This is a genomic window from Bacillus sp. NEAU-Y102 (assembly GCF_054788175.1).
Window position 1 is genome coordinate 114,531 of record NZ_JBTWFK010000004.1, and the last position, 115,343, is coordinate 229,873.

At 34.9% G+C, this 115,343-nt stretch carries 123 protein-coding genes and 3 pseudogenes (1 of these 126 only partly in view); 94 read left to right on the top strand and 32 right to left on the bottom strand.

Going from position 1 to position 115,343, the window contains the following annotated elements:
* A protein-coding gene (locus ACYFX0_RS12415) for a GNAT family N-acetyltransferase (protein WP_000984757.1) crosses the window boundary here: on the bottom strand, positions 1–590 show its 5' portion. Its footprint begins 196 nt before the window's first position; only the first 590 of its 786 coding nucleotides appear in the window; it begins with the start codon at positions 588–590; its stop codon lies beyond the left edge, outside the window.
* Positions 591–721: 131 nt separating this feature from the next.
* Here ACYFX0_RS12415 and ytfJ point away from each other — a divergent pair, with 131 nt between their 5' ends.
* From ytfJ to ACYFX0_RS12435, 4 genes are all read left to right on the top strand, one after another.
* The gene (gene ytfJ / locus ACYFX0_RS12420) at positions 722–1,147 is read left to right on the top strand and encodes a GerW family sporulation protein (protein ID WP_000349986.1); all 426 of its coding nucleotides are present in this window, start codon (positions 722–724) and stop codon (positions 1,145–1,147) included.
* A gap of 160 nt (positions 1,148–1,307) precedes the next feature.
* A complete protein-coding gene (locus tag ACYFX0_RS12425; RefSeq protein ID WP_000014087.1) occupies positions 1,308–2,084 on the top strand; it encodes an oxalate:formate antiporter in 777 nt (258 codons plus the stop codon).
* Between the two features lie 51 nt (positions 2,085–2,135).
* Positions 2,136–2,456: a hypothetical protein gene (locus ACYFX0_RS12430; protein WP_000761171.1), complete on the top strand. Its 321-nt coding sequence runs from the start codon at positions 2,136–2,138 to the stop codon at positions 2,454–2,456.
* A gap of 69 nt (positions 2,457–2,525) precedes the next feature.
* On the top strand, positions 2,526–2,738 hold the full coding sequence (locus tag ACYFX0_RS12435) for a hypothetical protein (protein WP_000798747.1): 213 nt from the start codon (positions 2,526–2,528) through the stop codon (positions 2,736–2,738).
* Between the two features lie 29 nt (positions 2,739–2,767).
* Here ACYFX0_RS12435 and ACYFX0_RS12440 read toward each other — a convergent pair whose 3' ends face one another.
* The gene (locus tag ACYFX0_RS12440; RefSeq protein ID WP_001253201.1) at positions 2,768–3,106 is read right to left on the bottom strand and encodes a hypothetical protein; all 339 of its coding nucleotides are present in this window, start codon (positions 3,104–3,106) and stop codon (positions 2,768–2,770) included.
* A gap of 335 nt (positions 3,107–3,441) precedes the next feature.
* On the opposite strand from ACYFX0_RS12440, the gene ACYFX0_RS12445 reads away from it, so the two are divergent.
* From ACYFX0_RS12445 to ACYFX0_RS12470, 6 genes are all read left to right on the top strand, one after another.
* Entirely contained in the window at positions 3,442–4,122 is a 681-nt protein-coding gene (locus tag ACYFX0_RS12445) for a class I SAM-dependent methyltransferase (protein WP_000206579.1), read from the top strand.
* A gap of 94 nt (positions 4,123–4,216) precedes the next feature.
* Positions 4,217–5,905, top strand: a complete 1,689-nt coding sequence (locus ACYFX0_RS12450; RefSeq protein WP_014482011.1) for a formate--tetrahydrofolate ligase — start codon at positions 4,217–4,219, stop codon at positions 5,903–5,905.
* 90 nt (positions 5,906–5,995) lie between these two features.
* On the top strand, positions 5,996–6,523 hold the full coding sequence (locus tag ACYFX0_RS12455; protein WP_000460216.1) for a hypothetical protein: 528 nt from the start codon (positions 5,996–5,998) through the stop codon (positions 6,521–6,523).
* Between the two features lie 19 nt (positions 6,524–6,542).
* Positions 6,543–7,712 carry a DEAD/DEAH box helicase gene (locus ACYFX0_RS12460; RefSeq protein ID WP_000588599.1) on the top strand — a complete coding sequence of 390 codons (1,170 nt, stop codon included), beginning with the start codon at positions 6,543–6,545 and terminating at the stop codon, positions 7,710–7,712.
* 189 nt (positions 7,713–7,901) lie between these two features.
* Positions 7,902–8,711 (top strand): sugar phosphate isomerase/epimerase family protein, encoded by an 810-nt coding sequence (locus ACYFX0_RS12465; protein ID WP_000375201.1) that lies wholly within the window; start codon positions 7,902–7,904, stop codon positions 8,709–8,711.
* Positions 8,712–8,767: 56 nt separating this feature from the next.
* A complete protein-coding gene (locus ACYFX0_RS12470; protein WP_000581472.1) occupies positions 8,768–9,151 on the top strand; it encodes a VOC family protein in 384 nt (127 codons plus the stop codon).
* Between the two features lie 44 nt (positions 9,152–9,195).
* Here the strand turns inward: ACYFX0_RS12470 and ACYFX0_RS12475 are convergent, their stop codons facing one another.
* Together ACYFX0_RS12475 and ACYFX0_RS12480 are read right to left on the bottom strand one after the other, a co-directional pair.
* Positions 9,196–9,834: a zinc dependent phospholipase C family protein gene (locus ACYFX0_RS12475; RefSeq protein ID WP_000535582.1), complete on the bottom strand. Its 639-nt coding sequence runs from the start codon at positions 9,832–9,834 to the stop codon at positions 9,196–9,198.
* A gap of 29 nt (positions 9,835–9,863) precedes the next feature.
* Positions 9,864–10,850, bottom strand: coding sequence for a quinone oxidoreductase family protein (locus ACYFX0_RS12480; RefSeq protein ID WP_000644643.1), 987 nt, complete (start codon positions 10,848–10,850; stop codon positions 9,864–9,866).
* 204 nt (positions 10,851–11,054) lie between these two features.
* Here ACYFX0_RS12480 and ACYFX0_RS12485 point away from each other — a divergent pair, with 204 nt between their 5' ends.
* Both ACYFX0_RS12485 and ACYFX0_RS12490 read left to right on the top strand, forming a co-directional pair.
* Complete coding sequence (locus tag ACYFX0_RS12485) at positions 11,055–11,633, top strand: sigma-70 family RNA polymerase sigma factor (RefSeq protein ID WP_000651123.1); 579 nt, start codon at positions 11,055–11,057, stop codon at positions 11,631–11,633.
* Positions 11,630–12,310, top strand: a complete 681-nt coding sequence (locus ACYFX0_RS12490) for a DUF3600 domain-containing protein (protein WP_000050700.1) — start codon at positions 11,630–11,632, stop codon at positions 12,308–12,310. Before ACYFX0_RS12485 ends, ACYFX0_RS12490 begins: the two co-directional genes overlap by 4 nt.
* A gap of 103 nt (positions 12,311–12,413) precedes the next feature.
* Here the strand turns inward: ACYFX0_RS12490 and ACYFX0_RS12495 are convergent, their stop codons facing one another.
* The 4 genes from ACYFX0_RS12495 to ACYFX0_RS12510 form a co-directional block, all read right to left on the bottom strand.
* Entirely contained in the window at positions 12,414–14,360 is a 1,947-nt protein-coding gene (locus ACYFX0_RS12495) for an ABC1 kinase family protein (protein WP_000465998.1), read from the bottom strand.
* A 110-nt stretch (positions 14,361–14,470) separates the two neighbouring features.
* On the bottom strand, positions 14,471–14,905 hold the full coding sequence (locus tag ACYFX0_RS12500) for a hypothetical protein (protein ID WP_460270612.1): 435 nt from the start codon (positions 14,903–14,905) through the stop codon (positions 14,471–14,473).
* An 85-nt stretch (positions 14,906–14,990) separates the two neighbouring features.
* Positions 14,991–15,962 (bottom strand): MBL fold metallo-hydrolase, encoded by a 972-nt coding sequence (locus tag ACYFX0_RS12505; RefSeq protein ID WP_000754983.1) that lies wholly within the window; start codon positions 15,960–15,962, stop codon positions 14,991–14,993.
* 95 nt (positions 15,963–16,057) lie between these two features.
* A complete protein-coding gene (locus ACYFX0_RS12510; protein WP_000844984.1) occupies positions 16,058–16,267 on the bottom strand; it encodes a DUF3925 domain-containing protein in 210 nt (69 codons plus the stop codon).
* A gap of 224 nt (positions 16,268–16,491) precedes the next feature.
* On the opposite strand from ACYFX0_RS12510, the gene bsaA reads away from it, so the two are divergent.
* Positions 16,492–16,974 carry a glutathione peroxidase gene (bsaA, locus tag ACYFX0_RS12515; RefSeq protein WP_000219434.1) on the top strand — a complete coding sequence of 161 codons (483 nt, stop codon included), beginning with the start codon at positions 16,492–16,494 and terminating at the stop codon, positions 16,972–16,974.
* An 83-nt stretch (positions 16,975–17,057) separates the two neighbouring features.
* On the opposite strand, the gene ACYFX0_RS12520 is transcribed toward bsaA, so the two are convergent.
* The 3 genes from ACYFX0_RS12520 to ACYFX0_RS12530 are packed head-to-tail and all read right to left on the bottom strand — an operon-like array spanning position 17,058 to position 21,459.
* Positions 17,058–19,286 (bottom strand): transglutaminase TgpA family protein, encoded by a 2,229-nt coding sequence (locus ACYFX0_RS12520; protein ID WP_017763077.1) that lies wholly within the window; start codon positions 19,284–19,286, stop codon positions 17,058–17,060.
* The gene (locus ACYFX0_RS12525; RefSeq protein WP_460270616.1) at positions 19,283–20,497 is read right to left on the bottom strand and encodes a DUF58 domain-containing protein; all 1,215 of its coding nucleotides are present in this window, start codon (positions 20,495–20,497) and stop codon (positions 19,283–19,285) included. Before ACYFX0_RS12525 ends, ACYFX0_RS12520 begins: the two co-directional genes overlap by 4 nt.
* Positions 20,497–21,459 (bottom strand): AAA family ATPase, encoded by a 963-nt coding sequence (locus tag ACYFX0_RS12530; protein ID WP_001135803.1) that lies wholly within the window; start codon positions 21,457–21,459, stop codon positions 20,497–20,499. The genes ACYFX0_RS12525 and ACYFX0_RS12530 overlap by 1 nt, the downstream gene beginning before the upstream one ends.
* 551 nt (positions 21,460–22,010) lie before the next feature.
* Here ACYFX0_RS12530 and ACYFX0_RS12535 point away from each other — a divergent pair.
* Genes ACYFX0_RS12535 through narI form a run of 4 tightly spaced genes read left to right on the top strand, consistent with a single transcriptional unit; the run spans position 22,011 to position 28,416 of the window.
* Complete coding sequence (locus ACYFX0_RS12535; RefSeq protein ID WP_242314133.1) at positions 22,011–25,694, top strand: nitrate reductase subunit alpha; 3,684 nt, start codon at positions 22,011–22,013, stop codon at positions 25,692–25,694.
* Positions 25,684–27,159: a nitrate reductase subunit beta gene (gene narH / locus ACYFX0_RS12540; RefSeq protein WP_000692656.1), complete on the top strand. Its 1,476-nt coding sequence runs from the start codon at positions 25,684–25,686 to the stop codon at positions 27,157–27,159. Before ACYFX0_RS12535 ends, narH begins: the two co-directional genes overlap by 11 nt.
* A gap of 19 nt (positions 27,160–27,178) precedes the next feature.
* On the top strand, positions 27,179–27,709 hold the full coding sequence (gene narJ, locus ACYFX0_RS12545; RefSeq protein ID WP_460270619.1) for a nitrate reductase molybdenum cofactor assembly chaperone: 531 nt from the start codon (positions 27,179–27,181) through the stop codon (positions 27,707–27,709).
* Positions 27,710–27,726: 17 nt separating this feature from the next.
* Positions 27,727–28,416 carry a respiratory nitrate reductase subunit gamma gene (gene narI / locus ACYFX0_RS12550; RefSeq protein ID WP_000969224.1) on the top strand — a complete coding sequence of 230 codons (690 nt, stop codon included), beginning with the start codon at positions 27,727–27,729 and terminating at the stop codon, positions 28,414–28,416.
* Positions 28,417–28,552: 136 nt separating this feature from the next.
* Here narI and ACYFX0_RS12555 read toward each other — a convergent pair whose 3' ends face one another.
* Positions 28,553–29,245: a Crp/Fnr family transcriptional regulator gene (locus ACYFX0_RS12555; protein ID WP_000013863.1), complete on the bottom strand. Its 693-nt coding sequence runs from the start codon at positions 29,243–29,245 to the stop codon at positions 28,553–28,555.
* A 324-nt stretch (positions 29,246–29,569) separates the two neighbouring features.
* Here ACYFX0_RS12555 and moaA point away from each other — a divergent pair, with 324 nt between their 5' ends.
* From moaA to ACYFX0_RS12595, 8 genes are all read left to right on the top strand, one after another.
* The gene (gene moaA / locus ACYFX0_RS12560) at positions 29,570–30,583 is read left to right on the top strand and encodes a GTP 3',8-cyclase MoaA (RefSeq protein WP_000545009.1); all 1,014 of its coding nucleotides are present in this window, start codon (positions 29,570–29,572) and stop codon (positions 30,581–30,583) included.
* Between the two features lie 17 nt (positions 30,584–30,600).
* Positions 30,601–31,614, top strand: a complete 1,014-nt coding sequence (locus ACYFX0_RS12565; RefSeq protein ID WP_001158062.1) for a molybdopterin-synthase adenylyltransferase MoeB — start codon at positions 30,601–30,603, stop codon at positions 31,612–31,614.
* Positions 31,615–31,656: 42 nt separating this feature from the next.
* Entirely contained in the window at positions 31,657–32,946 is a 1,290-nt protein-coding gene (locus tag ACYFX0_RS12570; RefSeq protein ID WP_000890797.1) for a molybdopterin molybdotransferase MoeA, read from the top strand.
* Between the two features lie 44 nt (positions 32,947–32,990).
* Positions 32,991–33,461, top strand: a complete 471-nt coding sequence (locus ACYFX0_RS12575) for a molybdenum cofactor biosynthesis protein MoaE (protein WP_000951544.1) — start codon at positions 32,991–32,993, stop codon at positions 33,459–33,461.
* Positions 33,458–33,691 carry a molybdopterin converting factor subunit 1 gene (gene moaD / locus ACYFX0_RS12580; RefSeq protein WP_000573685.1) on the top strand — a complete coding sequence of 78 codons (234 nt, stop codon included), beginning with the start codon at positions 33,458–33,460 and terminating at the stop codon, positions 33,689–33,691. Before ACYFX0_RS12575 ends, moaD begins: the two co-directional genes overlap by 4 nt.
* A gap of 80 nt (positions 33,692–33,771) precedes the next feature.
* Complete coding sequence (gene narK / locus ACYFX0_RS12585; RefSeq protein WP_000678170.1) at positions 33,772–34,941, top strand: nitrate transporter NarK; 1,170 nt, start codon at positions 33,772–33,774, stop codon at positions 34,939–34,941.
* Positions 34,942–35,528: 587 nt separating this feature from the next.
* Positions 35,529–36,446 carry an AEC family transporter gene (locus ACYFX0_RS12590; RefSeq protein ID WP_000583193.1) on the top strand — a complete coding sequence of 306 codons (918 nt, stop codon included), beginning with the start codon at positions 35,529–35,531 and terminating at the stop codon, positions 36,444–36,446.
* 347 nt (positions 36,447–36,793) lie between these two features.
* A complete protein-coding gene (locus tag ACYFX0_RS12595; RefSeq protein ID WP_002083297.1) occupies positions 36,794–37,171 on the top strand; it encodes a hypothetical protein in 378 nt (125 codons plus the stop codon).
* Between the two features lie 187 nt (positions 37,172–37,358).
* On the opposite strand, the gene ACYFX0_RS12600 is transcribed toward ACYFX0_RS12595, so the two are convergent.
* The 7 genes from ACYFX0_RS12600 to ACYFX0_RS12630 all read right to left on the bottom strand — a co-directional run bounded on the left by ACYFX0_RS12600 (position 37,359) and on the right by ACYFX0_RS12630 (position 44,787).
* Positions 37,359–37,832 carry a precorrin-2 dehydrogenase gene (locus ACYFX0_RS12600; RefSeq protein WP_000282581.1) on the bottom strand — a complete coding sequence of 158 codons (474 nt, stop codon included), beginning with the start codon at positions 37,830–37,832 and terminating at the stop codon, positions 37,359–37,361.
* Positions 37,825–38,535, bottom strand: coding sequence for a sirohydrochlorin chelatase (locus ACYFX0_RS12605; protein ID WP_000676490.1), 711 nt, complete (start codon positions 38,533–38,535; stop codon positions 37,825–37,827). Before ACYFX0_RS12605 ends, ACYFX0_RS12600 begins: the two co-directional genes overlap by 8 nt.
* A complete protein-coding gene (locus ACYFX0_RS12610; RefSeq protein WP_086398560.1) occupies positions 38,532–39,956 on the bottom strand; it encodes a uroporphyrin-III C-methyltransferase in 1,425 nt (474 codons plus the stop codon). Before ACYFX0_RS12610 ends, ACYFX0_RS12605 begins: the two co-directional genes overlap by 4 nt.
* A gap of 58 nt (positions 39,957–40,014) precedes the next feature.
* Positions 40,015–40,332 carry a nitrite reductase small subunit NirD gene (gene nirD / locus ACYFX0_RS12615; protein ID WP_000616697.1) on the bottom strand — a complete coding sequence of 106 codons (318 nt, stop codon included), beginning with the start codon at positions 40,330–40,332 and terminating at the stop codon, positions 40,015–40,017.
* Between the two features lie 15 nt (positions 40,333–40,347).
* A complete protein-coding gene (nirB, locus tag ACYFX0_RS12620; RefSeq protein ID WP_149185552.1) occupies positions 40,348–42,753 on the bottom strand; it encodes an NADPH-nitrite reductase large subunit in 2,406 nt (801 codons plus the stop codon).
* Between the two features lie 208 nt (positions 42,754–42,961).
* Complete coding sequence (ric, locus tag ACYFX0_RS12625; RefSeq protein WP_000683171.1) at positions 42,962–43,669, bottom strand: iron-sulfur cluster repair di-iron protein; 708 nt, start codon at positions 43,667–43,669, stop codon at positions 42,962–42,964.
* Positions 43,670–43,884: 215 nt separating this feature from the next.
* Positions 43,885–44,787, bottom strand: a complete 903-nt coding sequence (locus tag ACYFX0_RS12630) for an excalibur calcium-binding domain-containing protein (protein WP_097808004.1) — start codon at positions 44,785–44,787, stop codon at positions 43,885–43,887.
* Between the two features lie 207 nt (positions 44,788–44,994).
* Between ACYFX0_RS12630 and exsG the strand changes: the two genes are divergently transcribed.
* Entirely contained in the window at positions 44,995–45,147 is a 153-nt protein-coding gene (gene exsG, locus ACYFX0_RS12635; RefSeq protein ID WP_000395679.1) for an exosporium protein ExsG, read from the top strand.
* Positions 45,148–45,365: 218 nt separating this feature from the next.
* Positions 45,366–45,575 carry a hypothetical protein gene (locus ACYFX0_RS12640; protein ID WP_000824195.1) on the top strand — a complete coding sequence of 70 codons (210 nt, stop codon included), beginning with the start codon at positions 45,366–45,368 and terminating at the stop codon, positions 45,573–45,575.
* 96 nt (positions 45,576–45,671) lie between these two features.
* Here the strand turns inward: ACYFX0_RS12640 and ACYFX0_RS12645 are convergent, their stop codons facing one another.
* Positions 45,672–46,511, bottom strand: a complete 840-nt coding sequence (locus ACYFX0_RS12645; protein WP_000988895.1) for an arylamine N-acetyltransferase family protein — start codon at positions 46,509–46,511, stop codon at positions 45,672–45,674.
* A 553-nt stretch (positions 46,512–47,064) separates the two neighbouring features.
* Here ACYFX0_RS12645 and ACYFX0_RS12650 point away from each other — a divergent pair.
* Positions 47,065–48,666, top strand: coding sequence for an esterase/lipase family protein (locus tag ACYFX0_RS12650; protein WP_001238696.1), 1,602 nt, complete (start codon positions 47,065–47,067; stop codon positions 48,664–48,666).
* 155 nt (positions 48,667–48,821) lie between these two features.
* On the opposite strand, the gene ACYFX0_RS12655 is transcribed toward ACYFX0_RS12650, so the two are convergent.
* Entirely contained in the window at positions 48,822–49,370 is a 549-nt protein-coding gene (locus ACYFX0_RS12655; protein ID WP_000536156.1) for a hypothetical protein, read from the bottom strand.
* Positions 49,371–49,982: 612 nt separating this feature from the next.
* Here ACYFX0_RS12655 and ACYFX0_RS12660 point away from each other — a divergent pair.
* The 4 genes and pseudogenes from ACYFX0_RS12660 to ACYFX0_RS12675 all read left to right on the top strand — a co-directional run.
* The gene (locus ACYFX0_RS12660; protein ID WP_000427801.1) at positions 49,983–50,258 is read left to right on the top strand and encodes a stage V sporulation protein S; all 276 of its coding nucleotides are present in this window, start codon (positions 49,983–49,985) and stop codon (positions 50,256–50,258) included.
* A 198-nt stretch (positions 50,259–50,456) separates the two neighbouring features.
* On the top strand, positions 50,457–50,720 hold the full coding sequence (locus ACYFX0_RS12665; protein ID WP_000478848.1) for a hypothetical protein: 264 nt from the start codon (positions 50,457–50,459) through the stop codon (positions 50,718–50,720).
* A 31-nt stretch (positions 50,721–50,751) separates the two neighbouring features.
* Positions 50,752–50,925 (top strand): hypothetical protein, encoded by a 174-nt coding sequence (locus ACYFX0_RS12670; RefSeq protein ID WP_001012095.1) that lies wholly within the window; start codon positions 50,752–50,754, stop codon positions 50,923–50,925.
* Positions 50,907–51,107: pseudogene (locus ACYFX0_RS12675) on the top strand (HNH endonuclease); the annotation flags it as partial. The gene ACYFX0_RS12670 and the pseudogene ACYFX0_RS12675, both read left to right, overlap by 19 nt.
* Positions 51,108–51,366: 259 nt before the next feature.
* Here ACYFX0_RS12675 and ACYFX0_RS12680 read toward each other — a convergent pair.
* Positions 51,367–51,714 (bottom strand): YolD-like family protein, encoded by a 348-nt coding sequence (locus ACYFX0_RS12680; protein WP_000456183.1) that lies wholly within the window; start codon positions 51,712–51,714, stop codon positions 51,367–51,369.
* 190 nt (positions 51,715–51,904) lie between these two features.
* Between ACYFX0_RS12680 and ACYFX0_RS12685 the strand changes: the two genes are divergently transcribed.
* Complete coding sequence (locus ACYFX0_RS12685) at positions 51,905–52,978, top strand: response regulator aspartate phosphatase (RefSeq protein WP_460270632.1); 1,074 nt, start codon at positions 51,905–51,907, stop codon at positions 52,976–52,978.
* On the top strand, positions 52,975–53,100 hold the full coding sequence (locus ACYFX0_RS12690) for a hypothetical protein (RefSeq protein WP_000709202.1): 126 nt from the start codon (positions 52,975–52,977) through the stop codon (positions 53,098–53,100). Before ACYFX0_RS12685 ends, ACYFX0_RS12690 begins: the two co-directional genes overlap by 4 nt.
* A gap of 448 nt (positions 53,101–53,548) precedes the next feature.
* Here the strand turns inward: ACYFX0_RS12690 and ACYFX0_RS12695 are convergent.
* Positions 53,549–54,685, bottom strand: a pseudogene (locus ACYFX0_RS12695) (site-specific integrase).
* Between the two features lie 20 nt (positions 54,686–54,705).
* Positions 54,706–55,224 carry an ImmA/IrrE family metallo-endopeptidase gene (locus ACYFX0_RS12700; RefSeq protein ID WP_460270634.1) on the bottom strand — a complete coding sequence of 173 codons (519 nt, stop codon included), beginning with the start codon at positions 55,222–55,224 and terminating at the stop codon, positions 54,706–54,708.
* Positions 55,225–56,005: 781 nt separating this feature from the next.
* On the opposite strand from ACYFX0_RS12700, the gene ACYFX0_RS12705 reads away from it, so the two are divergent.
* Together ACYFX0_RS12705 and ACYFX0_RS12710 are read left to right on the top strand one after the other, a co-directional pair.
* A complete protein-coding gene (locus ACYFX0_RS12705) occupies positions 56,006–56,464 on the top strand; it encodes a Panacea domain-containing protein (protein ID WP_098631670.1) in 459 nt (152 codons plus the stop codon).
* A 52-nt stretch (positions 56,465–56,516) separates the two neighbouring features.
* Positions 56,517–58,211, top strand: a complete 1,695-nt coding sequence (locus tag ACYFX0_RS12710) for a hypothetical protein (protein ID WP_460270637.1) — start codon at positions 56,517–56,519, stop codon at positions 58,209–58,211.
* Positions 58,212–58,541: 330 nt separating this feature from the next.
* Here ACYFX0_RS12710 and ACYFX0_RS12715 read toward each other — a convergent pair whose 3' ends face one another.
* Positions 58,542–58,913: a helix-turn-helix domain-containing protein gene (locus ACYFX0_RS12715; RefSeq protein ID WP_098631669.1), complete on the bottom strand. Its 372-nt coding sequence runs from the start codon at positions 58,911–58,913 to the stop codon at positions 58,542–58,544.
* A gap of 201 nt (positions 58,914–59,114) precedes the next feature.
* On the opposite strand from ACYFX0_RS12715, the gene ACYFX0_RS12720 reads away from it, so the two are divergent.
* From ACYFX0_RS12720 to ACYFX0_RS12760, 9 genes are all read left to right on the top strand, one after another.
* On the top strand, positions 59,115–59,333 hold the full coding sequence (locus ACYFX0_RS12720; RefSeq protein WP_098631668.1) for a helix-turn-helix transcriptional regulator: 219 nt from the start codon (positions 59,115–59,117) through the stop codon (positions 59,331–59,333).
* 18 nt (positions 59,334–59,351) lie between these two features.
* Entirely contained in the window at positions 59,352–59,651 is a 300-nt protein-coding gene (locus ACYFX0_RS12725; RefSeq protein ID WP_098631667.1) for a DNA-binding protein, read from the top strand.
* A 67-nt stretch (positions 59,652–59,718) separates the two neighbouring features.
* A complete protein-coding gene (locus tag ACYFX0_RS12730) occupies positions 59,719–60,234 on the top strand; it encodes a helix-turn-helix domain-containing protein (protein WP_460270639.1) in 516 nt (171 codons plus the stop codon).
* 30 nt (positions 60,235–60,264) lie between these two features.
* Positions 60,265–60,486, top strand: a complete 222-nt coding sequence (locus tag ACYFX0_RS12735; RefSeq protein WP_460270641.1) for an RNA polymerase subunit sigma — start codon at positions 60,265–60,267, stop codon at positions 60,484–60,486.
* 178 nt (positions 60,487–60,664) lie between these two features.
* The gene (locus ACYFX0_RS12740) at positions 60,665–60,949 is read left to right on the top strand and encodes a hypothetical protein (protein WP_098684320.1); all 285 of its coding nucleotides are present in this window, start codon (positions 60,665–60,667) and stop codon (positions 60,947–60,949) included.
* A gap of 117 nt (positions 60,950–61,066) precedes the next feature.
* On the top strand, positions 61,067–62,044 hold the full coding sequence (locus tag ACYFX0_RS12745) for a DnaD domain-containing protein (protein ID WP_000312152.1): 978 nt from the start codon (positions 61,067–61,069) through the stop codon (positions 62,042–62,044).
* 10 nt (positions 62,045–62,054) lie between these two features.
* On the top strand, positions 62,055–62,417 hold the full coding sequence (locus ACYFX0_RS12750; protein WP_001125985.1) for a hypothetical protein: 363 nt from the start codon (positions 62,055–62,057) through the stop codon (positions 62,415–62,417).
* A gap of 71 nt (positions 62,418–62,488) precedes the next feature.
* Positions 62,489–62,680: a DUF3954 domain-containing protein gene (locus tag ACYFX0_RS12755; RefSeq protein WP_000511363.1), complete on the top strand. Its 192-nt coding sequence runs from the start codon at positions 62,489–62,491 to the stop codon at positions 62,678–62,680.
* 522 nt (positions 62,681–63,202) lie between these two features.
* Positions 63,203–63,589, top strand: coding sequence for a hypothetical protein (locus tag ACYFX0_RS12760; protein WP_000360785.1), 387 nt, complete (start codon positions 63,203–63,205; stop codon positions 63,587–63,589).
* Between the two features lie 864 nt (positions 63,590–64,453).
* Here the strand turns inward: ACYFX0_RS12760 and ACYFX0_RS12765 are convergent.
* Together ACYFX0_RS12765 and ACYFX0_RS12770 are read right to left on the bottom strand one after the other, a co-directional pair.
* Entirely contained in the window at positions 64,454–65,023 is a 570-nt protein-coding gene (locus ACYFX0_RS12765; protein ID WP_001199851.1) for a cupin domain-containing protein, read from the bottom strand.
* A gap of 1,124 nt (positions 65,024–66,147) precedes the next feature.
* The gene (locus ACYFX0_RS12770) at positions 66,148–67,482 is read right to left on the bottom strand and encodes a BclA C-terminal domain-containing protein (RefSeq protein WP_460270644.1); all 1,335 of its coding nucleotides are present in this window, start codon (positions 67,480–67,482) and stop codon (positions 66,148–66,150) included.
* Between the two features lie 1,793 nt (positions 67,483–69,275).
* Between ACYFX0_RS12770 and ACYFX0_RS12775 the strand changes: the two genes are divergently transcribed.
* From ACYFX0_RS12775 to ACYFX0_RS12795, 5 genes are all read left to right on the top strand, one after another.
* A complete protein-coding gene (locus ACYFX0_RS12775; RefSeq protein WP_088063189.1) occupies positions 69,276–69,446 on the top strand; it encodes a hypothetical protein in 171 nt (56 codons plus the stop codon).
* Positions 69,447–69,472: 26 nt separating this feature from the next.
* Positions 69,473–69,955 (top strand): ArpU family phage packaging/lysis transcriptional regulator, encoded by a 483-nt coding sequence (locus ACYFX0_RS12780; protein WP_375827009.1) that lies wholly within the window; start codon positions 69,473–69,475, stop codon positions 69,953–69,955.
* A complete protein-coding gene (locus ACYFX0_RS12785) occupies positions 69,955–70,497 on the top strand; it encodes a site-specific integrase (RefSeq protein WP_061457114.1) in 543 nt (180 codons plus the stop codon). The genes ACYFX0_RS12780 and ACYFX0_RS12785 overlap by 1 nt, the downstream gene beginning before the upstream one ends.
* 219 nt (positions 70,498–70,716) lie before the next feature.
* On the top strand, positions 70,717–71,667 hold the full coding sequence (locus tag ACYFX0_RS12790; protein ID WP_460270647.1) for a nucleoside hydrolase: 951 nt from the start codon (positions 70,717–70,719) through the stop codon (positions 71,665–71,667).
* Positions 71,668–72,073: 406 nt separating this feature from the next.
* Complete coding sequence (locus ACYFX0_RS12795; protein ID WP_000930969.1) at positions 72,074–72,292, top strand: hypothetical protein; 219 nt, start codon at positions 72,074–72,076, stop codon at positions 72,290–72,292.
* Between the two features lie 432 nt (positions 72,293–72,724).
* Here the strand turns inward: ACYFX0_RS12795 and ACYFX0_RS12800 are convergent, their stop codons facing one another.
* Complete coding sequence (locus ACYFX0_RS12800) at positions 72,725–72,934, bottom strand: hypothetical protein (RefSeq protein ID WP_144575219.1); 210 nt, start codon at positions 72,932–72,934, stop codon at positions 72,725–72,727.
* A 477-nt stretch (positions 72,935–73,411) separates the two neighbouring features.
* Between ACYFX0_RS12800 and ACYFX0_RS12805 the strand changes: the two genes are divergently transcribed.
* From ACYFX0_RS12805 to ACYFX0_RS12965, 33 genes and pseudogenes are all read left to right on the top strand, one after another.
* The gene (locus tag ACYFX0_RS12805) at positions 73,412–73,954 is read left to right on the top strand and encodes a site-specific integrase (protein WP_090976345.1); all 543 of its coding nucleotides are present in this window, start codon (positions 73,412–73,414) and stop codon (positions 73,952–73,954) included.
* 86 nt (positions 73,955–74,040) lie between these two features.
* Positions 74,041–74,853 carry a DUF5677 domain-containing protein gene (locus ACYFX0_RS12810; RefSeq protein WP_460270649.1) on the top strand — a complete coding sequence of 271 codons (813 nt, stop codon included), beginning with the start codon at positions 74,041–74,043 and terminating at the stop codon, positions 74,851–74,853.
* Positions 74,854–74,936: 83 nt separating this feature from the next.
* Positions 74,937–75,116 carry a hypothetical protein gene (locus tag ACYFX0_RS12815; protein WP_000390790.1) on the top strand — a complete coding sequence of 60 codons (180 nt, stop codon included), beginning with the start codon at positions 74,937–74,939 and terminating at the stop codon, positions 75,114–75,116.
* Positions 75,117–75,137: 21 nt separating this feature from the next.
* Positions 75,138–75,986 (top strand): phage terminase small subunit, encoded by an 849-nt coding sequence (terS, locus tag ACYFX0_RS12820; protein ID WP_375827011.1) that lies wholly within the window; start codon positions 75,138–75,140, stop codon positions 75,984–75,986.
* A complete protein-coding gene (locus ACYFX0_RS12825) occupies positions 75,979–77,385 on the top strand; it encodes a DEAD/DEAH box helicase family protein (protein WP_460270651.1) in 1,407 nt (468 codons plus the stop codon). Before terS ends, ACYFX0_RS12825 begins: the two co-directional genes overlap by 8 nt.
* 69 nt (positions 77,386–77,454) lie before the next feature.
* On the top strand, positions 77,455–78,930 hold the full coding sequence (locus ACYFX0_RS12830) for a phage portal protein (protein ID WP_460270653.1): 1,476 nt from the start codon (positions 77,455–77,457) through the stop codon (positions 78,928–78,930).
* Between the two features lie 113 nt (positions 78,931–79,043).
* Positions 79,044–79,562: a phage head morphogenesis protein gene (locus tag ACYFX0_RS12835; protein WP_460270654.1), complete on the top strand. Its 519-nt coding sequence runs from the start codon at positions 79,044–79,046 to the stop codon at positions 79,560–79,562.
* Between the two features lie 113 nt (positions 79,563–79,675).
* On the top strand, positions 79,676–80,878 hold the full coding sequence (locus ACYFX0_RS12840) for an XkdF-like putative serine protease domain-containing protein (RefSeq protein ID WP_106081236.1): 1,203 nt from the start codon (positions 79,676–79,678) through the stop codon (positions 80,876–80,878).
* Positions 80,879–80,907: 29 nt separating this feature from the next.
* Positions 80,908–81,885 (top strand): phage major capsid protein, encoded by a 978-nt coding sequence (locus ACYFX0_RS12845; RefSeq protein ID WP_098877964.1) that lies wholly within the window; start codon positions 80,908–80,910, stop codon positions 81,883–81,885.
* A 290-nt stretch (positions 81,886–82,175) separates the two neighbouring features.
* The gene (locus ACYFX0_RS12850) at positions 82,176–82,340 is read left to right on the top strand and encodes a YqbF domain-containing protein (protein ID WP_000869884.1); all 165 of its coding nucleotides are present in this window, start codon (positions 82,176–82,178) and stop codon (positions 82,338–82,340) included.
* A complete protein-coding gene (locus tag ACYFX0_RS12855) occupies positions 82,340–82,876 on the top strand; it encodes a hypothetical protein (RefSeq protein ID WP_098901840.1) in 537 nt (178 codons plus the stop codon). Before ACYFX0_RS12850 ends, ACYFX0_RS12855 begins: the two co-directional genes overlap by 1 nt.
* Positions 82,873–83,244, top strand: a complete 372-nt coding sequence (locus ACYFX0_RS12860) for a hypothetical protein (protein ID WP_070183783.1) — start codon at positions 82,873–82,875, stop codon at positions 83,242–83,244. Before ACYFX0_RS12855 ends, ACYFX0_RS12860 begins: the two co-directional genes overlap by 4 nt.
* A 6-nt stretch (positions 83,245–83,250) precedes the next feature.
* The gene (locus tag ACYFX0_RS12865) at positions 83,251–83,661 is read left to right on the top strand and encodes an HK97-gp10 family putative phage morphogenesis protein (RefSeq protein WP_460270657.1); all 411 of its coding nucleotides are present in this window, start codon (positions 83,251–83,253) and stop codon (positions 83,659–83,661) included.
* Positions 83,662–83,664: 3 nt separating this feature from the next.
* Positions 83,665–84,087: a hypothetical protein gene (locus ACYFX0_RS12870; protein WP_000063392.1), complete on the top strand. Its 423-nt coding sequence runs from the start codon at positions 83,665–83,667 to the stop codon at positions 84,085–84,087.
* 12 nt (positions 84,088–84,099) lie between these two features.
* Positions 84,100–84,702 (top strand): hypothetical protein, encoded by a 603-nt coding sequence (locus ACYFX0_RS12875; RefSeq protein WP_086398582.1) that lies wholly within the window; start codon positions 84,100–84,102, stop codon positions 84,700–84,702.
* A 57-nt stretch (positions 84,703–84,759) separates the two neighbouring features.
* Positions 84,760–85,278, top strand: coding sequence for a hypothetical protein (locus tag ACYFX0_RS12880; protein ID WP_000200742.1), 519 nt, complete (start codon positions 84,760–84,762; stop codon positions 85,276–85,278).
* Positions 85,242–85,664 (top strand): hypothetical protein, encoded by a 423-nt coding sequence (locus ACYFX0_RS12885; RefSeq protein WP_000433386.1) that lies wholly within the window; start codon positions 85,242–85,244, stop codon positions 85,662–85,664. Before ACYFX0_RS12880 ends, ACYFX0_RS12885 begins: the two co-directional genes overlap by 37 nt.
* Before the next feature lie 32 nt (positions 85,665–85,696).
* Positions 85,697–86,629, top strand: a pseudogene (locus ACYFX0_RS12890) (phage tail tape measure protein); the annotation flags it as partial.
* A 225-nt stretch (positions 86,630–86,854) separates the two neighbouring features.
* Positions 86,855–88,861 carry a phage tail protein gene (locus ACYFX0_RS12895; protein ID WP_460270661.1) on the top strand — a complete coding sequence of 669 codons (2,007 nt, stop codon included), beginning with the start codon at positions 86,855–86,857 and terminating at the stop codon, positions 88,859–88,861.
* Positions 88,858–89,541, top strand: a complete 684-nt coding sequence (locus ACYFX0_RS12900) for a hypothetical protein (RefSeq protein ID WP_460270663.1) — start codon at positions 88,858–88,860, stop codon at positions 89,539–89,541. Before ACYFX0_RS12895 ends, ACYFX0_RS12900 begins: the two co-directional genes overlap by 4 nt.
* The gene (locus ACYFX0_RS12905; RefSeq protein WP_460270665.1) at positions 89,538–91,082 is read left to right on the top strand and encodes a hypothetical protein; all 1,545 of its coding nucleotides are present in this window, start codon (positions 89,538–89,540) and stop codon (positions 91,080–91,082) included. Before ACYFX0_RS12900 ends, ACYFX0_RS12905 begins: the two co-directional genes overlap by 4 nt.
* 10 nt (positions 91,083–91,092) lie before the next feature.
* Complete coding sequence (locus ACYFX0_RS12910; RefSeq protein ID WP_151577218.1) at positions 91,093–91,476, top strand: hypothetical protein; 384 nt, start codon at positions 91,093–91,095, stop codon at positions 91,474–91,476.
* Positions 91,477–91,520: 44 nt separating this feature from the next.
* Entirely contained in the window at positions 91,521–91,895 is a 375-nt protein-coding gene (locus tag ACYFX0_RS12915) for a Low copy number virion structural protein (protein ID WP_454517887.1), read from the top strand.
* 12 nt (positions 91,896–91,907) lie between these two features.
* The gene (locus tag ACYFX0_RS12920; RefSeq protein WP_000006649.1) at positions 91,908–92,285 is read left to right on the top strand and encodes a hypothetical protein; all 378 of its coding nucleotides are present in this window, start codon (positions 91,908–91,910) and stop codon (positions 92,283–92,285) included.
* A gap of 13 nt (positions 92,286–92,298) precedes the next feature.
* Complete coding sequence (locus ACYFX0_RS12925) at positions 92,299–93,642, top strand: hypothetical protein (RefSeq protein ID WP_460270670.1); 1,344 nt, start codon at positions 92,299–92,301, stop codon at positions 93,640–93,642.
* A 14-nt stretch (positions 93,643–93,656) separates the two neighbouring features.
* A complete protein-coding gene (locus tag ACYFX0_RS12930) occupies positions 93,657–95,393 on the top strand; it encodes a hypothetical protein (protein ID WP_106103594.1) in 1,737 nt (578 codons plus the stop codon).
* Positions 95,394–95,414: 21 nt separating this feature from the next.
* Complete coding sequence (locus ACYFX0_RS12935) at positions 95,415–97,928, top strand: hypothetical protein (protein WP_460270671.1); 2,514 nt, start codon at positions 95,415–95,417, stop codon at positions 97,926–97,928.
* 12 nt (positions 97,929–97,940) lie between these two features.
* Entirely contained in the window at positions 97,941–99,464 is a 1,524-nt protein-coding gene (locus ACYFX0_RS12940) for a hypothetical protein (protein ID WP_460270673.1), read from the top strand.
* Positions 99,465–99,476: 12 nt separating this feature from the next.
* Positions 99,477–99,857: a hypothetical protein gene (locus ACYFX0_RS12945; protein ID WP_460270674.1), complete on the top strand. Its 381-nt coding sequence runs from the start codon at positions 99,477–99,479 to the stop codon at positions 99,855–99,857.
* 15 nt (positions 99,858–99,872) lie between these two features.
* Positions 99,873–100,817, top strand: a complete 945-nt coding sequence (locus ACYFX0_RS12950; protein WP_460270675.1) for a hypothetical protein — start codon at positions 99,873–99,875, stop codon at positions 100,815–100,817.
* 13 nt (positions 100,818–100,830) lie between these two features.
* Positions 100,831–101,079 carry a hypothetical protein gene (locus ACYFX0_RS12955; protein WP_460270676.1) on the top strand — a complete coding sequence of 83 codons (249 nt, stop codon included), beginning with the start codon at positions 100,831–100,833 and terminating at the stop codon, positions 101,077–101,079.
* Between the two features lie 69 nt (positions 101,080–101,148).
* Positions 101,149–101,646, top strand: coding sequence for a phage holin family protein (locus tag ACYFX0_RS12960; protein ID WP_130067571.1), 498 nt, complete (start codon positions 101,149–101,151; stop codon positions 101,644–101,646).
* A gap of 79 nt (positions 101,647–101,725) precedes the next feature.
* Positions 101,726–102,784: an N-acetylmuramoyl-L-alanine amidase gene (locus ACYFX0_RS12965; protein ID WP_460270677.1), complete on the top strand. Its 1,059-nt coding sequence runs from the start codon at positions 101,726–101,728 to the stop codon at positions 102,782–102,784.
* A gap of 66 nt (positions 102,785–102,850) precedes the next feature.
* On the opposite strand, the gene ACYFX0_RS12970 is transcribed toward ACYFX0_RS12965, so the two are convergent.
* Positions 102,851–103,066: a hypothetical protein gene (locus ACYFX0_RS12970; protein ID WP_090976399.1), complete on the bottom strand. Its 216-nt coding sequence runs from the start codon at positions 103,064–103,066 to the stop codon at positions 102,851–102,853.
* A 69-nt stretch (positions 103,067–103,135) separates the two neighbouring features.
* Positions 103,136–103,789 carry a hypothetical protein gene (locus ACYFX0_RS12975; RefSeq protein WP_000724005.1) on the bottom strand — a complete coding sequence of 218 codons (654 nt, stop codon included), beginning with the start codon at positions 103,787–103,789 and terminating at the stop codon, positions 103,136–103,138.
* Positions 103,790–104,143: 354 nt separating this feature from the next.
* Here ACYFX0_RS12975 and ACYFX0_RS12980 point away from each other — a divergent pair, with 354 nt between their 5' ends.
* The 6 genes from ACYFX0_RS12980 to ACYFX0_RS13005 all read left to right on the top strand — a co-directional run bounded on the left by ACYFX0_RS12980 (position 104,144) and on the right by ACYFX0_RS13005 (position 109,001).
* Entirely contained in the window at positions 104,144–105,244 is a 1,101-nt protein-coding gene (locus tag ACYFX0_RS12980) for a response regulator aspartate phosphatase (RefSeq protein WP_000584829.1), read from the top strand.
* Positions 105,241–105,456, top strand: coding sequence for a hypothetical protein (locus ACYFX0_RS12985; protein ID WP_000756629.1), 216 nt, complete (start codon positions 105,241–105,243; stop codon positions 105,454–105,456). Before ACYFX0_RS12980 ends, ACYFX0_RS12985 begins: the two co-directional genes overlap by 4 nt.
* Before the next feature lie 93 nt (positions 105,457–105,549).
* Positions 105,550–105,840 (top strand): transposase, encoded by a 291-nt coding sequence (locus ACYFX0_RS12990; RefSeq protein ID WP_460270680.1) that lies wholly within the window; start codon positions 105,550–105,552, stop codon positions 105,838–105,840.
* 8 nt (positions 105,841–105,848) lie between these two features.
* The gene (locus ACYFX0_RS12995) at positions 105,849–105,983 is read left to right on the top strand and encodes a hypothetical protein (RefSeq protein ID WP_255255609.1); all 135 of its coding nucleotides are present in this window, start codon (positions 105,849–105,851) and stop codon (positions 105,981–105,983) included.
* A 1,014-nt stretch (positions 105,984–106,997) separates the two neighbouring features.
* On the top strand, positions 106,998–108,332 hold the full coding sequence (locus tag ACYFX0_RS13000) for an exosporium glycoprotein BclB-related protein (RefSeq protein ID WP_460270682.1): 1,335 nt from the start codon (positions 106,998–107,000) through the stop codon (positions 108,330–108,332).
* A 315-nt stretch (positions 108,333–108,647) separates the two neighbouring features.
* Positions 108,648–109,001 carry an ArpU family phage packaging/lysis transcriptional regulator gene (locus ACYFX0_RS13005; protein WP_460270684.1) on the top strand — a complete coding sequence of 118 codons (354 nt, stop codon included), beginning with the start codon at positions 108,648–108,650 and terminating at the stop codon, positions 108,999–109,001.
* Positions 109,002–109,543: 542 nt separating this feature from the next.
* On the opposite strand, the gene ACYFX0_RS13010 is transcribed toward ACYFX0_RS13005, so the two are convergent.
* Entirely contained in the window at positions 109,544–110,317 is a 774-nt protein-coding gene (locus tag ACYFX0_RS13010) for a hypothetical protein (protein WP_000499692.1), read from the bottom strand.
* A 109-nt stretch (positions 110,318–110,426) separates the two neighbouring features.
* Between ACYFX0_RS13010 and ACYFX0_RS13015 the strand changes: the two genes are divergently transcribed.
* The 5 genes from ACYFX0_RS13015 (at position 110,427) to ACYFX0_RS13035 (ending at position 114,630) form a co-directional block, all read left to right on the top strand.
* Positions 110,427–111,074 (top strand): HD domain-containing protein, encoded by a 648-nt coding sequence (locus tag ACYFX0_RS13015; protein WP_000165956.1) that lies wholly within the window; start codon positions 110,427–110,429, stop codon positions 111,072–111,074.
* Positions 111,071–112,966, top strand: coding sequence for an ABC-F family ATP-binding cassette domain-containing protein (locus ACYFX0_RS13020; RefSeq protein WP_000783164.1), 1,896 nt, complete (start codon positions 111,071–111,073; stop codon positions 112,964–112,966). The genes ACYFX0_RS13015 and ACYFX0_RS13020 overlap by 4 nt, the downstream gene beginning before the upstream one ends.
* Positions 112,967–113,041: 75 nt before the next feature.
* A complete protein-coding gene (locus ACYFX0_RS13025; RefSeq protein ID WP_001260655.1) occupies positions 113,042–113,773 on the top strand; it encodes a Bax inhibitor-1/YccA family protein in 732 nt (243 codons plus the stop codon).
* 105 nt (positions 113,774–113,878) lie between these two features.
* Positions 113,879–114,133: a DUF4318 domain-containing protein gene (locus ACYFX0_RS13030; protein ID WP_016077798.1), complete on the top strand. Its 255-nt coding sequence runs from the start codon at positions 113,879–113,881 to the stop codon at positions 114,131–114,133.
* A gap of 161 nt (positions 114,134–114,294) precedes the next feature.
* Entirely contained in the window at positions 114,295–114,630 is a 336-nt protein-coding gene (locus ACYFX0_RS13035) for a single-stranded DNA-binding protein (RefSeq protein WP_460270688.1), read from the top strand.
* A gap of 49 nt (positions 114,631–114,679) precedes the next feature.
* On the opposite strand, the gene ACYFX0_RS13040 is transcribed toward ACYFX0_RS13035, so the two are convergent.
* Positions 114,680–115,270, bottom strand: a complete 591-nt coding sequence (locus tag ACYFX0_RS13040) for a TetR/AcrR family transcriptional regulator (RefSeq protein ID WP_016077797.1) — start codon at positions 115,268–115,270, stop codon at positions 114,680–114,682.
* Positions 115,271–115,343: the final 73 nt, after the last annotated feature.

Here is a 115,343-nt window from a genome sequence, read left to right on the forward strand (position 1 = left end):
GATAATGAATTTTCAGCGGAAGTAGAGGCGGATGCGATGATCACGCCATCTTTTTCAATATAGTATGTGCGTCCTGTATTTGTTTCGATAGTCTGACTTAATATTTTCTCTGATTCATTGGTAGTCGGAAATTCAGCGATGTCACTTCGTAATTTCATAATTCGTTCTATATCATCGAGTGAGGCAAGTTTAATTGTTTCATGAATTGGTGTGCTAGGTAAGTTGTTGTCATTTAGACATTCGCAAAAATACATTTCATTTTTAGTACCTAGTTGTATATTTGAAGCAGTTTCAAATTGTTCTACGATAGTCGACTTACCAGAGAGTTTAAGTGGCTTATATGCGGAAAGAAGTGCCTCATAATCAGTGGTAATAAATTCTTCTTTACTATAGGGTATAAATGAATCGTGGAATCGGAGTAGAATTGATTTTAATGTTCCATTCTCTTTAAATACTCCCCATAATTCTTGAAAATCTGTGTCATAACCGAAAGCTTCAATATCTCCAATAATAAACAAGTTAAGGGCTGCTTCTTCTTTTAGATAAGCGAATACTTGTTCATGATCTTTCTTTGTTAATTTTCGCATCATAACGAATCGACCTCTTTTTTATTTTTCTAAATATTACAACTTAAGTTTTTTGAAATCAATATAAAATTTTATGTTTAGTTCACAAACTTTCGGAAAAACTAGGAAAGATATGACAAAGGAGGTTATGAACGGTGGATCATCCAATTCAAGGGTTAATGAAAGCAGCAATGGAAAATTTAAAAGAAATGGTTGATGTAAATACGATTGTTGGAGAGCCTGTTCAAACGGCTGACGGTGGTGTGGTGTTAACGGTTTCTAAAGTAGCGTTCGGTTTTGGAGCAGGAGGTTCTGATTTCCAAACGAATGATGGACAAAGAGCGAACGGTAACGCTGCATTTGGTGGCGGTAGCGCGGGTGGTGTTTCGATTACACCAGTAGCATTTCTTGTGGTGAATAAAGATGGAGTAAATATTCTTCATTTACAAAATGCGACACATTTAGCAGAAAAAATGATTGAATTAGCTCCGCAAACAATTGATAAAATTCAATCGATGTTCCAAAAAGAAGAAAAGAAAGAGGGAAATCATCATCCTCAAAACCCTGATGAAATCCTTTAAAAACGCCTGCTTATGAGCAGGCGTTTTTTCTTGTAATCACTATGTAATAAAACACATGAAATTGTAAATAGTTTTTGAAGTTTTTTCTATGTTTCTAAAATTTTTCATGTTAAAATATGCTATAGAATTGAAACATATAAAACGAAGGTGGCTAGGTGCTTTGTCTGGAGGATCTGACCAAGTAAAGAATATGATATATATTAATGGTAATCGTCGAGGTCATTGTTTTATTACATCAGGAATTACGTTTAAAGAGTTTGCGAGTAACATCCCTTCACCGCTTCATCAAGTGTTGCTTTTGAAGCACAACTTTGAATGGACGGATTTTCATTATCATACTTTATTTGAATATGTTGAGGAAGAAAATATACATAAGTTAATTCAAGCAGAGATTGATGAATTTGATGAATTTTGTTGGGTAGATTTTGATGATGCAAGCGATTTAGATGAATTAGAGCCGAAAGAAATTGCAGAATTATTATATTTGGCTCACAAAAAAGAACCACTTGCAAGAACATTCTTTCCGCTGTTGAAAAATCGATTTGTTTATTTTTCACATGATGACGGATGGTACAACAAAGTGTATTATCGTAGAATTGCTGATTTTGTAGGAATGTTAAGTAAAGTCATTCCGTATAAACTCGGTGCTTTCGGTAAGAAACGTTTTTCTTTCTTCCAAAAATCAAAAATTTTCCCAGCAATTTCAAAAGAATTGATCATGGGGCTGATTCCACTAATGGAAGATGGTCTTTACATAGATCTAGCAGGGAAGATTGAGTCAAGAAGAGGTCTTGAAATTCCGGTATATGTAGTTGGTTCGTATGAAAGTACGGATGAGGTGTTAGATAATATCGATGAATTGAAAGAGGAAGCAACAGAAACAGGTTGGCTCATTTTTGATAAGAAAGAACAAGAGTGGCAATGGGTTGTTGACTAAGAAAACTTGGCGTATGAAGTCAAGTTTTCTTGTCATTTGAAAGGAGTACAAATGAAGAAATATTATACAATTGTGGGTATTATAAGTATTATTCTCGTGGCAATATTACTTATAACTTGTCCGAAAGAATCAGATTTTAAAGTGTATGTAGAGGATAAGTATGCGTTGAATTGTAATGAGAGTAGTTTTGAATGCACGCAAAATGTAGATGGTAAAAAAGAAAAACTACAATTTGAAAGTACAGATGCACGAAATGGTGTATTCTTTATGACTGTAAAGCAAACATTTAAAACAGAAGCTGGTGTTTCAAAAGAATATAGCGGAGTAGGAATGTTTGGTACATTTCTTTTTGTTTCAGAGAAGACTTTCTAGTAATAGAAGGTCTTTTTTTTATGCTTATGTTCATATAGATGAAGTAAGACAAGCATAGGAGGGATAGCGATGAAGAACACATGTATCGTTTGCGGTGGTGAGGAGTTTTTTTCCTCAACGTTATATGCACGTACGAAACAAGATTGGGCATATGCACCAAACATGTATCGATTTGAAAAAGTATTTATTGAGCATCGAGATGAAGAAAATTATCCAGTGTTTCAAGAAATTACAGCGAAACATTGTTGTGGATGCGGTCATATTATGTTGTATCATGAATGAACACACCAAGTATAACTTGGTGTGTTTTTTTAAAACGCTGACAAAGCAAGCGGATAAAGTAAAGTAAATAAAACAGAAAAACTACCAAAGCCAATTGCTGTATATCCAAGTGTTCTTGCTCCGAAATTGACAGCTAATAGGCCAACTAAAATTGCTAGGGAGCCGAGCGTAACGGGATAAAAAGCAATGGAGAATAACGAAAGAAATAAGGCGACATAGCCTACCATTGCGCCGGTATTTGTACCTTCTATCTCATTTGCAATTTCTTTACGCTTATGTCTAATTGGAATGCCAGCTGGTGATATTTCAGCAGCATACTCTTCGTTTTTTTCACCACTTTTAAAATGATGATTTCTCTTTCTTCGCATGTACATCCCTCTCTTTCAATTGGGTGTATCTATAGTATCTTTCAAAATGAGAAGAGCATGAGTATGAGTTAAACCCAAGTAAAGCAAAAATTGGAGAATACGCATTCCATCGTTAACATATCCATCTCCTATTGAAGATAAAGTGTGGAATTTTTTCCACTAGGACTGATTATCAGCCAGCGACAATTGGATTTTTATGAGCAATTCTCTCCCATTAACTGGTCCGCATCCATTGAATTTTGGGGTAGGTGTCTTACTGCAAGCGGGATAAAACAGGAATTTTGGAAAATGATGTAGAATGAAATGAATGATAATACGTGAAGGTAGGGGAATGTATGACAACATTTAATTGGCATGAATCAGCAGAGAAGAAATGGGATAGTAGTGCGGAGTTTTGGAATCAAAATAGTCAGGAAATGTGGGATAGCGGGAGTAGGAGCACAATTATTCCGTTTTTTGAACAATACGTGAAGAAAGAAGCACAAGTGCTCGATGTTGGTTGTGGTGATGGGTACGGTACATATAAATTAAGTCGCGCAGGCTATAAAGCAGTGGGAGTAGATTTATCGGAAGTGATGATTCAAAAAGGTAAGGAGCGCGGAGAAGGACCAAATTTATCTTTTATAAAAGGAGATCTTTCTGCATTACCATTTGAAAATGAGCAATTTGAATCAATTATGGCAATTAATTCTTTAGAATGGACGGAAGAGCCATTACGAGCGTTAAATGAAATAAAGCGTGTGTTAAAGAAAGATGGATATGCATGTATTGCAATTTTAGGACCGACAGCAAAGCCACGAGAGAACAGTTATCCTCGCTTGTATGGAAAAGACGTTGTTTGTAATACGATGATGCCTTGGGAATTTGAACAGTTAGCGAAAGAACAAGGTTTTGAAGTTGTAGATGGCATCGGCGTATATAAGCGCGGAGTAAATGAGAAGATGCTAGGTCAACTACCTACAGAGTTACAACAATCGTTAACATTCTTATGGGTATTTATGTTAAAAAACGTATAAAGAAATGAAAGAATTTTTAGGAGGTAAATAAGTGCAGAAAATACAAAAAACTGATACAATATCATCAGAACCAATTAAAGGGGGACTAGGGTATATGACAACTACTACAACAGTGAAATCCGATATTGAAATCGCACAAGAAGCGAGTATGAAGAAGATTCAAGAAATTGCAGCTGATTTAAATATTTTAGAAGATGAATTAGAGCCATACGGGCATTATAAAGGTAAGTTATCTCTTGATATTTTTAAGCGCTTACAAGATGAGAAAGACGGTAAAGTTGTTTTAGTAACAGCGATTAACCCAACTCCAGCTGGAGAAGGTAAATCAACAGTAACAGTTGGTTTAGGTCAAGCTTTTAATAAAATTGGTAAGAAAACAGTAATTGCACTTCGTGAACCATCTCTTGGACCAACGATGGGATTAAAAGGTGGAGCAGCAGGTGGCGGTTTTTCACAAGTCGTACCAATGGAAGACATTAACCTTCACTTTACTGGAGATATCCATGCGATCACAACTGCCAATAACGCATTAGCAGCGTTTATTGATAATCATATCCAACAAGGAAACACACTTGGAATTGATACGCGTAAAATCGTTTGGAAACGCTGTGTTGACTTAAATGATCGTGCCCTTCGTAATGTAGTAATTGGTCTTGGTGGACCTGTACAAGGTGTACCACGTGAAGACGGTTTTGACATTACAGTAGCATCTGAAATTATGGCCGTGTTCTGCCTTGCAACAGATATTCAAGACTTAAAAGCACGTCTATCTCGCATCGTAGTTGCTTATAACTTTGCAAATCAACCTGTGACGGTTAAAGATTTAGGTGTAGAAGGTGCGTTAACGCTATTATTAAAAGACGCATTAAAGCCAAACTTAGTACAAACGTTAGAAAATACACCAGCTATTATTCATGGTGGACCATTTGCGAATATTGCTCACGGTTGTAACAGTGTTATCGCTACGACAATGGCAGCAAAATTAGGTGATTATGTTATTACAGAAGCTGGATTCGGTGCTGATTTAGGCGCTGAAAAGTTTTTAGATATTAAAGCCCGTGCAGCTGGTATTAAACCAGAAGCAGTTGTTATTGTTGCGACTATTCGTGCGCTTAAAATGCATGGCGGCGTTGCAAAAGATCAATTAAAAGAAGAAAATGTAGATGCATTAGCAAAAGGTATGGAAAACTTACAGAAGCATGTTGAAACAATTCAAAGCTTCGGTGTGCCTTTCGTAATTGCAATTAATAAATTCATTACAGATACAGATGCAGAAGTTACATACTTACAAGAGTGGTGTAATGAGCGTGGCTATGCAGTATCCTTAACAGAAGTTTGGGAGAAAGGTGGCCAAGGCGGAGTTGATCTTGCTGAAAAAGTACTAAAAGAAATCGAAAAAGGTGAAAACAACTACGCACCACTTTATGAATTAGAATTACCCTTAGAAGAAAAAATTCGTACAATTGCTCAAAAAGTATATGGCGCAAAAGATATTGAATTTGCTCCGAAAGCACGTAAGCAATTAGCTCAATATGAAGGAGAAGGTTGGAGTAACCTACCAGTTTGTATGGCGAAAACTCAATACTCTCTTTCTGACGATGCAACAAAATTAGGTCGTCCATCTGACTTTATCGTTACAATTCGTGAGTTAAAACCATCTATCGGTGCAGGCTTTATCGTTGCGTTAACAGGTACAATGTTAACAATGCCAGGTCTTCCAAAACAACCAGCAGCACTTCAAATGGATGTAAATGAAGATGGAAAAGCAGTAGGTTTATTCTAAAAGGTTGTAATTCATCTCGTTTATCTGTAAACTATATATACATCAAGTGGCGCCTTTCCATCGAAAGGCGCCTGTTTTTTGGAGGAAATTATGTTTGATCCAACTGCTTTTGACAATTTAAAAGTAATCGTAGAAGGTGCTGTGTATGATTTTGATCTACATGGAGATATTCTTGTAACAGATCGAAAAGATATGATGGACCTTGCTTCATTAAGTCGTATATATCATATCTCATTTCAATTAACAGAACCGTTTGAACCATTAGTAGAAGCAACATTTTCATTATCTGTGGATGCAAAGAACTTGTCTGGTGAAATACTAGAAGTGCCTCAGTTTACACCAGGTTGTGAAATGAAGCTAGCATTTTCATTCCCGTTAGAACAACCAGAAGTAGGATGCGAAGAAATTGAAACTTTAATGCGTTCTATATGGGGAAAAGAAAGAATGATTATGCAGAAAGTTTCATACGAATATAATAAGCAAGCGATTTCATATCATAATAAGGTAGAGGTTCTATTTCAAAAAGCGATTACAGAAGACCATGTTGATGATTTAATAGCTGTTATTTCACACATGATAGAAACGGTGCGAACAATACAGCATTTTCTTCAAAAATAGAGATAAAGGAGAAAAACAAATGATAAAAGATATGCAACCATTTTTACAAGAAGCTTGGGAGAAGGCTGGTTTTAAAGAATTAACTGAAATTCAAAAACAAGCGATTCCAACTATTTTAGAAGGACAAGACGTTATAGCTGAATCTCCAACTGGAACAGGAAAAACATTAGCGTACTTATTACCCCTTTTACATAAAATTAATCCTGAAGTAAAACAGCCACAAGTTGTTGTTTTAGCACCAACACGTGAACTTGTCATGCAAATTCATGAAGAGGTTCAAAAGTTTACAGCAGGAACTGAAATTTCAGGGGCATCTTTAATTGGTGGTGCAGATATTAAGCGCCAAGTTGAAAAATTAAAGAAACACCCGAGAGTAATTGTCGGTTCACCAGGACGTATTTTAGAATTAATTCGAATGAAAAAGTTAAAGATGCATGAAGTAAAAACGATTGTATTTGATGAGTTTGATCAAATTGTAAAACAAAAGATGATGGGCGCAGTACAAGATGTAATTAAATCTACAATGCGAGATCGTCAATTAGTATTCTTCTCGGCGACAATTACAAAAGCGGCAGAAGATGCTGCACGCGATTTAGCAGTTGAACCACAATTAGTGCGTATAACACGTGCAGAGTCAAAAAGCTTAGTTGAACATACGTATATCATTTGTGAGCGACGCGAAAAAAATGATTACGTAAGAAGAATTATGCATATGGGCGATGTAAAAGCAGTTGCTTTCTTAAATGACCCATTCCGTTTAGATGAAATTACTCAGAAATTGCAATTCCGTAAAATGAAAGCAGCAGCTCTTCATGCAGAAGCAAGTAAGCAAGAGCGTGAAGCGACGATGCGTGCATTCCGTGGTGGGAAACTAGAGATTCTCCTTGCTACTGATATTGCAGCACGCGGTATCGATATTGATGATTTAACACATGTAATTCACTTAGAGTTACCAGACACAGTAGACCAATACATTCACCGCTCAGGACGTACTGGACGTATGGGTAAAGAAGGAACAGTAGTTTCTCTTGTAACAGAACAAGAAGAACGTAAATTACTGCAATTTGCGAAAAAACTAGGCATCGTATTTACGAAGCAAGAAATGTTCAACGGATCATTCGTAGAAACGAAACCGAAAGCACCAAAGAAAAAGAAACCAGCATTTACTGGGAAGAAAAAGCCTAGATAAATAATGGGGAAGGCGTAACTATTTGTAGTTACGTCTTTTTTTATTTGCAATTGAATAATACAAGGAGGTTTATTAATGGTTATTAAAATGTATCTATCATCATTTTTTAAATCAACATATGTAAAAGGAAGTAATATAAAAAAAGTCGAATATTAAATTGATGCGAAATAATAAAAAGAAGGTACATATATGGATAGGAAATTAGGAATGTTTTTGAATACGAAACATATTGAAGTAAACGAAGGAATACAAAAAGCAAGGGAATGGGATTTAGAATATATTCAATTATATGCTATGAATAAAAACTTCAACTTAGCTAATATTCCAGTGGTAGAATGGACTGCTTTAAAGAAAAGCTTATCTTTTAATGGAATAAAGATTCCATCATTAGCAATTAGTTTTGGAGAAAATGGAATTACAGGAACAGAAGTTGACAGTGCAATAGATCAGATTAAATATATTACTGACAGAGGTTTGGAGCTGGGAGCAAAGATAATAACAGCTCATATTGGGAAAGTTCCAGATGATGAAAAAAGTGAGTACTATGATAAAATGATACGGGTTTGTTATGAGATAGGGGAATTAGCATTCAAACTTGGGGGAGTCTTTGCTATTGAGACGGGATCTGAAAAAACAATAGTATTAAAACAATTTTTAGAAACTGTAAACTCGAAAGGACTAGCTGTTAACTTTGACCCAGCAAATTTAATAAGTGATGTAAATGAAAATCCGGAAGAAAGTTTATTACTATTAAAAGATTATATAGTACAAACTCATATTAAAGATTGTAAAGAAGTGAAAAGCGATCGTTCAAGTAAGTATATAGAAGTAGCAGTAGGAAATGGTGAAGTGGATTTCGATATATTTTTCAAAGTATTAGATGAAATTGGATTCGACGGATATAACATGATTGAAAGAAATGATTATTTTGACGAACTGGATGGGATGAGTCAGTCGATAAATTTTGCAAAGAAGTACATACCAACTCAAAAGGAATAACGATAGCACCTGTGGAAACCTACATAGAATATAAAAAACCATTAGGGGGAAATGAAATGATCCATAAAGTTGGACAAATTATGCTGTATGTAAATAATCAAGATGAGGCAGTAAATTTTTGGACGGAAAAGGTAGGGTTTCATGTAGTAGCAGAGGAAGATAACAAGCAAGGAATGAGATGGATTGAAATCGCTCCGACTAATGGTGCTGAAACGAGCATTATACTACATAATAAAGAAGTTATTTCGAAAATGAGCCCAGAATTAAATCTTGGTACACCGTCCTTAATGTTCTTCTCAGAAAATCTGGATCAATTATATGCAGATTTAAAAAATAAAAATGTTACTGTTGGAGAAATGGTAACTATGCCTTCTGGTAAAGTATTTAACTTTGCTGATAGCGAAGGGAATTATTTTGCGGTTATGGAAAAGAACAAATAGTAATATTACTATGTGAAAATCCCCCTCAAATATATTGAGGGGGATTACATGTTTGAAGTGGATTTTTCATTAGAGAATTGATTAATATAAAATACGCCTTTTTCAATGGCTGTCTCAATATAACCAACGATTTGGTCAAACGTAAACACTTGTAAGTCTTCATGCAAATTTTGCTCCGGATACAACATATCTTCAAAAAGATACTTTCGAAAAGAAAAAACGTTTTCTTTAGAAACTTCTTCAATATCCATGATGTGAGCCTCTTGGTTGAGAAGAGAGAAGAGTTGCTGTTCTGTATCGTAATGATGAAGCAACTTTGCATTTAATAATTTAAAATCGTTATAGTACAGGGGTGCGATCGTTTCGTCATTTTCGATTCTATTTTTTAGCCAAGGTAGAAAAAAGCCGCTTAGCCAATTGTCATCGGCAATGAGATGGGTGTAATAGCCTAAGAGAAAAGGGGAATCCATATGAGCTTTATATTTTTGAAAAAAAGAATTGAAATCTATCCTTCTCGTATAGTTTTTCGTTGTACCAGCGTAAAAGTGTGAAGTTCCTTTTTCTTCTGCTGAATGAACCGCATCAGGGGCTACACCTCCAAGTATGAAAGAAGTTTTATCTTGGATATATAGTTTTTCGGCAATCTTGATAGCGATAATAGCATGCATAATTCGTGATCCCATGAATGACACCTCGGTTTCAAGTATTCATTTCAGGAAGAGGACTGAACAGTTAGTATTACTTTCCCTGTACTTTTTCTACTTTCGACCCATTCATGTGCTTTCCCTGCATCTTGAAGCGGAAAAGATTTCGTTGCTTTTACTTTTAGACTGCCATCACGTAAATAACGGAAAACTTCATTTGCAGTTTCTTGGAGTAGTTCAGGACGTTTTTTTCGTGTAGTGCCAAAGCTAAAACCGAGTATAGAGCGACAACTTGCGTGTAAATCTTTCGTTTGGAAATTACCAATTTCACCGCTAGCATTACCGAAATGAATGAGGCGACCATAATAAGCGAGACAATTTAAACTTTTTTCTGAAACCGTTCCAGAAATAGAGTCTAAAATTACATCAACCCCTTCACCGTTTGTCAGTTCGTTGACTTTCTTTACAAAATCCTCATCTTGGTGACAAATAACATAATCAGCTCCAGCATTTAAAGCTATTTTTCTTTTTACTTCACTTCCGACAGTACCAATAACGGTTCCAGCCCCTAATCGTTTTGCAAGTTGAATAGCTGTTGTACCAATTCCGCCAGCCGCAGCATGAATGAGTACAGACTCGCCTTGTTGAAGCCTTGCAACATTTGCGAGTAAATTATAGCTTGTAAAAGATACAATCGGACAAGCAGCTGCAGTTTGAAAATCGACTTCATCAGGTAAAACGAAAGTAAGGTTTTCGTTTGCGACAACGTATTCTGCGTAAGATCCATTTTGAGGAAAAGCAATGACACGTTGTCCAGGATGAATATTTTTCACTTGAGAACCGACACGTTCTACAATACCAGCGGCATCTATCCCTGGTATAAAAGGTAGTGCTTTATTTCCTTTTTTACCATAACGGGATTTAATATCGGCGAAATTCACACTAGTAGCAACAACACGAATTAAAACTTGATCTTCTGAAATAGCGGGTATATCCACATCTGTATATTTCATCACTTCAGGACCACCGAACGACGTTACAACGATAGCTTTCATTATATGTCCTCCTAAATTTGACTATATAAAACATTTTAAATGTTCATTAGAAATTGGGAAATTATATAATAGTTATGCGACTTTATAAGTGAAGCTTATGTACATATTGAATCATTATATTAATCTATATAAAAAAATTTAAAAAATCGAACGAAATAGTAATTACTTGCCAATATATAGTGTAGGACAAAGGAGGGATGGTATGTGAAGGATGAAACAGTGTATACAAATTTAATCCAATTGACTTTATCAGGAAATAAAGAAGCGTATAGCGAATTGTATGATAAAACGATTCAAGAAGTATATAAAACAGCACATTTTTTAATTGAAGATAAAACAGATGTAGATGATGTCGTTCAAGAAATATACATACAACTATATGAATCGCTTCGTAAGTATGATAGTGAGAAGCCATTTCGTCCTTGGCTAATTGGACTTGCGATTAAACAAATTCACTCTTATAGAAGAAAGAGGTGGATGCGACTACGCATTATAAAAAAAGCAGAAGAGCAAAGAAAACCAGTACAAATTGATTTTTCTAACGATGTTGTAAGTAAAATATCAAACAAAAAACTAATTGAACTCATTCATAAATTACCGTATAAATTGAAACAAGTTATTATCTTAAGATACTTACACGATTATTCACAAGAAGAAGTAGCACAAATATTACATATTCCAATTGGTACTGTGAAATCTAGAATTCATTCGGCATTAAAGAAACTACGTCAAAAAGAGCAAGTAGAAGAAATCTTTTTAGGAGAGGTAGGGAATGTGAAATGAGTTTAGATTGTAGAGTTAGAGAATCTATACGAGAAGAAGCGAAGGGGATTGTTGCCCCGCCGGAGTTAAAAGAAAAAGTAATCGTTCAAATTAAAATGAATCAAGGAGGGCGTAAGAGAAAGAAACATCTTATTGCAGGAGTGCTTGCAGCAGCTCTTTTAATCCCGACGACTGGTTTTGCGTATCAATCTATTATGGCGGATGGTATATACGGATCTTTTGAGAATTTAAAAAAACATGCCGGAGCAATGACATTAGAAACGTATATGCGTTTTAATGCAAAATTATCAGAAGCGAAAGATGAAATGGGTACGAAGGAATATGAAGAGTTTACAAAAGAAATGAAAAAATTAACTAGTGCAAAGCTTGCGTACGGAGATTCGAACGGTAATATAGATTACGATCAATTATCACCAGCTAAAAAAGAGGAATTGAAAAAGGTAGTAATGGAGCTTCATCCGTATTTTGATAAATTAAATGGCCATAAATCTAGTAAAGAAGTACTAACTCCTGAAGAGTATGAACAATATATGGAGGCATTAATGTCATATCAAACTGTGTTAGTAAAAACGAAATCGAGTGGCGGGATAACAGTAGAAGAAGTACCTGAGGCGTACAAAGAAAGATTTATTAAAGCGGAGCAGTTTATGGAGTATGTAGATGAAAAGGTGAGATAAGTAAAAAAGCTCAAAGCTTTCTTTCGTTTAACTATTACATATTGAATATGTAAACAATAAAAAATGAGTATACAATCTACGTGATTGTATACTCATTTTATTATTACTTAAATTTCCTTACCGCATGAATAGCGACTCTTACAAGTAATATCGCACTTATAAATAAACCACCGTAACCAACGACACTTAAAAATTGATCATTTGGCTCTGTCGCACTGTTTGCTAAATGCAATACGCCTACCGAAATCCCACCAAATGCAGTTCCAATAAATGCAATGAGGAATTGTGAGATAAATGTAGTAATAAACGATGCATTTGTTTCGTCAGAGAAAAAGCCAACCTTAACGGATAGTTCTCCGTTTTCTAGTTTTGAACTTAAATCATCTAGTTTTCTAGGAATGCGTCGCATGGCAGGTAACATAGCGAGTAATTCGTTTGTTGCAGCTTCTTTTAAACTAGAATAATTGTTAACTGACATGAAACTAGCTGCATGATCTTTCGCAAAGCGTTTCGCTTCGTCCATTAAATTGAATTCGGGATTTAGTTGCAGCATCGTTCCTTCTAGCGTAATTAGAGAACGGAAAGCCCCTGCAACCATTGGATAAAATGCTAATTCAAACTCAGCGATTATTTGAAATAGCCCCTGAATGAATTCTTCAGAACCATTTGTAGAACCATACGTACTTTGGATTAATAATTGACTGATAGATTGTTCTAATGCCTCTTTATCAACATTTGGCTTCTTTTCAACTAATTGAAGCAGTCCATCAAGCAAGACATAAGAATTTTTGCGCTCAAAGCCGATAAGTAGTCGCTTGAATGCATCTTGTTGTAGTGTTCCTAATCGCCCGACGGAACCGAAATCAAGTAATGCAGGTGTGCCATCACGAAGAATATACACATTACCTGGATGAGGGTCTGCATGGAAAATACCTTTAAAGAAAATTTGCTCTAAAATACAATCAAAGAGTTGTCGTTGTACTTTTTTCGTATCAATTTGTAATTCATTTAATAATGCTGACCCACTTTTAACACTTACTCCATCTAAAAATTCAAGCACAAGTATTTTTGAATTACTGTATTCTTTATATACTTTCGGTATTTTTACTTTCGTTTCGCTATTTTTTAGTGAATCAGACACTTGTTCGAAGTTACGAGCCTCAATTTTGAAATCAATTTCTTCTTTCATTGCGATGGAGAAGCCATGTGCTAAATCAAGAAATCCGATATTTTTAGCCCAAGTTGATTTGTTGGAAATCCATAAAGAAAAATGAATTAAAATATCTAAGTCACGTTTAATTGTCTCAGAAATATTAGGACGTAGTAGTTTAACGACGACATCCTGGTCGTTTTCTTTCAACTTCGCTTTATGTACTTGGCCAATAGAGGCGGCAGCTAACGGTTCCATTTCAAAGGAGCTGAAAATTTCATCTTTTGGTATATGTAGTTCCTTTTTTAATATTTCTTCAACTTGTTTTTGTGATAAACGCGTTACATTTTCCTGAAGGTTTGATAACTCGTGAATAAAAGCAGGTGGTAATAAATCAGAGCGAGTTGATAAAACTTGTCCGAATTTAATAAATACACCGCCGCATTCTTCTAGTGTATTTCGAAGTGAAGTGGCGAGCTTACGATCTGCTTCTGGCGAGCGCTTTAAAGCTAAATATTTACCCATTCCGTGTTTTATTGCAATAGAAGAGACACGCATATATCTTTTTTGTCTACCAACCTTTGCGAAGAATTTTGAAATAGGATTTCGGCTTTCCGTTACTACGTCATCCATTTCGCCTCGTCTAATAGGATCAAATAATTCAAAAACTAGGTAACAAAGCATGGATACAATTAATGAGCTTCCTAGCCAAAAATATCTATCAACACCGACAACCGATTCATCTTGATAGCGTAAATATAAAAACCAATACAGAGCTGACGTAAGTGAAACACCTAAAGTTGCTGCACTTGCTTGTTTGAAAAGATTTAGTTTTGTACCAATTAGTCGACCACTAATAAAAGACATAATGATTGCTAGTAGAAAAAATTGAAAAAACATTGTATCATTCCTCCGAATTTTATTCGATAACTGTATTATACAGGAATATAATTATTCTAAAAACAAGCCAAGGAGGTACAATCCTTGACTTGCACGATTAAATAGAGCATTCAATTATATTTTTTCATCGTTGCATTGTCCTTTTGTATAAAACAATCTAATAGTGAATAACCAGCTATTAAACTAATTATCGTAATAAAAGTTGTATTTATAAGAATAACATTAGCTAAATAAGGTAGGTATTCGCCAAGTGGTGAGAAAAGTAGTGCTGGAGAAAAGGAAATTAATATTGTAGGCACTGTAATAGCGATAAACTTATCCGGTTGAAAACGCCAGTTTTGTTTACTTGTTTCGCGATTAATGGATTGAAGGAATCGTAATAAAATGCCGACCAAAAGAGGAAAGAGTGTAAAGTAGAATAATCTTGGATAAACGTTAAAGTTCACTTGCGCGTCTGTATCTAAATAAAATTGAATCTTCACTCCAACAAATAATAATAAGACGATAAATAATGTGAAGCAGAGGTATAGCATTACTCTTTGCATTATATTCCACCATCCTTTACTCAAAATATATTCAAAAAAAGAAGAGATATACAATAACTACTGTTGTATATCTCTTCTTTTACTGTTAGTTAATAGTGGAGTTTGCTTTTTCTTGCTTCGTGAAATAATCAATAATGCCCATCGCACTAATTTCTATATCTAGATGTAAAATGTTATAAACGGAATGATCTGCTGGAACGTTTAACTTTGTAAGATGAGAAGAGATTTTATCCATTAATAAAGTTTGTAAAGCTTTAGTCGCTTCATCGAAATCATTATACTGTTCAAAGACTTCCTTACCAGTATGAACGAAAATAGGTAGCCAATGTTCCAGTTGATTATATATTTCTGTAACATGAGAGGATGCGCCGTAATGACCGAAATAAATAGTATCTACATTCATGCTTTGAATGTGATTTTTAGAAGCAATCATCGCATCTGGTTGGAATTGTGAAGGGGACGTTGATGGTAGATATAACTCTACATCAACGTCTGCGAGTTCTCTATAATAAATTCCAATTGTATCGCCAGTAAAAATCCCGTTTGTTAATGAATCGTGAATGCTAATATGGTGCTTCGCATGCCCTGGTGTATCATAAAATGTAAGGATGCGGTCTTCTGCAATTTTTAACGTATCACCATGTTGTACAATATGAACACGTTCTTCTTCAATTGGAAGAATTGGATCAAAGAGTTTATCGAAATCTTCTTTGTACACAGCTTTTGCACCTAAAATAAGTTTTGTTGGATCAATCATATGACGAGCACCACGAGAATGCACATATAACGTAGCATTTGGGCATTTTTCCATCATTAAACCAGCAGCACCGGCGTGATCTAAATGAACATGTGTAACGATAATGTTTTTAACTTCGTTTAAATCAATATGTAATTGTTGTAAGCCGTCTAAAATATACGGAAGAGAAGGGGCTGCACAAGTTTCAATTAAAGTAATATCGTCACCTAATAAAACGTACGTACCTGTTCGTTCATTATGCTGTAAATCGAAATCATCAATAAGATATAGGTGAGAAGATAATTGCTCTACTTTTTTCATATTTACCACTCCTTATATATTACATGTTTCTATTATACGCTAAAATAGAAAAAAGGCAGAAAACGAAAGCTCGTCTTCTGCCTTTTGTAATACTATTATTTCGTTTGTTGTTTATTAATAGACATAATGAACAGTCCAACAATCCCACCAACTAATGGAAGCATAATTTCTCCTGCTAAATTAAAGTAGGAGCTTAAGAATAAACCATTTACATCGATTACCCAGCCAGTAACATACAATAACATCATATATAGTACGAAATAAAACTCGCGATTTGAAATCGTTTCATGTTGTGCAGTTTTCATAATGAACACCATCCTTTTCTTTTATAATGGAATATAAACTGTCACATTTTGTTCACATTTCGATTGTAAAACTTTCCATCATAAAAGTCTAGTAGTTTGTGCCGAATTTTCGAACGGAAATAAAGCGCTATCATTATAGCGTATAAGTACGTAATAAGAGCTGTATATTCACGAATGTAGTATAGTATAAACATAGAATGATAGTGAAGAGAGGGGCAAAGACAATGACAGTTTATGATTTTTCAGCTAAAACAATTACAGGTGAAGAAAAATCGTTAAAAGATTACGAAGGAAAAGCACTTCTTATTGTAAATGTAGCTAGTAAATGTGGTTTCACACCGCAATATAAAGGATTACAAGAGGTGTATGATAAATATAAAGACCAAGGACTCGAAATACTCGGATTTCCTTGTAACCAATTCGGGGGACAAGAACCAGGTACAGAAGCGGACATTACTAGTTTTTGTGAATTAAACTACGGTGTAAACTTCCCAATGTTTGCAAAGGTTGATGTGAAAGGTGATAAGGCTCATCCTTTATATACATACATGACAGAACAAGCACCAGGTTTACTCGGTATGAAAGCAGTGAAATGGAATTTTACGAAGTTTTTAATCGGAAAAGACGGGAAAGTAGTAGGGCGTTTTGCGCCGCAGACGAAGCCGGTAGATTTAGAGGTTGAGATTGAGAAGGTACTTGGAGAATAATTAGGAGTTTCACTTTATTAAAAAACGTCTCAAAGAACAATGTAGTTCTTTGAGACGTTTTCTTTAAACTCACATTTTCAAGATTAAATAACTGTATCAAAGCCATCTGATTTAGGTAGAGAACCTGCTTTTTTCATAAGCACTTCCCATAAGTGTACGGATGTCTTCCATTCTGCTGCAGCCTGCCCCTGTTGATACATAGCGTTCTCATAACTGGCAGTAAGTTGTTGCATATCGGCCGATTTGTAAAGTGTATCGATATGGAGAGCGTATTCTCGGAATGTTTGACTTTCACCCCGTGGTATGCCAATTCTCGCAAATTGTTTTAAAAGTGCACCGTAAGCTTTTTGATAAACAGCATCATCTTTTCGGTATCTATAGAAATGAATAATAAGAAATGTCATCCATTTCATTCTAGTGATAAAGAGAATGTATCCCATAATACTAATTAGTATCGTAGAGAGGAATACGTACCACCAAGAAAAACTAGTTTTAGAATTTGTGACCTTTTTAGTAGAAGCTTCTTCTGTATGTTCTATTAAACTTTTAAGTTTTGCTTCATTATTTCGTTGGTGTATTTGCTCGTTATTAGAATTATTTGCTTCGCTATTTTGTGAAATAGGAGCAGGCGTATTATTTATAAAATTATAGGGATTGGTAAATCCTTTTGTTGGTTCGAATGGAATCCATCCGTATCCTGGGAAATATACTTCGACCCAAGAGTGTGCGTTATCGTTCGTGATTGTATAAACATCCGCACCTTCTGCAGAGGCAAGTGTATTGTCAAGAGTTCCTTCTGTATAGCCTTTTACCCAGCGAGCAGGAATCCCGGCAGAACGAAGTAGTACAATCATAGACGTCGAAAAATTATTACAGTAGCCGCTTTTTGTATCGAAAAGGAATTGATCTACATAATCTTGGCTTTTGGCAGGAAATAAGACATTCGTTGATTCGTATGTAAAAGAGTTGTCTGTGAAGTAATTTTCAATAGCTAATACTTTATCATATCGGTTGTCTTTATCATTTGTAAGATTGGCAGCCAAGTCTTTTACGCGCTGTGGTAATGACTCGGGAAGTTGTGTGTACTTTGTCATAAAATAAGGATTTGTTTCTTGACCTTCATTTGTTTTTACAGCTTTCAAGTTTTCTATGGAAAACTCAGGGATCTCATATGTTACTTTATACGAATGTAAAGTAGTAGAAGAGTCTCCATTCATTGTATAAATTTTTTCTGAAAACGAGTTAACACTGTATGATACATCAGAAGAAGCCTCAACTGATACTAATCCTGCTGGATAGGTAAGGTGAGGATAACTTTTTAGCATGGTAATTGTTGCCTCAGTCGTTTCCGTTTTTGTATTTTGTTCGTACCAGCTTACGACGTCGTTTTTATTTTTAAAAGAAACCTTTTTCGGATTTTCAGAAATTTCCCAGCCTTTTCCTGTATAAAAATCTTTTGTTTCTACTCGCCAATATTGTTTGTTTTGCGTTCGTGCTGTGAAAACAATTGTAGGATCCGCCTTAAAAGGACCACCTAATCGCGAGTCATCTAAACCATACCCAATTGTAGAAACTTTTTGTTCTTTACTTGCTTCAGATGTGTTGAATTTTAAAAAATCCATTGGGTTTGGCCATTGAGGGCCAAATTTTGGAGCAAAGTATGCGATGGTTGCTAATAATACAATAAATATTGTAAGTGGTCTAAGTAATTTTGAGATTTCCCTAGCATAATTTTGTAAGTGTTCGCGCTCTTTTATTCGTTCTACTTGAAGAAGACTAAGCATAAAAAAGCCGATGACAACAGTACGAATAATAGCGTAGTTTGCATTGTATAAATGTAAGTTATGAAAAGTTGCGATATAAATAATAGTCAATACAAGAAATAAAAACCCACGTTTTTTATGAATAATCCAAAATGAAGTGAAAGAACTCAAAAACCAAAATGAGAGAAAAAATAAAACCGTCGGAAAAACTGGAGAAATATCTAGTAAATTCCCTTGGAAAAATAGGGAGGAATTTCGAGACATATCAGAAAAGAGTGTTGTTAGCCAAGATGGATTTATAAAAGCATTTTTATAATATAGGGAATGAATGATAAATAGGACTGTGACAATTTTTATTGGAATCTGCCACCTCGTTTGAAAAAAAGAGAGAGCGAAGCAAATTCCTATAAATGTTACGAAAATATCTAATCTACCTACATTTGTAATACCTATAAGAGGTCTTATCCATTCTAGTAAAAGAAGAAATACACATGCATGCATGAAGAATTTGTTCGTATCCCACTTGTATTTTGCTTGTAATGTTATCATTTGCTCACCTCAAAAAACACGTTTGTATACCGGTTTTCATAAACCGTGTTTACAAATATTTGTCGTTTTTTTAGAGTTTCTAATATACTGAGTTCTCGGTGTGAAAGTTGATTCGCTTTTTCTTTCACGACAAAAATCATACATTTTCTATTTCTTATAGCAGCACAATCAGCCGCCTTTTGAATATCGGGAGAAAGATTACTTGTCACGAGTATAACCGTGACGGGCTCATAAATTTTTCTTAGTTCTATTTCTACACTCTGGGAGAGCGGGAATACACTGTCTGCTTGTACTTTTGCTAAATGACAAAGGATTTGTTGTAACTGCGTATCTCCATTATCTAAAGGGAAAATAGTTTGTTCTTTTCCGATAGACACGAATGATGCTGGTGAATTTTGTTTCAAGACAGCCCTTACGATAGAGGCAGTAAATGTGACGACTGATTCGAATAGAGGAGACTCGGTTCTGTCTATGAATATCATGATATTATGGCTGCGCTGTTGTTCAAACTCTTTTGTCATAATATTGTTTGTTCGTGCAGTTGCTTTCCAATCAATCCATGAAAAGCGATCTCCAGGTTTATAGTCTCTGACACCGACAGAGATTGTAGAGTCTTTTGCAGAATTTATATTTGCTAAAAGCGCTCCTTGTTCGAAATGATTTTCCAATTGTCGATACGCTATATCTACATACTGGGGATAGACTAAAAATGTATCTGGAACTGAAAAAGTTACTTCTTTCTCCATCATGCCGAATAAATCGCCAGTTTTGACACGAACGCTTGAAAAAGTGTGCTCGCCTCTAGGGATTGTGTCAATAACATATTGAAACGAAATATTTCGTTTCAATCCTGGGAAGAGTACTACCTTATTCATCTTTGTTTGTTTACAACTTATAAATTGTGGTGGCAGTTCATCTTCTATAACTAAATAAAGTAAGGGAAAAGGAAATTTTCTTTTTATTGTAATCGTGCTTACAAATTGTTCTCCTACTACATATCCATTTTGGTTTGTTGTTCGTTTTACTTCAGCGTCCCGTAAAGCGTAGAAGGGGAGTAGTAGTGAATAAAGAGCAATGGGAATTGTGCTGTAAAATAAAAACCAACTTACAAACCCTCCTTGAAACATAGCGTACACAAATGTTAAGACTAGGCATAAAGGGAGTAGCAATAACTTCATAACGTGATATAGCGCTCGCAGCATTTGTTTCATCAAGGGTTCATCGTCCTTTGAGTCGGCACGGTAGTTCGTGCAACGATTTTTGCGATAACTTGTTCTCCTGTTATCCCTTCAAATTTTGCTTCCATTTTTAGAATGAGCCTATGCGCTAAAACGTAAGGAGCTAAAAATTTAACATCGTCTGGAATAACATAATTTCTGCCATGGATAAATGCATAAGCTTGTGAAGCTTTCATTAAAGCAATTGAGCCACGTGGACTTGCTCCTAGCTGTATAGAGCTATACGTACGAGTCTGATTAACAAGCTTTACAATGTAATGCTTAATTGCTTTGTCCATACTTACTACCCGTACGCTTTGTTGTAAATAAAGTAATTCTTCTATTGTAGTAATGGCCTGTAATTGAGAGAGTGGATTTGTTTTTTCCATCCGGTTTAAAATTTCAAATTCTTCTTCTGGTGTAGGATATCCCATTTTTAGTTTCAATAAGAAACGATCGAGCTGAGCTTCTGGTAGAGAATATGTTCCTTCATATTCGACCGGATTTTGTGTAGCCATGACAAAGAACGGTTTTGGTAAAGGCCTTGTAATGCCATCTATTGTAATATTGCCTTCTTCCATACATTCAAGTAAAGCAGATTGTGTCTTAGGAGATGTACGATTAATTTCATCAGCAAGTACAAAATTCCCCATAATTGGTCCAGGCTTGAACTCAAATTGGAGCTCTTTCGGATTATAAATAGAAACTCCTGTTACATCTGACGGCAGTAAATCAGGTGTAAATTGAATTCGCTTGTAATCCGCATCAATGGATTTAGAAAGAGCACGTACTAGCATTGTTTTGCCGACACCAGGAACATCTTCTAATAGCACATGACCTTCAGCTAAGAGAGCTGTCAAAGCTAAGATTGTTTCTTTTCGTTTTCCGACCATTATTTTTTCAATATTATTGATTATTTTTTCTACAGTGGGATGTAATGAATCAAGCTGGGGCATCGTAATCCTCCTAATTTTATTATCGTTTTCTAATCTATTTAGTGGACAAATTTATAATTCTATTTGCAGGTAGTAAAAATTTTATCATTAATTCTAAGAATATTCAGAATATTTATTTCGATTACATCTAGTATAATTGTTTCCGTAACTAAGGGCAATACAGTAAATAATGATTTGTAGTTTTATGTAAAATATGTCTGGATATAAAATAGTATTGTTAAAGAAAAAATTCCTTATATACAATTTCTAAACTCTTCCTTATGGCAGTTTTGAAATAATATCAAAACTCTTTTTTATATATTTATAAAGAAAAACGTAGGAATTTCTCCTGCGTTTTTCTTTTGCAAAATAGTCGATACCTCAAAATACCATTCTCCTAATAATCACGATTAATCATAACCCTTCAAAACGGAATAAAAGATTTTCTCACAAACTTATTTTCTACTGAATTTTTGACAATCTCTTGAACTGTGCGAAATGTCACATCTGTATTTTACAACCTCTCTTATAGTAAGGGTATGTAAGAGAGACGTATTAAAGGAGTGAACAGTATGAAGAAGAAACCTTCAGCACTAATGAGACGTTTAAAATATTTTTCACCAATAGATCGTTATAACGATAATCATACTCAAGAAACATATGAAGATCGTGAATGGGAGAATGTGTACAGAAAGCGTTGGCAGCATGATAAAGTAATTCGTTCTACACATGGTGTGAACTGTACTGGTTCATGTAGCTGGAATATATATGTGAAAGATGGAATCGTAACTTGGGAAGGACAGGAGCTTAACTATCCAACTACAGGTCCAGATATGCCTGATTTTGAACCACGAGGATGTCCGCGTGGAGCGAGTTTTTCTTGGTATATTTATAGTCCACTTCGTGTGAAATATCCGTATGTACGTGGTGTTCTTTGGAGTATGTGGCAAGAGGAATTACAAAATAACAAGTCACCACTAGATGCTTGGAAAAGCATTGTGGAAAACCCTGAAAAAGCACGCAAGTATAAGCAGGCACGTGGTAAAGGGGGATTCATTCGTGCGAATTGGGATGAAGTGTTACAACTTGTTTCTGCTTCATTACTCTACACAGTAATGAAATACGGTCCAGACCGAAATGTTGGTTTTTCACCAATTCCAGCTATGTCGATGTTAAGTCATGCTGCTGGTAGTCGTTTTATGCAACTTATGGGCGGGCCAATGCTTAGTTTCTATGATTGGTACGCAGATTTACCACCAGCTTCTCCTCAAATTTGGGGCGATCAAACAGATGTACCAGAAAGTAGTGACTGGTATAACTCTGGTTACATTATGACATGGGGTTCAAATGTACCGATGACGAGAACACCAGATGCTCACTTTTTAGCAGAGGTTCGATATAAAGGAACGAAAGTCGTTTCTGTCAGTCCTGACTTCGCTGAATCTACAAAGTTTGCCGATGATTGGATTAGTGTAAAACAAGGTACAGATGGTGCACTTGCGATGGCAATGGGGCATGTGATCTTACAAGAGTTTTACGTAGATAATCAAGTGGAATATTTCACAAAGTATGCGAAGCAATATACTGATTTTCCTTTCTTTGTCACATTGAAACAAAAAGGAGATCAATTCGTTGCTGATCGTTTCTTAAACGCTTCTGATATTGGACGCGAAACGAAGTTAGGAGAATGGAAGCCTGTTCTTTGGAACGAGAATACGAATGATTTTGCAACACCTCAAGGCACAATGGGCTCACGTTGGGATAACGAAAAGAAATGGAACTTGCGTTTAGAAGATGAAGAAACAGGTGAAAAGATTGACCCACGTCTTTCTTTACTTGGAATGGAAGAATCGATTGGAACTGTACAAATTCCGTACTTCTCTGATGATGGAAACAAAGTATTAGAACGTACAATTCCAGTGAAAAAGGTTATGACAGAAGAAGGCGAAGTGTTCGTTACAACTGTATACGACTTAACGTTAGCAAATTACGGCGTGAACCGAGGGCTTGGCGGACAAGAGCCGAAAGACTTCAATGATGATGTACCGTTTACACCTGCATGGCAAGAGAAAATGACAGGAGTGAAACGAGAACTAATTATTCAAATCGCTCGTGAGTTCGCACAAAATGCCGTTGATACAAATGGTCGCTCGATGATTATTGTTGGAGCTGGTATTAACCATTGGTTTAATTCTGATACGATTTATCGCGCAGTTTTAAATCTTGTTCTTCTAGTTGGAGCACAAGGAGTAAACGGCGGGGGATGGGCGCATTATGTTGGGCAAGAAAAATTACGACCAGCAGAAGGATGGCAAACAATCGCGATGGCAAAAGATTGGCAAGGGCCACCGAAATTACAAAATGGTACATCTTTCTTCTATTTCGTAACAGATCAATGGCGCTATGAAGATACACCGGTTGGACATTTAGCATCACCAGTAGAAGGCAACTCTCGTTATCAACATCACGGTGATTACAACGTATTAGCGGCACGACTTGGCTGGCTACCTTCGTATCCGACATTCGAGAAAAATGGGATTGAATTATATAAAGAAGCTGTTGCTGCTGGTGCAACAACGCAAGAAGAAATCGGAAAATATGTTGCACAAAAATTAAAAGAAAAAGAACTAAAATTTGCGATTGAAGATCCAGATAACAAAAACAACTTCCCGCGCAACTTATTCGTATGGCGTGCGAACTTAATTTCAAGTTCTGGTAAAGGACACGAATATTTCTTAAAACATTTATTAGGTACAACAAACGGGTTAATGAATGACGATAGTGATTCATTACGACCAGAAGAAATTAAATGGCATGAAGAAGCACCAGAAGGGAAGTTAGATTTACTCATTAACTTAGATTTCCGTATGGCTGGAACAGCGCTTTATTCTGATATCGTCTTACCTGCTTCAACTTGGTACGAAAAACATGATTTAAGTAGTACAGATATGCATCCATTTGTGCATCCATTTAATCCAGCAATCGGTTCACCGTGGGAAGCGCGCTCTGACTGGGATATTTTCACTTCACTTTCTAAAGCTGTGTCAGATTTAGCGAAGAAAATTGATCTTGAACCAATGAAAGAAGTTGTTGCAACGCCACTTCTTCACGATACACCGCAAGAATTAGCGCAACCACTTGGCAAGATTAAAGATTGGAGCAAAGGTGAGTGTGAGCCAATACCAGGTAAAACAATGCCACAAATTCATGTTGTTGAAAGAGATTATAAAACAATTTATGACAAAATGACTTCGCTAGGACCAAATGCGGGAAAACAACCGATTGGTACGAAAGGGATTTCTTGGTCCGCAGAAAAAGAGTATGAGCAATTAAAGAGCCGATTAGGAGTTGTTCGAACGGATTCTATTGCAAAAGGTTGCCCAGACATAAAAGAAGCAATCAATGCTGCTGAAGCGGTATTAACACTTTCTTCTACAACAAATGGTCATATGGCTGTAAAAGCATGGGAAGCACTTGAAAAACAAACGGATTTAAAATTACGTGATTTAGCAGAAGAACGTGAAGAAGAATGCTTCACATTTGAACAAATTACAGCGCAGCCAAAAACAGTAATTACTTCTCCGGCCTTTACAGGTTCTGAAAAAGGTGGACGTCGTTACTCACCGTTTACAACAAATGTGGAACGCCTCATCCCTTGGAGAACAATCACTGGACGACAATCTTTCTACTTAGATCATGACATGATGAAAGAATTTGGTGAAACGATGGCAACGTTTAAACCGATTCTGCAACATAAACCGTTCCGTAAATCACGACCTGAAGTAGAAGGAAAAGAGATTACGTTAAATTATTTAACGCCGCATAATAAGTGGTCCATTCATAGTATGTATTTCGATTCATTACCGATGTTAACGCTGTTTAGAGGTGGTCCAACTGTTTGGATGAATAAAGAGGATGCTGAAGAAGCTGGTGTAGCAGATAATGATTGGATTGAGTGCTTTAATCGTAACGGTGTTGTTGTAGCCCGTGCTGTTGTAACGCATCGTATACCGAGAGGAATGGCGTTTATGCACCATGCACAAGATCGTCACATTAACGTACCTGGTACGAAATTAACAAGTAACCGCGGGGGAACGCATAATAGTCCAACTCGAATTCACGTAAAACCGACACATATGATTGGTGGATATGGTCAATTAAGTTATGGATTTAACTATTACGGTCCGACTGGGAACCAGCGTGACTTAAACGTTGTAATTCGCAAACTGAAGGAGGTAGATTGGCTTGAAGATTAAAGCACAAGTCGGAATGATAATGAATCTAGATAAATGCATCGGCTGCCATACTTGTAGCGTAACGTGCAAAAACACCTGGACAAATCGTCCAGGTGCTGAATATATGTACTTCAATAACGTAGAAACGAAGCCTGGAATTGGTTATCCGAAACAATGGGAAGATCAGGAGAAATATAAAGGCGGTTGGGAATTGAAAAATGGTGAAATTCAGCTGAAATCTGGTTCGAAAATGAAACGTCTTATGAACATTTTCCACAATCCAGATCAACCAACAATTGATGATTATTTTGAACCTTGGAATTATGATTATGAAACGTTAACAAATAGTCCGCAACGTAAGCATCAACCAGTTGCTCGTCCGAAATCAGCAATTACAGGCGAATTTATCGACAAAATTGAATGGGGTCCAAACTGGGAAGATGATTTAGCAGGCGGACATATAACAGGATTGCAAGATCCGAACGTAAAGAAAATGGAAGAAGAAATTAAAACAGATTTTGAAAACGTCTTTATGATGTATTTACCACGCATATGCGAACATTGTATGAATCCCTCGTGCGTATCATCTTGTCCATCTGGTGCGATGTATAAACGTGAAGAAGATGGGATTGTTCTTGTCGATCAAAATGCATGTCGCGCATGGAGATTCTGCGTATCATCTTGTCCATATAAAAAAGTGTATTTTAACTGGCAAACGAATAAAGCTGAAAAATGTACAATGTGTTTCCCACGTATTGAAGCGGGTATGCCAACGATTTGTTCGGAAACATGTGTAGGACGTATTCGGTATATTGGGGTAATGCTATATGACGCTGACAAAGTAAAAGAAGCAGCTTCTGTTGAAGACGAAAAAGATTTATATGAATCTCAGCTTACTGTTTTTCTAGATCCAAATGATCCAGAAGTGGCAGCTGAAGCGAAAAAACAAGGAATTCCTGAAGAATGGATTAAAGCGGCGCAACAATCGCCAATTTATAAAATGATTATCGATTGGAAAATTGCTCTACCTCTTCACCCAGAGTATCGTACAATGCCAATGGTTTGGTATATCCCGCCGCTTAGCCCGATTATGAATATGGTGGAGGGAAAAGGTAGTAACTGGCAAGCAGAAGAGATTTTCCCTGCTATTGATAATATGCGTATTCCAATTCAATATTTAGCGAATTTACTCACTGCGGGGGATGAATCACACATTCGTCTTACATTGAAGAAAATGGCTGTTATGCGAACGCATATGAGAGCACTTCAAATTAATAAAGAGCCAAATGAAGCTGTATTAAAAGAACTTGGTTTAACGAAACAGGATGTAGAAGATATGTATCGTCTTCTTGCCATCGCGAAATATAAAGATCGCTTCGTTATTCCGACATCTCACCGTGAACAAGTGGCAGATTTATATAGCGAACAAGGAAGCTGTGGTTTATCATTCACAGGTGGTCCAGGCTCTTGTATGACAATTTCTTAAATAAAGGGGGCAGAAAATTATGAAACAAAGTTTACAAACAGCTTTTTCTTGTTCTTCTTTTCTTCTCTCCTATCCTGAACTAGGGTGGAGAGAAGCTTTAACTGAATTGCAAGAAGAGGTTGAAACAATAGAACAGGAAGACGTTAAAGCGTCACTTACAGGCTTTATAAAGCAAGCGCTAGATAAAACGAATGATCAACTCATTGATAGTTACGTATATACATTCGATTTTGGGAAGAAAACAAATATGTATCTTACTTATATGAACACTGGTGAACAAAGAGAAAGAGGTATTGAATTACTAGAGTTAAAACAACATTATAAAAAATCAGGTTTTAGCGTAACAGATAAAGAACTACCTGACTATTTACCACTTTTACTTGAGTTTTTTGCAAATGCAAATGAGCAAGACAGTGAACCAATTATGAGTAAATACACGGAAAATATACAAGCATTACATGTTCAATTAAAAGAAGCGGGTAGTATGTATGAACCAATTTTTGCGTCTGTGCTACTCGCTATCGAAACATGGGGTGTACAGACAAATTAGAAAGGAGCGTTGTCAAAATGATGGATCAATTTCTTTGGGTATTGTTTCCCTATATCATTTTTGCGATCTTTATCGGTGGACATATTTTTAGATACAACTATGATCAATTTGGATGGACATCAAAATCTAGTGAACTATTAGAAAAGAAGATGCTCCGGGTCGGAAGTCTATTATTCCACTTTGGGATCATGTTCGTAATTGGCGGCCATGTTATGGGGATTTTAATTCCAGAAGCTGTATATCGTTCAATAGGTATTTCTGAGCATATGTATCATGTAGTAGCAATTAGTTTTGGGCTTCCGGCAGGTATTGCTTCTATTATCGGTTTAATTATATTAACGTACCGCCGTGTAACAGTAAAGCGTATCATTGCAACGAGTACAAAGGGAGATTATATTGCGCTTATTTTATTACTTATCGTAATGCTAGCAGGACTTTCTTCAACATTTTTAAATATAGATTCAAAAGGATTTGATTATCGTACAACGATTGGCCCTTGGTTCCGAAGTCTCTTTATTCTCCAACCGAAAGTTGAATATATGATGGAAGTACCAGTATGGTTTAAAATTCATATTCTTGCAGGAATGGGTTTATTCGCAGTATGGCCATTTACAAGACTTGTACATGTATTTAGTGCCCCAATTAAATATGTAAGCCGTAGTTATGTAATTTACAGAAGACGTATTCCTAATGAGTTGAAAAAATAATACTGCTGTAAACGGATAGGAGCTAATGGTTAAAACGAAACGAGGTCTAATATGGAAGGCCTCGTTTTTGTTTATATAGGGAATAACCGTTAATAAGTAGCTTAAATTGAAAAAAGATTAGCATCTAAATAAGATGCTAATCAATGCTACAAACAGAGGCAGAGCAATCTTCACAAGCAATTTCACATTTTAAAAATTGTAAATCGTGGATTGTAATCTTTCCTTTATGAATAGAAATTGTACCTTGCTTTTTTAATTCATTTAACATTCGATTTACACTTTCACGTGAAGTTGCACAGAAATTAGCAAGTTCTTGATTCGTTAATGGTAAATCGATGAGAATCCCATTTTCTTTTAATACACCGTAACTATTTGTCATTCGTATAAGAGTAGAATACAGGGCACCTTTTTTGCCGTGTAATACTAAATCTCGGAACTTCGTTTGCATTCTTCTTAAATGTTCACTAATCCATTTCATAAATTCAAATACAAGTGCGGGTTTTTGGAGCAATGCTTTTTCTAAGGTTTCACGCTTTATAACCCCTACTTCAACATCTTCAAGGCATTTTGAATTTAATAAATACTTCGCATTGTCCGTGAATAATGTTAATTCTCCAATAATGTCGTATGCCGAACAAATACGGAGTGTTAATTCTTGCCCGTCAGCACTTAATTTACTAATTTGTACTTTTCCTGAGTGGATGATATAGAGCTCTGTTGCCTCCATACCTTCTTGAAAAATAAAACTACCTTTTTTAATTTGCATTTTATATTCAACAGATGCAAGTAATTCTTTTAAATCTTGAGATAATGTCATACTGTTTGCCACAGTGATCACCTTTCTTCTTATAAGCAATACATTTCCTATTTTGAGTGTAAGTATGATGAAAATGCAAGAGCTATTTTAAAAATACATTGAAATTTCAATGACCGTAAGGGGAAGTGATTTTCAATTTTTAGTTTGAAAAATTCAATAGACAAAGTGGATGAGATTAAAGATGTGAACAAAATTCGAACGGATTTGTGAAGAATTTTTGAATGGAGAAAGTAATGTGAGAAAAGTCACATTGAATATGTAGCTTCTTTTTTATAATGAAGGCAAATAAAAAAATGAAAGCTTACTAAGGATTACAGCAGAAAAGAAGGGATATAGATGCACGAGAACATGAAAGATTCTTTAGAACGGCCACTTCAAGATTTACGTATTTCAGTTATTGATCGTTGTAATTTTAGGTGTACATACTGTATGCCTGCTGAAGTGTTCGGACCTGATTACGCTTTTTTACAGGAAGAGCTTTTATTAACGTTTGATGAAATAGAAAGATTAGCGAGATTATTTATAAGTCTGGGAGTCAATAAAATTAGGCTTACTGGCGGTGAACCGTTATTGCGTAAAGACTTACCGATGTTAATTGCAAGACTTGCAAAGCTAGAAGGCTTAAAAGATATTGGACTCACAACAAACGGTATTCATTTAGCAAAACAAGCAAAGGCGTTAAAAGAAGCGGGATTAAAACGTGTAAATATTAGTTTAGATGCGATAGAGGATTATGTCTTCAAAAAAATTAATGGACGAAATGTAAATACAAAACCTGTACTGAAAGGAATTGAAGCAGCAAAGGCTGCTGGATTAGAAGTAAAGGTAAATATGGTCGTAAAAAAAGGAATGAATGATAGTCAAATTCTTCGTATGGCTCGTTATTTTAAAGAACAAGACATTCAGCTCCGTTTTATAGAGTTTATGGATGTGGGCAGTACAAACGACTGGAACTTTGAACAAGTTATTACGAAGGAACAATTAATAGAGAAGATTAATCGCGTATATCCAGTTGAGCCCGCTCAGCCTCGTTACTTTGGAGAAGTTGCGAAATTGTATCGATATGTAGGGAGCGATGCAGAAGTTGGGTTTATTACTTCAGTATCTGAGTCATTTTGTTCTTCTTGTACGAGAGCTCGTATCTCGGCAGACGGCAAGTTTTTCACGTGTCTATTTGGAACGAAAGGAACGGATTTGCGAACGCTTCTTCGAGGAAATATTTCTGATGCATCACTATTAAAAATTTTACAACATACATGGCGATATAGAACAGATCGATATTCAGATGAAAGAACGGCGGAAAGTACAAATCAACGTCCAAAAGTTGAAATGTCCTACATTGGCGGATAGTGAGAGGAGGTTTCCCTATGCAAGAGCGATATGCAAGGCAAATATTGTTTTCTGGAATTGGTGAAATAGGACAAAGAAAAATAAGAGAAAAGCATGTGCTCCTAATTGGTGCAGGTGCATTAGGAGCTGCGAATGCAGAAACACTCGTTAGGATGGGAATTGGGAAATTGACAATCGCTGACCGTGACTACGTGGAATGGAGTAATTTACAGCGGCAACAGTTATACATAGAAGAAGATGCGCAGCAATGCAAACCGAAAGCAATTGCAGCGGCAGAACATGTAAGGAAGATTAATTCTGAAGTAAAAATTGTACCAGTTGTAACGGATGTCACAATGCAAGAAATAGAAGAGTTAACAAAAGAAGTGGATCTCATCATAGATGCGACTGACAATTTCGATACGCGGCTACTTATAAATGACATTTCACAAAAAGAAAATATACCTTGGATATATGGTGGATGCATTGGAAGTTACGGTGTAACGTATACAATTCTTCCTGGGAAAACACCATGTTTTCGCTGTCTAATGGATCATCCTATGGGCGGTGCAACATGCGATACAGCCGGAATCATTCAGCCAGCTGTACAAATGGTCGTTGCTCACCAAGTAACAGAGGCGATGAAAATATTGGTGGATGATTATGAGTCGTTAAGAGGAACGATGTTATCATTTGATATTTGGAACAATCAATATCTTTCATTAAAAGTAAATAGACAGAAAAAAAGTACATGTCCATCTTGTGGGAAATCACGAACGTATCCAAGTCTAGCATTTGAAGCGCAGATGAAAACGGAAGTGCTATGCGGACGGAATACAGTTCAAATCCGTTCAGGAATAAAGAGAGATCTTAATTTAAACGAAATTCAAAAACGATTACAAAAAAGTGTACATGTCCAAAAAACGCCTTACTTACTATCATTTCTAATTGATGAATATCGTTTCGTTTTATTTACAGACGGTAGGGCATTTATTCATGGAACAAATGATGTGAAAATAGCAAAACGATTATACGCAAAATATATAGGATGAACAGAAAGAGCGTTGCCCCTTATTAAAACGAGGTGAAAAAGAATGTTAGAAAAACGTATACCAATTCCGGTGGCAGAAGCAGTGGCACGTGTAATGAAATACGCTCATCAAGGTGAAATAGAAAAGGTTTCTCTTATAGAAAGTTACGGAAGAATTCTTGGAGAAGATGTTATTGCAGATCATGATGTCCCTCACTTTGATCGCTCTCCATACGACGGGTTTGCGATTCGAGCAGAAGATACAAAAGAAGCGAGTAGTAGTAACCCCATTCAGTTTGAAGTGATTGGCGAAATTGGAGCAGGTTTTGTTTTTCCAGAAGAAGTGAAACCATTTCAAACTGTCCGTATTATGACAGGTGCCGCAATTCCAGCCGGATGTAATGCAGTTGTTATGTTAGAGCTAACTGAAGGATTTGAAGAAAGTGAAAAGACTTATATGAAATTGAAACGCTCCTTTATTGCTGGGGATAACATTTCTTTTAAAGGTGAAGATGTAAAACAAAATACCATCCTTGTGAAAAAAGGGACTGTTATTAACCCTGGAGTAGTGGCGCTTCTTTCTACGTTTGGTTATAGTACCGTTTACGTTGTAAAACAGCCGGTTATCGGAATTGTAACGACAGGAAGCGAACTGCTTGAAGTACATGAACAATTAAAGCCAGGGAAGATTCGAAATAGTAACTCCTATATGATAGCTGCTCAAGTTGAACGAGCGGGCGGAGTTGTACAGTATTATGGACAATTCGCTGACGATTTTGAGACGTGTTATAACACTGTGAAAAAAGCGATAAAAGAAGTCGATATTTTAATTACAACTGGTGGCGTTTCGGTAGGAGACTATGACTATTTACCTGCTATTTATGAGGAATTACGAGCTAATGTGCTTTTCAACAAAATAGCGATGCGACCAGGAAGTGTGACAACTGTAGCTGAGCTAGAAGGAAAACTATTATTTGGTCTATCTGGTAATCCTTCAGCTTGTTATGTCGGTTGTGAATTATATGTTCGGCCAGTCATTGGAACATATTTGCATAGAAAAGATTCGCACGTATATCGTACAGAGGCAATATTACAGAAAGACTTTCTGAAAGCAAACCCATTTACTCGTTTTGTACGAGGGAAAGTGGAAATTGTAGATGGAACATTGCAAGCTACACCAGTTGGTTTAGACAAATCTAGTGCAATTTCTTCACTTGCAGGGGCGAATGCATGTATCGTCCTGCCGGGAGGAACGAGAGGATTTAAAGCAGGAATAACTGTCTCGGTACTGTTATTAGAATCAAGCGCCGGAAGTGAGTGGCCGTGGGAAGAACCACTTCGATCATACAAATAATAGAAAAATAGATTGCTAACTTATACAAAGATAAGAGGTGCAAGATGGCACATACGTATTATGAAGTAATTGATACACCTATTTCAATTGAAGAAGTTACAAACAAAGTAATTCGTCGTGAATGTGGCGCAGTTGCGACTTTCATTGGTACTGTTAGAGAATTTACGAAAGGCCGTCGTACGCTATATTTAGAGTATGTAGCATATAAGTCAATGGCGGAGAAACAGCTTAAGAGAATTGGCACCGAAGTAGGAGAGATGTGGCCTGGGACAAATGTCGCCATTACACATCGCATTGGTACATTACAAATTTCTGATCTTGCTGTTGTCGTCGCTGTTTCTACACCACACCGGAAAGCTGCCTATGAGGCGAACGAATATATTATGGAGCGTATAAAACAAATTGTTCCAATATGGAAGAAAGAGTTTTGGAAAGATGGTGAGTCATGGATAGGTGATCAGTTAGAGAAGGTAGCGTATGCAAATGGTGAGCCTGGAAAGGAGATGAGAATATGATTGAAGTACTATTATTTGCACATTTACAAGAAGAAGTAAGTAAGTCAGCATTACACATAGATTGTGAAAATATTACGGTTGCTGAACTAAAGGAAGTCCTTATTACGAAATACAACGTAGCAATTTCAAGTGAGATAATGGTCGCTATAAATGAAGAGTATGCAAATGAGGATGATATCATTCAAACTGGCGATGTCATAGCAATGATTCCGCCAGTAAGTGGTGGTTGATTCTTTTCAGCCTAATCATGTTAGGACGTGATTAGGCTGGAGGGAATGAATATAACTATGCATACATAGGAGGGAACAGGATGAAAGGTCCTAATTTTCAATTAAGTTTACAAACTTCTAATCTAGTTATCGGTTTTATGGTATGGGTTATTTTATCATCATTAATGCCTTATATTAAAGCGGATATTCCATTAACTGCGGGACAAATTTCTATGGTAACAGCAGTACCGGTTATTTTAGGTTCTGTTCTTCGTATTCCAATTGGCTATTGGACAAATCGTTTCGGAGCAAGAAAATTATTCTTTATTAGTTTTATTCTATTATTATTTCCTGTCTTTTATATTAGTGTTGCCAATTCTATGATGGATTTAATTATTGGTGGATTATTTGTAGGAATTGGTGGAGCTGTATTCTCAGTAGGGGTAACTTCTTTACCAAAATACTTTCCGAAAGAGAGCCACGGTTTTGTAAATGGTATTTACGGTGTCGGTAACGCCGGAACAGCAATCACTTCGTTTTTAGCACCTGTTATCGCAACTTCAGTTGGTTGGAGAACGACAGTACAATGTTATTTAGTTTTACTTGCAGCATTTGCACTTATGAACTTTTTATTAGGTGATCGTAAGGAGAAAAAGGTGAATACACCATTAATGGAACAAATAAAAGGTGTATATAAAAATGAAAAACTTTGGTTTTTATGTATCTTTTACTTTTTAACATTCGGATCATTTGTCGCATTTACAGTATACTTACCAAACTTTTTAGTATCTCACTTCGGATTAGAAAAAGTAGATGCAGGTATGCGGACAGCCGGATTCATTGTACTCGCAACAATTATGCGCCCGATTGGTGGTTGGCTCGGTGATAAGTTTAATCCATTTAAAATATTAATCTTCGTATTTATCGGTTTAACACTTTCAGGTATTATTTTATCATTTATGCCTAGTATGAACGTGTATACATTTGGTTGCCTACTAGTCGCATTTTGTGCAGGGATTGGAAATGGTACAATCTTCAAACTCGTTCCAATGTACTTCTCAGAACAAGCCGGTATTGTAAATGGGCTCGTTTCAGCTTTAGGCGGACTAGGAGGATTCTTCCCGCCACTAATTTTAACATTACTATTCCAATTAACAGGTCATTATGCAATTGGATTTATGGCGTTATCAGAAGTCGCACTTGCTTGTTTAATCATTACAGTATGGATGTATAGCCAAGAGAAATTGTTAGTGATGTTAAAGAATCATTAATAAGGAAAAAGAACCGTCCCAAAGTATTTTGGGATGGTTCTTTTAGTAATAGGCTTCAACATGTTTTTATTGCTATCTCAACAAACGCTTGTTTTCTATAAGAATGTGCTTTTAAAATGAAAAACAGAAGGTTGATGGAATTTTATTTTAAAATATAGATGTCAAAAGTTATTTAATTAAAGGGCAGATTAGTTAAGGAAATCTTAAATCTATTCTAAAGATCGAACTCATTTTTAGAATGCAAATATTTAATTGAATCGGGATGTTTAGATGAAAAAAATATAAGTCCACTCAAGATAAACAAGTATCAGGTGTGTTAGGTGACTCAAGCGACAAGTATGGAATTGATGTAAGTATTCTTCGCATAGTAACTGCAGTATCAGATTTTTTTAGGGCAAGATTTTTTGGTAAGGCTAACGGATATTGTGAAAAAAGTACACTTAAACTAAAGAATACAGTTTAGTTCAATAAGATAAAGTTATGAATTTGTATAAATAATCTATAATTTTCTTTATGAGTCATATTTGATATGTTAAAGAAAAGAGAGCGTTTAATCCAACTAAAATATATGTAGAATGAGGTTTTAAATGATTATTTTTATTATATTAGACGTAATATTACCAATATTAATATTGCTGCTAATTGGTGCAATTTTACAAAGGAAGTTCCAATTTAACTTAAAGCAGCTATCTACACTTATTACTTATTGCTTGATGCCAGCGGCTGTATTTATGAATATATATGATATTAGTATAGAGACAGGTTTGTTGCTCCAGATAATATACTATTTAATGCTTTATAGTTTGAGTCTGATCATAGTAAGTCATTTCATTTCAAAAACATTAAAGTTAGAAAAAGGAGAAAGTGCAGCTCTAAAAAATAGTATTTCGTTAATGAATTCCGGTAATTATGGATTACCAGTAAGTCAATTGATTTTCAGTCACAATCCAGTGGGGGTTTCCATTCAAATTTTTATTGTGATTTTCCAGAATCTTTTAACTTATTCATATGGGATATATAACTTACTATCAGCAACAAAAACAATCGGAAGTATTATTCAATCATTTCTAAGACTGCCTGTACTTCATGCGCTTGTATTAGGGGTTCTCTTTCAATCTTTTAAAATTCAAATACCTAATTCTATCTTTCTACCTCTTAATCAGCTTGCGAATAGTTTTGTTGCAATAGCAATCATATTGCTAGGAGCGCAATTATCTAACATTAAGCTTAATTTTTTCCATCGAGTCATAACATGGGCTTTAATTGGAAGGTTACTGATAGGACCATTATTAGCACTTGCCATGATCTATCTACTAAACATTGATGGTATTGTTGCACAATCATTATTTATTGCAAGTTCTTTTCCTACTTCAAGAAATACATCAACCATTGCTATGGAGTATCAAATAGAGCCTGAACTACATGCACAAATCGTTTTATTTTCAACACTTTTCAGCATTGTTACAGTAACTGTCGTTATTTATTTGTCATATATTTTGTTTTGAATATACGTGCAAAAACGAATAGATTTGAGGCGGTAAATGATGGACGGAAATCCCATCGATATGAGAAGAAAACAGTCTTAGATATATTGGGTGTCGTTTACAATTGTACCATGTCTGATCATCAAGCAGTTTAATTCAAAAAAAGGAAACGCATTAGGGGTTATTTCGGATGCAAATCTTTAAAGCATCTACATATAGACTTGCGAAAAAAGACACAATTTCGCTTATAATTGACGTTACATGAGCTTAGTTTGATAGCGATGGGGTGGGAGTGTCAAGTAAGAATTTTTTCTTTATTGATTTTATGTGGTTTTTCCGCAAAATTGTAACTAAGGAGGGATTCCAAGTTGAGTAAACAGAATATCAGCACAAAAGTTTCAGGAGATATAATTGTTACCCATCTAGTTGGAAATATAAAAACAGATGATGTGTATGAATGGTTTAATGGTTTTGAGCAGGTTTGTCAGCAATTCATTTCTGAAGGGCGGAAATACAAATTGTTGGTGGATAGAAAAGGATACACGCCAAATCATTTTTCTGTTCAAAAAGTATGGAAAGAGAAGTTCTTCAATGAAATCATTTTGAATAACAGTAAGGCAATTGCATTTCTCCTTGAAGAGGGGGAGATAATGGATTATTTACAACAATCTAATACGAAAGAATCTGTGAGATTTTTTGATGATTATGAACAAGCGCTAATTTGGTTGAATGAATATCCAATATAAAACCTGTATTGAAGCAGTTGCTCTCAAGCAACTGCTTTTTTTGTCCGTAATTGTTGCCGCTATTTTTCTTCACAGATTCTTGTCCAATTGTTTGTCTGATCCTAAAAAGCGAAACTAAAGCAAAAGGAACAAACGCCTCTAAAAAACGTTTGTTCAAAGTTAATTACTATTTTAGCTAAGTGATAGATTACATTTTATGAGTACGAGAAAGCTTGTTTATAAGTTTAGGAAATATAGATGTTAGTTCCTGCTTCAAATGCTTCGTAAACGATGGATCTTTACCTGAAGTTGAAATAGTGACAACATATTCATCATGTCGGATGACACCAGGTGTGTGAAACGATGATTTTGTACCATCACTTACGACGTTAACCCACTGGAAATCATGGGCGGCCTGTTTGACCATCATATTTACAGCATGTTGATTTGTAGCTGCATAAATAAGATGAGCATCTTTAATATCATTATTACTAAAAGCTTTTTGCTTCCAAGTAATATAAGGAAGTTCCTTCATTTCCTCGCAAATTTCTGGGCTGATAACGGTGACAAAAGCGCCTGTATCCTTTAATCCGGCCGCTTTTCGATATGCGATTTTACCACCACCAACTATAACGACCACTTTTTTATTTAAATTAAACATAAGAGGGTACATGTTATACATATATGCATTCCTCCATTCGTTCTAATAATGTTAACTTCATGTATCTATCAAACTGAAGACAGTTACAAGTTGTAACGTGATCGTATTTTTTTGCATGCAATTTAATTTTTTGAAGTAATAATCCGGTAAAGAGAAGGTACGGCATGACATATACATGGGATGAAGTCGATGTTATAGCCTTGAGCTCAGCAGTAAAAGAGGGAGTTCCTTTCGTTAAAAAGGAGCACGATACTGGCATACTGAGTTTTCGTTCGACGGCTGCTCCGATTTGTTGTAATTCATGTAACGGCTGTGGATCACTACTGCCTCTCCCTACGAGTAAAACACTACTACCTTGCATTGGCATAGTTTCACGTATTCTTTTTACTACAAGTTCAACCATATGTGGATGTGTACTAAAAGGTTGTACAACTGAAAATGTTATATGTGGATATTGCTTTTGTATTTTCTCTATCTCAAAAGGAATATCACGTTTATAGTGAGCTGCTGCAAATAATAAAACAGGTACAATCATTATTGCAGTTGCACCCTCTAGTATTGCTTCTGTAACTGCATTCGAAATGGTAGGTGTCGTTAGTTCTAGGAAAGCTATTTTTTGAATCCGTTCGTTACGTTCTTTTATAACAGATTGAATAAAGTGAATGAATTGTTCGTTACCTTTTTGTAAGCGGCTCCCGTGTCCAACATATACAATTCCTTTCATCGTACCACCAAATCTTTCTTCATAATCATGTCTTGTAATTGCTCATCTACATTATGAAAACCGACTTTATTCGCATAGTGTAAAGTTGGAACGTCGGTATACGAGAATGGGAGAGTAAGAATATTGATAAAGCCTAGGCGTTTTATTTCTGCTAGAAACGTATCAATAGAAGCACGACCTTCAAATACAATGCTGTCCCATGAGAATTCAGAAAGCATACGGGAATGAATTTCATCGAAGCGATGATCAATTGTGTACTCATGAGTCATCATATAGGAACCAGCACCAATTTTTTCTTGAATAACAGCAATTCGGTTAATGTTTCGTCCTAAATAAATCGTTGAATTCGAAGAAAATTGCGCAGGTTTACTTAACAATCCATATTGCATAAGCTTTTCTTGAATAGAAAGGTTCATATACTGAAGCTCTGCCTGTAAGGAGCGAATATCTTTATGATATTTACTACATGATTGCACTAAGATGTCTACACTCTCAGCGGAACAAAATACAAGACGATCAACGTTAAAAATCTTATTAATTTGTTCAAAGGTTAATGTGTATTCTTTCTTTTGGAAAATTGGAATTTGATATATTTCTGCACCGGACTCTTGTAACATTTGCTTTATTGCGCTTTTTTTATTTGTTGCAGATGCAAGTAAAACTTTCTTGCCGTGCAATGGCTTGCGTTCTTTCCAAGAGATTTGATTACGTAAGGAAACAACATCACCAACAATTGTCATAGAAGGGTTAGAAATATTTTCGTCTTTGACGATAGAAACAATGGTGGACAGTGTCCCTGTGACTACACGTTGTTTACCAGTTGTACCCCATTCAATGACGGCTACTGGTGTATCTTTTTTCTTTCCTGCTTGTAGTAAGTTTTCACAAATTGTAGGTAAGTTTTTTATACCCATGTAGTAGGCGATCGTGTCGCTATTATAGGATGAATTATATTTTCCATGATCGGTTAAAGGGCCTTTTGCATGCCCAGTTAATAAAGTGATGCTATTACTGTAGTTACGGTGGGTGAGGGGGATACCTGCATAGCTACTAGCGGCGATGCTAGATGTAATACCTGGTACGATTTCATATGGAACGTTCGCTGCTGCTAAAGTTTCTGCTTCTTCACCAACGCGGCCAAAAATAGATGGATCTCCGCCCTTTAATCGGACAACGATTTTTCCTTCTTGTGCGAATTGAAGGAGGTGGGCGTTAATCATTTCTTGTCGCATAATATGATTCTTTGGCATTTTGCCGCAATACATAAGTTCACATGTTTCTTTTGTATAACTAAGAAAGAAAGGGTTTAATAAACGGTCATATAAAACGATATCTGCACGCTTTAAACAATCTATCGCTTTCTTTGTAATAAGCCCTTCATCACCTGGTCCTGCACCAACTAAATATACATATCCGTTCATAATCGCACCTCTTCTATTTTTATGTAAAAGGAAGCCAGAGGAGGCTTCCTTTCGTAAATTACATGTTTATATAAATGTCACCATCAATAACTTCTACTTCGTATGTTTGGATACAGCCGTCATCAGGTTTTTGCACTTCACCTGTTAGTAATGAAATTTTCCAATCATGCAGTGGACAAAAGACGAATTCTCCAGATACAATTCCTTCTGCTAACGGTCCGTTTTTATGAGGACAACGATTTTCTACAGCTCGAATATCTCCATTTGAAAGGCGGAATAGGGCGATAGACATACCATTCATTTGCACCTCTTTACCGATTTGAATAGGAAGGTCTTCCGCACGCATAACTTTTATTTTTTCTTTCGTTTGTATCATATAGATCACAGCTCCTTATTTCACAGTTTCTACTTCATACATCGCTTTTAATGATTTCGTTTCTAGTGCTTGTCCCCATGCTTCTTTATATGTGCCACGAGCTTTTTGGAAACGTTCATTTAACTTAGCGACCATATTTGCATCTTGCAGTATTTCTTTTATGTGATCGAAGCCTAAACGTTCTGTCCAGTAGGCAGTACGCTCTCCATAAATACCAGTTTCACGATAATATTGCATATAAGCTGTAGCGATGCGAAGGACATCATCTTCAGTAGGGACAATCATTACAAAATCAGCTTCGCGTACTTCCGTACCACCATTTCCGCCAATATAAAGTTGGTATCCATTTTCGACACAAACAACGCCAAAATCTTTCGTCAGTACTTCCGCACAGTTACGCGGACAGCCCGTTACACCCATCTTCATTTTATGAGGTGTATCTACCATTTCTAATGATTGTTCAAGCAACATACCAAGTCCTAATGAATCTTTCGTACCGAAACGGCAGAAGCGAGAACCAACACATGATTTTACATTACGAAGCGATTTTGAATATGCATATCCCGAAGTCATATGTAAGTCAGCCCATACGTTAGGTAAATCTTGCTTCTTAACACCATATAAGCCGATTCGGCTTGCACCTGTAATTTTCACAAGAGGAACATCGTACTTTTTCGCAACTTCAGCAATTTTCATTAAATCATCAGCTGTTGTAACGCCTCCGTACATGCGTGGAATAACAGAGAATGTACCATCGTGCTGGATGTTACCATTCATTCTTTCATTAACGAAACGGGACGATTTATCATCTTCATATTCTTCTGGAATCGCCATACGTAAATAGTAGTTTAAAGCAGGACGACATTTTGAACAGCCTTCTTCATGTACAAAACCAAGAACATTTCGTACTTCTTTTGGAGATTTTAAGCCTTTCTCGTGAATGGCCGCTACGACTTCATCACGGGATAAAGTTGTACATCCACACATACCGGCAGATTGCGCTGAGGCATCAAAAGCATCTCCAAGTGTATGAGATAAAACTTGTTCCACAAGCGGACGGCATTTACCACAAGAACCTGCGGCTTTCGTACAGCCCTTAACTTCTTCAAAAGTCGTTAACTCTTGTTCTAAAATGGCGTGAACGATTGTACCTTTCGTAACACCATTACATCCGCAAATCGTGTCATCCGCACTCATTGTAGCAACGTCAAGTGCACTTTCTTCACCAGCTTTGTGGAGAAGGGAAGCGGCTGTATATTCTTGTATATCCTCTTCTTTCTTTAACATGCTAAAGAGGCGTGTACCGTCAGCTGTGTCACCATATAAAACGATACCGACGACTTTATTGTCACGAATTAATACTTTTTTATAGGAACGTTTACATTCATCAAAGATGGATATTGCTTTCGTTTGGTCATCTTCATAAATTTGGCCAGCAGAGAATAAATCACAACCTGCAACTTTTAATTGCGTACCGACGATACTGCCCGTATATCCATCAGTTTGTAAATTCGTTATATGTTTTGCTAATATCGCACCTTGTTCATAAAGAGGAGCAACAAGTCCATATGCGATACCGTCATGTTCTGCACATTCTCCAACTGCATAAATGGATTCATCATTTGTTAGCATATAGTCATTGACTACAATACCGCGATTTACAATTAAACCAGCATCTTTTGCTATTTGCGTATTTGGGCGTATTCCGACAGCCATTACGATTAAATCACAATCTACAACTTCACCATCTTCAAATTGAATGCCCTCAACATGGTCTGTACCAAGAATTTTTACAGTTTTCTTTTCCATTAGAAATTGCATGCCTTGCGCTTCTAAATCTTCGCGTAATAGAGAAGCTGCTTTGGCATCTAGTTGTTGCTCCATTAAGCTTGGCATTAAATGAACGACATATACGTCCATTCCTAAATCAATAAGACCTCTTGCAGCTTCTAAGCCAAGTAATCCACCACCAATGACAACAGCCTTTTTCTTTTCATTAGCGGTATCAATCATAAATTGTGTATCTTCAATAGTTCGAAATCCTGTTACGCCAGGAAGAGTAGAACCTTCAACGGGCAAAATAAAAGCACTAGAACCTGTTGCGATAATTAGTTTGTCATATGTAAGAGTACGATTTTTTTCTGTGATAATTATTTTTTCTTCTCGGTTAATACTTTGAACCCTTTCATCTGTATACAAAGTTATTTCATTTTCCTCATACCAACTATATTCATTCATAATGATATCTTGCATATTTGTTTTGCCTTGTAAAACATGAGAGAGCATAATGCGATTGTAGTTTGGATGTGGTTCATCTCCAAAAATAGTAATCTCATATGAATCACTATCATGTTTTAATATTTCTTCCATACAACGTATGCCAGCCATACCATTTCCGATCATAACTAAACGTTTTTTCATTTTCGTTTCCCCTTTTTATGTGAAGTGTTGAACAAAGGATTATATTTCTATTATAGAAAATTTAAAAAGAGGGAGATGTGATATTTATCACATTTTTACAATGATTCACAAATTGTTAAAGTTCGGACTTATTCGAGAGGGATGTGTATATTCTTTACCAAATGAAAAAACAGGACATAAGTATTTACACTCATGTCCTGCACTTAATTTACACTCTCGTAATTGCACGTGGAAATAAAATGTTATTTTCTAAATGAATATGCTCAAATAAATCAGACTCTAGTGCTTCAAGGCGTTGGTAAACAAGTCGATAAGTGCCGCAAGCTCCTTCTGGAGGAGTAAAGTCATTTGTAACTTTACGAAGCTCTTTAATAATGTTGCCTGCGTGGTTATGTTCATTTTCCAACTCATCTACTACTTTACGTAACTTCACATAGTTTTCTTCAGTTGGATTTTGTTCAAATTCTAAAATTAATGGAAAATCTTCTGTTTCTTCTTTAATTAAATGTTGTTCTAGTTCCATCTTTAGTTCATGAAATAGCTTATGAATTTGAGCTAAATGAGGCTGACTTGCCCCATGAACACGTAATACTTTTGTCACATACGGACTTAATTGTGGCAACTCTTCATTTAAATAGCGATGATGCTTATTTATAACATAATCAATCAATTCGCGATAAGAAGCATTTTTCCAATCAATTTCAGATTCATTTAATCGTTTCATATTATTATAAAGCGTATTTAACTCTGTAAGCACTTCAGTAGCTGATAAATTTCTTTCATGAATTGCATCAATAAGCGGTTTATTGCCACCACAACAAAAATCTATTCTATATGATTTAAAAAGATCACTAGCTTTCGGGAATTGTGTAACGATCTCACCGACAATAGAAGTTTCAGTAAATGTATGTTTCATATGAACGCCTCCATAAAGTTTGAATGTAATTACTAAATTAAGAATAGCGATAAATGAAAATCAATGTGGTGATTGAAATCACTTATTATGTGTCATTTTTGAGAATAATAGTATGAAATTTATTTAAGAACACATCTAAATAAGAGAAAGGGATATTAAATGTAAGGCATTACAGTAAAAAAAGAAGCTTTTACTAAGCTTCTTTTTTATTACTATTATTCGCATGCAACTCCATCGCCGTCTCTATCTAGTTTACGACTATATCCTGGTTGATCTTTATATAGAGGAGCTTTCCCCGCAGCTCTAACTGCATCACAATTTTTGTAATATGCACTACTAGTATTTCCTGAGGTAGGTTGTGTTTGAGTTTGCTGTGCTTTTTGCTCTTCTTGTTGCTTACGAGCTTGTTCATCAGCCTGACGTTTTTGTTCTTCTTGTTGCTTACGAGCTTGTTCATCAGCCTGACGTTTTTGTTCTTCTTGTTGCTTACGAGCTTGTTCATCAGCCTGACGTTTTTGTTCTTCTTGTTGTTTACGAGCCTGTTCATCAGCTAGACGTTCTTCATCCTCTTGCTTACGAGCTTGTTCCTCGGCTAGACGTTTTTCATCTTCTTGCTTACGAGCTTGTTCCTCGGCTAGACGCTTCTCATCTTCTTGCTTTTGAGTTTTTTCGTCAGCCTCTTTCTTTTCTAGTTCTTTTTTCTTTTCGCTATCTTTTTGTTCTTCATTGTTAGAGGCAACTTTTGTACTAGTTGCTGTCGTTTTTTCAGAAGAAGGAGCTGAAATACCTAATAGCGCAACAAAAATGACAAATAATACGGCTGTAATAATAAATTGTTTTTTTGCTACACCTGTTTTCTTAATAACAGATAATATTGCAAGTACAAGGAAGAATATAAATAGAATGAAACTTAAAATAGCAAAAAATTCGATGACTGGGTGTTCAGATTTTGTTGTACCAGTCACTATTAATATAATTGAAATCATAAAAAGAATAACGGTAGGACGTCCATATTGTTTTGCTTTTCCATTTTTTTTAAAGAATGAAATGATACATAAGATTAAAAGAATAAAAGCAATAAAAAATAAAGCTGCACCAATATTACTCAAAATCGCCATTTTCATACCTCCATTTGTAAGATTTTTCTTATTGATTATATAGGAACTTATTGGATATTACACGTTTTATATAAATTTAGAAAATTAATATTTTTACTAGACTTATAAACATTTATTTGCATATAAGGGAAAATAGATATATTTACTATTACTTTTTGAAAGAGATTTCATAAATTATAGTATATCGATTGAAAGGAGGAGATTTGAATGGAATTTCAATTGTTGGTAACTTGTATATTACAAGAAGGTAATGCTTACTTTTTAGTAACGAAGGTAGACGATGTTATTACGTTAAAAGTACCGATTACTGCGGGAGTAGCAGGTTTATTTTTAGCTTTAGGTGTACCAAGATGTTCTTAATTTAAATATCTATAATAGAAGAGGAAGGGACATGCCTTTCTCTTCTATTATTACATAATATAATTATGTAAACTTTAATATCATATTTGTGATAGCACGTTTGAAATGGACATGCATATACTATAATGTTTCATTGGATGTTAGGGGTGGAAGGTAGTTTTAATAAGTGCATCCAGTGATGTTTTTAAGCTATGAAAATAAAAGAGGTGCTATTATATATGAAAAGAAAAACATTTGATATTCCAGTTACATTGCGAAGAGAGTGGTTTTTAATAGAGTTAGCTCATTTAACGAAAAAATATGGAATTGAAATTGCAACTAGCAAAATGGGTGCTGCACCGTTTTTAAGAGATCAAGTTACAGAATCAAAGATAGGGAAAGGGTTACAATACGATAAATATGATGATGAGTATATAATTGAAAATTAAAGGGTAACAACAAAATTAAATTAATTTATAACAAAATATAAAATAAAGCAGATTCTAAATATAGAATCTGCTTTATTATGAAATACTTCTAGTCAACTAACCTCTTTCTAGTGTTTTTCCTACATATTTCTCTTGCGTTATTCCAAAAGATTCACGAAGAATGCGAGCATAATCTTTAGATTCTATTGGTCGTTTATTTTTGGTGCCTTTAAAGGTTTCTGTGTAATTTTTATTTGTTAACGATATGTGACCATAAGTAGTTAATTTACAAGTGATAGCTCCTTTATTAAAAGGAGATTCTTTATGCTCTACAATCACTTTTTGAATGTTATTCACTTTTTTCTCATCTATTGGATCTAAAGTGAAAGCATAACCTATTTTCCATTCATTTGAAGGTTCAGATTGTAAGAAACTTGTAGATTCTCCGTTAGCTCCTTTTCTCATTTCTAAAATATGCGTACCTTTTCGAGTATTTCGTTTACGAATTCGATATTCTCCTGTTTGAGAGGAGATGGCTTCTCCTTTAAAAGGGACTGGATGTAAAGGGAGATGAGATGCAAAACCTGCATCCACAACATAATCTTTATTCTCATGACTTAATATGATAATGACATGACCATCATCGGGCTTCCATTTATTATCGTAAAGATCATAAACAGTACCGGCTACTTTGTATACTTGAAACCCACAATCAATTAAAAAATAATACAATAAGGAGTTTAATTCATAACAAAGTCCACCTCGTTTTTGAATAAGTAACTTTTCTATTAAGTTATCTTTTGAGATATTTTTAATAGTACCAGCCATAATATCAAGATTTTCATAGGGGAGAATCATTCCCATTTTTAATAAGATTTCATCTAAATCATCAAATGTTATTTCTTTTGCAGGAATTTTTAAGCGTTCAAAAAACTCCTTTTGTAAATTGGTCATCATAAAGTATTCTCCTTTCTTTTTACAGAATTTTCTTCTGCTCACCGATAGGTTAGTACTTCTACAAGGTTAATTCAAGTGCGCGGAAATTATCATAATATATGTTTCTGGAAATATGATTGTTTATTCGGAAATTTCAGTTTGATTTTTAATTGTAGGAAAGCCTTACAATATAGGGTCCTTTAAAATTATTTTGTATTTAATGAAAAGAAAGTACATATCTTTATTATGTTTTTAAATAACTAACTAGTAATAAAATGTTTTTTTACTAAAATTTTTTCAAGATTTGTATGCTTTATATAAACAATAATGATTTAAAAAATATCTGGATGTAGCGAAGTTAACAATTATTGAGAAACTTTTTTGTCGTATTCTATCAAAAGGAAGAGGTAGAAACAAAGAGAATAACGAGAGTTAAGGAAGAGGGTACACAACTAGTAACCTTCTAAAAATAGGGCTAACATCTTTTTAAAATCAAAGATTAGCTATTATTAAGGAAGGGAAAATATAAAATATTATAAAGAACACCTTCTTTCAAAAAAATAGGGGGAGTAATATGAGACTGATGAGAAGATGTGTGGCCTTACTAATTGTATTTTTTATCATGGCTCCAACGATTAGCACAAATGTACAGGCAGAAGTTGTAAAAGAGCTTGGAAAGGGGTTTCCTGACACAGAAGTATTTACACCTGGGGAATGGTTTTTAGGCCAAAAACCTGCTAATTATGATGAGAATAAACCACCAATTCTCTTTGTACAAGGAAGAAATGGTAATGCGGATAGTTGGTATGGAAAGACAGTATATCATGATATAAATGATATGTATGATTATGCTTTGAAAGCAGGCTATCAAACAGTGTTTATACAATTATATGATGCTGCGGGGAAAGGTTCGGCTAGTCAGTGGGATAACGGAAAACTGTTAGCACAAAAACTTGAAGAAATATATAATCATTTCGGTAAAAAAGTTAATATTGTAGCGCATAGTAAAGGTGGTATTGATACACAAGCCGCATTAGTTGAATATGATGCGAATCGATTTGTTGGAAATGTTATTACACTTGCTACACCGCATCACGGCTCAAATTTAGCAGATTTGTCATATAGTTGGTGGGCAGGGTGGCTAGCTTCTATATTAGGTCAAAAAGATGATGGTACGTACTCGTTACAAATAGGTGAAATGGCAAAGTTTCGTTCAACAATAGATAATAACCCAGCAGCTAAATTAAACCGTTACTATACGGCTACTGGGACTAGCTGGGGGCCAACATTTTCTGCATTATCTATGGGCGGGTTATATTTATCATCGTACGGTTCAAATGATGGACTAGTAAATGAATGGAGTGCGAAGCTATCGTACGGTACACATTTATTTACAGATTCCAGATTTGATCATGACAATATAAGAAAAGGATCAGCTGTTTTTACACGAATCGAACCATATTTACGTACGACAAATGTGGAATTACCAGCTTTAGTAGCATCCAGCACTAGTTCAAATGAAGATCTAGAACAATTAAATACAACTTCAAATCAAAATATTTTAGGAGGCGAATTACCACAAAATCAGTGGATAGAGCAAACCGTTACAGTTGATAAAAAAGCGGAAGGAATCGTTTCTGTACTAACTGCTTCTTCTGATGTAGAAGTACAAATGGTATCTCCAAAAGGAAAAATATATGCAAATAAAGATAGCGCTATAACTACTGGTGAAGGCGAATCTTTCTTTAATGGGGCGACAATTAGAACATTTAAGTTTGATAAATTGGAAGTAGGCGAATGGAAAATCAAAATGATGGCGAAGCAGTCGAAAGATGCATATTTAGTTGTAAGCGATTACAAGAATGACGCACCATTTGTTCTTCAAATACCTACAAAAGTTAAAGTAAATAAACCTGAGTATAAACTGAAAAAATCACCAATGGCACCTGAAATGAAAGGGGATCTTTCCATAACAGTAAGAGTCGTTAATAAAGAAGGTAAGTTAGTCTCTGAATTTAATGAATTACAAAATGTTAATACGAATACATTTACAGGTGCTTTGAAAGATATAAAACAACCGGGAGTATATAACGTTACGATGGATATAAAAGGGATGAATAAAGAAGGAAAACCATATAATCGTACGATTGTTAAGTCGGTTTATGTAGAGAAATAAGGAAGAATAAATAAGCATAATATAAAAGTGCAGAAATCTTGTGTTAGAAAGAATTCTGCACTTTTTTTGCGTGATGAGAGATAATAAAAGTCGAAGAAAACTGTTATTCAATAAAAAAAGATGCTGAAATAGCATCTGAATGTGAAGAAATAATATTAACTTAGTTTTGTAACTGTTAATTCAACTGAATTTATACCATTGTCACAAGTTACAATACTTTGACGATTAAAGCCACTATTATTTCTAAGTTGAAGAGTTGAATTAGCTGGCACTGTAACAATCGTTTCGCCAACGAGTTGAAGACATTCGTTATTTGATGAAGTATTCATTTGAATAGCGAAGTCACCTTGACTATTAGCAAGTGGATTGTTATTTAAAAATATAGTTATGACTGGGATATGTGGAAATACAGGATTTAAAGTAGTATTAATACTGGAAATGAACGAAACTCTATAATCACCAGCTTGTCTAAATTGTATAGTAGTAGGGTTTAGTAAGGAAACGCCTCCTGCTAAAGGTCCAACGTGATTAAATGGAAAAGGGTTGCCAAAAGGAACAGTTATAAATTCAGTTTGCCAAAAAGTTCCGTATGCAGGACAGCTTCGTTTATGTGAATGGTCACATGAACATTTTTTATTTGAACTGGAAGAAGATTTGCATGAGCATTTTTTATACGAGTTTGAAGAATGATAGTATGAACCCAATATATTACCTCCTATTCTTAATAAATGTAAAACACATAATAGTTTATGAAAATGAATCACAATTGGCGTGTATGCTTGTACTATAAAAGGAGATAGATTTGGAATATAAAGTGGTCAAATGATGAAATGTAGTATTGGGGTATTACCTTTAACACTTTTTGAAGATGATAAGGTTCAGAATTTGATAGAAAAATGAATGGGATTTCTAAATGGATTGAAGTAACGAGGAAACGTTTATCCCGCTATTTTCCGAGCAGTAAGACTCCCACCTCAAAATTCAGCGAAAGCAAAGAAGTTAGGTGGGGATGAACAAAACCCCCCACTGAGTAAAGTTTCACTTTACTATATTAATTTCGTATGACAAAACAGCAATATTATCTTTTGCTGTATGGATGTTATCGTTTGGTGAAGCTATGATATTTAATCGTATGTATATTAGATTATTTATTTTTTGTTTTTATTTGTGTAGCTGGGCAGGAAGAAGTCAGAAAAAATAGAATAAATGTACATATGAAGCATCGTTTGTTTTTGGTGTGAATAGTAATTAAAGATACGCTAAAATATTTAAAATTGTAACGAAAGAGAGATTAAATAATAGAAGGAGCAACTTACATGGAAAATATATTAAAGGTATCTTCAAAATCAAGCCCAAATTCAGTCGCAGGTGCAATAGCAGGTGTACTAAGAACAAGTGGTAATGTGGAAATTCAAGCGATTGGGGCTGGAGCTATAAATCAAGCGATTAAAGCAATTGCGATTGCAAGAGGGTTCGTCGCTCCAAGTGGTATTGACTTAGCTTTTGTTCCAGCGTTTCAAGAGATTTCTATCAATAATGAAGAGAGAACAGCGATTAAATTAATTGTAGGCCCTAGAAAGAAAAGGTCTTAGTAGAAGAGAGTGTTACTATAAGGGGAAAAGACTAATAGACTTCCCAGGTTAGATACGTTATTTTATGTAACCGATCCTTGGGTGTGGACACGGCATTATACCGGACGCATGTCTGTTAATTTCTCCTTAAATTTAGCAGGTGTTCTAAATACTTAAAAATGCCAAATCCTTTGTGATATAAGGGATTTGGCATTTTTGATGTTTTTAAAAATAAACAACCTTAAAACTGCTCATTTAGAAGATTTAGTTTTAGTAGCGGCCATTGAACGTTTTTATGATAGTTTACCTGATAAATGGAGAGAAATAGTAGCAGACAATATTGATTGTGCTAGTTATGTAGATGGGAAATATGAAGCGCACGTTTTAATGGAAAATGGTATGGAAATAAAAATAGAAATCTTTTATGTGGAAGAAGACAAAGATGAAGAATGGATATATAAAGCTTATAAAGTTTTATTATAGAAATTTCATTTTCATACAAAGGGGAATTGATATGAATTTTGTAAACTTTGAAACACAAGAGCAATTTAAACAGTTACAAAAAAATAATGTTGTAATTGTGAAATGGAAAAAAAGCGTAAGGCAGTACAAGGAATTAGGAGAAATCACACATCATAATTCTTACACAATTAATCGTATAAATGAATTGATTTTGAAAATAGTTTAGATGTTGTTGGAAATATAGTTAGTATATGTCCGAACTGTCATAGGTTGATTCATTATGGAAGAGACAAAGAGAAGAAAAAAGTTTTAGAACTTCTCTTTGAACAAAGAAAAGATTCTTTGAAGAAGTTCGGTATTGAGGTATCTCTCAAAGAGCTATTTGGATACTATGGAATTCTAAAATAAGAATATTCATAGCTATAGTGAAGGTAGAATGTTTCATACTTAAACATAGGTATTATTGTGATGGAAATTTAAATTTCGTCTTTTGAAAGTATCAATAATTTGTATTATTTTTATAGGGTTATATATTTTTCTTTTGCTCTGCTGTATAGCAGAGCTCTTTTTTGTCGTACAAAAGCCACCTATATATGTGAAGTGCACCCCAATTGTTAGGCTGTGTCTAACAATTGGGGTGCACTTCAGTACTGTCGGGCGGCTTCTTTTAATTTATATTCACCAATTCATCAAACTTAAACTTAGTATTCAAACCAAAAGCATCTGTACAATATATAGTTTTCGTCATCGGTTCAATATGTAATACATTTATGTACATGTCTTGCACCATTCCATCACGATAGTATGAGGTATGTATTTCTTCTTCCTCGTGAAAAGATTGCATTAACGCTCTTTCTATTCGTTCCATAGTATCTTGTGTTAAAAAAGGTTTAGGTACTTTATATTGTTCCTCAAACATTCTATGTATTTCCTCGTATTGCTCCGGTATTGAAGCAAACGGATTCCATTTCACCATACCTCTTCCACGTACTACAGGAAAGCCGTTATATTCCATGATGTAATACCTCACTTTTGTTTTTTTAACTCCACTACAAACAAACGTGCGTTCTTTTTTGGGGTTTGAAAAGGGACCATTTTGTTAACATGAATATTCAAAAATAATTTTTTCAAGTTAGAATATTCAAAAACTTATTTATGCAAACAAGCATGTCATGATAACATTTAACAAAAGGGGGTAGAAGTAGATGAGTGTTGACATTATTTCTAAAGAAGAAATCACAAAATTATTAAACGACTGGTATCAAGCTATGATTTCACAACGTGTATTACAGTCTCAGAAAATAAAAGAAGATATTGCAAATAAAATCAATAATATTAAGGAAGACCAAACGATATTAGTCTACTACGCTTTATTGAATGCACGGTATAAACTGCTAATTCAGGATATGGATAGTACAAAAGATATTCTGGACAAAATCGAGCCTTTACCAGAGTCTACAGAAACATTTTTAGAGTACTATCATCATTTATTTAAAGCAATTTACGCTATTAATAAAGCAAACCATAGTGAAGCAAGAATGCAATTTGAAAAAGCTGAAACGTTTTTAGAGTACATGCATGATGAAATTGAAAAAGCTGAATTTAATTATTGGCTTGCAGTCCATTACTATCACGTATTAAAACCGATCTTAGCAGTTCAATTTGCTACAAAGGCGAATGAAGTATTTTCAATTAGTCCAGGGTATGAATTAAAAACTGCAGCATGCTTAAATACTTTAGGAATGGCACACATTCGACTAAATGAATTCGAAAGTGCAGAGGAATATTTACTTTCAGCACTAGGTACCTTCCAAAAATCTAATGATGAACTTCTTATTAAACGAGTTAAGCATAATTTAGGACTTTTATACGCAAGTCAAAACATGCCAGAGTTAGCAATTAAACACTTAGAGGATTCATTAGAAAATAACTCTAAAACTATGTTTCTTTTAGCAAGAGAACATTTTAAGTTAGGTTATAGTCATATCGCTAATGAATATATTGAGAATGGCTATAAGATTAGCGACTTATGTTATCGTCATCATTTCCGAATTTTAAAAGCAGTACATAACTATGTACCGCAAGAAGAATTAGAAAATGTGGTTATAGAAGGTATTTCGTATTTTGAAAAAGAAGAATTATATGATTGGGTAAAAGAATATGCTTCTCTTTTAGGTGAAATATTCTATGGTTCAGAGAATCACAGAAAAGCAAGCAAGTATTTGCACATCGCTTTAGATGCAGACAAAAAGAGCATAGAAAGAAGGGCGCTAAAATGAAAAAAGCAATCTTATTAATGATGATGTTATCCGCTGTTTTTACTTTTGGTCTTACTAATGTAAAAGACATACCACAAAACGAAGCAATTGAAGTGTTTATGGATCATGGAGAACATATTTAAAACCTAAGGAAGAGGGCGCTTATAGTGTCCTCTTTTTAATATCTATTATTTATATGATGAGGTTGCAGGTACGTCTTTTGGTTATTGTTTGATAAACGTAAGATGTTTCTAAAAATGTGTATACAAAGGTGTAATTTTGTACTGTATATGTTCACATATTTGCTCACATTTTGTTCACGTACTATATAAAAAAGTATGAAAATCTATAAAAATAATTATTTCAATAAAATTTGTTTTAGATATTAAAAAGTGCCAAAACCCTTGTGGTATAAGGGGTTTGGCACTTTTGTGTTTTTTATATTTTATCAAATAAACAACCCTTAAAACTGCTCATTCTTTTCCCAAGATTCAACGAGATAGTATGGAAAACCTTATTATATCAGGGTTTCTAAGTGGTGATTTTCCTGGGTGCTCACATTTTGCTCACATTAAATATTTTCATTTTTTATCAGGTGTTTTCATTAGATTTTATTATACTCTCGAAGTTTTCTGCTGCTTGTTGCTGCATGTTCTGTGTGATGTGACTATACTTGTCTAAAGTCATTTGAATAGATGAATGCCCTAAGCGATCTTGTACGATTTTAGGATGTTCTCCAGCCTGAAGCATGAGTGTAGCGTGAGTATGTCGTAAATCGTGTATACGAATACGAGGAACACCAGCTTTTTTATAGTGATCATTCAAAAAGCGATGAGGAGCATCTATATGTAAGGGCGAATGTATCGTATTGCCGGTGAAAATGAAGGCTTCTTCATTCAAGTGTATACCCCAGCGGAAAAATTCTTTCTTTTTATAAGAGTAGTAGGATTGTAACTTCCCTATAACAAAAGAAGAGATACTAATGCTTCTATTTGAAGATTTAGTTTTTGTAGCAGCTTTAAATAGTCCTTTTTCTGTTTTTACAAGTGATTTATTAACCAGGATACGTTTATTATCAAAGTCAATATCTTTCCACGTTAGTGCAAGTAATTCTCCGCGTCTCATCCCTGTATAAATTGCAAGTAAGAAGAACATATGGTACTTAATATTTTATTCTTTTAGATACTGGAGGAATCGATTACATTCTTCGCTGGACCATGTCTTCATCTCACCTTGCTCTTCACGTGGTTTTTTAACCTTATTCATTATATTATCATGTATGATTTCCCATTCTACAGCGTGTTTGAAAATGCATCTTAGGCAGCGGTGGATATTGCTGATTGTACCATTTGATAATCCTTTTTCCTTAAGTTCGGCATAGTAGCTTTGAATCATTACGGATTTAATACTTTTAATTTTTTTATAACTAAATGGGGGGAGGATATAGAGCCTAACTAAGCTCATGTCTTTTTCATAAGATGTAATTTTTAATTCAGCTTTACGAAGAGGCTTTAGCTTTTTCCATACATCTAAAACAGTTAATTGTTTGTCATCAAAATATATGCCTTTCTCTATCTCCGTAATCATCGTTGCAGCAGCATTTTGGGCTTCTTTTTTTGTTCTAAATCCACTTTTACTTTTTTGCTGTCGTTTTCCTGTGGTTGGATCTATACCGATATCTATAGTAAAAGACCATGCGTTTCCACGTTTACGGAAACTTCCTTTCATATTCAATACCTCCTGAATCGTTATTTTTGAAAATTACAGTATTGTGATATTCTATTCTGTAAATTACTTGCTAATAATTGATTTTTATAATGTAAAAGCCTATTTTCAGCAAATTTTGTTGTTACATTGAATTTTTCTGAGATTATATATGCCTTTAACTGTAGGGGAGGAAGCTTTCGTAACATAAAAGTAGGTACGCAAAATTGTTGTGCGAAGTTTTTAGCCTTTGCTTCTTGATAATCTAGAAACATTTGATGCATTAATAATTGATTACCAGAATGAAGTAGGATGTGACAGGTCTCATGGCCAAAATCTTCCCATTGTTCCTGCTGAGAGATACGATTATCAATTATTAAGCTATACATTCCATTTCTTTCAATAGCATGGCTACCAAATGGAGCAAAGTAAACCCAGATGTTTAACTTATTCGCAATCTCCATCATATCAATTTTTTCTGGAACAATAATAGATAATGATTGGTACATATGCTGGATATAGTCCTCGAGTTGTGTAGTGTAATAAGGCTGTGATTGTAACAAAATATTTCACTCCATTCAAATATAAGTGGAACGTGTGTTCTTGTTTTATGATATAATAAAAAAGAGAGAGTTGGAAGGAGAATTTTGTTAGTTATAATTTACTGAAAAGGAACTAGAAGAATTAAAATCATCATTTTATGATTTAACCTCTTACCAGTAATAAATAAATGAAATACATGGTAAATCGGGGGAGAGTGTGTGGAATGAAAAGAATTATAAAACAGAAACAAAAACAAATTCTGGAACATTTCAATATTACAAAAAGAATTAAAAGTTCTTGAAAAGAAGATTGAATTTAGAACAAAAAGGAAAATATACACCTTATTAATTGCGCATGGATAAAATATTAGTGGGAATTAGATATCCGAGGACAAAGGAAGGGGAAAATTATCATAATTGTAAAGAGGTTCTCAATTAAGGTTATATAAAAGTTAATTATAAGATCGCAAATAACTGTGTTTTGATTAATATATTAAAAAAATAAAAAGGAAATTAATATTAAGTCAGATAAAATGTATTTTTAATAACAGATAGTGTAACATCTAATCATAGATGGTTCCAAGTGCAACTATCTGTGATGGTAATAATTTTAAGGTGGTTAAATGGACGGAAAAATAATAAAATAATGTATTATACTTGCTAACATGCCACTATAATGTAATAATTATTAGTGGTTGTAAGAAATTAGGATGAAATTTTATTGTTATAATAATATTACTAAGTTATATTGAAGGATTTTACATGATTATTGTCGAATAATGTTTGTAAAGGGGGAATAACCATGGCGCAAGTTATAGACGTAGCAAAATATTTAATTAAGAAAAGCAGACCTGGTACATTGGAGAATATAACAAATTTAAAGCTACAAAAATTATTGTATTATTCTCAAGGGTTTCATTTAGCAATTAACCATGAACCGTTATTTAATGAAGAGATACAAGCTTGGGTACATGGACCGGTAATTCCTGAAATTTATAATGAATTTAAAAATTATAGTTATCGTGAAATAACTCAAAGATATGTAAACAACGAAATTGATTTAAGTCAAAAAGAAATGAAGTTATTGGACGATGTTTGGGAGATATTTAAAAGTTATACTGGGAAAGACTTGGAAGAAATGACTCATAAAGAGGCTCCTTGGCTGACGGCTAGAGATGGTTTAAATTCACTTGATTATTGTAGTAAAGAGATAAGTCAGGAAGCGATTAGAGAATATTTCTCAAAAGAATATTTAGTTTAAATATTATAAGTAGAGTGATCATCTCACTCTACTTTTTTATGAGGGTGATAATTTGGATAGCTTTATTTATTATTCTATTAATTTTGTTTATTTTATGAATGTAATTATTAAAACATTGATTCCATTGAGTTTTACAATTTTTATTTTTGCTTATCGAGAACAAAAAGAAGTAGCGTATTCTTTATTTAAGAAAAAAATATCAAAAACACTAATTATGTTTATAAGTACAACGGTTTTGTTAATCTTATCTAATGTTCTTTTAATTTTTGATTCAGCTACAGTAAAAGACCTATCTTTTTATAATTTAATCTATTTAGATTTTTTATCATTACTATGGTTAGTGTTAGCTGTATATTCATATAGACGTATTTTGAGAAATATAAATGTTATAAAAGAGTTTAACTATAACATAGAAAGTATTAAAAAAAGTTTTAAAAATATTGATAAACTGTTTCAAGAGAAAAAAGAAGGGATTAAAAATGATCATAAATTTGCTTCGAAATTGCAAAAAGAGATAAAAAATGTAAGTATTGCATCTGAGATTTGTTTTCAAATATTAATTGCTAAAGACAAATATAAATTAAGTAATGATTTTACAAATTCATTTAAATTAATAAATAATGTATTAGTAAAGAAGTTAATTGAAATTAATTCTAGCCAAGATGTTTTCAGTAAGGTTGTTCCGTACTCAGGTACTTTGTACTATTATTTGTATGTTAGTACTTTGAAATATTTAAATGACCTGTTAGAAATTTCTTTTAAAGGTGGAAAAGATAATGAAATTAATTTAATCATTGATGACTTTTGTTCAATAAAGCCAAACTCTTTTTATCCATATATTGATTTAAAAAGAGAGTGGAAAGTTTTTAAGAAGAAAACTAAATCTTCGGAGCATATGGATTTAGAGTCCTTATTTAAGGACTTTTATAATGAATACTACTGCATGATTTGTCAAGTGATTCTTACTCTTTACAAAAATAATGATAACAGGACCGCTAGGGTGTTTGGAGCTCTTATATCACAGGAGTTAGATAAAAAGAAATTTTATAATCAAAATGATTTTTTATCCCTTACAACTTCTTTACTTATAAGGGCAATACATACGAATAATTTGAAATTATTAACAGATATTACAAATGTGTTTTTGAACTTAATGAATAGTGCTACAGTGAAAACTAAGGAAATGCCGAAGATTAACAACGTACCGATTCAAATGAAAAAACTTGTAGGAAATATAGAAGATGATTATGAATTACATTACAAAATATCTAGGGTTATGTTTTTAGGGATTATAAAAGCAATTGAATTAGGACATTATCAATGTGCTGGTTTTTTAATTAAAAGCTTTGTTAAAACATTTAGACATAAAAAAATAAAGTTAATAATTGAAAGCTTATATGATGATATTGATAATATAAAACCAAATTTGGAACTAAGTAAAAAATTAACTGAACTTCTTTCAACAAAGATTACGTTTAGTACTTCCTCATATAAGTATTGTTTCCTAAAAGCAGTTTTATTAGTTGCTTTACAGCAACATTATGTAACTTCCGTAAAAAAAATTAAATTGTTAAAGCAAGATGAACAATTGATAGATTTAGGTTATTTTTTTAAAGGGGAAGACCATCATTATTTAGGTTATATAAAAGATAAAGTTGAAGGTTTAAATTCTTTATATGGACTAATATCTATAAAAGATAAACATTTTAAACAATTTTTCTTAATAAAGGGACTTAATAATCATTAGAACGAGAGCACTACTAAATTAAAGTAGGTATGTTGATTCTAAAAAAATGAAAAAATACATAAAGAAAAGCATAAGAAAAAGAAGCATATGGTTGCTTCTTTTTCTTATGTTTTTTTGAAGGGTATTAAATTTTATGATTATATCTTGTCCAATTAATAATGCTTTAAAATTTTAAAAAGTAAATTGACAAAAATCTTCTTAGTAACTTAAAAGTTACTTTTTTTGTATATAAAGAAAATTAAATAGTAATATAAGTTTTTATCCTAATGTATTTATGGGAATAATTAACTAGAATTTTACTAAATAAAAACACGCCATATTCGCGTGTTTTTATTTTTTACCAAATTTGCGGTTGTTTTCTTTCAGTTTAATGAATTCCCAGAATTGTATTAGTTCTTCACGCTTTTCTGGAGATGCATCTTGAATATCTTTAAACCAAAGCCCTAGTTCTGGATCTTCAAGGGGATTTTCTGTATTTAACTTATTAACAAAAACATTTGTTCTTCCAAGAAGATAGTCAGTGGATACATCGAAAATGTCAGCAGCTTTATTAATAAGAGAGTCTTCAATAGGTCTTTTACCACTTTCAATTCTAGATAGTACACTGTTGTTAATTCCCATTCTCTCTGCAAATTCTAACTGCGACCATTTATTTTCTTCTCGCAATTTTTTTATTCGGTAGCCAATTGTAGATTCTGACATTTTTTTCACCAACTTTCTATGGGACGGGTTTTTGTGTTAATTAATCAGTAAATTACGAGCTTACCTAGAAATATATTATCATTTTTTCTAAAATGGAAAAGCTGTTTTGTTGAAATAGCAAAAAATCGTTGACTTTGCTAAAATAGCAAAGTAATATTAGGGTATGAATTTGCTGTTTTAGCAAATATAGGAGGTGAGGTTTTGAGGAAATTAAACTTAAATTTTATTCAAAGAAGGCGTTCGGAACTTGAAATTACATTACTAGAATTAGCAATCATATTAGGTTTTAAAAATGCATCGACTTATATGAAGTATGAAAAAGGTGATTATACATTTAAGGCGGATCACTTACCTATAATAGCAACAGCATTGGATTGCGAAATTGAGGATCTATTTTCAAATGCGAATTTATTGAAATAGCAAAATGAGGTGATATTTATGATTAACTTTGACATCGAATCATTCCGTAAAATAATCCGAGAAGAAGTACAAAGAGCAACTGAACATCTTCAACCAATGAAAGAGTTACCACCATTTTTAACTATTACAGAATTAATGGACCTGTTACATATTAAACGCACCAAAGCATCTGAGCTATTAAACCGTTCTGATTTTCCAGTATGTCGTGAAGCGGGAGTTCTTATTCCTACACATCTTCTTTTTAAGTGGATGGAGAATCACACTGAATGGGTAGAAAACAATACTGAGTATTACAATCCATTTAAAGAATCCGTCTAATAACAAATTACCATAGTAAGTTGTCACAAATAAATATTGCTTTAGGTACGAATGGGGGAAGTAAATGATGTCCATAGGAAAAGAAGTTGCTATGGCACGCAAACGAAAGGGAATCACCCAAGAACAACTTTCCTTAGAAATCCCAGTAAGCCGTGAGTCACTAGCAAAATATGAAACTGAACAACGACGTTTACCAGAAGATTTACGAAAATGTATTCCGGAAGGAATTGATGATCCGCAGTTGTTTTTTAAAATGTGGAGTGAAGCAACAGGGGATGTAAGTATCCCGTTCTTCAACGGAGAGCATATAGATCATCATCCTACAAGTATGGGATACATGGTTTATCAAGAGACAAATAAAGCTTTGGAACAACTTGATACAGTATGTTGGTCTAAGCCTTCACAAACTTGGTCCGAAAGAGAGAAAGAGGATTTGAAAAAGGTAATGCATGAAGTCCTGGATGCTACAGGTTCAATGATGAGCCTCGTAGCGGTCCTATGTGATCAATATGATTTTTCAATGAAAGAAATCTTTAAGTACTGGAAAGTATCATTACGAGCTAGGAAGTATATAAAAGCTTAATTTAATTATTTTATTGGGGAGGTTTAAATTATGACAATTGATTATGCAAGTCCAACTTTAAATCAATATAAAGCTCTAATTCGTAAGGAAGCAAATTTATATGGTGATATTCGAATTGCGGCAGTTTGTGGAGACTATAGGAAAGCAAAGAACTTAAAGCAAGAGAAGAAGTTGATGGAGATAAGAATTCGAATTATAGAAGCGGCGTTCGTTTTGAAAAACAAAAATAAAAAAGGAAAGGCCACCGCGTAGCTTGCGATAGCCAATCATAACAATAGATAAATTATAGCATATAACAATTTAATGCGACAAGCTGTTGTGCTTGTCGTTATGACCAGGAGGATTTGTTACCTCTAATCCTTTCATATACAATACTTTCTGGTCATAACGATGCGTACAGTATCAAATTATTAAAAATGGGGAGCAAATTATGAAAGCAGAATGTAATCGTCTGTTCGACTTAGTTCTACCAGGTGATTTTGCTTTTGCAAATGAATTACATAACTGCATGGTGACATGTATTCATAACATGTTCAATGCTGGTTCATTAGATGAAGCAAATCATTGGGAGAAGGAATTAAATAGATGCGCAAAAGAATTCAAGAGCCTTCGTAATGAAAAAGAGGATCACGATGTATCTAAGAGTTATCGTGTAGTTGTTAAAAGTCTTCAAGGACAGGGGATCAATGCATCAGTAGTTAGTCGAAGAAAATAAAAAATCTATCACTTGGCAGAGTGATAGATTTTAGACTCTTATAGAGAGTCTTTCTAAAAATTGAATTGGATTAAGTATATCAAAGCAAATCAAGTAAAACAATGGAGGATGAATAATATGGCAGTTTATAGACCTGTTCAAGTTTCATATTGGCAAGATGCTTTCGTTTTAGATCTTACACCGGAGGAGAAATACTTCTACTTATACTTAATGACTAATAGCAAAACTTCTCAGAGTGGTATCTATGAGCTTCCATTACGAGTGATAGAAATGGATACAGGGTATAACCGTGAAACGGTTGAGAAGCTGTTGGAGCGGTTTGCTGATTACGGGAAAATTCATTACAACAAAAAGACCAAAGAAATTATGTTGATTAATTGGCTTAAATTCAATGCTATTACAAATATGAATATTGAAAAGTGTGTGTTAAAAGAAATCCAGAATATTAAGTGTGAAGATTTTTTAATTGATTTTTATGAGACATGTTTAGAGTTAGAAAAACAGCAAGATTTTAAAATTCCTCGTATTAAGGAATACTTCCAAGCTCGTTTTGAGTGGCTTATAAGGGGCTTCGAAGACCCTATGAAGGAAAAAGAAGAAACAAAAACAGAAACAAAAGAAAAAGAAGAAACAAAAACAAAAGAAGAAGCAGCAAGCTGCTCAAGAGATAAAAAAGTTGCAGAAGAAAATCCAATAGCATTTTATGAGCAAAACTTTGGAGTTCTTAAACCATTTGTAGCTGAAGGGATTAATGCGTGGATTGAAGATTTGAATGCACAGCTTGTTATCAAAGCAATGAAAATAGCTTTAGAAAAGAATGCACCTAATATGTCTTATGTACAAGGTATTTTAAGAGATTGGCATGCTAAGGGGTATAAGAGTATTACTGATGTTGAAGCTGCACAAACTCAATTCCGTAAGAAATACCATTCTCGTGGTGGAAGAAATAATGCTCGAAATGAAATTGTTCCTGATTGGTTACATACTCAAGATACGGAAACAAATTCTCAGTCAGTAGAGCTTAATGAAACCGAATTAGAAGCTGAACGTAAACGTTTAGAACAAGTGTTATCTAAATATAAAAAAGAGGCTTAGGAGGATTGTAATGCCAAAGCAGTTAACAATATTTGATGTTGAGCCTGTAGTAGCATTCGATACTGAGAAAGCACACATTCATCGATTAAATTCTAAAGTTCGTTTTACGGATGTAGTTGTTCAAGTGCCAAAACAAGTAAGAGCTACTGATGAATTAAAACCAACAACAGCGCCAGATGATCAGTATGAATTATTTGAGGAATATACAATTGGAATTTGGAGATTTAAGCGAGTGGAAGATAAGCAGTTCGATTGGGAAGAAGCGGAGGAGCTTTGCAAGTCTGCGAGAGATAATAAAGAACCGATTTCAATACGACTTTATTTATCATTAGAACAATCATTTATTCCCGATAATGTTGTGGAATATCTATAACAAAATAAAAAAGTCGAGATTGCTCCCGACTTGCTTCGACAAAATAATCATAACATACGGGAGTGGTCTTAATGGGAATTATTAAAGAAAATCTTGTAGAAATGAAAGCTGAAATAGATTTGAAAATAAACGGAATATATGTTGTTAAAAATGGTCAGGTCCAACTAATAGAACCACCCCAAGGTGGATTTGGTGAACAATCATTTGTATATCAAAGTGGAAAAGTAATTCGTATGGAAGAACGAAAAACACAGTTATTATAATCGAATTTGAATTTTATAAAAATAAATATTGAGGATAACCCTTATAAATAAGGGCTCCACTCTCAAAAGGATGAGAGTGGAGCCTGTGGATGAAATTACTGAGTTCTTGGGATGGTGAACACCAGCACATAAATAATATCATGAGTATTCAGAAAAAACATTGAGTAAATGTTTACGATTATTCAAATAATAGTAAATTAGTTTGAAACGAACAAAAGCGTTATTTTAATCGAAAAAGAGAATACGAACATGAAATAAGACCGTCCCCTTTATAGGAACGGCTGTACAAATATCATGTGCTGGAGGTTGCTCCAAATGGCATAAGACGTTTTCTCTAAACATTATAGACAAGAATATTTACGATTATACGCAAAAACGGCAGGCAACCGATTAAGTTACCTGCCATGTCCTGAAAAGATACGGAGGAGAGAGCTCCGATTTGAAAGAGTGAAGCCGGTGGGAAGTCGGCTTGCAGGTAGTATGTGTAATATAAAAAGGATTATTCGTAAAGGAGAATGGGAGATGGACAAACAAAAACGCATTGAAATCGTGAATTCACTTATTAAGTATCTTGCAGATTATGAGAGGGAGTTCTTTCGTTACAAGGATAGAACAGCACATTTTAAGCATGATGGTAGAAATCTATGGTTCATTGATCATGGCACGAATGTTCCGATGCGTATGACAAGAAGTTCTTACATGAACAAGAAACAGGAACATAATTTCTCTGGTGGCGGAACAATGTGGGGATTAATCAGAGATTTCACGGACTTTATATTTGGTAATGACAATTCGAACGGTAGAAATGGTTATGGAGGATTGTACTGTACTCATTGGGGTTGGTCAGAAGAAGGAATGGAAAAGATGCGTGAATATGCACGAGAAATCGGATATTTAAAAGCTTCATAAAATAGTTAATTTAATAAAAAAAGCAGTTCACTTTTTGAACTGCTTCCTAATAGAGTTCTGGTTATGTAATTTAGATGAAGATGCTACTTACTAGGAATAGAGCTCCTAGCAAAATTAGAGAATCAACTAAAATCAAGAACTGGTTTTTCTGTGGCTTTTTCAATTCCTTTATTAAGCTAAAAACTGCACTCAATCCGAAACAAATGTATAACAAAATCATTATTGTTTCTGACATAATTAACACTCCTAATATATTGATAATTTAATTATATAACGAAAAACATTTGTATGTAAGTTTTTAACAAAATTCTTATTTTAAAGCTAAAGAGTGCCTTGTAGTGCGCTCCTTATGCCTACTAATTATAAATGTTTATATTTGATCTTAGATTTCTTGCTTGGAAATAAAATACTCTTAAACAAAGTTTAGATAGACAATACAGCCCATAATTACAATATAAAACAATGCACAAAAGAAGATTAAAATGTATTTTAATGTCTTGTTCATATTAGTACCGTCCTAAAAGAGGATTATTTGGATTTTAATATGGTATGTAAAAAAGGCGCATTTATACAAGGGAAGGGTAGCTAGCAAAAGTAAATAAAATCTTTATTTAAATAAAAAGAGCGCTAATCGTGAGCGCTCCTTATACCTCATTATAACGACAGTGACGAACTCACATTATATAGAAAGGCACTATTATTGTATGTCAGAGTATGAGATTAGTGAATAGATATAGATAAAATCTTTATTCAAAAATTAAAGAGTGGTTTTTAAGTGGCTCTATGACTAAGAGTTATTTTAAATTTTTTATGGTTTTGAAGTATTTAAGCAATAATTTTGTTTAAGACTAAGATATTTTCTCATTAGTAATACCGATTTGCTTCAGTAGACATGGCAATCGCTTTTGTTTCATGAACTGTACCATAGGGATGTTCTGGCGGTGCATATATAGAGTAAATTTTAAGTGGTTTATTCCCCATATTAATTACATTATGCCATTTTCCAGCAGGTATCATAATTGCATAGTCATCATAGACCATTTCTTGAAAATCTAATTTATCTTTGTTATCACCCATTTGAACGAGTCCTTGACCCTCTTCAATACGTATGAATTGATCGGTTGTAGGGTGTACTTCTAAACCTATGTCATCACCAACATTAATACTCATTAAAGTTACTTGTAAGTTTTTTCCTGTCCAGATAGCGGTTCGGTAAGTATTGTTTTGTTTGGTGGCTTGATTAATATTCAATACAAATGGTCTAGCTCCATAATCTGTTAATCTAACATTTTCACAACAAGGATTCCGGTTGTGGTCCCAAGCATTATTGTTGTAACTGTAATAATAAGGATTCCAACCGTAAATCCAATTATTGTTATTCCAGATGCTATCCATTGAGCTTTGACATTGATAATAACGTGGATTATATTGCATATCCAAGCTCCTCTCATGATTTTATCATTTACTGTTTATCCTATGCTGTTGTCTATTTATAGGAATGCAGAATAAGAGGAAATGGGCAGTAATAAAAAATATAATCAAACGTTTTTATTTTTTCAGGAAAAATAAAAGAACCCGTCTTTTATAAACGGATTCTTCCCACAAGGTCTGCAAGAAATTCAAGGTAACTGGACCAGAGCAACCTGTGGAATTCCTTGTGATAATATTGTATGCCAAAGAATCAGTAAGGTTAATGAAATCTAAACAAAATCTTATTTTAAAGCTAAAGAATGCCTTGTAGAGCGTTACTTATGCCTAATTATAAATGGTTATGTGCGATCTTAGATTTCTTGCTTGGAGGAATAAAATGCTCTGAAACAAAGTTTAGATAAATAATACAGCTAATTATGGCAATATAAAACACTACACAAAAGAAGGTTAAAATGTATTTTAATGTCTTGTTCATATTAGTACCGTCCTAAAAGAGGATTATTTGGATTTTAATATGGTATGTAAAAAAGGTGCATTTATACAAGGGACGGATAGCTAGTACAAGTAAAACAAAATCCTTATTTAACAACAAATAAAAAGAGTGCATTTTTATATGCGCCCTTAGTAAGGTAGGTGAATGTTTCATGAGATATAGAAAATCTAAAAAATCGTAATCAGATTTTCACGAGTAAATTTTTAATATTGTATGCCTTACATGGAATTATGGAGCCTGTCATTAAATAATAAAGAGCGCCTTGAGAGAAAGGCGCTCTGACTAAAACTAATGTTGAAAAAGAATACCCATAATATTGTATGTATGTATGTTTTTGATTTAGGTGCGAGATTAAATAAAATCTTTATTTAAATATAAAGAGCGCTTTAAAAAGCGCTCTCTGACCAAGATTTTTAATAGAAAATAGGTGTCAGCTCACAAGGCTTAATTTGTAAGCATGAATACATGTGCAGCCCATATTAATATATGTATTTTCTTATGAAGTGTGAAAAAATATATATAACAAAATCGTTATTTTAATTAAAAGAGCAGCTAGCAAAAGCTAACTGCTTGTTGAAAAAAGAATCCACCCCAGGTTATCTACTGGCAGAGTTTCAAGAAATAAATGATTAAATTAATTTAATTTTTCAATTACAATCGAAGCATTTATATTTGTTTGTGTTCCACCTGCCAAAGTCTGTAAAGTAACTGCAGCAGCAGAAGTATGATTATTAAGGGTAATAATATCGCCTGCAGCTAAAGCGAGGATTGTTTGGCCGTTGTTTGGTTGAGTCCCTGCGCCTGATCCATAAACTGCGCTGGTAACCGGAGCACCATTTAAAAAAAGTGTGAATTGATTAGGCTCAACTCCTGATACAGAAAAAGAAATTTTATAATCTCCTGCATTAAGAATCATTAATTGAGAAGTTCCCAGCGTATGAGTAAAACCAGATGTCATTCTACCATGTGAATTAAAAAGAATAGGTGCTTCTAAGGCAACAACTTGAGCTGCTGTATTGAAAACATAAGCATAATGAGATAAACCAGATACTGTAAGACCGGTAGGCCCAGTAGATCCGGTAGCTCCAGCGGTTCCTGGTAATCCAGTAGGCCCAGGAATGCCTTGGATGCCTTGGATACCTTGAAGCCCAGTTGGGCCAGTCGGGCCGATAGGTCCAATAAGTCCCGGATTACCTTGAATACCTTGGATACCCTGAATTCCAGTCGCCCCAGTTATTCCAGTAGGTCCAATAGGACCAATAGGCCCCGGATTACCTTGAATCCCCTGAATCCCTTGACTTCCTTGAGGTCCAGTGGGGCCAGGAATCCCTTGGATACCTTGAATACCTTGAAGTCCGGTTGGTCCTGGTGACCCAGAAGGTCCAGTGGGGCCAGTCACTCCGGTTGGTCCTGGTGGTCCCCCAGAAGGTCCAGTCGGGCCCGTTGGTCCTGGCGGTCCCCCGGAAGGGCCGGTAGGTCCAACAGCTCCAGAAGGTCCAGTTGGACCTACAGAACCAGGAATGCCAGGAATCCCTTGAGGGCCGGTCGGACCAGGAATCCCTTGAATCCCTTGAATGCCAGGAATCCCTTGAATGCCAGGAATCCCTTGAATTCCAGTGACCCCTGTTATTCCAGTGGGTCCAATAGGACCTTGAATGCCAGGAATGCCTTGGATACCTTGGATACCTTGAATTCCAGAAGGTCCAGTTGGACCAATAGATCCAGAAATCCCAGGAATCCCTTGAGGTCCAGAAATACCTTGAGGCCCAGTAGGTCCCAGGCTACCTTGAATTCCAGTAGGTCCGGTAGCACCAGTAGGCCCGGTAGGTCCCGGAGGTCCACCAGAAGGTCCGGTTGCTCCGGTTATCCCGGTAGGTCCTGTCGCTCCAGTTATTCCAGTAGGCCCTATTTGAGGTAAAGGAAAGGAACATGGAAAGGGTATGTGACAATTCTTTTTAAATTTACTCATGTTTACACCTCCCTTATAAATTAACTAACAATTTATATTTATACTTTAACAACTTATGAGTAAACAGACACACTGGTGTAAGGAACCCCCCCATAATAATTACATAAAAGGTTTTAAGAGCAAGCCTTTATTTCACATTCCATACCAAAAAGAGCACTATATTATATATAAGTGCTCTTCGGATCAAAGCTCTTAGTGTAAAAGAGTACGTGATACCAAATGTAATTTTTTCATGGGCGTGAAGTATTTGAAAAAAAGCTATTTTAGTAGGGAACAAGTTTAAAAGGCCCTGGTTGACACAGGACCTTTTAAAAGGGAACAACACTTGACATGTTAATAATTTTGACTGAAAGTTACTTTCATATTAACATTATTGGGATTTTAATTCCAATAATGGTTGTTGAGAAATAAAAAATTATTTGGCACAACAAAGCAGCTAGCTGAAGTAGCTAACTGCTCCATTGTACGCTTTTAGAAGTAGCATAGGATACAACTATAGTATAAACGGATATCGAAATATTATGCAGGAAAGAAAACTAAACAAAAATTTCATTTTGTATAAAAACACCAAAGTAAAACGAGCACTTGTTCCAGAGTGCTCGCATAAAAACATTCCATGTATTGGGGTTATGTTTGTAAGTCATGAACCAGTGAATGGATGAAAAGTAAGGTTCAAGATAGTTTATTCATTTTAAAGCAAATAGGAACTTGTACGGCAAAAAGAGCAGCTAGTAAAAGCTAACTGCTCCATTACGAAAAAAGAGCACCTTCGAACAGTGCTCTTCCTCAGAGTGTATAGTGCATGATACTTCATGAAGGTTTTTAAGAAATAAAATGAATGAGCTCACAACTGAAAAGATGCGGCTACAAAATAACATATGAAAATGCCGTATTAGGAGTGACAATGAAATTTAAATAAAAAAGAGCAGCTAGCAAAAGCTAACTGCTCGGTACTCCAAGGGAGAAAGTGATTATTTACTATGTAAATTACATCAATTTCTTTGTTAACAAATATGTAAACCCTATGAAAATCAAAAAATTGAACGAAATCAAAAAGATATTTTTTTGAGGCTTTTTAAACTCTTTTATCAAAGTAGCGGATGCGCCAACTACTACAATGATATAAATAATGATTCTTAATGTATCAGGCATATTTAGCACTCCTGTTAATTAATAAATTGTATTATACAGGAATTCGTTTGTGTATTAAGAAGTAACAATAAGATTTAAGGAAGATTTAAACAAAATAATCCTTTTGTAGTGAAGGTGAAATTCAAAAAGGGCCTGATGTGAGAGAACAGGCCCTTTACAAAAATTGCATATGAGGAAAATCAATGTCAACAGTATAGTATCAACAAATGAGACTTAATTCCAGATGTTAAGTATTGAGAAATAAAAAATATTTAACGTAACAAAGTGGTTAACTTTATGAGCTAACCACTTGTTACACAAAAGAAAATTAGGCCCTACAAGTAATAGTTGTGTAACTTAAAGTTACAGTTATAGTGTAAGCAAGATTGGAAATGTTATATGAAAGTAATTCGGTTAAAAAGTTTCATTTGGTCATAAATAAAAGAGCAGCTAACAAAAGCTAGCCGCTCTAAACAGGGATGTGTCTCTAGATGTAGTTTTAATATAAACAGAATGTTGAGTTTTATTCATGGGGAGAGAGAAATGGGCTTGAAAACAGAATATAGTCCGGCTAGAAAACTAGAGGACACCAATTTTTAGAGCAGCGATAAAGCTGTTTTAAGATTTGGTGTCCTCTTTATTTTTGAAAGGGGATGTGGGGAATGAAGGTATTAAAAGATCAATTACGTGAATGGAAAAAGCAATCGAACCAATCGAAAAAGAAAAATAAGAAAAAAGGAAAAGAGAAATTTAGTACTCGTGAAATTGAAGATTTAATGGGGATACATAGACCTTGCTATGAACGTAGACGTGGAGCGTTAAGACAAAAGTAATAAAAAATAAAAAGGAGTGGTCTTACATGACTAAACAATTATCTTTCTTACCAAAAATCGATAGAGCAGCAACACAAGAGAAGTTAGAGGGTATTCTTGAAAGTGTACGTATATATAGACAGTTCGGAGTGATTCGTAAGGAAATGAAAGTCACTCCTTCTTATGAAGTTAGAGAACATGGTCCAACACATGCTGTTGGAAAGCCTTTGGAGGATGTGGCAATTGCAAATATACAACAAATTGAGCATGAAGAGTGGTTGGAGTTAATGTCATTCCGTATTAATCAGTTTTTAAGTCGCTTAGGTAATAGTTGTGCAGGAAAGATTCAGAGGGATATTATAAATAAGCGTTATTTAGACGAAGAAGCCATATGTGATTATATGGTTTATAACGAAATTGGAATGGCTGAACGTACATATCGCCGTTGGAAGTCCAGGGCGTTTTATAATTTAGCTTTTGCACTTAGATTAGAAGTTTATGAGACTGAAGAAGCTGGAGGTAATGAGTAATGAACTTTGTTCAACCAATACGTGATCCAGAGCAAATAAAGCAAATTAAAGAGTATTTAAAAGAAATGAGTGAGCGTAATTATATCTTGTTTGTAATAGGGATTAATACAGGTCTACGTATTAGTGACATTTTAAAACTGAAGGTTGGAGATTTAAAGGGTAGTCACATTTCAATGCGTGAAATGAAGACAGGTAAGCAGAAACGTATTCAAATTACTGCAGCATTAAGAAGAGAGTTAAAGTGGTACATTGAAGATATGGAAGACTATGAGTATTTAATTAAGAGCAGACAAGGAAAGAATCGACCAATAGGAAGAAGCATGGCATATAAAATACTTAGTACCACAGCAGCAGAGTTTGGTTTAGACGAGATTGGAACACATACACTACGTAAGACATTCGGATACCATATGTACATGCAGACAAAGAATATAGCTTTGCTGATGGAGATATTCAATCATTCAAGTGAACGAGTAACATTACGATATATAGGAGTAAACCAAGATGCAATGGATAAAGCAATGACTAGGTTTAAAATTTAATCATTGCTTTTTCTTTTTAGTTCGAGGATAGCAACACATGCCTATCGACTTAAGAACAGAAACTTACGCTTGAACATAATATCAAATCTAGATGAGCAAAGCTATTTCAAGTGAATAGAATTCACTCTTTAAGAATACATAAAATATATACATACAAGCTTAGTCTAATCACTACATCATTAGTGAAAGTAGAATTCTATAAATTTTGGAGGAAGAGATATGCAAAAAAAGGTTCTCCTGTTCACAGATTTGGGGATTGATGATGCGTTTGCTATATTGTACATCTTTTTTCGTAAAGACATTCAACTTGTAGGAATTGTAGCCGATTATGGAAATATATCAAGAGAAAATGTAATAAGGAATATTAACTATTTGAAGTACATTGCGGGAAGAGAAGAGATACCTGTATTCCTTGGTGCTTCTGTACCGTTGACAGGTATATTGATTCAGTATTTCCCTGAGGTACATGGAAAAGTCGGATTAGGACCTATTATTCCCCCTGAAATTCCATATCCAGTTTATTCCTTAAATGATATTTATCAAATTATAGAATCAAATTTAGAAGATCTTACAATTATCAATTTAGGAAGACTTTCTTCGCTAGCTACGACTTTTGTATTGAATTTAGAAACAATGCGAAACGTAAGAGAATGCATTTGCATGGGGGGAGCTTTTTTCTACCCAGGTAACGTAACTGCTGTGGCTGAAGCTAACTTTTACTCAGACCCTTATGCAGCAAACTTAATTCTGCAGCATGCAAAGAACTTGACGGTTATTCCTTTAAATGTGACTCAACATGCGATTGTTACACCCGAAATGGTCCAGCAAATCGATGCATTTCATCGGAATACACAGGATCTTGCAGGACTCATCATCAAACCTATGTTAGATTATTATTATAATTTCTACTCCAAGTCGAATCCTGGTATAAGTGGAAGTCCTATGCATGATTTTGTAACGGTGTGGTATTTGCTGAATCAAGAGGCTGTTAGCCTTTCAAGGGTACCCATTAAAGTAATTCCTGATCAAGGGGAAGGATTTGGTCAAAGCATTGCAGACTTTCGTTTTGTTACTAATCCAGGCTATAAAACGCATAATGTAGCTTTTCAGTTTGATTATGAAAAGTTCAAGAAGGATATTATGGAAACGTTCCTAAAGAAGAGAGTGTAACGGACTTTATTAACTTCAGATAATACGGATTATATGAATGAAATATCACTGCACTTCACGTACAAGAATTCGAATTTTTTAGGTTAAAATTCGTCTAACATACAAAGCTTCCGAAATGTTGGCTGTATCCTATCACTATCAAGCTAACAGAATAAAATCTTTCTAATTTCTGGTACATTAAACCTTTAACTTGATGACCATGTGGTGCTACCCTATTCTATACGGTTATTCATTTTTATTATGTTGTGTAACTCAAAAGAGAAAGTGCTATGAAGCTATCAATATCAAGGGCTGTAGCGTTTGGCGTAGTTACACACAATATAAGATATGGGTAAGTGGCAGTATCAAGGTATCGAATGGTGTATATACATAAATATAAAATGCAAGGGGGAGGTAATTGTGATTCATGTTAAATGAAGAACTATTAGAAGTAATAATTAAATACAAAAGGAATACTGGAAGAAATCCTGATATGTTAAAGCTAAATCCAAATTATTTTAGAAATATTCTAGAAGAATTGAATTATCCACATTGGATTATTAAAAAGAAAATGACAGAAATGAAAAAAAGTATATTCGGAGTACCAGTGGAATTAACAGATGCAGTGGAAAAATTTGAGCTATGAAAACGTTGGCAGAGTCGTGACCGCTTTTTGGCAGGAAATGTGTCGGTTATTTTGGAATTAACGTGTTATATTTGTATTGTGGGAAGTGGCGGAAAACACAACTCACTATGTTGTTTTTAAAATTCTAAACGGTTCGTAATGACGGCACATAAAATCCGAAACCAGCAGATGGTAGTGGTTGAATGATACCGTTATTAAGGAGAGCTTTTGCTCTTCTTCCAGTTACTTAATAAAGTGCAAACAAATTGATGCAGCAATATTAGGTGATTGGAAGAAGGAGAAAACTTCATTTACCGTAATTGAAATACAAATAAATAATTGATATCAGAGCATCCATAACGGGTGCTTTCTTCTTTGTTATATAGAAATTACACATTAAACGTATTTAAATACGTTTAATGTGTAACATGAATTGACTCAATGGTACAGATATTAGATGTTAAATGTACCGTGAAACTCTTGGAAATACAATGATGGGAAATTATAATGATATTGGTATATTACGGGAGAAGGCGGAATTGTAGGAGTAAAGGGAATGTGCCCAGGTTGCATACCATATTGACCATATGAATGATGTTGAAGTAAATGTTGCCAAGTCGCAGCTGGAGCTACAAAAGCAATCCTCATCGGGAAGGGATTCATAATATAATCACTCCTAAAGTAGTATTCATGTACTAGGGTATGCGCTTACTGAATATAGATGTGCACAATCTAGGTCTATAAACATAATAATCAATGAACAGAAAAATAGGGTTACTAATCTTATGATGTGTCCATTATGGTTGTTTTATTTTACTATATAGATAGAACAAACATGTGTATAGCAATTATAGCAGGCGCTGCCGTGTTCTGGTTGGCGTCTTGTTTGTCGTTAAGGAAAGGTCAGCCCAAACGTGTTGCATTTTACAAAACAAACTCAACACAAACCAAATATTGTAAAGAAGTTTCAAAAAACCATCTAATGTAACACATCATATATTTTGTTACATTAGATTTATGAATAGAAATGCCGTTATATCAACGTTTCTTTCTATTTTTAAAAATAACTACCATATTTTATGTAACATATTGTATAATAAAGATACATCTAATGTAACATAACGTATGGAGGGGTAAGGAATGAAGTTTGTGCAACCAATTCGAGATAAGAAAAAATTAGAAGAAGTGAAAGAGGTTTTACGTCGCCAATCTTATCGTGATTTGTTTTTATTTGAAATGGGAATCAATACAGGTCTAAGAATTAGTGACTTATTAAAGTTACATGTAAATGATGTGAAAGAACGAACTCACATTGTAATTAAAGAACAGAAGACCGGAAAAGAGAAACGTTTCATTATCAATACAGCGTTAAGAGAAAAAATAAATGAGTATGTAAGTAGGATGAATGAAACAGATTGCTTATTTGCTTCTAAAAAGACAGGAAAACCGATCACAAGAATCCAAGCTTATCGAATTATGAACGCTGCTGCTGAAAAAGTAGGAATTGATGAAATTGGGACGCATACTCTTAGAAAAACATTCGGATACCATTATTACCAAAAAACGAAAGATGTAGTAATGCTACAAACAATCTTTAATCATTCTGCTCCATCTATTACATTACGTTATATAGGAATCCAACAAGATGAGATTGATAAATCATTAGAAGATTTTAGTTTATAAATGAAATTTGTACGTTCGGGTGCAAATTGGGTACAATTTAACCAGTACTTTGTATCCAATAAAAAATAAAGCGAGGTAATGGCCCTATGGAATCACCCCTACATATATTGAGTAAGAGTATACAGTTTGGAGAAAAATTTCTTAAAGAGTTAGATAAAAGAACTGATTTAGAATTAGAACATAAAATAGTTGCCTCTCTTTTTAGGAAATTAATTGAACAAGCTGATGCCGGCTATGTATTAGCAGACCATGACCTAGAAGGACCGCTAACGGTAATGAAGCGTTCCATTTTAGAAACGTATCTAGCGATAAGGTATATCTTACAAAAAGAAGAATCAGTAAAAGATAGAGCATATAGTTATTATGTAGGATTTTTAATAGATTCAAATAAAGATATGAGAAGTTGGTCTAAACAACAAGTTGATATGTCTGATTTGGAATATGAAAGAGCGATTGAGATTAATACAGAAATATTAAAAAATCCTAAATTCAAATACATTCTACAGGAATGGGAAAAAACCAAAAGAAAGTTTAAAAAGCCACACGATCCTAACTGGTATTCTTTATTCAAAGGACCGTGGTCATTAAAACAATTGGCTGATCGTGTAATGCAAAAAGATCACCTTTTATACTTATTTTATGGGGCATTATCTCAGGAAGCTCATAGTTACAAAGCATTAGAGGCAACAAATTATATAGAACTTATGGATAAGCCACTTGAACTTAAACCAATTAGATGTACAGTAGAACCTGATGATGTTATCAGTATAAAAGCTTTTTATACTGGAGCTATGATTGAGGTGATATTATATTTATTTCCAAATCGCTCTGATGAATGTTTGGAATTTGCTAGAGAAATAGGGATGGTACCTGGAAAAGAGCGTTCCCTTACTAATTAATAATTTTGGGTTTGATATGTAAAAAAAGTAGCGGAATTCGCTGCTTTTTTATTTTGTGAAGCGATTAGCGTGAGGTGGTGTAAATGGAAGAAGAAACTATAAACGTTCCTACATGCTCTGTTTGTAATGAACCCTGCATGTGGACATTAAAAATGCCATTAACTATTACTCATTTTGATAAAACATATCTCCGTGAAGCAAATACGGATAATGCTCATATATGCATTGAGTGTTTAGAGAAGGAAGTGCAAACAATTGGATAAGGGGGCAGGTGTTATGTAATTATGGCCAGACAACGAAGTCCAGACCGTAACAAAGCATATGAGATATTTAAAGAACATAAAGGTGATATTACGAATCGTAAAATTGCCGAATTGTTGTCTACATCCGAAAAAACTGTAAGTGAAAAAACGGTTGGAGGGTGGAAATCCAAAGATGGATGGATAGACAAATTAAATGGAGTACTCCATAAAAATGAACGGAGTACTCCAAAGAAAGATACGGAGTACTCCAAAAAGAAACCAGGAGCACCCAAAGGTAATAAGAATGCAGTAAACAATCGTGGTGGAGCTAAAAAGGGTAATAAAAATGCTGTCGGTAATTCCGGTGGTGCTGCTCCACTACGTAATGGTAATGCTGCTACTCATGGTTTATATAGAAAGTATTTACCGCAAGAAATATATGATTTAAAAGAAGAATTAAAAGAAGCAGTTAACAACGATTCCTTAACAATCATTTGGGACAGTATTATGCTGCAGTACACTCAAATCATCCATGCTCAACGTATTATGTTCGTTAGAGACAACGAAGACATGACAAAGGAACTGCGGAAAAACAAACTTACGGAAAGTGGCTATGAGGAAGAGTGGGAAATTCAATTCGCTTGGGATAAACAAGCCAGTTTCTTAAATGCTCAATCGAAAGCAATGTCAACGCTAGTAAATCTAATTGAAAAATATGATAGATTAGCTAATACAGAAGAACAAAAACTACGAATAGAGAAACTCAAGAAAGAGATCGCTGCTATTAAAGTTGATGGTGATACTAACCAGAATACAGAGGACTGGAAAGAGTCTCTTATGAAGATAGCAGAGCGCAGACGTAAACAAAGGGAAGCTGAAGGTAATGAGTAATACGGCTTTTAGTGAATTTATGGAGATTATCGATGTTTATTGGGATGATCCAGTTGCGTTTGCTGAGGATATGCTTGGTTTTTATCCGGATGAATGGCAGAGAAAAGTTCTTATGGATTTGGCACAAAGTCCAAAGGTTTCCGTACGTTCTGGCCAAGGTGTGGGTAAAACAGGTCTTGAGTCAGTTGTTGTTATTTGGTTCCTCTGCTGTAGGCCGAATCCAAAAGTTATATGTACAGCCCCTACAAAGGAGCAGTTATTTACTGTACTTTGGGCCGAAATAGCCAAATGGTTAGAAGGAAGTGCAGTTAAAAATCTTCTTAAATGGACTAAAACACGAGTATACATGATTGGTAGTGAAGAACGTTGGTTTGCTACTGCTAGAACAGCAACTAAGCCGGAAAATATGCAGGGTTTCCACGAAGATTATATGTTATTTGTATGTGATGAAGCTTCTGGTATAGCAGATCCTATTATGGAAGCGATACTCGGTACTTTATCTGGTGCAGAAAATAAATTGTTTTTATGCGGAAACCCAACAAGAACAAGCGGTGTATTTTATGATTCTCATAATCGTGACAGAGATTTATATAAAATACATAAAGTCTCTAGCTTAGATAGCCCTCGAACCAGTAAAGACAATATAGAAGTATTGAAAAAGAAATATGGTGAGGGTTCAGATGTTTGGCGTGTACGTGTACTTGGTGAATTTCCTAAAGCAGAAGCAGATACATTTATCCCGTTAGAAATTGTAGAGCAAGCAGCATCTTGTAAAGTGGAGCCGACTGGTGAAACACTTGACTTAGCTGTTGACGTTGCGCGATTTGGTGATGATGAAACTGTAATTGCTCCAAGGATAGGGAATAAAGTCTTTAAATTATTAAACCACTATAAACAAGATACAATGGAAACTGCTGGTCATGTATTGAAATTAGCTAAGGAATACATGGCAAAGTACAAGCAGTTAAAAAGAGTGGATATAAAAGTCGATGATAGTGGTGTTGGTGGTGGTGTTACGGACAGATTGAAAGAAGTTATTAAATCTGAACGATTACCATTCAAAGTATATCCGGTTGTGAATAACGGGAAGCCGCTTGATGATGAGCATTATGATAATGCAGGTACAGAAGGTTGGGCCGTTGTAAGAGATTTACTTGAAGAGAATATGAAAGCATTTATACAGGGTGAAGAACCTACAATGGAGATTCCAAATGATGAAAAAATGATTTCTCAATTTTCTAGCCGTAAATACAGAATAACAAGTAGAGGTAAGATTGCATTAGAGCGAAAAGAAGAAATGAAGAAACGCGGATTGCAATCACCCGATAGAGCAGATGCTATCGTTCTAGCCTTCTATAAACCGAAAGTAGTTATGGGTGGGAAGGTTAAAAGAGTGTAGTCGGACATTTATTGTTCGGCTATTTCTTTTGCTCTTTATTAATAGAAGAAAGGAGGACACACAAACGATATGAGCGATAAGAAAAAAATTAAGAATGTAAAAGTATTTGGTATTAATAAAGCAGCAAATGATCCAAAGAATAGGGAAGACAACAGCAAACAAATGACTGTAGATCCATTTGCACAAATATATGGCGATAAAGGGTTGGTTAAACCACCTTATGATATGTCGGTTCTGCTGGAAATAAAGGAAAGTAATCCAATCCATTCTGCTTGTATTAGCGCAAAAGTCGATGATATTGCAGGTGTTAGTTTCGACTTTGCTCCTTTTGAAGAAGTGAAAGAAGCGAACCAGGAGCAATATAAAAGGTTAAAAGAATTTATGCGGAATTGTAATCCAGAAATGACGAGTTCAGAAATTCTTAGAGCTGTATGGGATGATTATGAAACTGTTGGCTGGGGGATTATCGAAGTTGTTCGGAATCAAAAAAACGAACCGTCGGAACTGTACCATATTCCGGCGCATACGGTTCGTGCTCATAAGGATAAAGTGCGATTTGCTCAAATTGTAAATAACAAAGAACGTTGGTTTAAAAAGTTTGGTTATCCTGATGATTTCCGTCTTACTGATGGTAGGGCGCTAAATGCAGAGGATGTTGCGGAAAGTGGAACAGAAAAAGCCGGAGAAGTAATTGTTATTCGTAAATTCGGTTCTCGTTCTTCTTATTATGGGATACCTAATTATGTTAGTTCTATTGGCTCGATAGTTGGATCTCAAGCAGTAAGAGATTACAATATTAACTTCTTTACAGGAAAGACAATTCCGGATGCTCTGCTATTTCTTGAGGGCGTTGATGAAATAGATGATGGAACGGAAAATGAACTAAAAGCATTCTTCTCTGCAGAAACAAAAGGAGAACATCATAAATTGGCCGTTGTCCCCGTACCGCCAGGGGCAAAAGCTAGATTAGAAAAAGTTAGTCCAGATGTAAAAGAAGGCAGTTTTCGTTTATATAAGCAGGATAGCGCAATGGAGATATGTGTGGCTCATCGTGTGCCGCCTTATCGTATCGGCTGGGCTATGACAGGCTCATTAGGACAAACAACCGCTAAAGAAATGAACGAGATGTACAAGCGTTCGATTATTGAGCCTGGACAAGGAATATTAGAACATCGATTAAACTATCAATTGTTCCGTGTATTTGCTGAAATACTCGGTGGCTTAGATTGGTATTTCAAATTAAATGAAATTGATACGGATGATCGTGAAGCAGATTTGAAGTATGCGAAAGACAGTTATGATGGTGGAATATTAATGCTGAATGAGTCACGGAAAGTAGTAGGTTATGAACCTGTACCAGGGGGAGATAAATTCATTAATGATAAAACTGAAACTACCCTCCCTGAACCAATTGCAAAAGCTGCAGATAATGAGCAAGAGAACATAATTGCTATTAATGCATTTAGAGAAAAGCATGAAGAAATAGAGAAAGCTATGAAAAAGAAGGTCACTGATTTTTTTCAGAGCAGGGAAAAAGGCTCTTAAACCTGCTTCCCGTAATTCGTATTAATAAAGCAGATGAAGAGATTGATCTTGTAATTGCAGAAGCAGAAGTTGATGAATTTCTGGATAGTGTTGATTGGGATGAGGAACGACAAATGTTTGTCGATGAAGTCACGGACACACTACAGGATGATGTAACAGAGTTTGTACAGAGTACTATAGCTTCTAACGGTTTAACCTGGATGGTATTAGATCCAATTGGTGACGTTGCTGCAAAATGGGTAGCTACTTACGCTTTTGAATTAGCAAAGGGAATCCATGAAACCACTAAAGATAGATTAAGAGAAACAATGCTAAAGAATCTTAGTGAGGGAATGGGTGTCGATGCATTAAGTGTTTCCATTGCAGATGTAATGTCAGAAGCGAGCAACTACAGAGCGATGATAATTGCACGTACAGAAACTACATATGCAATGAATTACGGCAATTTAATTGCTTATAAGGGCGCAAATAGAAACAAGAAAACATGGCTTACAGGAAACGATGAGCGTGTTTGTAAAGAATGTGGTGGTTTACATGGGGAAACGGTAGATATTGATGATCTATTTAGTAATGGAAAGATGTGCCCACCAGCTCATCCGCATTGCCGATGCACTATGATTTCAGAAGAGTAATAAAATACACCTATTTAATTGGGGTTTCATCGTCAAAACGTATATGGCTTTAAATTGGCTGCTATGCGTTTTGACAGTGGAACCCCAATATTTATAGGGAAGGAGGTAAAACGATGGGATACGAACTAAAAAACGCCAATATCAGCTATGTTTCATTAGTTACAAAAGGCGCTAATGGTCGTCAATTCGCCATTATGAAAAGCGAATCTGCTAAACAACCAAATATATCAAAGCAAGTTCCAATCCTTAAAACAGAGGAAGAGAAGCAGCTTGTTACAGGTGTAGTATATGAACCTGATGTAGAAGATTCACACGGGGATAAAATGACAGCAGAAGAAATTGAAAAGGCTGCTTATACCTTTATGGAGAATTACCAACACATTGACAAGCAACATGATGAAATCGCTGGTAAAGGCACAGTTGTTGAAAACTGGATTGCTAAAAGTGATATGACAGTAGGCGAACAAGAAGTACAAGCAGGAACATGGCTTATGACTGTTCGTGTTGATGATGCAGACACCTGGGAAGAAATTAAAAAAGGTGAAGTTACCGGTTTTTCTATGGGTGGATTTGGTGAACGAGTAGAAATCGCCAAGACTGATGATTTTACTCATGAAGATAAAGGTCTTATTCGAAAGATGTTAGATTTCGTTAAAGGTGAAACTCACAAAATCACAAAAGGCGAAGTAAAAGACCGCTTTATTGATGAAAAACAAAAGCGTGATTTACGAGCTGTATTTAATTTGTTTGAAGATGTGTTCTATTGGGAGATTTGGGAAAGTAATCCCGATATCGATCGTATGGTAGCTGCTCTTGATGATATGAAGGACATACTTTCTTCTATTAAAGGTGGTTATACCATTGCGAAATCAGAAGGCAGTGTACAAGCAGAAAGCATTGTTTTAGAAAACATAAAAAAAGCCGGGAAAGTATTATCTCAAAAGAATCATACAAAATTAGATGAAGCATTAGCTTTAATTACTGAAATAAAAGAAGCTGCTTCACCACAGGAGGAAGATGAAATGAAAGCAGAAGATATTGCAGAGATTGTTAAACAAGCAGTAGAACCACTAGCTACTAAGTTAGAAAAGATTGAAAAGCAGGTGAATGGTGAAGAGGTAGAACCGACGCCAGAAGAGCAAACAGAGGAAGAAAAAGCTGCAGCAGTTATTCAAAAAGCACTAGAACCAATTACAAAGCGACTTGAAAATATCGAAAATGCTGCTTCTATCCGTAAAGGTTTAGATCCGGATGAAGAGTTCACACCAGGAAAACAACCAATTAAAAAATCTGTATTCGCAAATCTTAACTTGTAATATAAGGAGGAATTATTAATATGAGCACAATGAACAATCAAGATTTAATGAAACGTTTATCAAAAATCGAAAAAACTATTTCAACAGGTTCCCTTTCTAGCGGATTACTAAATCCCGAGCAGAGCAAGGAATTCTTCCGAATGGCATTTGATTCAACACCATTCTCGCAGTTACACCGAAAAGAAATGCGTAAAGCCAAGCAAGGTGAGTTAGACAAAATTGCTATTGGTGGCCGTATTCTTCGTAAGAAAACAGAAAATACCGATGATAAATACCGTGCAAATGTTCAAACTTCAAAAATTGAATATAGCACTGAAGCTGTTCGTTTACCATGGGAAATCACTGAAGAAACTCTGCGTGAAAATATTGAAGGAGAAAATTTCGAAGATACTGTGATGTACCTCATGTCAACTCAGACTGGTATTGACTTGGAGGATTTACATTGGAATGGTGATAAATCTTCTTCTGATCCATTTTTAAATATTAATGACGGATGGTTGAAAAAAATCAAGACGTCAAAAGAATCTCATATCATTGATCATGCTAAATTAGTATCTAAAACAGGCGAAACAGAGATTGCGAAAGGATTCGGTAAACATTCAATGTTTGCTTTATCTGGTGCTATCCCTAACAAATATAAAAACGGAAATTTACGTTGGATTATGTCCCCTACACGCAAAGAAAAATGGATGGAGTATTTAACAGAGCGTCCAACAGGAGCTGGCGACGCTGCTTTATTAGGAGCAGGTGACCAGGTAAATAAACCTCTTGGATATGGAATCGCAGAGGTACCGTCATTATCTGATGACATTATTGTTCTTGCTGATCCACGTAACTTTATTGCAGTTAACACTTACGATACTCGTGTTCGTAAAACAACAGAGGGTGAAACTGCAATCATGGAAGATAAACGATTCTATGTAATTCACTTTGATGACGATGCTGTAATTCAGGAAATGGATGCAGTAGCAATCCTAACAAATATTCCGGATACGTTTGGAGCTTAATATCCAGGCGTATTTTTTATGGGAATAAACCCTTTGTTATTAGGGTTTTGAATGTATACTTTTTTAATGTTTTCTTGTTTTTAACGGAAAACGAGACAGAACCAATAAAACCAATAATACGAATGTAAACTTTCATTGATTAGTTTACATTCGTATTTTCAATGAGAAAAAACACAGCAATGACCTAGGCTATATTGTGAATGCTCATAGTACTATATGTTGGATATCAAAAACGTGTTAAAAAGTAAACTTTTAATAATTAGTTTACATTCGTGAAAGGGGTGTTAATTATGAAAGTAGTTACGCTGCGATTAGGTGGTACTTATACCGCTTATGGACAAAAGTTCAAGAATGGCCAAGAAGAAACAATAGCAAATGATAAAGCTGATTACCTTGTAAGTACTGGACATTTTGAACTTGTAAAAGAAGTCGATAAGAAGGAGAAAGAAACATAATGGATATTACCTTGCAGGACATTAAAGACCGCGTAAATGTACAGAAGATGCCTGATACAGTTATTCAAGAACTAATAGATTACTATGCGGTTATTGCTAGAAAGTATTTACGAGTAAAACCGGAGAAGCCGATGAAAGAAATCATCCAAACAAGTAAACTAGCTTGGCTTTCTTTTCCTGCTGAATCTATAGCAAAAGTAACTCATGTTAGTTCTAAACAAGATATGACCGATTCTATTACTGTAAATGGGCGTATTGTTTATGGTTTATCCGAAAATCAGTTATATGAATTTGAATATAAGATACAAGATTATGATGATCTGCAGGTACTTATGAAGAAATGTATTATTGATTTGGTTGTTTCTGCAGTAGTTCGTGCTAACTTACAACGAAAAGGTATGAAGACATCGGAAAGTATTGGTGATTATTCGTACCAGATTAGCCCAGAAGCGTTAGATGAACCAGCTACAAACAATAAGATACTCAATGGTTTAAAAGGTTTTAGAGCAAGAGTTAAGCCGGTGATGGCCACATGAACGAAATGTATTTCGATGATGGTGGAATGGATGATTTATATATTCATGAGGTAGTTGTAAAACGAAAAAAGAAAAAGAAGCAATCCGCTGGTAACTATGCAGAAGTACCAGAGGACGTTTACGAGAAGATGATTTGCCGTGTAACAACTAATTCTGCTGCTGATAATGAGAGGTTCAAGCGTGATAAACAAAATTTCGATACAACCTTTAAGATATATGCACCTGCTTCTTACAAAATTAAACCTAATGATCGTATCCATTTCAAAAGTGAAGAATTAGGCGTTGATTATATGTTTGAAGTAAAAGGAGAGCCGCGTAATCCTGCATTTATGAATCATCACATTGAAATTTATTGCGAAAAGGTATGATTCTATATGGCGAATTCAGTAGAAATTGAGTACTCAAGCAATATGGAGCAAGTAAAGACGCATATTAATGCTATGTGTGTTGAAAAAGTTACAGCAGCATCTATTCATTTGCAAAATCAAGTTAAGAAGAATCTCACGGGTAGCCGTAGCGGTAAGCAATACAAAATACCTCATACGAGTCGTAAATATACTGCTTCTAAACCAGGTGAAGCACCTGCTGTTCGTACCGGTGACTTGCTAAATTCGATTAAATACAATATTAAACGGTCACAATCAGAGGTATTGGGTGCAGTAGGGAGCGATTTGAAAAAAGCAATATGGCTTGAAATTGGTACAAGTCATATGGAAGCCCGTCCATTCCTATTAAAAGCGTTTGAAAAAGAACGTAGAGAACTTAAAAGAATGATGGGAGGGTAATAGATGTCTAACGCTATTGCAGCTATTAGAATGCTTGTAGAGAACGATGAAATAATAAAAGCTAATCTATCAGAATATGGTGAAGGCGAGGACAAAGGCCCTGCTCTTTCCTTCCAAACTGCACAAGATGATATGGAAATGCCTTATGTAGTTATGAGAATTGAAGCAGATAATCCGGATGATGTTGAAATTATAGATCGTATGATTCTAAATTTCGATGTGTATTGTGATAATGGGGATTATGATAAGGCAAAGTTAATTGCTACACGTATTGAGAAGTTACTAGATAGAGAAGTTGGTTTAAAAGATGATGGGATACTTTCTATACATCGTGCAGGTAAACTGCCGGTACCAGATGAAGACCCATCCATCATTCATATAAATGCGAAATTCCTTGTCCGAACATTTCGAACGGACTTGTATTAGGGGGTAGGACAAATGAGCTGGAAATTAATTAATGGTGTTCGTGAAGGGACTACAGAAAATTTTGTTATCGGTCCTGGTGTCATGTACAAAGGATTTAAAAGTGTAAAACAATTAGGTGAACTTGTAGGAGCGACTACAGGCGGAACAAAAGTGGGTTTTGATCGTGAGTATTATGATGCAGATCTTGATGGTGTGCTAGGTAAAATGGTGCGTGGTAAGTGGTTATTAAAAGATGAACCGCATGTAGAACTTACATTAGTAGAGTTCACAAAAGAAAACCTGCAGTTAGCTTTACCTGGTATGACGGTAGATAGTACAACTGAAGAAGATTACGATATTATGAAACCTTCAAATGATATTCCAGATTCAAACTATCATGATATTGCACTCATTGGTATGATTTCGGGTAGTGATCTACCAGTCATTTTTGTAATTCGTAATGCAATGGTAGTTTCATCTATTGAGGTTGATCTAAAAGATGGTAAAGGGACAGTTGGTTTGAAGTGTAAGTTTATTGGTCATTACAGTGAATCTGCACCATCTACGCCGCCATACGAAATCTATTTACCAAAGAAAAAGAAAGCAGCAGCACAAAAAGCACCGGCTACCGCATAAATGGTAGTCGGTTTTCTATTACATAAAACAAGCTGAATGCTAAAAGGAGAGAACAAAATGACTTCTATATTAGAAAAAATGATGAATACCGGTACAGAAATTACAATCTTAGGTGAAAAAGTAACGATGCGACGATTAAATGTAACGGACGTTTGGCGATTCGCTAAGATTATTTCGAAGGTTGGACGCAGCGCAATAGTTAACTTCGCTGATTTCGGTAAGGATAAGCAAGCAATGGATGAACTTACTAAAGCAGCAGAATCTCTTCCAGAAGAAGAAAAACAAGCACAATTAGTTGCACTTAAAGAGAAGCAGCAACAAAAAGGATTAGAATTTGCTTTCCGTGTTCTAACGATGATCCCTGCTTGTGAGGATGATTTTACAGAGTTCTTTGCTAGTTTATTAAAAGTAAAAGCAGAAGAATTTAGACAGTTCCCTCCGGAAGCAATGGTTTCTGTTATTCAAGGATTACTGGAAAGTGAAGACTTAATGACTTTTTTCAACCAGGTCAAGGGACTCGTGAAAGTTCAGAGCGAGAAATGGAGCCAATCAGCAGCAGCGCCAATCCTAGCGTAAATGAAGACTCAGATGAATATTTAGAGGAAGCAGAACAAAATATGTTACGTGCTTTCGATAAGATACAAAAACGGTATGGATGGACAGATGATTATGTCTTATCTATACCGTATTCGCGTTTAATGGACCTGTTTTCTCTAATTGCACGAGAAGAGCAGCAAGAAGAACTAAATGAGTGGAAGAAGATGGCGTTCATTGGCTTTCAAACTCGTCAACTTGAAGAAGGTACTACTTTTAATGATTATCTTCAAGCTTTTGGACTAACTGACAACCAGGACGATAAAGAATCATCTTATGAAATGGGTGAAGTATGGACGAAAGAAGAGTGCGAAGCGCATGTTGAGCAGATTATGGCTCAATTCCAGGAAGACGACGATGAAGAATAAAATGGTTATCGGCCCCAGAAGGGGGTGCGTAAATGTTAGCTGAAATGTTCCAACTGTTCGGAACGATTGGTATTAAAGCAGAAGGCGCTTATAAGGATTTACAACAGTTTGAAGATCGAGTACAAAAGACTGCAAATGGAATGCATGATAAATTCCAAAAAGCAGGGGAATCAATTAGTCATGTAGGTAACAAAATGAAAGATGTTGGTACAAACATGACAACGGGCGTTTCCTTACCTTTAGCTGGTATCGGTGCTGCAGCTGTAAAAGTGGCTTCTGATTTCGATACTTCTCAAAGAAACATCCAATCTTCTTTAGGTCTTACTGAAAAAGGTGCTGAAAACCTTGGTAAAATCGCAAAAGAAACTTGGAAAGATGGATTTGGCCAAAGTATTGAAGAAGTGGATCAGTCTCTTATAAAAGTGTATCAGAATATGAAAGACGTTCCTCACGAAGAATTAGAAGAAGCTACAAAAAGTGCTATGACATTGGGTAAAACATTTGATTCTGATATCAATGAAGTAACTCGTGGTGCAGGGCAGTTAATGAATCAATTTGGTATTTCTTCAAAGGAAGCATTCGATTTATTTGCTGCTGGTGGACAAGAAGGTTTGAACTATTCAAATGAAATGTTTGATAATGTGGCCGAATATGCTCCGCTGTACAAACAAGCCGGATTCACTGCTAACGAGATGTTTACCATTATGGCAAATGGTACTCGTGATGGTAGTTATAATCTCGATTACATTAACGATCTTGTAAAAGAATTCGGGATTCGGGTACAGGACGGTTCTAAAGGCGTATCTGATGCTTTTGCTGAAATGTCACCTCAAACACAAAAGGTCTGGGATAACTTCAACAAAGGTAAAGGAACTTCTGCAGATGTATTTAATGCCGTCTTAGGTGATTTAGGTAAGATGGACGATAAAGTAAAAGCAAACCAACTTGGTGTTGCAGTATTCGGTAGATGATAAGTTGTGCCGAATTAAAATCGCGGTATGAAGCAAAGAGGGTGCGAATCCTAATTTGAACCGAAGGCTATGCAAAGTGTAGTCAGGGGCAGAGCATAGAGGGTGAAAAGATATAATCCCTCCACGAGACCGCGACACTTTAATAGTGAAAACGTATGCCGAGCTTACACTAATATGAAGTGTAAGAAGTAAGGGATAAAAAGCCTTTACGATAACAAAATGACAAAATGGGAAGACATGGGTGCTCAAGCTGTCTTAGGACTTAATAACGCAAATGGAGCGTTAGGCGATGTCGAGGGCACAATGGGAAAAATGCAGAAGACACAGCAAGAAGCTTTTGGTGTTCGTTGGCAAAAGTTAATGCGTACTACAATGGCATCTTTAGAACCATTAGGACAAGCTATTTTAGATATTGCAGAAGTTGCACTTCCTCCAATTATTAAAGCGGTAGAAGTTGCTGCAAAAGCATTTAGTTCTATGCCTAAGCCAATTCAAATTGGTGTTGTAGCAATTTTAGGTATGGTCGCTGTATTAGGTCCATTAGTCGCCATGATGGGCTTTATGACAAGTGGAGTTGGTGCATTTGTTGGTTCATTAAGATTCCTAGTACCAATACTTACTAAAGTACCATTATTATTTACAGGTATTCTTAAAGTCGGCCCTAAACTTATCGGTATGTTTGGTGGAATCGGGAAAGCTCTAGCGCTGTTGGGCAGATCCATGATGACCTTACTGATGAATCCCTGGACGATTGCCATACTAGCAATTGTAGGATTAGTATATCTAATTTACAAAAACTGGGATGACATCGTAAAATACACCAAGAAAGCAGTTAAATGGATTGGCGATGTCTGTTCTAAAGCTTGGGACGCAACCGTAAAAGGTGCAAAAAAGGCATGGAATGGTTTAGGTAAGTTCTTCTCTGGATTTTGGAATGGTACAAAAAAACTTTTCAAATCTGCTTCATCATTTTTGGGTAAAGTCTTAGAAGAAGCTTGGAAATATATAAAACAAAGAATTGAATACAACATTAAAATTTGGAAAAACATTTTTGAATTTGGATGGAATGCTATTAAATTTGTTTTTAATCTAGCATTAAGCGGTTTGAAAAAAATTGTAAATGGCACATGGAAATTCATTAAGAATAGTGTCCAAAAGGCAGTTAACACTTGGAAGAAAATTTTCACTACTGGATGGAATGCTATTAAAAGAATTTTCTCTATGGCTTTAGCACTAATAAAGCAGTACGTAAAAACCGAATTCGAAAAAATGAAAAATACAATATCCAGTGTTTTTAACACGATTAAGGAAATTGTAAAAAAAGCCTGGGATGCAATTAAATCAACCTTTACTACAGTATTAAAATTCTTAAAAGATTTTGTGAAATCTTCTTGGGAATCTATTAAAGATACAATTTCTAGCGTTATGAACACAATTAAAAATGTGATTCAATCAGCTTGGAATTTTATAAAGTTTACAATCATTAATGCAGTTCGTGAATTTGTTGGGTTTGTAATTACTAATTTCAATAAATTATATAACACAATAACTGATGTTGTTGGCGGTATAAAAGAATTTATTGTTAGTAATTTTAAAACTATAAAGAAAGCAATCACTGGTGCATTTACAGGGGTTGTAGATACTGTAAAGGATGTATTCAGTAAAGTTGGTTCTATAGTAAAAAATGTAGCAAAAGATGCAGTTAGTTGGGGAAAAGATATTATCGCAGGTATCGGTGAAGGTATGTCCGGCATGGCAGATTGGCTTATAAAAAAAGCTAAAGGAGTTGTTTCGGGAATACCTAAAGCAGTATTAAAGTTCTTTGGTATCCGAAGCCCATCCCGGTTAATGATGGAATACGGGGGCTATATTACAGAAGGTCTTGGTGTAGGGATGGAAAAAATGATTCCTGCAGTAGACAAAGCTTCTGAACTATTAAATAAAGCTGTTGTTCCACCTAAACCAATGAAACTAGTAACCGATGTATCTAATCAAATTGGACAAATGGGCGCACGTTCTGCAGATTTAATCGGGAAAACTGCACATCCATTTGCTGGACAAACCCACGTCGAAAAGAAAACGGATAATGGCGTAACAATTCAAAATGCTACATTTAAAGTCTCTGTTGAAAAACTACAATCTGCAGACGACTTTGTAAAAATGAGAAAGCTGCTACAAAACGTAGTTGCTGATGATCTAATGGGAATGGCGGTGCGAAATGTATGAGTATATTAAAAACATTGCATAGAAGAGGTGGTTCATACCATCTCTTAGGCGATGCAGCAGAAGTAAAAAATACAATACGATATACGATTAATTTCTCATGGCCAGGGACATATAACTTTTCGTTTTTGTCCCAGGTTCCTATTGATTCTGATGGAATGCTACCAAATAAATACTTTGTTGTTCGAGTTAATGGGATTGAAAGATTCAGAGCACGAGGTCCTTATGATTGGGAAGCGAGAGAAATCTTTGTAGGTGCAGGGCCACAAACAATTGAATTTACAACAATCGGTTATGGTTCCTCTGACATAGCATATATACGCGACGTACATTACTATGCATTTGGGCATGTACCTAATATCGAAAAGATTGAACAAACAAAATTACCAAAATCACTAGATGGCTTAAAATTGCATAATGTCATGCATGGATACCCGCGTTCTCAAAGTGCAGGTAGCAAAGGTTGTGAAGTAGAATTCACTGTACTATTTAAAGATATCAGTTATTGGCGTGATTTCATGAGGGAAATATACCGTCCTCATATTATTACTGGTGATTACGGTACCTATGGGGGTATAATTCCGCCGAATGAAGTAGATGCAATACGAAAAGGAACGTTAGTCATAGCAAAATGTAAATTAATGTCCATGTCACAAGCAGGAGTAGGAGTTGATGGAATGTGAGAGAAGGATCTATTTCTTTAATTAGAATGTTGGGGAGCTATTTCCAAGTTGGGAATAACTCCCCTAATTTAATTGTTTATATGAAAAGAAGAGACTCTTCTTCTTACGTACAAATACAACATCGTGTAATAGGCTTAGAAGTGCAGGAGAACGCAGATCAGTTTGCTAGTACATTTACTATTACCTTTGCGAATGAATACGGTCAAATGGCTCCTGATAACTGGTATGGTAAGTTCTCTTCTATTTCAGAATGGTTTTATAACAGTGAGGTAACAAATACAAACCAGCTATATCCGCAGACTGAATTTAAAGTGTCTATTGGCTACGGTGAGGAAGCATTACCTTATATACATGGTTTTGTATCTGATGTGAAGGTAAATGCCGAAAGCGGCACGATTTCAGTTACCTGCACTACATCTTATAAGAAGGTTTTACATAAATCAGTAATCCCAACACCTGGATCAGATGAAATTGTTGCACCTACCGGTAATGTTTATGATGTTGTGAAGTTCTTCTTCCAAAAAGCTGGTGTTGTCCTACACGGTAACAGAGTAAATATTCCTGGAACCAATCAAAGTTGGATTGTGGAAGGAGCAACCGGTAAGAGATTTCAAAAATGGGATGAAATTGTTCGCGATATTATAGATACAACATTCCACTATATTAAACACGAACCAGACGGAAGTTGTACATTTATGAAAATGCCAGACTATGCAATTAATGAACCTGCAAAGTTTAGTTTTAGAGAAGGCGAAAACCTTATCTCTTTAGATATGCAGCTAACTGACCAGGATATAAGTAATAGTATTGTTGTTAAATGTGGAGATTACGCAAACGGATTTCTAAATTCGTTTCTATTAAAAAATGTATCACAGGGTGATTTACGAGAGGAAATGATAGAAGTTCCCTGGGCAACAACTTTCTTTGCAAGAAGAGCGGTTGCTGCAGCTTATCATTTAAAAGCGATTCAGAAGTTCAGAACATTAACAGTAGCAGTAGTTGGCGATCCAAGGATTCAATTATTTGATGTTATTTCTGTTTACAATAGAGATTCTGGCCAACAATGGAATTACTTCGTTAAAGGTATCAATACGATGATATCTGCAGATGATGGGTTCTATCAAACTTTAGATTTAACTGTTAACTATGGGTATGAACCTACTCCCTATACAGATATAACCGGTATTACAGTAAATGTAGATACATTACGTTTAAAACTTTGGGATTGGGATTTAGAGGATGGCGATTTATTAAATATTTACTGTAATGATAAATTAATCGAAGAAAATTATTTCATCCGGAACAATCCGACATATGTTGATATTCCACTTGAATACGGTGTGAATATTATTGTGTTTGAAGCAGTACGAAACCCAAAAGGGATTCTTACTGGACGTTTGCAAGTACTGGATACGCAGAATAATATCTTATTTGATTATGGTTCTTTACCAGATTTATCATTTCCTCGGGTAAATCAAGATGCAAATCACTATTATATCCAGCGTCCAGCCAAAACATGGTCTGTTACGCGCGTGAACTAGGGGTGATTCTATGATAATGCAAAAAAACTTATATGATCCAATCATGTATTTGATGAAAGGATTAATTGACAGGCAAATATATACCGGTGGTAAACCCATGCCTGGTAATGACCCAAACGATGTATTTAAAGAAGGCATGACAGAAGGTTACACCCTCATTCGTGATGGCGCTCGTTTGTCTGCAGTTGATGGAGATAAATATTTACACTATGATTTAGTCTTTAATTCACAAGGTATGCTAGAAAAGGTTCTTATCTCTCATAAAGTAACCGGAAAAGAGATGGAGATACAATTAATATACAATGCACAAAAGCAATTAGAGCGTGTGCAGCCGAGACTTCTTAATAAAGGTAACGGTATACTATCTGATTTACCAATTCCCGATGTGTCGTAATGATGCACGGGAATTTTTTAATACAAGAAAAAGGGTGATTGCTCTTGTTTGAAACAACCTATTTAGCCGGTGGCCGATTAGATCCACCTTTTCATCCAACTAAAACAGAACCATTCATACCTGGTTTCATTATGGATTCTACATCATTTAAAACCGATGAAAAGAAATATACATTACCTGCAGATATGGAGATTTACGCAATTAGTGTTAGTTCTTCCATTTACGAATTAGATGATAAATGGGATTTAATCGTAAACGGACAAATCGTTTGCCAAGATATTTATACAAAGCGGCTTCCGGAAGGGATGCACTTTATGGTTTATAAAGCGGTTAAAGCAGGAGACACAATTGTATTTCGATTCCATAACCAAGGAATTCTTGATAAAACAGTTTGGTTTGAATTGCACTTTTTAAGATAAGGGGGCGCATTGATGAGTTTTGCTGTTACCTATATGGCTGGTGGAAGATTCGACGCACCTTACTTCCCAACAAAAACAGAGCCATTTATACAAGGGCGAAGAGTTGGTATACATGATGAAATTCATGTAGATAAGTTTTCATTACCATTCGAAACAGAAATGATTGCTTTTTCTGTAGCTGCTTCACATTACAGTGACTCGGACTACTGGAATTTATTTATTAATGGCCAACAAGTATTTAAAGAGGTTTATGTAAAAGATGTGCCGGAGGGATTTAATTTCTCCATTGTAAAACCTATACCTGCTAATGCAGAACTAAAGTTTGAATACCACAATGCTTCTGCAGAGAAAAAAGCTATATGGCTTAATTACCAACTATTAAGAGATTAGGAGCGTGTAATAGATGGCATACGTTGAAAAAATGTATACAGAAGGCGAATTCCAAGACGAAATTGTTAAATTGGTAATCGCTAACGGATGGAAGAAAGTAAAATCATTTTTCAGAGCTGTTTATCCAGATATGGAACAGAAATCTGACGATGATACAAAATTTGAATTTGGCATGAGTAAACACATGTTAGTGAAGAACAATAGCGGTTCTATTTATGGAATTGCTCAAATTTCAAAATGGTCACTTAAAAAGTCAGAGATTAAATACAACTTCACAAATGAAGAAGGAAAGAAAGCTTTTGCCGAAGACGGTAAAAAACGTCTAGAAAGCGGTAGGGATCGTTCTTGTTTTTATGTTTACATGATTGAAAAAGAACCAAGCGTTGCTGATGAAGGTGTACTTGTTCTTCCTTATGAATCTAATAAATTTGAAAAAGTATTATTAGATGTAGAATTAACCAAAATAACAGTTACTCCAAAAGTAAATAATGGTATATCTTACAAAGTTTACTCCTATGACGAAGCAGAGACACAAGTCATGATGTCCCCTTGGGTGAAAGTAACATTACGAAATACGAATTTACAAGGTATCGATGCTCAAACAAATTGGTGGCCGGATTCATTGGTACGGATTAATGGCCAAGTTGATGAAAGTCGCGTTGTGTTGTTAATACAAGCAGATAACACACCAGCTTTTGAAAATAATGTGGTTCCAGTTACGCCACTTTACATGGGCCAATTAGAAAGTTATGCAAATGATGATACATTAGGTGACGCTTTATGGGCGGGAACAGCCTTTGATACTGGAAACGAAGCGGCATCACACAAATTCGATTTTAACGATACGAAACCATATAGAAATGTAGAAAACTACATGCCTGTCATAAAGTCTTATCCACGTTCTCCGGGTAATGGTATTGATAACGTAATTATTAAACGTTCACGATTAGGAGCAAGGTACCAGGCTCATTTTATTGCTTGGAATGTAGCGCCTAATGCAATGCCACCAGATCGCGTTGGTAAAGATGGTGGTCAATATTCACTAGCATGGCAATCGCAAGATAATGACGAATATAAATATCAATTTAACCCGTCTGTTTATAGCAATAAAGTACATACTTCTCGTGCTTATATTGTTCATCCAGATGAAGGTGTACGTGGATATTTACCTTATATGATCCTATTGTCTCCGTTAGGTCTATTAAATGGCGATAGATTAAAAGTTAGAAAGAATACTTGTCCGGATTCACACGACATTTACAAATTCTTTAATGTAGATGCTATTTCACCAATTACAAAAAGACCTGCTACGGCGTACCGTCCTGCTGGATTAGGTATTTTTGAGAAAACAGTATAAAGGAGTGTACATATATGTGGTTTGATAAAGTCGTATATTTACAAACATTACCGCAAGAATTAGAAAAACTATTTGCTGATAACGGTTGGAAACGAACGCTATTTTTCCAAATCAAGAGCGGCATTTCAAAATTTATTGATGTAAGGTTGTTTGAATCGTTAGGAAGTGATGGAGAACGCAGAAGGTTCGGTATAGCAAATGCGTATGATACTGCTGATTCTGATTTCACTGATAGCCGGTTTATTTCTGCAGATTCTCCACTAGGTAAATTAGGGATGGGGGATGGAGTAAAGAAAGACTTCTCTATCCCTGTTTCTCCTGTTCTTGGCCCTTCTGTCATTGTATATGTAAATGGGTTTGAGCAAGAAAAGAGTAAATATAAGGTGGATGCAACTACAGGAAAAGTAACATTTACTACCGCTATTGCAAAAGGCGATAAAGTTACATGCGAATATAGATTAGCTACCAACACATATGAACCGAATAATGACATGCTGCTATTTACTTTCAATCGATACTTTATTGAAAAAGAGATCCTTTCCGGTGATAAATTAGGGGAATTAGGAAAAGGAAATGGAACGAAAAAGAACTTCGCATTGCCATTCCCTAACTTTGACGAAAGTAGGACCGTAGTTTACAAGGATAATACTATTGTTGATCCTAGCGAGTATTCGTTCACTGAAACGGAAATTGTATTTAAAACCGCACCTGCAGCAGATACAACAATTAAGATTAGCGGTATTTATTTCTTATTACCAAAAGAAGACGGAACACTGGATACATTAACGGCAAAAACAAGTTTCGATGTACAAAAGATGGAAAGTATTATGGGCGAAGTATATTCTACGATTAATTTTGTGAACCCATCCCCTTATACATCAATTAGTTTTACACCGGAGCAGCGTTTCTCTAAAGAATTAAATCGCGACTCTGTTGTTTATCTGTATGGGAACGCAAACAAGGACCGCTTAATTATGTTTATGCGTGTCGATCCAACACCAAATCCAGTTCGTGCATTATTTGTTCCGCTGTATATCGGAAAATTATATACATTCGATGTTGCACCAAGAAAAAATATGATTATTTTAAGTGGCTGCAGACCAGGCGACCAATTTGTTTATTCACCAAATAAGAAAATTGGTAATGCGCCACTTGATTACGGTTCTGATACATCAAACGGAAACGAAACGGTTCAATTATCACAATCAAGCACAGGAGCCATGTACCAACATCATTATCTAGCTTTCATTACTCATGATATGTCAGTAGATAGTGGACAAGGACGCTTTAATCCATCGGTTTATAGTGGTAAATATCATTTATCTCAAATTTATATTGTTCATCCAAACGATGGATATGTTGGAAAGCTAGATGATGTTTATGCAGTTCATCCAAAGAATATCCAGCAAGCCGATGAGCTAGAAATTGAAAAAACAGTTGTAGATGAAGTACTTGGACAAGGTGACGGACACCGTAAAGTATTTCATTTAGAACATAAGCCAAAGGGCGAAACATTAAGATTATTCATTTCATGTAAAGAAGTAGAAAAAGCGGATTATGTATACAATGCAGAAGATAAGACCGTTACATTTAACGAAGCACCGGTTATTGGTTCTGAAATCACAGGCGCTTATGAAATGGCTCAATTATATCGTTACACATTACCAACAACGCCAGTTTGTCCTATGACACAAGCGAAAGCAACACCATTTAATCCAATTGGTTTAGCAATCTACAAAGAAGATATTTAAGCATAAGGGGGTAGCAGAAGAATGAGTGAAAAAGTTTATTCTATTGCTTCCCCTTCTATATGTACCAAAGAAAAAAGTCATGTTGTTGTCGTTGGTTCTGGACCAGATCGGAATGAAAAAGTTTATTCTTTTTCTATTACACCAGCAAATACAGAAAACAAAAATGATGTTGATTATCCAATTTGCATTGCTCCTTATGCGAGATATAAGGCTGTTAAAGAAGATAACGCAGGAGTAACCGCCACAAAAGTAAGAGCAAAAGGGATTTTAACAGATGTTGTAGAGAATGCATTGCGACAAATAGAGGTAGAAGCCTACATTTCAAATGCAACTGATTCTGGTTTAAATCGAAATATAAATGTGGCCAACATTGAAATGCAGCATTCGCAACGAATGGACAGTATTTCTGTTCAACTAATTTCAGCAGAAGAATCAACACAACATAGACGAATTTTCGATATAAACCATATCGAAGGGGTAGAGAGCGAAAAACCAAGTGAGATAGAAGCAATGGTACACGCTTCTGATGTAACAAATCTTATAACGAATGAATATGAAGTTGCGCCGATCATACAGCAGGATTTACTAAAAGGTAAGTTACGTGAATTCGCTGCTGGTGTGGAAGTATTACCAGAATGGGTAAATGTTGCACGTATTGTATACGGTGAGGGTTTTTATAATGACCTTATGGCCGACAGAGTTACAATGGATTATGAAGCTGTATCAATGCATAATGAAACGAGCAATATTGTTACCAGGGAGCTAAAAGCTACACATGCAGAAGTTACTTTATCTACTGCAGTTCCAAATATATATCCTGTATCTATTGTCGAAAATGAAACTGGTGATATACAGCAAAAAGAAATACTTCTTCATGTTCCGGCACAATTTGAATTTGGTACAAAAGAGCGAGAAGTTAAAGGTATTATAGAAGAATTTGATTTGTTCAATGGTATGGGGATACCGGTTTATCTTCCTGATTATGATTTATTTGCTCGTATGCAAAGAGACATTGAAACATCTATTGCTACACAATATGAATCGAACCGCTTAGAAGAAATTGAAAATGTGGACCTGCTTCCTTATGAAGATATTGAAAGCGCGTATTTAATTCGTGAAATAGATGTAGAGCAAATTAACCTGGATCAAACTATTCGAACAAAGGAAATTGCTGCAGATGTTATTGCAAATAATGAAGTAAGCAAGAAAATAAATGTATTTGATTCTGAAAGAAATGAATCTACATCATTTACAAGAACAAAAGCACAGTATGCGAATGTAGATACAACACACGCATTTGAACGTATCGTAGAAACACTTGATTCTGTTTATGCCGATCAACAAGAATTCGCAAATAAAGAAAATTTATTTACTGCAGCTATAGAGGTAGGACAAGAAGTTAAAAATGCTTCACGGGTATTATCTGTTAAAGATATTTCCGGAACTGATGATGCGAATAAATCGCAAAACATATTCGTGATACAGACAATTGTCGCAGAAGAAGCAGAAAGGTTACATGAAATAAATGCCGATATTACTGATGCAAATTATTCTCATCGTATCTTAAAAGAATTACAAGGCGCATCGCCAGACGTTACTTTTGCAGAAGTGAAAAATGAGTTGCAAGCAACTGTAGTTGAACTGGATCAAGTAGATAAAGAGGATACTGCAGTACTTACACATGTAGATGAAATTTGTTCATTCGGATTAAAAGAACGCTTAATTATTACTAATGTAAATACTGATGAAGTTGCCAATAAAACCGAAAAAGAATTACAAGCTACCATAGAAGAGTTTGATTTATTTGAGGGCCTTGGTATTCCTGTATATCTTCCGGAATTCGATTTGTTTGGCCGTGTTCAAAAAGAACTAGAAACACGTATTGCCTTACTTAATGATTCATCTAAATCACTAAATGTGATGCAAATGAAGCTAGATCAAACAATTGAATCTGAAAAAGCAACGAAAGAACATACAACGGCAGTAATTGAAGAAGTAGCTTCGGACACCGTTCCAGTTATCTTAGATGCTGAACACATAACTTTAGACATTTCTTACAAACAAGATTCACAACAAGCCCTTATTACAGAGCAAGAAGCTTTTAATGGTATACGTGAATTTGAGGGCGGAATTATCTCTGATATAACACCAGCTGATAAAGAAGTTATAACAACAGATACAAATGTAATTGAAACTGTACATGCAGCAATGGAATCTGAACAATATGCAATTGTTAGTGAACATGAATTAGTAGAGCGACAGACTAGCATAGAAGCTGTAACTAATGAAGTAGATACATTTTATAGAGAACATGAATTAGAAAGCGTTACAGACAAATATGAACGGTTTGAACGCACACCAGAAAGAGAATCAGTTCTAGAGGATAATGAACTATTCGAAATGGAGAGAGTACTAGATACAGAAAAACCAGATGAATTAATAGTTATCGAAAAAGAAAATGATGATCCTAAGTTATGGCTGAGGCATAGTCGTCAATCTTGGTGGACAAATTCAAATTGGAAGAAAACAAGATAAGGAGTGTAGAAAATGATGAGCATCGGCAAGATTTTATCCACCCCCGAAAGTGGTTGGATAAGAAAAAATTGTCAACCAGCTAATATAGAGACTTTTTTTAAGGGGGTGAACCTTAATGGTTCGAAAGGCTGGTTCGCTGTGGGTAGTGACGAAAATGCAGAAACAGGAAACGCATGGTACGCGACCTCTGAAGCACCTTCTTCAGTGTTATCTTTTACATTCTTTGGTTCAGGATTTCGTATTATTACGGGACATGACGAGGTACCAAAAAGCTCATTTCTTTTGGTTACGGTTGATGGAAGTTCTAGAACCGTTAACCTTTCTGCTCATACATCAAAGTTTACAGTAGTTTATGAAGATTTAAATTTACAAAATAAGGAGCATACAGTGACAATACGTGCAACTGGAAGTAATACAGGAAGATTTACTTTTCTATATGCAATAGACTATTTAAATTTAGAATTGGAAAAAAAATCTAAGGTCTCACTATACGAAAAGGAAAGTGGAAAAATCTTTGTAAATGATTTTGATACCATAAATCCAAAATGGCTTATGTCGCCATCAAATGCATTTAACAATGCTGTAAAAAAAGGATTCTTACGTATGAATCATTCTGCAGATAAAGACGTTATGCTTTTAATCGATAAACCACAAAGTAACTTTGCAATCCAGGTTATTGCGGATTATGCTCCTACAAAAGAAGGAGATGAAGGCGGCTTACTGATCTATCAAAATGAAAAGAATAAGGTTGAATTCCTTGAATCTTATGCTGTTAATGGTTCACAAATCAATAAAGAGTGGATGGCAATTTGTAAGGAAGATCAATGGGACTTTTACACAAAGACAGATACATTTTTTGATTATGCGGATAACGACTCATTAGCAGCAAAAAGAATTGGTGTTGTTTTAAAAAGAGGAACTGCAGAGGGATTTGTACCGCTAGACATCAATAAAATTATTATGACAACAAGCAACATGTTACGTCTGCGCCAACTATATGAAAATTATAAGGTTGTATTAAAAGATACTGCAGATAATATCCTGTCTACTAACATTGTAGCTGCAGCTCATACAGGCATTGATATTCTACTTCCTTCTTTAGAGTTTGAGGGAATCATAGAAATATATGACGAGGAAAACGAACTGATAGCAAAGAAACAAGCTACCTTTTACGGTGGGGATATGTATTGCATGGGTTCATCCCTACAAATCAAAATGAATAGCGAAGAATTAAATACAACGGATCCAACGAACTTAGGTTACATGATGAATAATGAACGTATTGTAAAAATGACAATCGTAAATGATAACATCGGTGCTGCTACAAATATAAAACTATCCATTCAACAGTACATGGAGAAAGTCGGTTACACCTGGGCACTTATTTCGTTAGATGGAACAAGCTATTTAAATAAAATACAGATTGATTCAGTAGCCGCACAAAGTACTCGTGATTTTTGGGTAAAGGTTGTGAAGGATACAAATTTCCTAGCATTTGAACCAATTTATTTTAATATTCATCTAAAACATAATTGAGGTGAATACAATATGGGAACTGTAATGAAATTATATAGATATACATCCGAAAGTGAGATTACACCATCAATCCTTATTGAGAGGAATATACAAATTACAATTGAACCAGGAAAAACTCTATATACTCCATTGGATGTAGGTTGTAACAAATACGATATTCGCACGATTCAAGTTACAAATGATTCAAATGTTGAAGCAATGCTATTTATGTACGACCAAAAAGAGAAAGGGAATCAAATTTATAAAAGTTTATCAGAAAAAAGAACATATGATATTTTAGCCATTCCTTGCGAGGATAAAGATCATACAAACAAGGTCCATCTTTATATAGAAAATAGGGGCGTAGCAAACTCTACTTTTAATGTTTCTATGAAAGCAATACGTTTAAGTTAAGGAGGAACATGTAAAATGACAAATAAAATTTGTAAGTTACACAGACTAGAGCGAAGAGAAGTTTTTATGAAGATTATCGATGAAATGAAAAAGGCTGGATGGCAGCAATTAAATGCTGCTGCACCATCAAAGGATACCATTTATGTTATGTACTCAAATGGTAACGATGGTATGAAGAACCATTCTATAGAATTACGTCCATTTGATGCCGTTACTGCAAGTAGCCAAGATATTATAGCAGGTAAATATAAAGATTATGATATAAGAACTTATTCTGCTACTGATGCAAGCTTTAGATTAATTGAACGATATGATAAAGAGAAGGATGTTACCTTCGGAGGGCCTGGTTCGTTCTATCCATTATGTTTTCATCAAGGGAAATCAACTAACAACACTACTTTTAATACTATTAGTAAAACAATTGCTATGGTGGATCTATATTTATACGTTGATAAAGACATTGTTATCTATTGTGTTTATGAAAACGATGATAATCTTCCAGAACGAAAAGGGAAGACTGTAATAGGATTATTTGGTATTCCAGATGAACTATATCAACAAGAACAATTCACACCTATATCTTCTCCTTTTAGTGTCTTGGTGAGTGTTTGTCCAAAGTGGGACCCTGGTACAGCACTGGTAACTGCTAGAAGTAAGCTTATATATAATGGATTAGGTAATATTTCTGTTGGTACTTTCATTTGGGATAAGGTATTTTTAAAGGCACCTTCTTTAGAAGGAAATATAATATTCACATCATTTTTCATGGGAGATAACATAGATGGATTAAGAGCAAAATTTGATGGCCTTTACACATATAGGGGTTCAAATTTTGTAACTGGCGATATCGTTGAAATTTCTCAAGATGGAGAAGTCCAGAAATATAAATTATTTAACACCTACTACTCAGGTGTATGGAGTTCATTTCCAGAGTACAACATTGCATTGAGAGTAGAATAAGGCTGGTGATTTTATGACAATAAAAGGCATCATAATTCAACCGAAAACACTGTATCAAACCGTACAACGTAAACCACAAATACGCAAAGGCTCAAAATTAGAAATCAGTGACATGTATATTACAGGGGTGAGACAAACCACCACACGAAAAGGGGTTATGTTTAATTTCTCCCGAAACGAAAGCAAAACTACTGAAAAAGCAGTAATGAAACTACCACGTACTGAACCACTAGAATACTCGTGGAAGAAAATGAATATATAACTTTATCGAAATTGAGCGTGCTGCAGCAGGCTTTTTTATTTTGGCTAAAATTTGAAAGGAGGTGATAACTTGGAACGAATGCACGAACTCATCAAGGCATCAAATATAATTGATGTTATTACAAGTACTCAATTTAAAGTAGGTGGTGCTATAGGTGGTGGATTAGGAACAATAATTAATTTGTTATACGGTAAAGCAAACTTAATTTGGATATCGATCTATTGCTGGATTATCATGCTCGACTGGATTACGGGTAGTAAAGCTTCAAAGCTAGATGGAACATACTCATCACAATATGGAATTGAGGGCATCACGAGAACCGTGGTGCTTTTATCATTACCAGCTCTTGCGCATTTATTTGATATTGCTCTTAAACTACCTGATTTCTTTTTCTTTATGGTAGTCGGTGGATTGAGTTACCACATTTTTAATAGTTTCGCAGCAAACTGTGCACGAATTGGCTGGGAAAAATGGATTCCTGCATGGTTATTAGAAAGTGTAGCATCCGAAATTCAAGCGAAAATCCAAAGAAGTGATGCACGAAAAGAAAAACATAATACCAAATAAAAAAATACACGCCTTACATAAGGAGAGCATTGTCAAAAGACGGTGCTCTTTTTGTTTGGCAAAAAGGGGAAAATACACAATGAAAAAACCAATTAAACTATTTAGCTCACTATTTATGACTCTATTACTCTTATTTTCGTTTGCTACGGCTTCTTTTGCCGATAGAGTACTAATTATCCAAGACTTACCGAAACAAGCATATCGCTACGGTGTTGGCGCTTATGAGGGCGTTGTTGCACATAGCACTGCAACACCAGAAGCACCAGCGATTAACATTAGAAATTATGAAGCTAGAACATGGAGAAATGCATTTGTACATTATGCTGTAGATTGGAACGAAACAATCCAAATTGCTGATACAAAATATGTTGCTTATGGTGCTGGACCAGCTGCAAATAAAAGTTTTGTTCACGTAGAACTTTCTGAAACTAGCAACCCAGATAAATTTAAATCTTCTTACGAGCGTTATGTAAAACTATTAGCTAAGATTTTAAAAGATAGAGGAATTCATCCAAGCAAAGGTTTATGGACACATAAAGATATCACTTACAAATTAGGTGGAACTGACCACGAAGATCCGATTGATTACCTTCGCAGTCACGGTGTATCAGAATCACAATTCAGAGCGGACGTACAAAAGGCGTATGAAGGCGCAACAGTTACAGTTAAACCAAAACCACAAGAACCATCTCAAAACGTTGTAGGCGAAACAGGAGTAGCTTATATTGATGGATTTAACGTAAACCTAAGAAGTGGACCATCAACAAATTATGGTGTTATCCGTCAATTAAATAAAGGAGAAGCATATCAAGTATGGGGAAAACAAGGGGATTGGTTAAATCTTGGTGGTAACCAATGGATTTATAACAACCGATCATATATTAAATATCAAGGGGAACAAACTACTACTTCAAGTTCTGTAGTAGGAAAACGTATTGTTTCTAAAGTGGACGACCTTCGTTTCTATGATTCTGCTTCCTGGTTTGATAAAGATGTAGCAGGAACTGTAGATGAAGGACTTGGATTTACTATTGATGCTAAAGTATCCGTTAATGGTTCACCACAATACAAAGTACACAACAGTAAAGGCGTAACATACTATATAACTGCAAATGAAGCCTATGTGTATGTGAAGTAGAGAAAAAGGTCTACTCAATATGAGTAGACCTTTTTTATAAGTTTCTAGAAAATAACTTACTAATAACTATTTAGAATAATTTTCAAACCCCTTGCTAATAACTACAAGTCCTATTATGAAAGAAAGTGTTCTTATTATTAATTCAGCAACTAGCAAATCACCCATAGTCTTTGAAACATTATATAATTCACCAGTAATAATAATTGGTGCTATGATTATTAGTATTCCTATTAGAATTTGAATGAACAGAATATATTTAGGTTGCAGAGAGATCACCTCCATTAAATTAGCATGTATAATGAACTTAACATGTAATTAAGAAGTAATCGATCATTTAAAAATTTATCAACTTTAAAAATATACATATCCTTCTTTATAAGTATATTTATAGTGACTCGTCGCATAAGATGCATTAAAACCTACACTTCCTGTCTTCCCTACAGTAATGGATACATTGCCATTAAAAGTAGTTGTGCCATTATTATGAAAATCACCATTAACAATATAGAAAATTCTGTTAGGATCCTCTAAATTTGCTTGAACTGTACCACTGAACGTTTTAGAAAGACCATTTGCATCTCTATTCATATTAATATGTTTTATTTCCTTAATACCCCTGAAGCTTCCACCCCATTCATTTGTTTCACAATAAAACCTTAATGAAGGGCTATAGAAAGGTGTTACTGAAAAATTGGTTGTTAGTGTTCGGTACGTAGCGGCAAGTGTTGCAGCAGATGATTGCCCACGAGCTTTCCCCTGAGCCATGAGTTGCTGAGAAATTTCTTCTCTAGGTTTATTGGTATCTGCAGCAATTTGATTAACAAGTTCCCCAAACGTTAGTACCTCACCTATTTGTACATTCGATTGATCTGTTAAATCTAATACATTACCTTTTTTTATAGTAGAATCAACTGTGTTATTCTCAGCTGCGCTTGCAATTGTTCCTCCTCCGAATATAGCAAGAGATAATCCTGCAACACTTAAAACTTTACTAATCTTTTTCATTTTTCATACCTCCTAAAATATTAATTAAGACAATATCATGCTAATTTACCTTTATTTGTTAGCATAATTCAGATATTAACCCCAAAATAATGGGAAATAAATACTTATAAACCAAATAATTACCAAAAATTTTCGACAAATAAGGTTCACGCTATACCATTACTAGCATTACAATTAGTTTTATATAGATAATTCTTTCTTTACAATCTAACGATTTACCGATGTTTTTACGTCAATTGATAAAAATTAAATTAAATATTCTGAATATTATTTATAAAATTGTTTTTTACAACTTATTACAATTAAACTTTGTTATGATTGATTTTATATAAACTAAATAAAGGAGATTGTGATATGATAATTCTGAATAATGAAAAAGTTACTAGACTATTAAATGAATGGTATAAGGTTATTCTATCTAAACAAATAACAAAGGCGACAAGAATGAAAGAAGAAGTTGATGAAAAGATTAGTGTCTTAATGGTCGAACAAAACCGAGATTTACAAGATCAAAATCTCTTATTGTACTATTCTCTATTGGATTATAGTTATAAAGTGTTAATAAATAAATCATATGTAACTCGTAGTGATTTTGATGCAGTTGAAAAACTTACAACAAAAACTATTGATGAGTATTTAAGATACTACTACCATTTCTATAAAGCTGTGCATAACACTATGATTGCTAACTATATGGAAGCGATGGAGCAATTTGAAGAAGCTGAACGACTTTTAGAGTATATTCCTAATGACATTGAAAAAGCTGAATTTAATTATAAACTTGGTGAACTATATTACCACCTTCAACAACCTTTATTAACAATTAAGCATGTTATGAAAGCAAAAGACATATACAAAAAACATGAAGATTATGTAATAAATCAAATTGAATGCGATACAATCCTAGGATTGGCAAGTGTCACTTTAAGTCAGTTTGAACAAGGAGAAGAGCTTTTTGTTAAGTGCTTGGATATGGCTAAAAAACATAACTGTACTCGACTAATTACCTTAATTCAATACAACTTAGGTTTTCTTTATGCAAAACAAGGTATATCCGCAACTGCAATTCGACATTTAATGGATGTGTATAAATCTGAAAAACCATATCATAAAACTGTATTCTTACTGGCTCGAGAACATTTCAAAGTAAATGAAATTGAAAAAGCACAAGAATTTTTGACTCAAGGCTTTGAATTAGCTGATGTTGAATATACACATCATTTACGAATACTTCGAGCACAATACGATGAAAATTATAAGCAGAATCTAGAAACAACGATTGCAGATGGACTAGATTACTTTGAATCCCAAAAACTTTATGGATTTATGGAAGAGTACTCTGGAATTTTAGCGAAAAAACTTTATCAAGAAGGTAATCATGAGAAGGCTAGCCAATACTTTAATATATCTTATGATGCTAAAGAATTACTTCAGAAGGGAAGTGCGTTAAAATGAAAAAAGTACTAATAGGATTTTTTAGTTTTGCTGCTGTTTTAACTATTGGAAGTTTTACAGAATCTTTTACATCACAAGCTGATCATGGTAGACCACCTGCACCACAAAGACCAGATTATATTTCTAATGTGGCCGATTTTGATCACGGTAGACCACCTGCGCCGGCATACGAATACGGCGATACTTATATTGATCATGGTGAGCATATCTAAAACAAAAAGAGGACGAGATCTTGATATGATCCCCTTATAGTAGACAGGAAAAAGAAAGCACATTAACCTGTTTACTATGGAGGGGATTTTTTTATGGGGAAAATTAGAGTCACTTACGATGTAGAATTTAAGAAAAAAGCTATAGATTTATACTTAAAAGAAGGCATGAGCTATAAAAACATTGCGAAAGAATTAGGTATTCATCACTCGGTTGTAAGTCGTTGGGTGAAATACTTTGAAGCTGAAGGTATCAAAGGACTAGAAGAAAAACGTGGAAAAGCGAAAGGGCCAGGTATAGGAGGAACAATACCAAAAGATCCAGAAGCTAAGATTAAACGATTAGAAGCCGAGAATGAAATGTTAAAAAAGCTCTTAGGGATGTAAAAGGAGGTATGCAAGCTATATCCAAAACGAGAAAGTTTGAAGCTATACTTGAGATGTTAGAAAAGGGGTATACGGTTAGCCTATTATGTGCCATCGCTGGTGTAACTAGAAGTGGGTATATAAGTGGACAAAGCGGCACTTAGTGCCTTCTGAAAAACAACTAGAGGACGCTAAAACCAAGAAAAAGATATTGAAGTGTCATAAAAAACTAAGAGGGATTTATGGATATAGAGGAGTGCAAGTGTGACTGAAAGTCACCTATAACCTTCATTTGAACCATAAGCGCATACAAAGATTGATGAATCAATTAGGCATCAAAGATTTCAAAAGAAATTAAATAATCTGAGTCCATATAAATATAGAACTCAGGTTACTTAGTTGCGCTTTTTAAATCCTGTCTACTTGACAAGGATCATTGCATTATAGAGTACTCTTCTATGAATCAGTACACCATTCATATATTGTTAATGTTTGTGAGTCATGAACAATTAAATGGTTTAACAAGTAAGGATTCAAGATAATGTATGTAAAATGAGTATAAGTTGTTACAAAGAAATAAAAAAGAGCACCATTATATGGTACTCTTTTATGAATCAGTACACCATTCAAATATTGTTGATGTTTGTGAGTCATGAACAATTAAATGGTTTAACAAGTAAGGATTCAAGATAATGTATGCAAAATGAGTATAAGTTGTTACAAAGAAATAATAATTAGTCAGCAAAAGCAAAATGATTAGCTCTTAATGGAAAATGAAATGCATTATTAGAAACTCATGATATAAACAACTAGGTTGTAAAGATTAAACTTTTTCCAAAAACTTCATTTGATATTACTCTAGAATGGCATTATAGAAATTATAAATTAACAAGTCTTTTCGTTTATTGACAAAATAAACACGTTGATAGGAGTAATAACGTATTCCTTTAAAAATACGCTTTTTCATTAGGGAATTAATCTAAGCACTAGATAAATAGATGCGTATACTTATATTATGTGAGTTGTGAATGTAATTAAACTGAATTTTTATAGTTTAATTATTAGTAACTATTTTTATTCTAAGAAAATGGATATTTAAAAATATTCAACACCATTACAATAGAGTGTTTCTTAGTATAAGAATATTCTCTCAAAATTATTAAATAAGGAGGAAATAAATGAAACGTAATGATTGTTTTGATCATAATAATTGCAATCCGATTGTTTTTTCAGCAGATTGTTGTAAAAATCCACAGTCAGTTCCTATTACTAGGGAACAATTAAGTCAATTAATTACTTTGCTAAACTCATTAGTATCAGCTATTTCAGCATTTTTTGCAAATCCAAGTGATGCAAATAGAGTAGCGTTATTCAATTTGTTTAATCAATTTTTAATTTTCTTAAATTCCTTATTACCTTCCCCAGAAGTTAATTTTTTGAAACAATTAACTCAAAGTATTTTAGTTTTATTACAATCTCCAGCTCCTAATTTAGGTCAATTGTCAACATTATTGCAACAATTTTATAGCGCACTTGCACAATTCTTCTTCGCTTTAGATCTGATCCCTATATCCTGCGACTCAAATGTCGATCCTGCAACTTTACAAATTCTTTTTAATTTATTAATTCAATTAATCAATGCTACTCCAGGGGCAACAGGCCCAACAGGTCCAACAGGTCCAACAGGCCCAGCAGGAACCGGAGCAGGTCCAACAGGCCCAACAGGTCCAACAGGTCCAACAGGCCCAGCAGGAACCGGAGCAGGCCCAACAGGCCCAACAGGCCCAACAGGCCCAACAGGCCTAACAGGCCTAACAGGCCTAACAGGTCCAACAGGTCCAACAGGTCCAACAGGTCTAACAGGTCTAACAGGTCCAACAGGTCTAACAGGTCCAACAGGCCTAACAGGAGCAACAGGCCTAACAGGTCCAACAGGTCCAACGGGTCCAACAGGAGCAACAGGTCTAACAGGTCCAACAGGCCTAACAGGAGCAACGGGAGCTGGAGCAGTTATTCCGTTCGCATCAGGTGGGCCAGTAGCATTAGCAACTGTTTTAGGTGGATTAGCAAACACAGGAGCACTTCTTGGATTTGGAAGTTCATTCTTCCCTGTAATTGTCCCACCTGGTGGCCCGATTACTATAGGCCCTGTACCTCCAGTATTTGATTTCGCATTTGTAGCTCCTCGCGCAGGTACAATTACTTCGTTAGCAGGATTCTTTAGTGTAACTGTAGCGGTTGCTTTAGCATTAGGAAGCATACAAATTCAAATGCAGTTGTACAGCGCACCAGCAGCAAGTAATACTTTCACTCCAGTAGGTACGCCGTTACTATTAACACCAGCATTTAGTGGTCTTATTGCTATCGGTAATACCGCGAGTGGTATTAGCGCACAAGCAATTGCGGTCGCTCCACAAGATAAGATATTACTTGTTGTTTCATCGACTACACCTGGTTTTGATATAGCTACTGCTATTACAGGATTCGCAAGTGCGGGTATAACATTCGTATAATCAGTTATAAGTTTTGTAGTTGAAAATTTTGATATAAGAAAAGAGATTGTCAAAAAAGTATCCACAGATTAACTTTTGAAGACAGTCTCTTTTCTTTAATTGTTTTTATACTTTATGTCTGGTGAAAATGATTAAATATACTATGAGAATGTAGTGTAATTGCGTTAAGTTAAATGATCACTACTAGTAAATTACACAGTAATAGGCATAAGAAAATGAAGGTTTCCAACCTATTTGGGATACAGAACTAATTTCATATACATACAAAGGCATATATCTAAAAAATTTTAAATTTTAGTCTTACATATGTAAGGATTGAGAAGTGGGAGGGTTATAATTGTTCCATTTGTTATAGATGAGTTACGGAAATATAGAGTTTTACGTATTCGGTTTCAAAATCAGCAGGAAAAAACAGAACTTGGAGTAGAATTATTGTTTCCTGAGCTAAAGCAAGTGGATAAACATGAGTTGAAATATAGACAGTTAAAACGAGCTTTTAAAGAAGCTTTTGATGAGGATGAACAAAGGATTCTTGAAATGAAGTATATGAGTATCAAAGAATTAAATGATGATTATATTTATACCATCCTTGGAATGAGACGAGATAAGTTTTATAGAAAACGTAAATCAGGTATCATCAACTTTGCTACAGCGCTTGTCATGATTTAAAAAGTAATGGAATTTTAGGAGTACTGTTCGGGGCACTATTTAGGGCACTTAATCAGGTGCCTTTTTACTTTGGAATCGGCGGTACGACATTTCTACAGTTAATTGTTTTTTGAAAAAAGAATGCTGTGGGGATAGCGTAGCCCCTTTATCAAAACGTTACTTGGTCGGAATGGACGGAGAAAAAAAGGAAGAAAAAGACGAAAAACTTAATTGGATTTATATATCCAGCCACAGTGCATGGGTGTCGTGGCTGGATATCAGGAAACTGTCCGGGTGCCAACAGGAAAAAGTGTTGGTTTTTCATATAAATCTCATAATTGAGAATTGGTTTAAATAACCAGTGCACCAACAGCAAAATGTGATTCATATATTTGCGCACATTTTGCTCACATTTTGTTCACGTACTATATAAAAAAGTATGAAAATCTATAAAAATAATTATTTTAATAAAATTTGTTCTAGATATTAAAAAGTGCCGAAACCCTTGTGGTATAAGGGTTTTGGCACTTTTGTGTTTTTTATATTTTATCAAATAAACAACCCTAAAACTGCTCATTCTTCTCCCAAGATTCAACGATATAATGAGCAATCGTTGGATTGAAGCCTTTACCAACTAAAAACATAATTGCAGCAACTTCTGTTAATGCGTGTTCGTGTGATGTATGTTTTGCTTCATTTAAACCGTAATCTACCCATGGTTTTACGAAATCTAGTACAGGTTTCTTGAAAGGTAAAAATTGTGTACCGACAACTTGTTGAATTTGTTGTTGTGTTGGTTCTGTAATTGGTCCAGGTGGTAAGATTTGTGGTTGTGTAATGTCTAATGTTGGCCCAGGCGGTAAAATTTGTGGCTGAGTTGGATCTATTGTTGGTGGTTTAGGTGGTGAGACACGTGCGTCGTAGTTTGGTTGATACATTTGTTGTTGGTATTGCGGTTGAGTTGTGTATGGGTTTTGTGGTGTTACATATGGATTTTGCTGATATTGTTGTTCTTGGTTTTGTGGTGCTGCATATGGATTTTGAGGATATTGTTGTTCTTGGTTTTGTGGTGCTGCATATGGATTTTGAGGATATTGTTGTTCTTGGTTTTGTGCTACTGCATATGGATTTTGAGGATATTCATAATTTGGACGTGTGTCATATGGATTTTGTTGAAATTCAGTTTCTTGATTTTGCGTTGTTGCATATGGATTTTCGTCATATTGTTGTTCTTGTTGCTGTAACTCTTGTTCTTCGTATTGTTCTGTGTATCTCTGTTCCTGCTGTTGAGGGTAAAATGGTTGCCTTGGGTAAGGCGGTTGATTATTATAGAACATGTTTATTCCTCCTTCATGATGATGCCTACCACCTAGTGTATGGGCAGACAAGAAAATATGTGATGAAAAAATGCGGGCGTGTTACAATAAGTAACTGGGTGAAGATAAAATGACAAAACAAGAAAAAATCCAAAAAACAATTACTTTTGTAAAACATATTTTAGAAAAAGATGCGAGTGGGCATGATTGGTATCATATTGAGCGTGTACATAAACTGGCGATTTCTTTATCTGAGCAAGAAGGTGGAAATCGTTTTATAATTGAAATGGCAGCATTACTTCACGATGTGGCAGATGAAAAGCTAAATGAAAGTGAAGCAGCAGGAATGAAAAAAGTTTCTGATTGGTTAGAAGAGTTACGTGTTGAAGAAGAGGAAAGTAAACATATTCTTCATATCATCGCCAATATGTCTTATAAAGGTGGCCATGGCGGCACAGTAGAGTCACTTGAAGGGAAAATTGTTCAAGATGCGGATCGTTTAGATGCTCTTGGTGCAATTGGAATTGCTCGTACATTTGCATATGGCGGGGCAAAAGGGAGATTAATGTATGACCCAACTATTCCGCCGCGTGAAGAAATGACGAAAGAAGAGTATAGAAAAAATAATGATCCATCTTTAAATCATTTTTATGAAAAACTTTTGAAATTAAAAGATTTAATGAATACGAATGCAGCAAAACAAGAGGCTGAAATTCGTCATCGTTACATGGAACAGTTTATTGAACAATTTATGAAAGAGTGGAATGCACAAATATGAAAATGTTAACTGTGGAGAACTTATCAAAATCATATGGAGAAAAGCCGTTATTTGATGGATTATCATGTAGTATTACAGAAGGACAACGTGTCGGAATTATTGGTGTAAACGGTACTGGTAAATCGACATTATTAAAAATTATTGCAGGATTAGAAACTCCTGATACAGGTGATATGACGCATTCACGTGGGTATACAATTAGTTATTTATCACAGCAACCAGATTTTGATGAAAAACTAACAGTATTAGAGCAAGTGTTCCATGGTGATACACCTTTAATTCGTCTTCTTCGTGATTATGAAAAAGCGCTATTAAATATTGAAAAAGATCCAAGTAATGAAAAAGTACAGGAACAATTATTTGCAGTGCAGCAACGTATGGATGCAATGAGTGCATGGGAAGCAAATGCAAATGCGAAATCTCTTCTAACGAAATTAGGAATTACAGATTTCACTGCAATTGTTGGAAATTTATCTGGTGGACAGAAAAAACGTATCGCAATGGCACAATGTTTTATTGAAACACCTGATTTATTAATTTTAGACGAGCCTACGAACCATCTTGACCATGAGACAGTTGAATGGTTAGAAGAATATTTAGCAAGATATACAGGTGCGGTATTACTTGTAACCCATGATCGTTATTTCTTAGATCGTGTGACGAACCGTATTTTTGAATTAGATAATGGTAAATTATATAGCTACGAAGGAAACTATAGTACATTTTTAGAAGCGAAAGCACTTCGCGAAGAGCAAGAATTGGCACAAGAATCCAAACGCCAAAATTTATATCGTCGTGAACTTGCTTGGATTCGTCGTGGTGCAAAAGCCCGTTCTACGAAACAAAAGGCGCGTATTCAGCGTTTTGATGAGCTAAAGGAACAAGAAGGACCAGCTGCAAAACAGTCAGTTGATATTGCACTAAGTGGAAGTCGTCTAGGAAAGAAAGTACTTGAGTTAAAAGATGTAACGAAAAAATTTGGCGATAAGACGGTATTACATAATTTTAATCATATTGTGAAACCAGGTGATCGTATTGGAATTATTGGGGCGAACGGAAGCGGGAAATCTTCTCTATTAAATATGCTTGCAGGTAAGTTATCTCCTGATAGTGGTGAAGTTGAAGTAGGACAAACTGTAAAAGTTGCTTATTATACGCAAGAAAATGAAGAGATGAATTTAAATCAGCGTATGATTGAATACATTAAAGAGATTGCAGAAGTTATTCATACAACAGATGGAAAAGTAATTGGTGCATCTCAAATGTTAGAACGTTTCTTATTCCCGACTCATTCACATGGTACACCGCTTGGTAAACTATCTGGTGGTGAAAGAAGACGTTTATATTTATTACGTATTTTAATGGGAGAACCAAACGTACTTTTACTTGATGAACCTACGAACGATCTAGATACACAAACATTAACAGTACTAGAAGATTATTTAGAAGATTTCCCAGGTGTCGTTTTAACTGTATCGCATGACCGTTACTTCTTAGATAAGGTAGTAGATGAACTGTTCATCTTTACTGGCGGAGGCGAAGTGCGTGAGTTCCTAGGTAGTTATACAGATTATTTAGAAATGGAAAAAACGAGAGAACTTATGGAGAAAGCGGAAGTTCAAAAAGAGAAAAAAGTAGTAGAAGAAGCTCCAAAACAACAACGTAAACGTAAACTTTCATACAATGAGCAGCGTGAATGGGAAACGATTGAAGATACAATTGCCGAACTTGAAGAGAAAATTGAGTCAATTGGGGAAGAACTTGCGAAAGTTGGATCTGACTTCACAAAGGCACAAGAATTATCTGAAGCACAGCAGAAAACAGAAGAAGAGCTAGAAAAAAAGATGGAAAGATGGAGTGAACTATCAGACATCGTTGAAGGATTAAAATAAAAACAAGCTGCATATATTGAAAAGTAAAGAGAAAAACTTTACACTATTGGTAGAACCTATTTTAGGAGGGGAAAAATGAGAACATCTAATCCAATGTTGAAAAAAGAGGCATTCCGTAAAGAGGGAGCAAGCGCTTCTGCGATGACGATTGGCGGAACAGTAGGCAAAACGTTCATTATGCTTATCTTGCTACTTGCAACGTCTGTCTATTCATACATACAAATGATGCAGGGGACGATGAAGATGCCAGTATTAATTGGTGCTTTAATCGTTGCGGCAATCATCGCATTTGCGTCTATGTTCTTCCCGCGTATTTCACCTTTTGGTGCACCAATCTATGCAGCGGTAGAAGGGGTTGTGTTAGGAAGTATTTCAGCAGTTTATACAATGAAATTTGGCGATTCTATCGTTTTAAATGCTGTATTACTAACAATCTCAATTCTATTTGCAATGTTAGTGTTATATGCAACACGCGTAGTAAAAGTAACGGATAAATTCCGTACAGGCGTTATGGCAGCAACACTTGGAATTATGGTTATGTATTTAGTCGTATTCCTACTAAATATGTTTGGTGTAACTGTTCCATACATTCACCAAGGTGGTACAATCGGTATTATTATTAGTGCAGTTGTTATCGTAGTTGCTGCATTAAACTTATTACTAGATTTCGATTTAATCGAAAATGGTGTACGTAGTCAAGCTCCGAAATATATGGAGTGGTATACTGCGATGGGACTAATGCTTACATTAGTATGGTTATACTTAGAAATTCTTCGTTTTGTTTCTTACTTTACGAAAAATGACTAATAAAAAAATCCTGCATGAAAAATGCAGGATTTTTTTATTTTCAAAGATATATTGAATGTATGGTATAATATGGATGTTATCAACTTGAATTGAAGGAGATGGAATATGATGAAAGAGAAGAAAGGGATTATGAAAAAACTATTTTCTAAAAGTTTTTTCATAGAACTAGATGAAACTTTAACGTATCCATCATCAGAAGTTATTACTTCAGTGATTGAAGGATATGCAACTGAATGCAATGAGAGACTAAAATTTGAGAGTAAAGTTAAACCGATTACGTTCTACTTAGAAAATGTAATGTACCGTGCTGAAATAAAGATGGCTCGCGGAGGATATTACATATCTTGTACTGAAGTGTAATAAATTTTGAAACCATACATGTTTGAACTATGTATGGTTTCTTTTTTTGTTTTGTAGGGTCTAAAATAATACTTTTTACTTACGGATATATCATTTTGTGCTTTTTACTATTCAAATACTTCTCCTTACAATGAAGAAAAATATGTGAGGTGGTATAACTTATGATGAATCGAGTTGTATTAATCGGTAGATTGACAAAGGAGCCAGAATTATACTACACAAAACAAGCCGTCGCTTATGCAAGAATATGTATTGCGGTGAATAGAGGATTTCGAAATAGTTTAGGTGAACAACAAGTCGATTTTATTAATTGTGTCGTTTGGCGAAAATCGGCTGAGAATGTAACTGAATATTGTAAGAAGGGGTCACTTGTTGGGATTACAGGGCGTATTCAGACGAGTAATTACGATGATGAACAAGGCAAGAGAATATATAGAACTGAAGTTGTGATTGAGAGTATTACCTTTTTGGAGAGAAGGCGGGAGGGGGCATCATGATAAGAAGTAAAGAGTATCAAAAATAATAGAGGGGGTTAATAGCCCTCTATTATTTTTGAGTGATACCTCCCCAAACAACATCCAACTGTTGATAGAGTATATTTTTTGCATTTGTTTCATTAGCATGTAATTGGGAATGGGACATTAGTGTATAAAAATAAGTACTCATAATAGTAGAAGTGATAATATTTACATCCCATTGACTGTTTAATGTTCCTGCCTCTTTCGCTTCGGTAATAATTGAAGACAAACCTTCTTGTAGCTGTTGTATACTTTTTAATTCATTTTCTACTAAGTAGTTTGACTTTATAATCTCAAAGACGGCATGCTTCATGAAATCACCATGTCCAGTAAATCGATCCAGTAAATCTCCTAAAACAAGTTTGATTTTTTCTTTTGGATGTTCCATATTTTTATACGTTTTTAAACTTTCATTCCATAGGTCAATCTGAGAATCACCTAAAAATAATAATATGTTTTCTTTTTTCGGAAAATAGTTGAAGAAAGTTCCTTTTGCAATACCACATGCAGTAGTAATATCTTGAACCGTTACGTTTTCGTACCCACGTTCTTGGAAGAGCTGTATTGCCTTTAGGAATATAAGTTCTTTTAACTCTTTTTTTCTCGTTTCTCTTAGCATTTTATCTACTCCTAACACAAACAATTATAGCTGTTTAATAGATAATCTCAAATAGAATCTTACGTCAGAATTC

Coding starts and splice junctions, on each gene's coding strand:
- ACYFX0_RS12430 (WP_000761171.1), top strand. CDS start 2,136: ATGAAGAAATATTATACAATTGTGGGTATTATAAGTATTATTCTCGTG.
- ACYFX0_RS12435 (WP_000798747.1), top strand. CDS start 2,526: ATGAAGAACACATGTATCGTTTGCGGTGGTGAGGAGTTTTTTTCCTCA.
- ACYFX0_RS12440 (WP_001253201.1), bottom strand. CDS start 3,106: ATGCGAAGAAAGAGAAATCATCATTTTAAAAGTGGTGAAAAAAACGAA.
- ACYFX0_RS12445 (WP_000206579.1), top strand. CDS start 3,442: ATGACAACATTTAATTGGCATGAATCAGCAGAGAAGAAATGGGATAGT.
- ACYFX0_RS12450 (WP_014482011.1), top strand. CDS start 4,217: ATGACAACTACTACAACAGTGAAATCCGATATTGAAATCGCACAAGAA.
- ACYFX0_RS12455 (WP_000460216.1), top strand. CDS start 5,996: ATGTTTGATCCAACTGCTTTTGACAATTTAAAAGTAATCGTAGAAGGT.
- ACYFX0_RS12460 (WP_000588599.1), top strand. CDS start 6,543: ATGATAAAAGATATGCAACCATTTTTACAAGAAGCTTGGGAGAAGGCT.
- ACYFX0_RS12465 (WP_000375201.1), top strand. CDS start 7,902: ATGGATAGGAAATTAGGAATGTTTTTGAATACGAAACATATTGAAGTA.
- ACYFX0_RS12470 (WP_000581472.1), top strand. CDS start 8,768: ATGATCCATAAAGTTGGACAAATTATGCTGTATGTAAATAATCAAGAT.
- ACYFX0_RS12475 (WP_000535582.1), bottom strand. CDS start 9,834: ATGGGATCACGAATTATGCATGCTATTATCGCTATCAAGATTGCCGAA.
- ACYFX0_RS12480 (WP_000644643.1), bottom strand. CDS start 10,850: ATGAAAGCTATCGTTGTAACGTCGTTCGGTGGTCCTGAAGTGATGAAA.
- ACYFX0_RS12490 (WP_000050700.1), top strand. CDS start 11,630: ATGAGTTTAGATTGTAGAGTTAGAGAATCTATACGAGAAGAAGCGAAG.
- ACYFX0_RS12495 (WP_000465998.1), bottom strand. CDS start 14,360: ATGTTTTTTCAATTTTTTCTACTAGCAATCATTATGTCTTTTATTAGT.
- ACYFX0_RS12500 (WP_460270612.1), bottom strand. CDS start 14,905: ATGCAAAGAGTAATGCTATACCTCTGCTTCACATTATTTATCGTCTTA.
- ACYFX0_RS12505 (WP_000754983.1), bottom strand. CDS start 15,962: ATGAAAAAAGTAGAGCAATTATCTTCTCACCTATATCTTATTGATGAT.
- ACYFX0_RS12510 (WP_000844984.1), bottom strand. CDS start 16,267: ATGAAAACTGCACAACATGAAACGATTTCAAATCGCGAGTTTTATTTC.
- bsaA (WP_000219434.1), top strand. CDS start 16,492: ATGACAGTTTATGATTTTTCAGCTAAAACAATTACAGGTGAAGAAAAA.
- ACYFX0_RS12520 (WP_017763077.1), bottom strand. CDS start 19,286: ATGATAACATTACAAGCAAAATACAAGTGGGATACGAACAAATTCTTC.
- ACYFX0_RS12525 (WP_460270616.1), bottom strand. CDS start 20,497: ATGAAACAAATGCTGCGAGCGCTATATCACGTTATGAAGTTATTGCTA.
- ACYFX0_RS12530 (WP_001135803.1), bottom strand. CDS start 21,459: ATGCCCCAGCTTGATTCATTACATCCCACTGTAGAAAAAATAATCAAT.
- ACYFX0_RS12535 (WP_242314133.1), top strand. CDS start 22,011: ATGAAGAAGAAACCTTCAGCACTAATGAGACGTTTAAAATATTTTTCA.
- narJ (WP_460270619.1), top strand. CDS start 27,179: ATGAAACAAAGTTTACAAACAGCTTTTTCTTGTTCTTCTTTTCTTCTC.
- narI (WP_000969224.1), top strand. CDS start 27,727: ATGATGGATCAATTTCTTTGGGTATTGTTTCCCTATATCATTTTTGCG.
- moaA (WP_000545009.1), top strand. CDS start 29,570: ATGCACGAGAACATGAAAGATTCTTTAGAACGGCCACTTCAAGATTTA.
- ACYFX0_RS12565 (WP_001158062.1), top strand. CDS start 30,601: ATGCAAGAGCGATATGCAAGGCAAATATTGTTTTCTGGAATTGGTGAA.
- ACYFX0_RS12570 (WP_000890797.1), top strand. CDS start 31,657: ATGTTAGAAAAACGTATACCAATTCCGGTGGCAGAAGCAGTGGCACGT.
- ACYFX0_RS12575 (WP_000951544.1), top strand. CDS start 32,991: ATGGCACATACGTATTATGAAGTAATTGATACACCTATTTCAATTGAA.
- moaD (WP_000573685.1), top strand. CDS start 33,458: ATGATTGAAGTACTATTATTTGCACATTTACAAGAAGAAGTAAGTAAG.
- narK (WP_000678170.1), top strand. CDS start 33,772: ATGAAAGGTCCTAATTTTCAATTAAGTTTACAAACTTCTAATCTAGTT.
- ACYFX0_RS12590 (WP_000583193.1), top strand. CDS start 35,529: ATGATTATTTTTATTATATTAGACGTAATATTACCAATATTAATATTG.
- ACYFX0_RS12600 (WP_000282581.1), bottom strand. CDS start 37,832: ATGTATAACATGTACCCTCTTATGTTTAATTTAAATAAAAAAGTGGTC.
- ACYFX0_RS12605 (WP_000676490.1), bottom strand. CDS start 38,535: ATGAAAGGAATTGTATATGTTGGACACGGGAGCCGCTTACAAAAAGGT.
- ACYFX0_RS12610 (WP_086398560.1), bottom strand. CDS start 39,956: ATGAACGGATATGTATATTTAGTTGGTGCAGGACCAGGTGATGAAGGG.
- nirD (WP_000616697.1), bottom strand. CDS start 40,332: ATGATACAAACGAAAGAAAAAATAAAAGTTATGCGTGCGGAAGACCTT.
- nirB (WP_149185552.1), bottom strand. CDS start 42,753: ATGAAAAAACGTTTAGTTATGATCGGAAATGGTATGGCTGGCATACGT.
- ric (WP_000683171.1), bottom strand. CDS start 43,669: ATGAAACATACATTTACTGAAACTTCTATTGTCGGTGAGATCGTTACA.
- ACYFX0_RS12630 (WP_097808004.1), bottom strand. CDS start 44,787: ATGGCGATTTTGAGTAATATTGGTGCAGCTTTATTTTTTATTGCTTTT.
- exsG (WP_000395679.1), top strand. CDS start 44,995: ATGGAATTTCAATTGTTGGTAACTTGTATATTACAAGAAGGTAATGCT.
- ACYFX0_RS12640 (WP_000824195.1), top strand. CDS start 45,366: ATGAAAAGAAAAACATTTGATATTCCAGTTACATTGCGAAGAGAGTGG.
- ACYFX0_RS12645 (WP_000988895.1), bottom strand. CDS start 46,511: ATGATGACCAATTTACAAAAGGAGTTTTTTGAACGCTTAAAAATTCCT.
- ACYFX0_RS12650 (WP_001238696.1), top strand. CDS start 47,065: ATGAGACTGATGAGAAGATGTGTGGCCTTACTAATTGTATTTTTTATC.
- ACYFX0_RS12660 (WP_000427801.1), top strand. CDS start 49,983: ATGGAAAATATATTAAAGGTATCTTCAAAATCAAGCCCAAATTCAGTC.
- ACYFX0_RS12665 (WP_000478848.1), top strand. CDS start 50,457: ATGTTTTTAAAAATAAACAACCTTAAAACTGCTCATTTAGAAGATTTA.
- ACYFX0_RS12670 (WP_001012095.1), top strand. CDS start 50,752: ATGAATTTTGTAAACTTTGAAACACAAGAGCAATTTAAACAGTTACAA.
- ACYFX0_RS12680 (WP_000456183.1), bottom strand. CDS start 51,714: ATGGAATATAACGGCTTTCCTGTAGTACGTGGAAGAGGTATGGTGAAA.
- ACYFX0_RS12685 (WP_460270632.1), top strand. CDS start 51,905: ATGAGTGTTGACATTATTTCTAAAGAAGAAATCACAAAATTATTAAAC.
- ACYFX0_RS12690 (WP_000709202.1), top strand. CDS start 52,975: ATGAAAAAAGCAATCTTATTAATGATGATGTTATCCGCTGTTTTTACT.
- ACYFX0_RS12705 (WP_098631670.1), top strand. CDS start 56,006: ATGGCGCAAGTTATAGACGTAGCAAAATATTTAATTAAGAAAAGCAGA.
- ACYFX0_RS12715 (WP_098631669.1), bottom strand. CDS start 58,913: ATGTCAGAATCTACAATTGGCTACCGAATAAAAAAATTGCGAGAAGAA.
- ACYFX0_RS12725 (WP_098631667.1), top strand. CDS start 59,352: ATGATTAACTTTGACATCGAATCATTCCGTAAAATAATCCGAGAAGAA.
- ACYFX0_RS12730 (WP_460270639.1), top strand. CDS start 59,719: ATGTCCATAGGAAAAGAAGTTGCTATGGCACGCAAACGAAAGGGAATC.
- ACYFX0_RS12735 (WP_460270641.1), top strand. CDS start 60,265: ATGACAATTGATTATGCAAGTCCAACTTTAAATCAATATAAAGCTCTA.
- ACYFX0_RS12740 (WP_098684320.1), top strand. CDS start 60,665: ATGAAAGCAGAATGTAATCGTCTGTTCGACTTAGTTCTACCAGGTGAT.
- ACYFX0_RS12745 (WP_000312152.1), top strand. CDS start 61,067: ATGGCAGTTTATAGACCTGTTCAAGTTTCATATTGGCAAGATGCTTTC.
- ACYFX0_RS12750 (WP_001125985.1), top strand. CDS start 62,055: ATGCCAAAGCAGTTAACAATATTTGATGTTGAGCCTGTAGTAGCATTC.
- ACYFX0_RS12755 (WP_000511363.1), top strand. CDS start 62,489: ATGGGAATTATTAAAGAAAATCTTGTAGAAATGAAAGCTGAAATAGAT.
- ACYFX0_RS12760 (WP_000360785.1), top strand. CDS start 63,203: ATGGACAAACAAAAACGCATTGAAATCGTGAATTCACTTATTAAGTAT.
- ACYFX0_RS12765 (WP_001199851.1), bottom strand. CDS start 65,023: ATGCAATATAATCCACGTTATTATCAATGTCAAAGCTCAATGGATAGC.
- ACYFX0_RS12770 (WP_460270644.1), bottom strand. CDS start 67,482: ATGAGTAAATTTAAAAAGAATTGTCACATACCCTTTCCATGTTCCTTT.
- ACYFX0_RS12775 (WP_088063189.1), top strand. CDS start 69,276: ATGAAGGTATTAAAAGATCAATTACGTGAATGGAAAAAGCAATCGAAC.
- ACYFX0_RS12780 (WP_375827009.1), top strand. CDS start 69,473: ATGACTAAACAATTATCTTTCTTACCAAAAATCGATAGAGCAGCAACA.
- ACYFX0_RS12785 (WP_061457114.1), top strand. CDS start 69,955: ATGAACTTTGTTCAACCAATACGTGATCCAGAGCAAATAAAGCAAATT.
- ACYFX0_RS12790 (WP_460270647.1), top strand. CDS start 70,717: ATGCAAAAAAAGGTTCTCCTGTTCACAGATTTGGGGATTGATGATGCG.
- ACYFX0_RS12795 (WP_000930969.1), top strand. CDS start 72,074: ATGTTAAATGAAGAACTATTAGAAGTAATAATTAAATACAAAAGGAAT.
- ACYFX0_RS12800 (WP_144575219.1), bottom strand. CDS start 72,934: ATGAATCCCTTCCCGATGAGGATTGCTTTTGTAGCTCCAGCTGCGACT.
- ACYFX0_RS12805 (WP_090976345.1), top strand. CDS start 73,412: ATGAAGTTTGTGCAACCAATTCGAGATAAGAAAAAATTAGAAGAAGTG.
- ACYFX0_RS12810 (WP_460270649.1), top strand. CDS start 74,041: ATGGAATCACCCCTACATATATTGAGTAAGAGTATACAGTTTGGAGAA.
- ACYFX0_RS12815 (WP_000390790.1), top strand. CDS start 74,937: ATGGAAGAAGAAACTATAAACGTTCCTACATGCTCTGTTTGTAATGAA.
- terS (WP_375827011.1), top strand. CDS start 75,138: ATGGCCAGACAACGAAGTCCAGACCGTAACAAAGCATATGAGATATTT.
- ACYFX0_RS12825 (WP_460270651.1), top strand. CDS start 75,979: ATGAGTAATACGGCTTTTAGTGAATTTATGGAGATTATCGATGTTTAT.
- ACYFX0_RS12830 (WP_460270653.1), top strand. CDS start 77,455: ATGAGCGATAAGAAAAAAATTAAGAATGTAAAAGTATTTGGTATTAAT.
- ACYFX0_RS12835 (WP_460270654.1), top strand. CDS start 79,044: ATGTTTGTCGATGAAGTCACGGACACACTACAGGATGATGTAACAGAG.
- ACYFX0_RS12840 (WP_106081236.1), top strand. CDS start 79,676: ATGGGATACGAACTAAAAAACGCCAATATCAGCTATGTTTCATTAGTT.
- ACYFX0_RS12845 (WP_098877964.1), top strand. CDS start 80,908: ATGAACAATCAAGATTTAATGAAACGTTTATCAAAAATCGAAAAAACT.
- ACYFX0_RS12850 (WP_000869884.1), top strand. CDS start 82,176: ATGAAAGTAGTTACGCTGCGATTAGGTGGTACTTATACCGCTTATGGA.
- ACYFX0_RS12855 (WP_098901840.1), top strand. CDS start 82,340: ATGGATATTACCTTGCAGGACATTAAAGACCGCGTAAATGTACAGAAG.
- ACYFX0_RS12860 (WP_070183783.1), top strand. CDS start 82,873: ATGAACGAAATGTATTTCGATGATGGTGGAATGGATGATTTATATATT.
- ACYFX0_RS12865 (WP_460270657.1), top strand. CDS start 83,251: ATGGCGAATTCAGTAGAAATTGAGTACTCAAGCAATATGGAGCAAGTA.
- ACYFX0_RS12870 (WP_000063392.1), top strand. CDS start 83,665: ATGTCTAACGCTATTGCAGCTATTAGAATGCTTGTAGAGAACGATGAA.
- ACYFX0_RS12875 (WP_086398582.1), top strand. CDS start 84,100: ATGAGCTGGAAATTAATTAATGGTGTTCGTGAAGGGACTACAGAAAAT.
- ACYFX0_RS12880 (WP_000200742.1), top strand. CDS start 84,760: ATGACTTCTATATTAGAAAAAATGATGAATACCGGTACAGAAATTACA.
- ACYFX0_RS12885 (WP_000433386.1), top strand. CDS start 85,242: ATGGAGCCAATCAGCAGCAGCGCCAATCCTAGCGTAAATGAAGACTCA.
- ACYFX0_RS12895 (WP_460270661.1), top strand. CDS start 86,855: ATGACAAAATGGGAAGACATGGGTGCTCAAGCTGTCTTAGGACTTAAT.
- ACYFX0_RS12900 (WP_460270663.1), top strand. CDS start 88,858: ATGAGTATATTAAAAACATTGCATAGAAGAGGTGGTTCATACCATCTC.
- ACYFX0_RS12910 (WP_151577218.1), top strand. CDS start 91,093: ATGATAATGCAAAAAAACTTATATGATCCAATCATGTATTTGATGAAA.
- ACYFX0_RS12920 (WP_000006649.1), top strand. CDS start 91,908: ATGAGTTTTGCTGTTACCTATATGGCTGGTGGAAGATTCGACGCACCT.
- ACYFX0_RS12925 (WP_460270670.1), top strand. CDS start 92,299: ATGGCATACGTTGAAAAAATGTATACAGAAGGCGAATTCCAAGACGAA.
- ACYFX0_RS12930 (WP_106103594.1), top strand. CDS start 93,657: ATGTGGTTTGATAAAGTCGTATATTTACAAACATTACCGCAAGAATTA.
- ACYFX0_RS12935 (WP_460270671.1), top strand. CDS start 95,415: ATGAGTGAAAAAGTTTATTCTATTGCTTCCCCTTCTATATGTACCAAA.
- ACYFX0_RS12940 (WP_460270673.1), top strand. CDS start 97,941: ATGATGAGCATCGGCAAGATTTTATCCACCCCCGAAAGTGGTTGGATA.
- ACYFX0_RS12945 (WP_460270674.1), top strand. CDS start 99,477: ATGGGAACTGTAATGAAATTATATAGATATACATCCGAAAGTGAGATT.
- ACYFX0_RS12950 (WP_460270675.1), top strand. CDS start 99,873: ATGACAAATAAAATTTGTAAGTTACACAGACTAGAGCGAAGAGAAGTT.
- ACYFX0_RS12955 (WP_460270676.1), top strand. CDS start 100,831: ATGACAATAAAAGGCATCATAATTCAACCGAAAACACTGTATCAAACC.
- ACYFX0_RS12965 (WP_460270677.1), top strand. CDS start 101,726: ATGAAAAAACCAATTAAACTATTTAGCTCACTATTTATGACTCTATTA.
- ACYFX0_RS12970 (WP_090976399.1), bottom strand. CDS start 103,066: ATGGAGGTGATCTCTCTGCAACCTAAATATATTCTGTTCATTCAAATT.
- ACYFX0_RS12975 (WP_000724005.1), bottom strand. CDS start 103,789: ATGAAAAAGATTAGTAAAGTTTTAAGTGTTGCAGGATTATCTCTTGCT.
- ACYFX0_RS12980 (WP_000584829.1), top strand. CDS start 104,144: ATGATAATTCTGAATAATGAAAAAGTTACTAGACTATTAAATGAATGG.
- ACYFX0_RS12985 (WP_000756629.1), top strand. CDS start 105,241: ATGAAAAAAGTACTAATAGGATTTTTTAGTTTTGCTGCTGTTTTAACT.
- ACYFX0_RS12990 (WP_460270680.1), top strand. CDS start 105,550: ATGGGGAAAATTAGAGTCACTTACGATGTAGAATTTAAGAAAAAAGCT.
- ACYFX0_RS12995 (WP_255255609.1), top strand. CDS start 105,849: ATGCAAGCTATATCCAAAACGAGAAAGTTTGAAGCTATACTTGAGATG.
- ACYFX0_RS13000 (WP_460270682.1), top strand. CDS start 106,998: ATGAAACGTAATGATTGTTTTGATCATAATAATTGCAATCCGATTGTT.
- ACYFX0_RS13010 (WP_000499692.1), bottom strand. CDS start 110,317: ATGTTCTATAATAATCAACCGCCTTACCCAAGGCAACCATTTTACCCT.
- ACYFX0_RS13015 (WP_000165956.1), top strand. CDS start 110,427: ATGACAAAACAAGAAAAAATCCAAAAAACAATTACTTTTGTAAAACAT.
- ACYFX0_RS13020 (WP_000783164.1), top strand. CDS start 111,071: ATGAAAATGTTAACTGTGGAGAACTTATCAAAATCATATGGAGAAAAG.
- ACYFX0_RS13025 (WP_001260655.1), top strand. CDS start 113,042: ATGAGAACATCTAATCCAATGTTGAAAAAAGAGGCATTCCGTAAAGAG.
- ACYFX0_RS13030 (WP_016077798.1), top strand. CDS start 113,879: ATGATGAAAGAGAAGAAAGGGATTATGAAAAAACTATTTTCTAAAAGT.
- ACYFX0_RS13035 (WP_460270688.1), top strand. CDS start 114,295: ATGATGAATCGAGTTGTATTAATCGGTAGATTGACAAAGGAGCCAGAA.
- ACYFX0_RS13040 (WP_016077797.1), bottom strand. CDS start 115,270: ATGCTAAGAGAAACGAGAAAAAAAGAGTTAAAAGAACTTATATTCCTA.